This is a genomic window from Buttiauxella sp. BIGb0471, from assembly GCF_024807715.1.
Classification (GTDB): domain Bacteria; phylum Pseudomonadota; class Gammaproteobacteria; order Enterobacterales; family Enterobacteriaceae; genus Buttiauxella; species Buttiauxella agrestis.
Window position 1 is genome coordinate 1 of record NZ_JANUEU010000001.1, and the last position, 115,343, is coordinate 115,343.

The 115,343-nt window shown below is 51.2% G+C and carries 101 protein-coding genes and 1 rRNA gene (1 of these 102 running past the window's edge); 66 read left to right on the forward strand and 36 right to left on the reverse strand.

Annotation, left to right across the window (positions count from 1 at the left end; all coding sequences use genetic code 11):
- Nucleotides 1-85: 85 nt before the first annotated feature.
- Nucleotides 86-201 (forward strand): 5S ribosomal RNA (rrf, locus tag M2371_RS00005).
- A gap of 333 nt (nt 202-534) precedes the next feature.
- Complete coding sequence (locus tag M2371_RS00010; protein ID WP_259266584.1) at nt 535-1,839, forward strand: MFS transporter; 1,305 nt, start codon at nt 535-537, stop codon at nt 1,837-1,839.
- Here the strand turns inward: M2371_RS00010 and M2371_RS00015 are convergent.
- The 5 genes from M2371_RS00015 to trxC form a co-directional block, all read right to left on the reverse strand.
- Nucleotides 1,836-2,159, reverse strand: coding sequence for a YfiM family lipoprotein (locus M2371_RS00015; protein ID WP_259266585.1), 324 nt, complete (start codon nt 2,157-2,159; stop codon nt 1,836-1,838). The genes M2371_RS00010 and M2371_RS00015 overlap by 4 nt on opposite strands.
- A 60-nt stretch (nt 2,160-2,219) precedes the next feature.
- A complete protein-coding gene (pssA, locus tag M2371_RS00020; RefSeq protein WP_115627559.1) occupies nt 2,220-3,575 on the reverse strand; it encodes a CDP-diacylglycerol--serine O-phosphatidyltransferase in 1,356 nt (451 codons plus the stop codon).
- Nucleotides 3,576-3,689: 114 nt separating this feature from the next.
- On the reverse strand, nt 3,690-6,350 hold the full coding sequence (gene pat / locus M2371_RS00025; RefSeq protein ID WP_259266586.1) for a bifunctional acetate--CoA ligase family protein/GNAT family N-acetyltransferase: 2,661 nt from the start codon (nt 6,348-6,350) through the stop codon (nt 3,690-3,692).
- A gap of 32 nt (nt 6,351-6,382) precedes the next feature.
- Nucleotides 6,383-7,084 (reverse strand): tRNA-uridine aminocarboxypropyltransferase, encoded by a 702-nt coding sequence (locus M2371_RS00030; RefSeq protein ID WP_259266587.1) that lies wholly within the window; start codon nt 7,082-7,084, stop codon nt 6,383-6,385.
- Nucleotides 7,085-7,156: 72 nt separating this feature from the next.
- A complete protein-coding gene (gene trxC / locus M2371_RS00035; RefSeq protein ID WP_115627562.1) occupies nt 7,157-7,576 on the reverse strand; it encodes a thioredoxin TrxC in 420 nt (139 codons plus the stop codon).
- Between the two features lie 211 nt (nt 7,577-7,787).
- Here trxC and M2371_RS00040 point away from each other — a divergent pair, with 211 nt between their 5' ends.
- On the forward strand, nt 7,788-8,849 hold the full coding sequence (locus M2371_RS00040; RefSeq protein ID WP_259266588.1) for a tRNA/rRNA methyltransferase: 1,062 nt from the start codon (nt 7,788-7,790) through the stop codon (nt 8,847-8,849).
- Between the two features lie 54 nt (nt 8,850-8,903).
- Here the strand turns inward: M2371_RS00040 and ung are convergent, their stop codons facing one another.
- A complete protein-coding gene (gene ung / locus M2371_RS00045) occupies nt 8,904-9,584 on the reverse strand; it encodes a uracil-DNA glycosylase (protein WP_259266589.1) in 681 nt (226 codons plus the stop codon).
- Between the two features lie 320 nt (nt 9,585-9,904).
- Between ung and grcA the strand changes: the two genes are divergently transcribed.
- Nucleotides 9,905-10,288 carry an autonomous glycyl radical cofactor GrcA gene (gene grcA / locus M2371_RS00050; protein ID WP_034497754.1) on the forward strand — a complete coding sequence of 128 codons (384 nt, stop codon included), beginning with the start codon at nt 9,905-9,907 and terminating at the stop codon, nt 10,286-10,288.
- 145 nt (nt 10,289-10,433) lie between these two features.
- Here grcA and srmB read toward each other — a convergent pair whose 3' ends face one another.
- On the reverse strand, nt 10,434-11,756 hold the full coding sequence (gene srmB / locus M2371_RS00055; RefSeq protein ID WP_115627566.1) for an ATP-dependent RNA helicase SrmB: 1,323 nt from the start codon (nt 11,754-11,756) through the stop codon (nt 10,434-10,436).
- Nucleotides 11,757-11,889: 133 nt separating this feature from the next.
- On the opposite strand from srmB, the gene M2371_RS00060 reads away from it, so the two are divergent.
- Nucleotides 11,890-12,627: a tRNA(1)(Val) (adenine(37)-N(6))-methyltransferase TrmN gene (locus tag M2371_RS00060; RefSeq protein WP_259266590.1), complete on the forward strand. Its 738-nt coding sequence runs from the start codon at nt 11,890-11,892 to the stop codon at nt 12,625-12,627.
- Here M2371_RS00060 and nadB read toward each other — a convergent pair.
- Nucleotides 12,612-14,228 carry an L-aspartate oxidase gene (nadB, locus tag M2371_RS00065; RefSeq protein WP_259266591.1) on the reverse strand — a complete coding sequence of 539 codons (1,617 nt, stop codon included), beginning with the start codon at nt 14,226-14,228 and terminating at the stop codon, nt 12,612-12,614. The genes M2371_RS00060 and nadB overlap by 16 nt on opposite strands.
- A gap of 356 nt (nt 14,229-14,584) precedes the next feature.
- Here nadB and M2371_RS21600 point away from each other — a divergent pair, with 356 nt between their 5' ends.
- From M2371_RS21600 to acpS, 12 genes are all read left to right on the forward strand, one after another.
- Nucleotides 14,585-14,641, forward strand: a complete 57-nt coding sequence (locus M2371_RS21600; RefSeq protein WP_370511345.1) for a hypothetical protein — start codon at nt 14,585-14,587, stop codon at nt 14,639-14,641.
- 22 nt (nt 14,642-14,663) lie between these two features.
- Nucleotides 14,664-15,239 carry an RNA polymerase sigma factor RpoE gene (gene rpoE, locus M2371_RS00070; protein ID WP_034497749.1) on the forward strand — a complete coding sequence of 192 codons (576 nt, stop codon included), beginning with the start codon at nt 14,664-14,666 and terminating at the stop codon, nt 15,237-15,239.
- Between the two features lie 31 nt (nt 15,240-15,270).
- Entirely contained in the window at nt 15,271-15,918 is a 648-nt protein-coding gene (gene rseA, locus M2371_RS00075) for an anti-sigma-E factor RseA (protein WP_034497748.1), read from the forward strand.
- The gene (gene rseB, locus M2371_RS00080) at nt 15,918-16,874 is read left to right on the forward strand and encodes a sigma-E factor regulatory protein RseB (protein WP_259266592.1); all 957 of its coding nucleotides are present in this window, start codon (nt 15,918-15,920) and stop codon (nt 16,872-16,874) included. Before rseA ends, rseB begins: the two co-directional genes overlap by 1 nt.
- Nucleotides 16,871-17,350, forward strand: a complete 480-nt coding sequence (rseC, locus tag M2371_RS00085; protein WP_172893455.1) for a SoxR-reducing system protein RseC — start codon at nt 16,871-16,873, stop codon at nt 17,348-17,350. Before rseB ends, rseC begins: the two co-directional genes overlap by 4 nt.
- Before the next feature lie 205 nt (nt 17,351-17,555).
- Complete coding sequence (gene lepA / locus M2371_RS00090; RefSeq protein WP_034497745.1) at nt 17,556-19,355, forward strand: translation elongation factor 4; 1,800 nt, start codon at nt 17,556-17,558, stop codon at nt 19,353-19,355.
- Nucleotides 19,356-19,369: 14 nt separating this feature from the next.
- Nucleotides 19,370-20,344 (forward strand): signal peptidase I, encoded by a 975-nt coding sequence (gene lepB / locus M2371_RS00095; protein WP_172893456.1) that lies wholly within the window; start codon nt 19,370-19,372, stop codon nt 20,342-20,344.
- A 171-nt stretch (nt 20,345-20,515) separates the two neighbouring features.
- A complete protein-coding gene (rnc, locus tag M2371_RS00100; RefSeq protein ID WP_034459305.1) occupies nt 20,516-21,196 on the forward strand; it encodes a ribonuclease III in 681 nt (226 codons plus the stop codon).
- Nucleotides 21,196-22,104 (forward strand): GTPase Era, encoded by a 909-nt coding sequence (gene era, locus M2371_RS00105; protein ID WP_034497743.1) that lies wholly within the window; start codon nt 21,196-21,198, stop codon nt 22,102-22,104. The genes rnc and era overlap by 1 nt, the downstream gene beginning before the upstream one ends.
- A 4-nt stretch (nt 22,105-22,108) precedes the next feature.
- Nucleotides 22,109-22,846, forward strand: a complete 738-nt coding sequence (gene recO, locus M2371_RS00110; protein WP_034497742.1) for a DNA repair protein RecO — start codon at nt 22,109-22,111, stop codon at nt 22,844-22,846.
- 76 nt (nt 22,847-22,922) lie between these two features.
- On the forward strand, nt 22,923-23,654 hold the full coding sequence (pdxJ, locus tag M2371_RS00115; protein WP_034497741.1) for a pyridoxine 5'-phosphate synthase: 732 nt from the start codon (nt 22,923-22,925) through the stop codon (nt 23,652-23,654).
- Nucleotides 23,654-24,034 (forward strand): holo-ACP synthase, encoded by a 381-nt coding sequence (acpS, locus tag M2371_RS00120; protein ID WP_034497740.1) that lies wholly within the window; start codon nt 23,654-23,656, stop codon nt 24,032-24,034. The genes pdxJ and acpS overlap by 1 nt, the downstream gene beginning before the upstream one ends.
- Here acpS and M2371_RS00125 read toward each other — a convergent pair.
- On the reverse strand, nt 24,031-24,291 hold the full coding sequence (locus tag M2371_RS00125) for a YfhL family 4Fe-4S dicluster ferredoxin (RefSeq protein ID WP_034497739.1): 261 nt from the start codon (nt 24,289-24,291) through the stop codon (nt 24,031-24,033). The two genes, acpS and M2371_RS00125, sit on opposite strands and share 4 nt — an antisense overlap.
- 55 nt (nt 24,292-24,346) lie before the next feature.
- Complete coding sequence (locus M2371_RS00130; protein ID WP_034497738.1) at nt 24,347-25,195, reverse strand: MurR/RpiR family transcriptional regulator; 849 nt, start codon at nt 25,193-25,195, stop codon at nt 24,347-24,349.
- 272 nt (nt 25,196-25,467) lie between these two features.
- Between M2371_RS00130 and yfhb the strand changes: the two genes are divergently transcribed.
- On the forward strand, nt 25,468-26,106 hold the full coding sequence (gene yfhb / locus M2371_RS00135) for a phosphatidylglycerophosphatase C (RefSeq protein ID WP_034497737.1): 639 nt from the start codon (nt 25,468-25,470) through the stop codon (nt 26,104-26,106).
- 111 nt (nt 26,107-26,217) lie between these two features.
- Nucleotides 26,218-26,688: a tRNA adenosine(34) deaminase TadA gene (tadA, locus tag M2371_RS00140; protein ID WP_404979376.1), complete on the forward strand. Its 471-nt coding sequence runs from the start codon at nt 26,218-26,220 to the stop codon at nt 26,686-26,688.
- Here tadA and mltF read toward each other — a convergent pair.
- Complete coding sequence (gene mltF / locus M2371_RS00145) at nt 26,573-28,129, reverse strand: membrane-bound lytic murein transglycosylase MltF (protein ID WP_172893458.1); 1,557 nt, start codon at nt 28,127-28,129, stop codon at nt 26,573-26,575. The genes tadA and mltF overlap by 116 nt on opposite strands.
- A gap of 270 nt (nt 28,130-28,399) precedes the next feature.
- On the opposite strand from mltF, the gene purL reads away from it, so the two are divergent.
- The 5 genes from purL to glnB all read left to right on the forward strand — a co-directional run bounded on the left by purL (nt 28,400) and on the right by glnB (nt 36,646).
- Complete coding sequence (gene purL, locus M2371_RS00150; RefSeq protein WP_259266593.1) at nt 28,400-32,287, forward strand: phosphoribosylformylglycinamidine synthase; 3,888 nt, start codon at nt 28,400-28,402, stop codon at nt 32,285-32,287.
- 527 nt (nt 32,288-32,814) lie between these two features.
- Nucleotides 32,815-34,251, forward strand: a complete 1,437-nt coding sequence (locus tag M2371_RS00155) for a sensor histidine kinase (RefSeq protein WP_404979368.1) — start codon at nt 32,815-32,817, stop codon at nt 34,249-34,251.
- A gap of 3 nt (nt 34,252-34,254) precedes the next feature.
- On the forward strand, nt 34,255-34,923 hold the full coding sequence (gene qseG / locus M2371_RS00160) for a two-component system QseEF-associated lipoprotein QseG (RefSeq protein ID WP_051873731.1): 669 nt from the start codon (nt 34,255-34,257) through the stop codon (nt 34,921-34,923).
- Nucleotides 34,920-36,257 carry a two-component system response regulator GlrR gene (gene glrR / locus M2371_RS00165; protein ID WP_172893460.1) on the forward strand — a complete coding sequence of 446 codons (1,338 nt, stop codon included), beginning with the start codon at nt 34,920-34,922 and terminating at the stop codon, nt 36,255-36,257. Before qseG ends, glrR begins: the two co-directional genes overlap by 4 nt.
- Nucleotides 36,258-36,307: 50 nt before the next feature.
- A complete protein-coding gene (glnB, locus tag M2371_RS00170) occupies nt 36,308-36,646 on the forward strand; it encodes a nitrogen regulatory protein P-II (RefSeq protein WP_002438074.1) in 339 nt (112 codons plus the stop codon).
- A gap of 105 nt (nt 36,647-36,751) precedes the next feature.
- Here glnB and hmpA read toward each other — a convergent pair whose 3' ends face one another.
- Entirely contained in the window at nt 36,752-37,942 is a 1,191-nt protein-coding gene (hmpA, locus tag M2371_RS00175) for an NO-inducible flavohemoprotein (RefSeq protein WP_259266594.1), read from the reverse strand.
- A gap of 346 nt (nt 37,943-38,288) precedes the next feature.
- On the opposite strand from hmpA, the gene glyA reads away from it, so the two are divergent.
- Complete coding sequence (gene glyA / locus M2371_RS00180) at nt 38,289-39,542, forward strand: serine hydroxymethyltransferase (RefSeq protein ID WP_034497731.1); 1,254 nt, start codon at nt 38,289-38,291, stop codon at nt 39,540-39,542.
- 43 nt (nt 39,543-39,585) lie between these two features.
- Here glyA and M2371_RS00185 read toward each other — a convergent pair whose 3' ends face one another.
- Complete coding sequence (locus M2371_RS00185) at nt 39,586-40,782, reverse strand: ROK family protein (protein WP_259266595.1); 1,197 nt, start codon at nt 40,780-40,782, stop codon at nt 39,586-39,588.
- A 115-nt stretch (nt 40,783-40,897) separates the two neighbouring features.
- On the opposite strand from M2371_RS00185, the gene M2371_RS00190 reads away from it, so the two are divergent.
- The 4 genes from M2371_RS00190 to M2371_RS00205 all read left to right on the forward strand — a co-directional run bounded on the left by M2371_RS00190 (nt 40,898) and on the right by M2371_RS00205 (nt 47,773).
- Nucleotides 40,898-44,185: a DUF5107 domain-containing protein gene (locus M2371_RS00190; RefSeq protein ID WP_259266596.1), complete on the forward strand. Its 3,288-nt coding sequence runs from the start codon at nt 40,898-40,900 to the stop codon at nt 44,183-44,185.
- 65 nt (nt 44,186-44,250) lie between these two features.
- The gene (locus M2371_RS00195) at nt 44,251-45,690 is read left to right on the forward strand and encodes a sugar porter family MFS transporter (RefSeq protein WP_172893465.1); all 1,440 of its coding nucleotides are present in this window, start codon (nt 44,251-44,253) and stop codon (nt 45,688-45,690) included.
- A gap of 3 nt (nt 45,691-45,693) precedes the next feature.
- Entirely contained in the window at nt 45,694-46,536 is an 843-nt protein-coding gene (locus tag M2371_RS00200) for an aldose 1-epimerase (RefSeq protein ID WP_259266597.1), read from the forward strand.
- Nucleotides 46,537-46,621: 85 nt separating this feature from the next.
- Nucleotides 46,622-47,773 carry a 3-phenylpropionate MFS transporter gene (locus tag M2371_RS00205; protein ID WP_259266598.1) on the forward strand — a complete coding sequence of 384 codons (1,152 nt, stop codon included), beginning with the start codon at nt 46,622-46,624 and terminating at the stop codon, nt 47,771-47,773.
- Here M2371_RS00205 and csiE read toward each other — a convergent pair.
- Nucleotides 47,760-49,040 carry a stationary phase inducible protein CsiE gene (gene csiE / locus M2371_RS00210; protein WP_172893468.1) on the reverse strand — a complete coding sequence of 427 codons (1,281 nt, stop codon included), beginning with the start codon at nt 49,038-49,040 and terminating at the stop codon, nt 47,760-47,762. The two genes, M2371_RS00205 and csiE, sit on opposite strands and share 14 nt — an antisense overlap.
- A gap of 138 nt (nt 49,041-49,178) precedes the next feature.
- On the opposite strand from csiE, the gene M2371_RS00215 reads away from it, so the two are divergent.
- Nucleotides 49,179-49,814, forward strand: coding sequence for a DUF1007 family protein (locus M2371_RS00215; protein WP_259266599.1), 636 nt, complete (start codon nt 49,179-49,181; stop codon nt 49,812-49,814).
- Nucleotides 49,805-50,788, forward strand: coding sequence for a nickel/cobalt transporter (locus M2371_RS00220; RefSeq protein WP_259266600.1), 984 nt, complete (start codon nt 49,805-49,807; stop codon nt 50,786-50,788). The genes M2371_RS00215 and M2371_RS00220 overlap by 10 nt, the downstream gene beginning before the upstream one ends.
- Before the next feature lie 105 nt (nt 50,789-50,893).
- On the opposite strand, the gene suhB is transcribed toward M2371_RS00220, so the two are convergent.
- Nucleotides 50,894-51,697 (reverse strand): inositol-1-monophosphatase, encoded by an 804-nt coding sequence (suhB, locus tag M2371_RS00225; RefSeq protein WP_034497722.1) that lies wholly within the window; start codon nt 51,695-51,697, stop codon nt 50,894-50,896.
- A 119-nt stretch (nt 51,698-51,816) separates the two neighbouring features.
- Between suhB and trmJ the strand changes: the two genes are divergently transcribed.
- The 11 genes from trmJ (at nt 51,817) to sseB (ending at nt 60,555) form a co-directional block, all read left to right on the forward strand.
- Nucleotides 51,817-52,557 carry a tRNA (cytosine(32)/uridine(32)-2'-O)-methyltransferase TrmJ gene (gene trmJ, locus M2371_RS00230; RefSeq protein WP_115627589.1) on the forward strand — a complete coding sequence of 247 codons (741 nt, stop codon included), beginning with the start codon at nt 51,817-51,819 and terminating at the stop codon, nt 52,555-52,557.
- A gap of 130 nt (nt 52,558-52,687) precedes the next feature.
- Nucleotides 52,688-53,176, forward strand: a complete 489-nt coding sequence (iscR, locus tag M2371_RS00235) for a Fe-S cluster assembly transcriptional regulator IscR (protein ID WP_034497720.1) — start codon at nt 52,688-52,690, stop codon at nt 53,174-53,176.
- Between the two features lie 126 nt (nt 53,177-53,302).
- Nucleotides 53,303-54,517 (forward strand): cysteine desulfurase, encoded by a 1,215-nt coding sequence (iscS, locus tag M2371_RS00240; protein ID WP_034497718.1) that lies wholly within the window; start codon nt 53,303-53,305, stop codon nt 54,515-54,517.
- Between the two features lie 42 nt (nt 54,518-54,559).
- Entirely contained in the window at nt 54,560-54,946 is a 387-nt protein-coding gene (gene iscU / locus M2371_RS00245) for a Fe-S cluster assembly scaffold IscU (RefSeq protein ID WP_015703172.1), read from the forward strand.
- A gap of 24 nt (nt 54,947-54,970) precedes the next feature.
- Nucleotides 54,971-55,294, forward strand: coding sequence for an iron-sulfur cluster assembly protein IscA (gene iscA, locus M2371_RS00250; RefSeq protein WP_034497717.1), 324 nt, complete (start codon nt 54,971-54,973; stop codon nt 55,292-55,294).
- A gap of 69 nt (nt 55,295-55,363) precedes the next feature.
- Nucleotides 55,364-55,879, forward strand: a complete 516-nt coding sequence (hscB, locus tag M2371_RS00255) for a co-chaperone HscB (protein ID WP_034497715.1) — start codon at nt 55,364-55,366, stop codon at nt 55,877-55,879.
- 13 nt (nt 55,880-55,892) lie between these two features.
- The gene (hscA, locus tag M2371_RS00260) at nt 55,893-57,743 is read left to right on the forward strand and encodes a Fe-S protein assembly chaperone HscA (RefSeq protein WP_259266601.1); all 1,851 of its coding nucleotides are present in this window, start codon (nt 55,893-55,895) and stop codon (nt 57,741-57,743) included.
- A 1-nt stretch (nt 57,744) separates the two neighbouring features.
- Nucleotides 57,745-58,080 carry an ISC system 2Fe-2S type ferredoxin gene (gene fdx, locus M2371_RS00265; protein WP_034459208.1) on the forward strand — a complete coding sequence of 112 codons (336 nt, stop codon included), beginning with the start codon at nt 57,745-57,747 and terminating at the stop codon, nt 58,078-58,080.
- A gap of 12 nt (nt 58,081-58,092) precedes the next feature.
- Nucleotides 58,093-58,293, forward strand: coding sequence for a Fe-S cluster assembly protein IscX (gene iscX, locus M2371_RS00270; RefSeq protein WP_034459203.1), 201 nt, complete (start codon nt 58,093-58,095; stop codon nt 58,291-58,293).
- Nucleotides 58,294-58,366: 73 nt separating this feature from the next.
- Complete coding sequence (gene pepB / locus M2371_RS00275; protein WP_259266602.1) at nt 58,367-59,653, forward strand: aminopeptidase PepB; 1,287 nt, start codon at nt 58,367-58,369, stop codon at nt 59,651-59,653.
- A gap of 125 nt (nt 59,654-59,778) precedes the next feature.
- Entirely contained in the window at nt 59,779-60,555 is a 777-nt protein-coding gene (gene sseB / locus M2371_RS00280) for an enhanced serine sensitivity protein SseB (protein ID WP_259266603.1), read from the forward strand.
- Between the two features lie 4 nt (nt 60,556-60,559).
- Here sseB and M2371_RS00285 read toward each other — a convergent pair whose 3' ends face one another.
- The 4 genes from M2371_RS00285 to M2371_RS00300 form a co-directional block, all read right to left on the reverse strand.
- A complete protein-coding gene (locus M2371_RS00285; protein WP_259266604.1) occupies nt 60,560-61,333 on the reverse strand; it encodes a MurR/RpiR family transcriptional regulator in 774 nt (257 codons plus the stop codon).
- Nucleotides 61,333-62,184, reverse strand: coding sequence for a 3-mercaptopyruvate sulfurtransferase (gene sseA / locus M2371_RS00290; protein WP_259266605.1), 852 nt, complete (start codon nt 62,182-62,184; stop codon nt 61,333-61,335). Before sseA ends, M2371_RS00285 begins: the two co-directional genes overlap by 1 nt.
- Nucleotides 62,185-62,415: 231 nt before the next feature.
- Complete coding sequence (locus tag M2371_RS00295; protein ID WP_259266606.1) at nt 62,416-63,783, reverse strand: 6-phospho-alpha-glucosidase; 1,368 nt, start codon at nt 63,781-63,783, stop codon at nt 62,416-62,418.
- A gap of 11 nt (nt 63,784-63,794) precedes the next feature.
- Complete coding sequence (locus tag M2371_RS00300) at nt 63,795-65,339, reverse strand: PTS transporter subunit EIIC (RefSeq protein WP_259266607.1); 1,545 nt, start codon at nt 65,337-65,339, stop codon at nt 63,795-63,797.
- A gap of 323 nt (nt 65,340-65,662) precedes the next feature.
- Here M2371_RS00300 and M2371_RS00305 point away from each other — a divergent pair, with 323 nt between their 5' ends.
- The 10 genes from M2371_RS00305 (at nt 65,663) to der (ending at nt 82,384) form a co-directional block, all read left to right on the forward strand.
- Nucleotides 65,663-70,627 carry an alpha-2-macroglobulin gene (locus M2371_RS00305; protein WP_259266608.1) on the forward strand — a complete coding sequence of 1,655 codons (4,965 nt, stop codon included), beginning with the start codon at nt 65,663-65,665 and terminating at the stop codon, nt 70,625-70,627.
- Nucleotides 70,628-70,679: 52 nt separating this feature from the next.
- Complete coding sequence (pbpC, locus tag M2371_RS00310; RefSeq protein WP_404979377.1) at nt 70,680-72,962, forward strand: peptidoglycan glycosyltransferase PbpC; 2,283 nt, start codon at nt 70,680-70,682, stop codon at nt 72,960-72,962.
- Between the two features lie 177 nt (nt 72,963-73,139).
- Complete coding sequence (gene ndk / locus M2371_RS00315) at nt 73,140-73,571, forward strand: nucleoside-diphosphate kinase (RefSeq protein WP_034459186.1); 432 nt, start codon at nt 73,140-73,142, stop codon at nt 73,569-73,571.
- A 178-nt stretch (nt 73,572-73,749) separates the two neighbouring features.
- Nucleotides 73,750-74,916, forward strand: coding sequence for a bifunctional tRNA (adenosine(37)-C2)-methyltransferase TrmG/ribosomal RNA large subunit methyltransferase RlmN (locus M2371_RS00320; RefSeq protein ID WP_034497676.1), 1,167 nt, complete (start codon nt 73,750-73,752; stop codon nt 74,914-74,916).
- 439 nt (nt 74,917-75,355) lie between these two features.
- Nucleotides 75,356-76,357, forward strand: a complete 1,002-nt coding sequence (gene rodZ, locus M2371_RS00325) for a cytoskeleton protein RodZ (RefSeq protein WP_115627598.1) — start codon at nt 75,356-75,358, stop codon at nt 76,355-76,357.
- Nucleotides 76,358-76,393: 36 nt separating this feature from the next.
- Nucleotides 76,394-77,515 carry a flavodoxin-dependent (E)-4-hydroxy-3-methylbut-2-enyl-diphosphate synthase gene (gene ispG, locus M2371_RS00330; protein WP_172893479.1) on the forward strand — a complete coding sequence of 374 codons (1,122 nt, stop codon included), beginning with the start codon at nt 76,394-76,396 and terminating at the stop codon, nt 77,513-77,515.
- Between the two features lie 117 nt (nt 77,516-77,632).
- Nucleotides 77,633-78,907, forward strand: coding sequence for a histidine--tRNA ligase (gene hisS, locus M2371_RS00335; RefSeq protein WP_172893480.1), 1,275 nt, complete (start codon nt 77,633-77,635; stop codon nt 78,905-78,907).
- Between the two features lie 36 nt (nt 78,908-78,943).
- Entirely contained in the window at nt 78,944-79,564 is a 621-nt protein-coding gene (locus M2371_RS00340; RefSeq protein WP_034497666.1) for a YfgM family protein, read from the forward strand.
- Between the two features lie 10 nt (nt 79,565-79,574).
- Nucleotides 79,575-80,756, forward strand: coding sequence for an outer membrane protein assembly factor BamB (bamB, locus tag M2371_RS00345; RefSeq protein ID WP_034497664.1), 1,182 nt, complete (start codon nt 79,575-79,577; stop codon nt 80,754-80,756).
- A 122-nt stretch (nt 80,757-80,878) separates the two neighbouring features.
- Nucleotides 80,879-82,384 (forward strand): ribosome biogenesis GTPase Der, encoded by a 1,506-nt coding sequence (der, locus tag M2371_RS00350; protein ID WP_115627603.1) that lies wholly within the window; start codon nt 80,879-80,881, stop codon nt 82,382-82,384.
- 81 nt (nt 82,385-82,465) lie between these two features.
- On the opposite strand, the gene M2371_RS00355 is transcribed toward der, so the two are convergent.
- From M2371_RS00355 to M2371_RS00365, 3 genes are read right to left on the reverse strand one after another with little or no spacing between them, the layout of a single operon-like run.
- Complete coding sequence (locus M2371_RS00355) at nt 82,466-83,074, reverse strand: lysozyme inhibitor LprI family protein (protein WP_259266609.1); 609 nt, start codon at nt 83,072-83,074, stop codon at nt 82,466-82,468.
- Nucleotides 83,075-83,097: 23 nt separating this feature from the next.
- Complete coding sequence (eutC, locus tag M2371_RS00360; RefSeq protein WP_259266610.1) at nt 83,098-83,865, reverse strand: ethanolamine ammonia-lyase subunit EutC; 768 nt, start codon at nt 83,863-83,865, stop codon at nt 83,098-83,100.
- Entirely contained in the window at nt 83,862-85,250 is a 1,389-nt protein-coding gene (locus M2371_RS00365; RefSeq protein ID WP_259266611.1) for an ethanolamine ammonia-lyase subunit EutB, read from the reverse strand. Before M2371_RS00365 ends, eutC begins: the two co-directional genes overlap by 4 nt.
- Before the next feature lie 120 nt (nt 85,251-85,370).
- On the opposite strand from M2371_RS00365, the gene M2371_RS00370 reads away from it, so the two are divergent.
- Nucleotides 85,371-85,592: a zinc ribbon domain-containing protein gene (locus M2371_RS00370; RefSeq protein WP_259266612.1), complete on the forward strand. Its 222-nt coding sequence runs from the start codon at nt 85,371-85,373 to the stop codon at nt 85,590-85,592.
- Between the two features lie 3 nt (nt 85,593-85,595).
- Here M2371_RS00370 and xseA read toward each other — a convergent pair whose 3' ends face one another.
- The gene (gene xseA, locus M2371_RS00375; RefSeq protein ID WP_259266613.1) at nt 85,596-86,978 is read right to left on the reverse strand and encodes an exodeoxyribonuclease VII large subunit; all 1,383 of its coding nucleotides are present in this window, start codon (nt 86,976-86,978) and stop codon (nt 85,596-85,598) included.
- Between the two features lie 169 nt (nt 86,979-87,147).
- Between xseA and guaB the strand changes: the two genes are divergently transcribed.
- Nucleotides 87,148-88,614, forward strand: coding sequence for an IMP dehydrogenase (gene guaB / locus M2371_RS00380; protein WP_034497634.1), 1,467 nt, complete (start codon nt 87,148-87,150; stop codon nt 88,612-88,614).
- Between the two features lie 66 nt (nt 88,615-88,680).
- Complete coding sequence (gene guaA, locus M2371_RS00385; RefSeq protein WP_034497631.1) at nt 88,681-90,258, forward strand: glutamine-hydrolyzing GMP synthase; 1,578 nt, start codon at nt 88,681-88,683, stop codon at nt 90,256-90,258.
- A gap of 84 nt (nt 90,259-90,342) precedes the next feature.
- Here guaA and M2371_RS00390 read toward each other — a convergent pair whose 3' ends face one another.
- Complete coding sequence (locus M2371_RS00390) at nt 90,343-91,233, reverse strand: manganese-dependent inorganic pyrophosphatase (RefSeq protein ID WP_259266614.1); 891 nt, start codon at nt 91,231-91,233, stop codon at nt 90,343-90,345.
- 150 nt (nt 91,234-91,383) lie between these two features.
- Nucleotides 91,384-91,572 carry a YfgG family protein gene (locus M2371_RS00395; RefSeq protein WP_072011191.1) on the reverse strand — a complete coding sequence of 63 codons (189 nt, stop codon included), beginning with the start codon at nt 91,570-91,572 and terminating at the stop codon, nt 91,384-91,386.
- Between the two features lie 348 nt (nt 91,573-91,920).
- Here M2371_RS00395 and M2371_RS00400 point away from each other — a divergent pair, with 348 nt between their 5' ends.
- Entirely contained in the window at nt 91,921-94,167 is a 2,247-nt protein-coding gene (locus M2371_RS00400) for a sensor domain-containing phosphodiesterase (protein ID WP_259266615.1), read from the forward strand.
- Between the two features lie 32 nt (nt 94,168-94,199).
- Here the strand turns inward: M2371_RS00400 and ppx are convergent, their stop codons facing one another.
- From ppx to purM, 4 genes are all read right to left on the reverse strand, one after another.
- Complete coding sequence (gene ppx / locus M2371_RS00405) at nt 94,200-95,741, reverse strand: exopolyphosphatase (protein ID WP_034497594.1); 1,542 nt, start codon at nt 95,739-95,741, stop codon at nt 94,200-94,202.
- 23 nt (nt 95,742-95,764) lie between these two features.
- Nucleotides 95,765-97,825 (reverse strand): polyphosphate kinase 1, encoded by a 2,061-nt coding sequence (gene ppk1 / locus M2371_RS00410; RefSeq protein ID WP_034497592.1) that lies wholly within the window; start codon nt 97,823-97,825, stop codon nt 95,765-95,767.
- A 182-nt stretch (nt 97,826-98,007) separates the two neighbouring features.
- A complete protein-coding gene (gene purN, locus M2371_RS00415) occupies nt 98,008-98,649 on the reverse strand; it encodes a phosphoribosylglycinamide formyltransferase (protein WP_034497590.1) in 642 nt (213 codons plus the stop codon).
- Nucleotides 98,649-99,686, reverse strand: coding sequence for a phosphoribosylformylglycinamidine cyclo-ligase (gene purM, locus M2371_RS00420; RefSeq protein WP_172893489.1), 1,038 nt, complete (start codon nt 99,684-99,686; stop codon nt 98,649-98,651). Before purM ends, purN begins: the two co-directional genes overlap by 1 nt.
- 214 nt (nt 99,687-99,900) lie before the next feature.
- Between purM and upp the strand changes: the two genes are divergently transcribed.
- The 3 genes from upp (at nt 99,901) to M2371_RS00435 (ending at nt 102,698) form a co-directional block, all read left to right on the forward strand.
- Nucleotides 99,901-100,527 carry a uracil phosphoribosyltransferase gene (gene upp / locus M2371_RS00425; protein ID WP_034459132.1) on the forward strand — a complete coding sequence of 209 codons (627 nt, stop codon included), beginning with the start codon at nt 99,901-99,903 and terminating at the stop codon, nt 100,525-100,527.
- Nucleotides 100,528-100,610: 83 nt separating this feature from the next.
- Nucleotides 100,611-101,894: a uracil permease gene (gene uraA, locus M2371_RS00430; RefSeq protein ID WP_034497586.1), complete on the forward strand. Its 1,284-nt coding sequence runs from the start codon at nt 100,611-100,613 to the stop codon at nt 101,892-101,894.
- Between the two features lie 102 nt (nt 101,895-101,996).
- Nucleotides 101,997-102,698 (forward strand): DnaA inactivator Hda, encoded by a 702-nt coding sequence (locus M2371_RS00435; RefSeq protein ID WP_232062588.1) that lies wholly within the window; start codon nt 101,997-101,999, stop codon nt 102,696-102,698.
- Between the two features lie 74 nt (nt 102,699-102,772).
- Here M2371_RS00435 and arsC read toward each other — a convergent pair whose 3' ends face one another.
- Both arsC and bepA read right to left on the reverse strand, forming a co-directional pair.
- Nucleotides 102,773-103,126, reverse strand: coding sequence for an arsenate reductase (glutaredoxin) (arsC, locus tag M2371_RS00440; RefSeq protein WP_034497582.1), 354 nt, complete (start codon nt 103,124-103,126; stop codon nt 102,773-102,775).
- Nucleotides 103,127-103,137: 11 nt separating this feature from the next.
- Nucleotides 103,138-104,601 (reverse strand): beta-barrel assembly-enhancing protease, encoded by a 1,464-nt coding sequence (bepA, locus tag M2371_RS00445; protein ID WP_259266616.1) that lies wholly within the window; start codon nt 104,599-104,601, stop codon nt 103,138-103,140.
- Between the two features lie 211 nt (nt 104,602-104,812).
- On the opposite strand from bepA, the gene M2371_RS00450 reads away from it, so the two are divergent.
- Entirely contained in the window at nt 104,813-105,883 is a 1,071-nt protein-coding gene (locus M2371_RS00450) for an AI-2E family transporter (RefSeq protein ID WP_115627627.1), read from the forward strand.
- Between the two features lie 54 nt (nt 105,884-105,937).
- Here the strand turns inward: M2371_RS00450 and bcp are convergent, their stop codons facing one another.
- Nucleotides 105,938-106,408: a thioredoxin-dependent thiol peroxidase gene (bcp, locus tag M2371_RS00455; RefSeq protein WP_034497573.1), complete on the reverse strand. Its 471-nt coding sequence runs from the start codon at nt 106,406-106,408 to the stop codon at nt 105,938-105,940.
- A gap of 14 nt (nt 106,409-106,422) precedes the next feature.
- Entirely contained in the window at nt 106,423-106,980 is a 558-nt protein-coding gene (locus tag M2371_RS00460; RefSeq protein ID WP_034497570.1) for a glycine cleavage system transcriptional repressor, read from the reverse strand.
- A gap of 145 nt (nt 106,981-107,125) precedes the next feature.
- Between M2371_RS00460 and dapA the strand changes: the two genes are divergently transcribed.
- The 6 genes from dapA to ypfH all read left to right on the forward strand — a co-directional run bounded on the left by dapA (nt 107,126) and on the right by ypfH (nt 113,697).
- Nucleotides 107,126-108,004 (forward strand): 4-hydroxy-tetrahydrodipicolinate synthase, encoded by an 879-nt coding sequence (dapA, locus tag M2371_RS00465; protein ID WP_034497567.1) that lies wholly within the window; start codon nt 107,126-107,128, stop codon nt 108,002-108,004.
- A gap of 16 nt (nt 108,005-108,020) precedes the next feature.
- The gene (gene bamC, locus M2371_RS00470) at nt 108,021-109,055 is read left to right on the forward strand and encodes an outer membrane protein assembly factor BamC (RefSeq protein WP_172893495.1); all 1,035 of its coding nucleotides are present in this window, start codon (nt 108,021-108,023) and stop codon (nt 109,053-109,055) included.
- A 108-nt stretch (nt 109,056-109,163) separates the two neighbouring features.
- Nucleotides 109,164-109,877 (forward strand): phosphoribosylaminoimidazolesuccinocarboxamide synthase, encoded by a 714-nt coding sequence (gene purC, locus M2371_RS00475; protein WP_034497563.1) that lies wholly within the window; start codon nt 109,164-109,166, stop codon nt 109,875-109,877.
- 131 nt (nt 109,878-110,008) lie between these two features.
- On the forward strand, nt 110,009-110,884 hold the full coding sequence (locus M2371_RS00480) for a neutral zinc metallopeptidase (protein ID WP_034497560.1): 876 nt from the start codon (nt 110,009-110,011) through the stop codon (nt 110,882-110,884).
- Nucleotides 110,885-110,908: 24 nt separating this feature from the next.
- Nucleotides 110,909-112,924 (forward strand): tRNA(Met) cytidine acetyltransferase TmcA, encoded by a 2,016-nt coding sequence (locus tag M2371_RS00485; RefSeq protein WP_259266617.1) that lies wholly within the window; start codon nt 110,909-110,911, stop codon nt 112,922-112,924.
- 74 nt (nt 112,925-112,998) lie between these two features.
- Nucleotides 112,999-113,697: an esterase gene (gene ypfH, locus M2371_RS00490; protein ID WP_259266618.1), complete on the forward strand. Its 699-nt coding sequence runs from the start codon at nt 112,999-113,001 to the stop codon at nt 113,695-113,697.
- 95 nt (nt 113,698-113,792) lie between these two features.
- Here the strand turns inward: ypfH and M2371_RS00495 are convergent, their stop codons facing one another.
- The 3 genes in view from M2371_RS00495 to M2371_RS00505 are tightly spaced (at most 29 nt apart) and all read right to left on the reverse strand, a layout consistent with a single transcriptional unit that may run on beyond the window.
- Nucleotides 113,793-113,984: a YpfN family protein gene (locus M2371_RS00495; RefSeq protein WP_034459091.1), complete on the reverse strand. Its 192-nt coding sequence runs from the start codon at nt 113,982-113,984 to the stop codon at nt 113,793-113,795.
- 29 nt (nt 113,985-114,013) lie between these two features.
- Nucleotides 114,014-115,141: a succinyl-diaminopimelate desuccinylase gene (gene dapE, locus M2371_RS00500; RefSeq protein ID WP_034497551.1), complete on the reverse strand. Its 1,128-nt coding sequence runs from the start codon at nt 115,139-115,141 to the stop codon at nt 114,014-114,016.
- Nucleotides 115,142-115,145: 4 nt separating this feature from the next.
- Nucleotides 115,146-115,343, reverse strand: the 3' portion of a protein-coding gene (locus tag M2371_RS00505; RefSeq protein WP_259266619.1) for an ArsC family reductase. The gene runs 159 nt beyond the window's last position; 198 of the gene's 357 nt are visible here — the last part of the coding sequence; its start codon lies off the right edge, out of view — the gene reads right to left on this strand; the stop codon is at nt 115,146-115,148.

The following is a 115,343-nucleotide window of genomic DNA, read 5'->3' on the forward strand; positions in this document are numbered from 1 at the left end:
ACTAAGATATTTGATTTTCAGCTTGAACCGAGATTTTAAGTCAATGGTTGTGTGAATAACATGACGGTTGATGAAACAGAATATGCCTGGCGGCACTAGCGCGGTGGTCCCACCTGACCCCATGCCGAACTCAGAAGTGAAACGCCGTAGCGCCGATGGTAGTGTGGGGTCTCCCCATGCGAGAGTAGGGAACTGCCAGGCTCCAAATAAACAAACAAGCCTCATGCGAAAGCATGGGGCTTTTTTGTGCTTTAAGTGGACAACATTGTCGGGAACAATGTTGCACGTCGCGTGCGACGGCCCCGGAGGGGGGAGTATCAGGATGATACGAATACAAGCCCTGTACTGACGTACAGGGCTTTTTGCTGTCTGCGATTTATGAAATTTTCTCGTAATCCACTTTAAAAGATTAGCTTGCTCACAGTTTTTTAAGCAACTACATCGAAACAGATAACTCTGAGTCGCATCTGTTATATCTCCTGCTTTACTGGATCTTTGGGCTTTTGCCTATTCAGGAAGACAGGAGAAAATAAAATGACTGAAACAGCAACAACACAGCAGGATAAAACCGCTCTTGGAAGTTCAGATACACGTCGTCGTATTTGGGCAATTGTGGGAGCCTCATCGGGGAATCTGGTTGAATGGTTTGATTTCTATGTCTACTCATTCTGTTCCCTCTACTTTGCACATATCTTCTTCCCTTCAGGCAATAGCACAACACAACTTCTACAAACTGCAGGGGTATTTGCTGCTGGATTTTTGATGCGCCCGATAGGGGGCTGGCTGTTTGGCTACATCGCCGATAAACATGGTCGCAAAAACTCAATGCTAATCTCAGTCTGCATGATGTGCTTCGGATCTTTGGTGATCGCCTGTTTACCAGGCTATGAAACGATTGGCACCTGGGCACCAGCACTGCTTTTACTAGCTCGCTTATTTCAGGGACTTTCTGTGGGAGGGGAGTATGGAACAAGTGCGACATATATGAGTGAAGTTGCAGTAGAAGGCCGGAAAGGATTTTATGCTTCTTTCCAATATGTGACGCTTATCGGAGGGCAACTTTTAGCTCTGCTGGTCGTCGTTGTGCTCCAGCAAATTCTCAGTGACGGGGAATTACGTGAATGGGGATGGAGAATTCCATTTGCCCTTGGAGCTGTACTCGCCGTTGTTGCACTATATCTACGTCGTTCGCTGGATGAAACATCAAATAAAGCAACGCGGGAACATAAAGATGCCGGTACTTTAGGCGGTCTTTGGAAAAACCGTCGCGCTTTTATTATGGTTCTTGGGTTTACCGCTGGCGGTTCACTAAGTTTTTATACCTTCACGACTTACATGCAAAAGTATTTGGTTAACACTGCCGGGATGCATGCAAATACTGCCAGTGCATTAATGACCTTCGCATTGTTTATATTTATGTTGGTACAACCTTTCTTTGGTGCATTATCAGATAAGATTGGTCGTCGTAATTCCATGCTGTGCTTTGGTGGATTAGCCACGGTAATGACAGTTCCTATTCTTACCGCTTTGCAAAACGTCACCTCTCCCTACGCGGCATTTGGCCTTGTCATATTCGCTATGTTAATTGTCAGTTTTTATACTTCGATCAGCGGGATTTTGAAGGCTGAAATGTTCCCGCCAGAAGTCCGGGCATTAGGTGTCGGTTTATCTTATGCCGTAGCCAATGCGCTGTTTGGTGGTTCCGCGGAATATGTTGCGCTTTCCCTCAAATCTATCGGTATGGAAACAGCATTTTTCTGGTATGTCTCCGGAATGGGAGCTTTAGCATTCCTGGTGTCACTGTTGCTACATCGCAAGGGTAAAGGGATAAAACTTTAATCTCTGGCAAATTGCCATATTGCATAGCCGGTGGCCGCACCGGCTACATCCCACGTGAAATCCTTCCAGCTCCACCCGCTTCCTGCTTCACTGCTATCCCAAAACTCTTTTGTTGCCCCAAGACTGACTGAAAATAAGAAACCAAAATTAGCACTACGGGAATCACTCCAGTTCTGATGATGACCATATTCATTCCCCGCAGCGGACAGAATTGCAGAGGCGATAAAATGTTGAGCTTTATCCTGCCCATGCCACTGATCTTGCGCCATATGGCTGCAACCACTAAAGAGGAACACTGATGGCAGTAATAAACGAAGCATTCACTATCCTCCGGCTATAAAAAAACCCTGCAAGCAGGGTTTTATCATTATAACGATGAATTACAGAATACGACTGATCAAACGGTCGATGCGGATACGTCGCAAGCGGCGAATGAGCTTACGAACTTTTATAGGATATTCCGCAATACTCTGTAAATCGCGATAATGCTGAACAACAGTAGTATGCGTGCGGATCAATTCCAGTTCATGATCGCGTTGTGTGGTGAGCTCGTGCTTAGGATCATGAATCAGAATCGCATTCTCGAGATCCAGCCTCCATGCTCTCGGGTTCAGGTTATTTCCCGTCAGTAGCATCCACTCGTCATCTACCCACATACCTTTTAAGTGATAACTGTTATCTTCATCTTTCCATAAGCGTACAATTAATTGCCCGCTATTAACGTAGTATTGCAAACGGCTCAGGAAGCGACGAAGGTTAATTTCGTAGAGATAAGGCAATGCACCGATTATCTTAAACGGCTGATCTTCCGGAATATAAAAATCATTCGCCGTTTTGTCGCCGACAATAATTTCGACCTGCTTACCTTCGCGAAGCAACTGGATAATATTTCGTACCAGTACCGCCGGAAGATTGAAATAAGGTGTGCAAATAACTAATTTTTGCTCAGTACACGGCATCAAATGATAGATAGTTTTATTGAGCAAGCTTGTTTTGCCCAGGCCAACCAAAGGCGTAACGGCAAGCTGCTCGTTATCGGCATTCCCCTGGAAATGGAAACTCGCATCCCGCAATTCCTGGCGGAACAAACGAATATCATTTTTAATCTCAGGGCTTTTTGGTCTATGTAATCTATCGAGGCGATGTACCGCACGTCCACGCACCAGATTTTGCTGCATCCAGTTATACATGATGTCGGAAAGCTGCGGATTACAGATGACCTGATAACGGTCATAACGATATTTATCATGCTGATGTAGATAAACGTCATTCACGCTGGCGCCGCTATAAATCACGCAATCATCAACAATAAAGCCTTTGAAGTGCAGAACGCCCAACGCTTCGCGAGTATTCACAGGCACACCGTGAACAGGGATATCTACACCTGGATGTTCTTCGGCCATGCGATGATACCAGTCGGCATTTGTGTTAGTTGCAGCAGCACCAATTCGGCCTCGCTGAGCGCGATGCCAGTCTACCAGGACAGTCACTTCAATTTCCGGGCGTTGTTGTTTCGCCTGGTAAAGTGCAGCTAACACGGCTTTACCCGCATCGTCTTGCTCAAGATACAGAGCGACAATACAGATGCGGCGAGTTGCACTAGCAATTTTTTGCAGCAGGACTTCACGGAAATCCGCTGGGGAGAAAAGGGTCTCTACATCATCAACTGACTGAGAAAGCTTCGGCAATTGGGCAAGGTGTTGTTGATGTTTATTACGTTTAAATTTAGACAACATCACAGTGCGTATCTTCTCTATTCATTGGATGGCCTTCTGCAAAATCCAGACGTCAGAACTTGCTGATAATACCACTACTGACCCGCAAAGTGAGTAAGTTTTCCAGTACCTTACTCACGAATCCATGCTTTTTATCAATGGAAGTGTCAGGCTGACAATGCCATCTTCCAGTTGTATATCGACATCGAATCCAAGTTTTCGGGCCAATGAGACCATACCACGGTTATTTGGCATTGTTATGCCGTTAAGGCGTTGAAGCCCATGCTCTCCCGTATAGGCAATAAGCTTCTCCAGTAGTCTGCGGCCTAATCCAAGTCCTTTTAAATCAGAGCGCACCAGCACCGCAAACTCGGCATCAATATTATCTGGGTCGGAGATTGCACGAGTTACGCCGATTATCTCGCTGCTACCGTTTTGTTGCCGGACTGCAACGAATGCCATTTCTCGATCGTAGTCGATCTGGGTCATATTGGCTAAATCTTCATGGGTAAATTCGTTGATCTCGCTGAAATATCGGTAGTAAAGATCTTCTTTAGTGACCAGGGAAATAAACTGTTGTAGCAGCGGTTCATCTTCTGGAAGGATCGGGCGAAACAGGCACTGCTCACCATTCTTGAGGACCACGTTTTCTTCAAGTTGGTATGGATAAGGACGGATGGCCAGCCGGGTCTCCGGATCACCCTCGAATTCAGCGAGCTGTAAGGTGACATCCAGCAATGTGAATTCGTTTCCAGAAGCCAAAAGTGGGTGAATATCCAGGCGACGGATTTCCGGACAATCGACAATTAAGTTAGAAACCTGAACCAGAATCTGACTAATACCGGGAACATCTAACGGGCGTAGTGCGCTACGCCCACGAATTTTTCCGCTTTTTATCGCCTGAATAACCAAATAGCGGGCAAGGTTCATGTTCAACGGAGGTAATGCGACAACGGCTTGCTGATCGGGTCGCCATTCTACACCGCCTTCGCCCAGCATAATCAAAGGGCCAAAGACAGGATCATGCTCAACAACGATTCGTAGTTCCTGAGCGCCTGCGCGATTAGCCATGCTTTGAACCAATAGCCCATGAATTCGCGCTTGCGGCCACGCCATTTTCACACGATCGATGATGGCACCAGCGGCTTGTTGAACCTCTGCGGCTGTTCTGAGGTAAAGCATTACCCCCTGAACTTCCGATTTATGTGGAATATCGGGAGAGCGGAGCTTCAATGCCACGGGATATCCGATCTGCTCGGCGATATGCACGGCTTCTGCGCTATCACCGGCAATCCAGGTCGGTAATGTGTTCAAGCCATAGGCCTGCAAGATAGGGCGCACTTCATGTGTATCGAGTGAAGTCGCGCCTTCTTTTAATGCCTGCATCAGCAGTTGATGCGCCTCGCTGGCATTCGCTTGCAGATTAGCGGGCAGCGCGGGCGTTTCACGCAACTGTTTTTGGTTGCGACGATATTCCACCATATGCATAAAGGCGGTAACTGCGCCTTCAGGCGTGCGATAAGTCGGAATACCGGCATCACTGAACAAGCGCCTGGACTCCTGAGACGAGTACTCACCGCACCAGTTGGTAATTAACGTGATGTATTTACCCCGTGGATGCCTGCGGATTAAATCGATTAATGCGGTGGCACTCTCAGTCCCAGGCGCTGCAGCGCTCGGGGCATGGATCACCATTAGTGCATCAAAATCCTGGCTATCAAGCAAGATCTCCACGGCGTGAAGATAATGTTCTGGCGTGGCATCATCTCGTAAGTCTAACGGGTTGCCACTTTCAACACTGATGGGCAAAGCACCTTTTAGCTTACCGAGTATTTCTTCATTCAATGTTGCCAGTTTGCCATTGCGTAACCATAACTCGTCCAGCGCCAACGCTGCTGGAGCAGCACCGTTACTGATAATCATAAGGCGTTCGCCGCGAAGCGGTCGCATATGGCTCAATGTTTCTACTGCCGAAAAAAGCTCATGCGTGTCTTGCACCCGTAACAAACCGGCACGTTGAATCGCCGCGTCCCAGGCAGCATCGAGTCCGGGATGTGTTTTGAGTAGTTCTTGTGCCTTGGCGCTACGGCCACTTTTAATCACAAGAATGGGTTTGTTACGAGAAGCACTTCGCGCGGCTGAAACAAAACGCCGCGCATCGCTCAAATGTTCCAGATAAAGCAAAATGGCGCTCGTTTTGGTATCGCGAGCCAGATAATCCAGCAATTCATCAACATCAATATCAAGGCTGTCGCCTAACGCAATAAACCACGAGAAGCCCATCTCACGTTGCTGCGCCCAATCCAGAATGGTGTTAGAAACTGCCGCAGATTGGGAGATAAAAGCCAGCTTGCCTTTTTGAATCGGGACAGGTGAGAAGCTTGCATTGAGGCCCTGCCACGGAGCAAGTAAACCCAAGCTATTTGGGCCAAGTAAACGTATCTGCCACTGCGCAGCACAAGCCAGTAAATCAGATAATTGTTCAGGGGGAGAAGAGAGAATAATGCAGGCTTTACAGCCTTTTTCTCCCAGTGATTGCAGTAATTCCAGGTTACGTTTTGAGTGAGTGCAGATGACGGCGAGATCGGGGGCGAAAGGGAGGCTTGCAATATCAGGCCAGGCAAGCACGCCGCAGACCGCTTTATGGCTGGGTGTTACCGGCATGACCGGGCCGTTGAAACCGCCAGCCAGAAGATTGCGCATCATTAAATAACCCGCGCGATCTGTTTTTGCAGAAGCCCCGATAACCGCAATTGATTTGGGGCGCAGTAGCGCCTCCAGCCCACGTTGACTCATAGCTCTCTCTCCTGAGAATTAACTCTGTGAGTTTAAACGCTTTCTGGCTCCGGTGCTGTGATGCTGGATTGATGATGAGGTTTCCCTGCCAGATACCTCTCACGAAATAACGTGAAATGCTCAGTCAGACCTATGGCGGCTTGTTCATCATCTGCCAGGGCGAGCAATGCCGCAGCGACTTCCGCCGTGCAGTATTGCCCCTCGGCATGGGCTTCACGAAGACGATAGGCAGAGACAATACTTAAATCGACTGAAATCACCGGAAGTCCATCAAGATAAGGACTTTTGCGGAACATCTTGCGTGCTTCAGTCCACGTACCATCCAACATAATGAAGAGTGGTGGCTTGCCAGATTTTGGCGGGGTGGTCAGCACTTCGCGTCCAACGCTGGCATAAGATGCCGGGAATACCACCATCGGTTGGTAATCTTGGGAGCTGACTAAATCGAGCAATGCCTGAGGTGGTTCTGTACGTGACCACTGAAACGCTTCGGTATCCGGTAAAATATCGGCAATTAATCGCCCGGTATTGCTTGGTTTCATCGGCTCTGTATCAAACATCACCAGGCAAAAGCGGCTCCGTGCATTCTGAGGTTGTAGCGTTTCACACAGACAGGCTTTTAGCGGCAACAGGCAACGCTGGCAACGGCGTATGCGATTACCACGGGCAAGGAAAGGACGAGTTGCACGCGCCAGGCGTTCAGCGCGAAGACGTAAGACGGCGTTTTCAGTCATCAGATAAACAAGCTTAAAAACGCCATTCTAACGTAGATGAAGTATCCGGGCACAATAAACGTGCCCGTGAACTTAGATGTTTTCGTTCAGCCAGCTTTCAAACGGGGCCTTTGGCATCGCACCGTTTAGCATGTCGACCATTTCACCTTTTTTAAACACCATAATTGTCGGAATGCTGCGGATGCGGAAACGAGCACTTAGCGCTGGCTCCGCCTCTGTATTCACTTTAACAAAACGGACTTTGCCGCTGCGCTCTTCCGCCACATCTTCAAAGATTGGGGCGAAGTTGACGCATGGGCCGCACCATGGCGCCCAAAAATCTACAACTACTGGTAAGTCGTCTTGCAGCAATTTATCCAGGGTTTCGCTGGTGGCATTAATCACTTCACCATCGAACAGCTCATGACCACAACGGCCACATTTGGCACCGTCATCAATACGCTCATCGGGGATGCGATTAATTGCCTGGCAGGCGGCACAAACGGTATTCATAACTAACCTCTAAAGGATGTGTTGTCCAAAAATGGCGAAATTCACAGATGATGTTTCTGATATGTTAAATATTATCAGCGATTAGTCGAGTGCCAGCAAAGTGATTTATTCGATGAATACAATAGTTGTGGGCTTTTGACCAAAGTTAATGGCTAACCAGTGCCACATCGGGTAATCTGCGCGCCACGCGCTCAGCCAGGTGGAGAAAAGCATGAACGACGAATTTAAAGGTAAAAGCGGCAAGGTCAAAGTGATGTATGTCCGCGGTGACGATGACAGCGAAAAACGCAGCCAAAACCCGCGCACAGGTAAAGGTGGTGGGCGTCCGGCAGCAGCGTCACGCGGTGAGGGCCGTCGTGGCCCACGTCGCGATGATAAACCTGGCGCAGGGCGCGAGCGGAATCGTAGTGACGATCGTGACGATCGTGGTGATAACCCATGGCGCACGGTTTCACGACCGCCAAGAGAAGAAGTGTCTGAAGCAGGCGAGCAAATGGGTGCCAATGGCAGACCTATTGTTGACCCTGAAATCATTCGCCGCCAACGTGCGGAAGAAACACGTGTTTACGGTGAGAACGCTTGTCAGGCTTTGTTCCTGAGCCGTCCTGATTGCATCGTACGCGCCTGGTTCATCCAGAGCGTGACCCCGCGTTTCAAAGAAGCACTGCGTTGGATGGCTGCAAACCGTAAAGCCTACCATGTAGTAGATGATGCGGAGTTGGTTAAAGCATCCGGTACTGAGCACCACGGTGGCGTTTGCTTCATCATTAAAAAGCGTCGCGGCATCACTGTTGACAGCTGGTTATCTAAAGCTGGCGAAGAAGATTGTGTCCTGGCACTGGAAAACGTGGCTAACCCGCATAACCTCGGTGGCATTATGCGTAGCTGCGCACACTTCGGTGTGAAAGGCTTGCTGGTGGAAGATGCAGCAATGCTGGAGTCTGGCGCTGCGGTTCGTACTGCTGAAGGCGGTGCGGAGCATGTTGAAGCAATTAGCGGCGAGACTTTCGAAGAAGGTCTGGAGCAATTCCGTAAAGCCGGTTACGCGATTGTCACAACATCAAGCCATAAAGGAACTCCGCTTTTCAAAGCTGAGTTGCCGAAGAAAATGGTTCTGGTGTTAGGTCAGGAACGCGAAGGTGTTTCTGATGCGACCTTTGAAAATGCTGACATGAGCGTTGCGATCACAGGCACTGGTAATGTTGAAAGCTTGAACGTATCAGTGGCAACCGGTGTGTTGTTGTCTGAATGGTGGCGTCAAAACAAAGCGTAATGCTTTGAGAATGACCGTTTTAAAAAGCCAGCGAAAGCTGGCTTTTTTGTCTCTTTATTCTGGCAAGACCGGCGTCCAGTCAATTGCGGGCTGATTGCGTTCGGTCAGATACTGATTGGTTTTAGAGAAATGCCCACATCCCAGAAAACCACGATGCGCCGATAAAGGCGAGGGATGAGGGGCTTGTAAAACGTGATGGCGGTCTCTGTCAATAAAACTGCCTTTCTTCTGCGCATGCGATCCCCAAAGTAAAAATACGACGCCTTCACAGTGTTCGTTAATCAGCGCAATTACCTTATCTGTGAATGCTTCCCAGCCTAATTTCGCATGCGAATGCGCATTACCTGCCTCGACGGTTAATACTGTGTTGAGTAAAAGTACGCCCTGACGCGCCCAGCTTTCCAGGTAACCATGGTTTGGTTGCACAAAATCAGCAATGTCGCTCTGCAACTCTTTGTACATATTCTTTAACGACGGTGGCACTGCAACACCAGGCAGAACAGAGAATGCCAGACCGTGTGCTTGCCCTGGACCGTGATAAGGGTCTTGTCCAAGGATGACCACTTTCACGTCACCCAGCTCCGTAAATCTGAATGCGTTGAATACGTCTTTCTGAGGAGGATAAACCGTGACTCCAGCAGCGCGTCGTTCAGCAACGGTTGCCAGCGTATTAATGAAATAAGGTTGTTGCTTTTCTTGAGCCAGCACATCGTGCCAGGTGAGGGGGGTCGTCATCTCGCTCTCCTGCGATTTGGAATCTGACTAGCTTAACGGCTTCTTTCTTCTAAACAAAATGGATGAGTCACTGTTAAGACTTAAACCTAAAAAAATTTGAAAATTTACATAATTTTTAATTTCAACCAAGCCAGCTAAGTTGATGTAAAACAAATAAATGATATCATAGGCACATTGATGGCATGGATTTAATTGATTTAAATCAAAGTTTGAAGCCGGTTTGGCTAGTATAAAGATCAGTAACGCAACAATGGTTTTACCAATGAGCCAGTTTATGGCCCGAAATAGAATCACAAAATTAGCCCATAGGGAGAAATAAAATGATTACTGGTATCCAAATTACTAAAGCTGCAAATGATTCACTCCTGAACTCTATCTGGCTGCTGGACAGCGAGAAAGGCGAAGCACGTTGTGTCTGTGCTAAAGCAGATTTTGCAGAAGACGAAGTTGTCGCGGTGAGCAAACTGGGCGAGTTCGAATATCGTGAAATCGGTGTGGAAGCAAAACCTGAAGTTCGTGTAGAAGGTGGTCAGCACCTGAACGTGAACGTTCTGCGTCGTGAAACTCTGGAAGATGCTGTTAAACACCCAGAAAAATATCCGCAGCTGACTATCCGTGTTTCTGGCTATGCCGTACGTTTCAACTCACTGACTGCAGAACAGCAGCGTGACGTGATTGCTCGCACCTTCACTGCAAGCCTCTAATTTCTAAAGTATTTAAAAAGCCGGTGGCAGTAGCACCGGCTTTTTTTATGGTTCTGATTCAGAAATGTAACAAAACGGTTAAAACTCTAACTCAAATCATAAAAAAACCGCCTCCTGGGAGACGGTTTATATAGCTGTTGATGAATTATTCAGCTGAATCGGTTTTCGCACTGCTTGGTTTACGGCGCTTACCGACATTCTTTTTATCGCGAAGACGAACTTTCACACGCGGTTTTTCTTTCTCGTCTTTCTTCTTCTCTTCGCGCTTAGCGAGCACTTTCTTCGACGGCTTGCCGGTGAGTTTTTCACTCGGTGCGCGGGTGGTTGGGCGCAGCTCATCAATCACGCGAGATTTCATTGGTTCTTTCATGTAGCGAGTGACTTTGCCCAGCAGCAAATGGTCATGCGCTTCAACCAATGAGATTGCAGTGCCTTTCAGACCGGCACGACCCGTACGCCCGATACGGTGCAGATAGGTATCAGCAGTACGCGGCATATCGAAGTTAAACACATGGCTCACTTCTGGAATATCAATACCACGCGCGGCAACATCGGTTGCAATCAGAACGTTCACGCGGCCATCAGTCAAACGCTTGATTGCCTCGGTACGTTTCATCTGCACCATTTCGCCTTCGAGATAGCAGGTATTGATCCCCGCTTCGCGAAGCCAGGCAACCAGTTCATGCACACGATCGCGTTTACGCACAAAGACGATTGAACGAGTGGTATCCGGTTGTTTCAGCAGGTGTACCAACAGAGCGGTTTTATGCTCGATGTTATCGGCACGGTAGTACCACTGGTGGATTTTTTTGCGTTCACGTGTTGATGACGTTGCAGAAACTTCAACAGGATCTTCTAACAAACGCTCTGCGAAGTTCTTGATTGCATCGCCTTCAAGCGTGGCAGAGAACAGCATGGTTTGTTTGCGCCAGCGAGTCTCTGCAGCAATGGTTTCGATATCCTGCGCGAAGCCCAAATCCAACATGCGATCGGCTTCATCAAGAATCAGTGTCTCAACCGCACGGCAATCAAAGTTTTCTTCTTTGATGTATTGCAGCAGGCGGCCCGTTGTTGCGACAACGATATCCTGATTTTCGCTAAACACTTCAGCGTGGTTCATATAAGCCACGCCACCAGTGATAGTTGCGATATCAAGATGTGTATGTTTTGCCAGCTCACGAGCGTGATCGGCCACTTGCATTGCCAGTTCACGCGTTGGCGTGACGATCAAAATACGTGGTGGGCCAGATTTTTTACGCGGGAAATCGACCAAATGCTGTAACACAGGCAGCAAATAAGCGGCTGTTTTACCGGTACCGGTTGGTGCGGAACCGAGGACATCACGCCCTTCAAGTGCAGGTGGAATGGCGGCAGCCTGAATAGCTGTCGGGCGGGTAAAGCCCTTGTCCTGGAGCGCGAGCAACAAGCTCTCGTCAAGTTCCAGTTCGGAAAAAGTGGTTACAGTCATGGTCTTCCTCTATGTAGGGCGCCGATTATAGACGTTATGGCTGCGATCTTCATCTGTTTGTGTGGATAACTGACGCTTTTCCTGGCAGCAACTTTCCCCTATGCTACACCCGTTTCTCTACAGGGTAGCTAAGATGTGCAGTCAAAGAGCAGTATTGCGTCGTGATGGATTCACCTTTAAACAATTCTTTGTAGCGCACGACAGATGCGCAATGAAAGTCGGAACTGATGGCACGTTGCTGGGCGCATGGGTACCCGTAGCAAATGTGAAAAACGTATTGGATATTGGCACCGGAAGCGGCTTACTGGCATTAATGCTCGCGCAGCGCACGCCTGATCATGTCACGGTCGATGCAGTAGAACTTGATCCTGCTGCCGCTGAGCAAGCTGCGGAAAACGCCGCAGGGTGCAAGTGGTCTTCGCGTATCTCGGTTCATTGCGCTGATATTCGTGAATGGGCGCAACAAGCCACGCAACGTTACTCGTTAATCGTCAGCAACCCGCCGTTTTTTACCCAGGGCAGTGATTGTGCTTCGCCGGAGCGTGCCCAGGCTCGCTATACCACGACGCTTGATCATAACGCGTTGTTGAGTAGTGCCGCACAGTTGATCACTGAAGATGGTTTTTTCTGTGTGATCATGCCTGAAACGTCGGGAACGGCTTTTTGTGAACTGGCAAAAACACAGGGATGGTTTGTACGTTACCGTACGGATATCGCAGATAATGAAACGCGTTTGCCGCATCGCGTCATGCTGGCGGTGTCACCAACAGATGGCGAATACTTTACTGAACGATTAATCATTCGTGGGCCAGACCAACAATATTCCGAAGGCTATTGCAGCCTGACCCAGGATTTCTATTTATTTATGTAGAGTGGGGAAAGAATGCTTGGCCCGGAGTTTTCGGCCAAATCCGGGTAGTCCAGAGTGTAGTGCAGGCCCCGGCTTTCTTTACGCATCATGGCACAGCGCACGATTAACTCAGCAACTTGTACAAGGTTGCGCAGTTCCAGCAAATTGTTCGACACGCGGAAGTTGGCATAGTATTCGTCGATCTCTTGCTGCAACATCGTAATTCGGCGCAGTGCGCGTTCCAGACGGCGCGTGGATCGTACAATCCCAACGTAATCCCACATAAACAGGCGAAGCTCATGCCAGTTATGTTGAATCACAACTTGTTCATCTGGATTATCGACGCGGCTATCATCCCAGTCAGGCAGTTTTCTGGAAATTCGGGCGTACGGCATACGCTTTATAATATCCTCTGCCGCTGACCAGCCATAAACCAGACATTCCAGCAGCGAATTCGAGGCCATGCGGTTTGCGCCATGCAGACCGGTATAGGTCACTTCGCCGATAGCATATAGCCCATCAACATCAGTCCGCCCATTTTCATCGACCATCACGCCGCCGCAGGTGTAATGTGCCGCAGGCACAACCGGGACGGGTTCTTTAGTGAGATCGATATCCAGCCCCATCAGCTTTTCGTAAATTGTCGGGAAATGATGGCGGACAAACTCTTCTGGTTTGTGGCTGATATCAAGGTACATGCAGTCTGCACCCAGACGCTTCATCTCATGATCGATGGCGCGAGCGACGATATCTCGCGGAGCCAGCTCACCACGCTCATCAAAATCAGGCATAAATCGTGAGCCATCAGGGCGCTTGAGATAAGCACCTTCGCCGCGTAAGGCTTCGGTCAGTAGGAAATTACGTGCTTGAGGGTGGAACAACGCGGTAGGGTGAAACTGATTAAATTCCAGGTTCGCGACGCGGCAACCGGCGCGCCAGGCCATGGCAATACCATCGCCTGAAGAAATATCCGGATTAGTGGTGTACTGATAAACTTTTGATGCACCGCCGGTAGCCAGAACCACCGCTTTCGCGCGGCAGGTTTCCACTTTTTCACGATTGCGGTTCCAGATCCAGGCTCCGACCACGCGTCGCGTACCCGGTAAACCTATTTTGTCTGAAACAATTAAATCGACGGCATTACTGCGTTCGATGACACGAATATTCGGGTGGTTAAGCGCTTTACCTACCAGAGTGGTTTCTACTTCTTTACCCGTGGCGTCAGCGGCATGAAGAATTCGACGATGGCTATGCCCACCTTCGCGGGTTAAATGATAGCTTTCTGCACCATTTGGCTGAACTTCGGTATCAAATAACACGCCCTGGTCAATCAGCCATTGCACGCAGTGACGTGCATTACTGGCGACAAACTCCACCGCCTCACGGTCACAAATTCCAGCGCCTGCAATCAGAGTATCTTCTACATGTGAGTCGATGCTGTCCGTTTCATCAAACACAGCGGCAATGCCGCCCTGAGCATATAAGGTTGAGCCTTCATTAATCGGCCCTTTACTCAGAACTATTACTTTGCTGTTTTCGGCAAGCCGTAAAGCAAGAGAGAGGCCAGCAGCTCCGCTACCGACGATTAATACATCACAAGCGAGTTCGGAATTTGCGTTCATCGTGTTTAATTTACTAAACAATGGTTGGGCCAGCATATCACCCGATGTGGGCTACAACACGCTTTTTTTAAAGCAGTGTTATATCAACTAAACAGGACGACGTGCAGAAGTCAGTTTCATCTGAATTATGTGCGGAATAAGCCATATTTGCAGTCAGGCCACCGTGAGCGGCAGATTTTCTGATGAAAAATCATGATTCATGCGATACTCTGCATGCAATTTAGCGATCGCCTTTTAGGTTAAAAAAGGTGTCACCGTTTGTGCCACGAAACTTATAATCAAGAAGAGATAATTTGTGGAACAGATCAGGAAAACAAAGGCGTAACGGAACTTTGCTCGAATCGAGCGTTCCAACCGTGAACTTGCTCATGTATGCAGAGTTCGGGTGGCTTTTCAATTACGCGTGGAAATAGGTTTGGGGAGACATTACCTCGGATGAGCGAGCAGTTAACGGATCAGGTCCTCGTCGAACGGGTCCAGAAGGGAGATCAGAAGTCATTCAATTTACTGGTAATTCGTTATCAGCATAAAGTGGCGAGCCTGGTTTCCCGCTATGTACCATCAGGGGATGTTCCTGACGTGGTGCAGGAGTCTTTCATTAAAGCTTATCGTGCACTGGATTCATTCCGTGGCGATAGCGCGTTTTACACATGGTTGTACCGTATAGCGGTCAACACAGCGAAAAATTATCTGGTTGCTCAGGGACGTCGTCCTCCATCAAGTGATGTGGACGCAATTGATGCGGAAAACTACGAAAGTGGCAGCGCATTGAAAGAAATTTCGAACCCTGAGAACTTAATGTTGTCTGAAGAACTGAGACAAATAGTTTTCCGTACTATTGAGTCACTTCCGGAAGATTTACGTATGGCAATTACGTTGCGGGAGTTGGATGGTTTGAGCTATGAAGAAATAGCCGCCATCATGGATTGCCCGGTAGGGACTGTACGTTCTCGTATTTTCCGTGCGCGGGAAGCTATTGATAATAAAGTTCAACCGCTTATCAGGCGTTGACGATAGCGGGTTACTGGAAGGGTAATTAGGCATGCAGAAAGAACAGCTTTCCGCTTTAATGGATGGGGAAACTCTGGATAGCGAGCTGCTAAGTATTTTGTCGAAAGACAAATCAATGCAGCAAAGCTGGGAGAGCTACCACCTAATCCGCGACACAATGCGCGGCGATACCAGTGAATTACTTCATTTTGATATTGCAGCTAATGTCATGGCTGCAATTGAAAATGAGCCAGTGCGTCATGTCACGCCACTCATTACTGAACAGCAACCAAAACCAGAGCAATGGCAGAAAATGTCATTCTGGAACAAGGTGCGTCCGTGGGCTAGCCAACTTACCCAAATGGGTGTTGCTGCATGTGTATCACTTGCAGTAATCGTTGGTGTGCAGCACTATAATGGCCAGTCTGACAATCCTGCTCAACCCGAGGCTCCAGTGTTCAACACTTTGCCTATGATGGGTAAAGCGAGTCCGGTAAGTTTAGGTGTGCCGTCTGACAGCACAGCCAGTACGGGTCAGCAGCAGGTACAGGAACAGCGTCGACGTATCAATGCCATGTTGCAAGATTACGAATTGCAGCGTCGTTTACACGCCGAGCAACTCCAGTTTGAACAGGCACAAACCCAGCAAGCTGCGGTACAAGTGCCAGGAAACCAAACTTTAGGAACTCAATCGCAGTAATGAAGCAACTTTGGTATGCCCTGTCTCTTATGACAAGCAGCCTGTTGTTCAGCTCAAATGCCTCGGCGGACACTGTTTCGTCCGGGGCATTGTTGCAGCAAATGAACCAGGCGAGTCAGTCACTCAATTATGAGTTGGCATTTATCAGCATTAATAAGCAAGGCATAGAATCCTTACGGTATCGCCATGCAAGGCTTGATAATCGTCCGCTTGCTCAATTGCTTCAGATGGACGGCCCGCGCCGAGAAGTCGTCCAGCGTGGCAGCGAAATCAGCTATTTTGAACCTGGGCTTGAGCCGTTTACGCTCACCGGGGATTACATCGTTGATTCGCTTCCATCAATCGTTTACACCGATTTCAAACGCTTAACGCCATATTACGACTTCATCTCTGTCGGACGCACTCGTATTGCCGACAGGCTTTGCGAAGTCATCCGCGTGGTGGCCAGAGACGGTACGCGTTACAGCTATATGGTGTGGATGGATTCAGAAACCAAATTACCCCTGCGTGTTGATTTGCTGGACCGTGATGGCGAAACGCTGGAACAGTTCCGCGTGATCTCTTTTAACGTCAGCAAAGAAGCGAACGGCATGATGCAAAGTCTGGCAAAGGCGAATTTACCGCCGTTATTGTCAGTCCCCGGTGCTGAAAAAATTAACTTTACCTGGGCGCCGACCTGGCTGCCGCAAGGTTTTAGTGAAGTTTCCAGCAGCCGTCGGCCATTACCAACGGTTGATGTCCCTATCGAATCACGTCTCTATTCAGATGGTCTGTTTAGCTTCTCGGTCAATATTAGCCATGCGGCCAGTAATAGCACCGATCAGATTCTACGCACGGGGCGTCGCACCGTAAGTTCTGAGATTCGTGATAAAACCGAAATTACCATCGTGGGTGAATTACCACCGCAAACGGCAAAACGTATTGCGGACAGCATCAAATTCAGGAATGGGCAATGATCAAAGAGTGGGCAACCGTTGTCTCCTGGAAACAAGGTGAAGCATTATTAAGCTGTGATGTGAAAGCATCTTGCAGCAGCTGTGCTTCACGCGCTGGCTGCGGTAGTCGCATCCTTAATAAGCTCGGCCCACAAACGAGTCACACCTTATCGGTTGCCTGCGATACTCCGCTGGTAGCCGGTCAAAAAGTCGAATTGGGCATCGCTGAAGGCAGCCTGATAGGCTCTGCATTACTGGTTTACATGTCTCCACTGGTCGGTTTGTTTATCGTATCTGCTCTTTTTCAGGCGATGTTTGATACAAACCTTGCCGCGATTTGTGGTGCATTACTGGGAGGCGTAGGCGGTTTTCTTATCGCACGCGGGTTCTCTGTGAAACTCAGTCGCCGTGAAAACTGGCAGCCGGTTATTCTCAGTGTTGCTCTGCCGCCAGATGCGCTCAGAGTCGAAACCATGACGCCTGCAGATAACCCGTGAAGCGCCTGCTGCCACCATCTGTTTTGACACTCACTCCATCGGCTTTTCATCGCTCAGCTAAGCTTGCATGATGACCTGTTTCCTCGCTTTCTGGTTGTAGTGTAGAATGCGGCGTTTCAGGCAAAAGACAGCCATTGACATCATGCTCTGTACAGCGCGTAGCGCCGAGCTTTCCCGGATTTGTAAGGCATAAAAACCTCTAACTATGAAGAATATACGTAACTTTTCTATTATTGCCCACATCGACCACGGCAAATCGACGCTGTCTGACCGTATTATCCAAATTTGCGGCGGCTTGTCCGATCGCGAAATGGAAGCCCAGGTTCTTGACTCCATGGATCTTGAACGTGAGCGCGGGATTACCATCAAAGCGCAAAGCGTTACTCTGGATTATAAAGCAAGTGACGGTGAAACTTATCACCTGAATTTCATCGACACCCCTGGTCACGTTGACTTCTCTTATGAAGTTTCCCGCTCGCTTGCAGCGTGCGAAGGCGCGTTGCTGGTGGTGGATGCCGGGCAGGGCGTTGAAGCTCAGACCCTGGCAAACTGCTATACCGCCATGGAAATGGATCTGGAAGTTGTTCCTGTTCTGAACAAAATTGACCTGCCAGCAGCTGACCCTGAACGTGCTGCGCAAGAAATTGAAGATATCGTAGGTATCGATGCCACTGATGCTGTTCGTTGTTCAGCTAAAACTGGTTTTGGTGTAACGGATGTTCTTGAACGTCTGGTGCGCGACATCCCAGGCCCTGAAGGTGATCCAGAAGCACCATTGCAGGCGCTGATCATTGACTCCTGGTTCGATAACTACCTTGGTGTTGTCTCCCTGGTGCGTATCAAAAACGGCACCATGAGAAAGGGCGACAAAATTAAAGTTATGAGCACCGGCCAGGTGTATAACGCTGACCGTCTGGGCATTTTCACGCCGAAACGTGTTGATCGTGATGTTCTGGGCTGTGGTGAAGTAGGCTGGTTGGTGTGCGCGATTAAAGACATTCTCGGCGCACCGGTTGGCGATACTTTGACTCTCGCACGTAACCCGGCAGATAAAGCGCTGCCAGGCTTCAAAAAAGTGAAGCCGCAGGTTTATGCGGGCCTGTTCCCGGTTAGCTCAGACGATTACGAAAACTTCCGTGATGCGCTCGGCAAGTTGAGCCTGAACGATGCTTCCTTATTCTTCGAGCCAGAAAGCTCAACGGCGCTGGGCTTCGGCTTCCGCTGCGGCTTCCTTGGCCTGTTGCACATGGAAATCATTCAGGAACGTCTGGAACGTGAATACGATCTCGACCTGATTACCACCGCGCCAACTGTAGTCTACGAAGTCGAAACCACCACTGGCGAAACGATCTATGTTGATAGCCCTTCTAAGCTGCCAGCACTGAATAATATCGCTGAACTACGTGAGCCGATTGCAGAATGTCATATGCTGATGCCTCAGGAATACCTGGGCAGCGTAATCACTCTGTGTATCGAAAAACGTGGTGTGCAAACCAACATGGTTTACCACGGTAATCAGGTTGCGCTGACCTATGAAATTCCGATGGCTGAAGTGGTCCTCGACTTCTTCGATCGTCTGAAATCGACATCTCGTGGTTATGCGTCTCTGGACTATAACTTCAAACGCTTCCAGGCTTCTGACATGGTGCGTGTTGATGTCCTGATCAACGGCGATCGTGTTGATGCCCTCGCATTGATTACTCACCGTGGCAATTCACAGTTCCGTGGTCGCCAACTGGTCGAGAAGATGCAAGAGCTGATCCCGCGTCAGCAATTTGATATTGCGATTCAGGCGGCCATCGGCGCACACATTATTGCGCGTTCTACCGTTAAACAATTGCGTAAAAACGTTCTGGCAAAATGCTACGGCGGTGACGTAAGCCGTAAGAAAAAGCTGTTGCAGAAACAGAAGGACGGTAAGAAGCGTATGAAGCAAGTCGGTAACGTCGAACTGCCTCAGGAAGCGTTCCTCGCCATTCTGCATGTCGGCAAAGACAGCAAATAAATTAAGGAGTTGGCATGGCGAATATGTTTGCGCTAATCCTCGTGATAGCGACGCTGGTGACGGGTATTTTATGGTGCATTGATAAATTTATCTTTGCGCCAAAACGTCGGGAAAAACAGGCGGCAGCGCAAGCTGCCACGGGTGATGCGCTTGATGGCAAAACGCTCAAAAAAGTCGGACCGAAACCAGGTTGGTTAGAAACGGGGGCATCCGTATTCCCGGTGCTCGCGATAGTTCTGATTGTGCGTTCATTTGTTTATGAACCCTTTCAGATACCTTCCGGCTCCATGATGCCAACGCTTTTAATCGGCGATTTTATTCTGGTAGAGAAATTTGCCTACGGCATTAAAGATCCTATCTACCAGAATACGCTCATTGAAACCGGCCATCCAAAACGCGGCGATATTGTGGTGTTCAAATATCCTCAAGATCCGCGTCTTGATTACATCAAACGTGCAGTCGGTTTACCAGGCGATCGTGTGAGTTACGATCCTGTGGCAAAAGAAGTCACTGTTCAGCCAAATTGCAGTTCTGGCCAGGCCTGTGACAACGCATTACCAATCACTTACAGCAATGTAGAACCTAGTGATTTTGTGCAGACATTTGCACGTCGCAACGGCAGTGAAGCAAACTCTGGTTTCTTCCAGTTGCCACAGAACCAAACCAAAGAAAATGGTATCCGTCTTTCCGAGCGCAAAGAAACTTTGGGCGATGTGACTCACAATATTCTGACTGTGCCAATTGCGCAGGATCAACTGGGTATGTACTACCAGCAACCGGGCCAACAACTGGCGACCTGGATTGTTCCACCGGGCCATTATTTCATGATGGGTGATAACCGCGATAACAGCGCTGATAGCCGTTATTGGGGCTTTGTGCCTGAGGCAAATCTGGTCGGTAAAGCTACCGCAATCTGGATGAGTTTCGAGAAACAAGAAGGTGAATGGCCAACGGGTGTTCGTTTAAGTCGTATTGGCGGAATTCATTGATCAATTAAATCCATTCAGATAACGACTTTCCACGTCGTTATCTATAGAATATCCCCCCGTATTAAGGTTGGCTCCTCTCTGAGGAGCCACGGCAAACGAAACAGCGTTGGTTCTCTTTTTCAGGTCTGTTCCGTGTGCTGAATAATTGACGCATTCATTAATTGGTATCGCATGAACCCCATCGTAATTAATAGGCTGCAGCGTAAGCTGGGCTACACTTTTGTACATCAGGATCTGTTGCAGCAGGCATTAACGCATCGCAGTGCCAGCAGCAAACACAATGAGCGTCTGGAATTTCTGGGTGACTCCATTCTTAGCTATGTTATTGCAAACGCGCTTTACCATCGTTTTCCACGCGTAGACGAAGGTGATATGAGCCGTATGCGTGCGACGCTGGTGCGTGGCAATACGCTGGCAGAAATTGCCCGTGAATTTGAGTTAGGTGAATGTCTGCGTCTTGGGCCGGGTGAATTAAAAAGTGGTGGATTCCGCCGCGAATCCATTCTGGCCGATACCGTAGAAGCCTTAATTGGTGGCGTTTTCCTCGACAGCGACATCCAGAATGTTGAGCGTTTAATTCTTTCCTGGTATCAATCTCGTCTGGATGAAATTAGCCCAGGCGATAAGCAAAAAGACCCTAAGACGCGTCTGCAAGAGTATTTGCAGGGTCGCCACTTGCCACTGCCATCTTATTTGGTGGTGCAGGTTCGTGGTGAAGCGCACGATCAGGAATTTACCATTCACTGTCAGGTGAGTGGCCTGCCTGAGCCGGTGATTGGCACCGGTTCAAGCCGCCGTAAGGCGGAACAGGCTGCAGCTGAGCAGGCGCTTATCAAGCTGGAGCTGGAATAATGAGCGAAGAACAAACCTTTTGCGGATTCGTGGCCATCGTTGGTCGCCCTAATGTCGGCAAATCCACGCTGCTAAACCAGTTGCTTGGGCAAAAAATTTCTATCACTTCCCGTAAAGCGCAGACCACTCGTCACCGCATTATGGGTATCCATACCGAAGGCCCGTATCAGGCGATTTACGTCGATACCCCAGGGCTGCATATGGAAGAAAAGCGCGCTATCAACCGCCTGATGAACAAAGCTGCGAGCAGCTCCATCGGTGATGTTGAGCTGGTTATTTTCGTCGTTGAAGGGACTAAGTGGACCGCAGACGATGAAATGGTGCTTAACAAACTGCGTGACGCACGAGCGCCGGTGATTCTGGCAGTGAACAAAGTCGATAACGTGCAAGATAAAGGCATTCTGTTACCGCATCTGCAATTCCTCGGTAGCCAGATGAACTTCCTCGATATCGTGCCTATTTCTGCGGAAAACGGCATGAACGTAGATACGATTGCGAGCATCGTTCGCAAACGTCTGCCAGAAGCGACTCATCACTTCCCGGAAGAGTACGTTACAGACCGTTCACAGCGTTTCATGGCCTCTGAAATCATCCGTGAAAAACTGATGCGTTTCCTTGGCGCGGAATTGCCATATTCCGTTACCGTTGAAATTGAACAGTTTGTCTCGAATGCCCGCGGCGGTTACGATATCAATGGTTTGATTCTGGTTGAACGTGAAGGCCAGAAGAAAATGGTTATTGGCAACAAAGGCGCCAAAATCAAAACCATCGGTATCGAAGCGCGTAAAGACATGGAAGAGATGTTTGAAGCCAAAATTCACCTTGAGCTGTGGGTGAAGGTGAAATCCGGTTGGGCAGATGACGAACGCGCACTGCGTAGTCTGGGTTATACCGACGATCTGAAGTAATAATATGGAAGGCTGGCAACGGGCTTTTGTCCTGCATAGTCGCCCCTGGAGCGAAACCAGCCTTCTGCTTGACCTCTTTTCAGAAGAGTCAGGGCGCGTTCGTTTAATTGCGAAAGGCGCTCGTTCTCGCCGTTCAAACCTCAAAGGGACACTCCAACCCTTTACTCCCTTGCTGGTTCGCTGGGGTGGACGTGGTGAAGTTAAAACACTGCGTAGCGCCGAAGCTGTCTCGCTGGCACTTCCTCTGAGTGGTATTACGCTTTACAGCGGCCTGTACGTGAATGAACTGGTTTCACGCGTGCTTGAAGATGAAACCCGTTTCTCTGAATTGTTCTTCGATTACCTCCATTGCATTCAGGCTTTAGCCGGAACCAGCGGTTCTCCTGAACCGGCATTGCGTCGTTTTGAGTTGGCGCTGCTCGGACATCTGGGTTACGGCGTAGATTTCCTGCATTGCGCCGGTAGCGGCGAAGAAGTCAGCGATACCATGACTTATCGCTATCGTGAAGAGAAAGGCTTTATCGCAAGCCTTGTGGTGGATAACCGCACTTTCACTGGCCACGAATTAAAGGCGCTTGCTAACCGCGAGTTTCCAGATTTAGCCAGTTTGCGCGCAGCCAAACGTTTTACCCGCATAGCGTTAAAACCCTATCTGGGCGGAAAACCCCTCAAAAGCCGCGAATTGTTCCGCCAGTTTGTGCCCAAAAAACCACCACTCAAATCACCTCAAGACCCGCAATAACGCCTGGGCGTAGCCATGCTTTCCTTCTCAGGTGTAAACTGCCGGAACTCAAACCGTTCTGACCTCGAGGAAAGGCATGTCTGAATTACTGTTAGGCGTCAACATCGATCACATCGCAACTTTGCGTAACGCACGTGGCACGGCATATCCTGATCCTGTACAGGCCGCATTCATTTGCGAGCAAGCAGGCGCAGACGGTATTACGGTTCACCTGCGTGAAGATCGCCGCCATATCACCGATCGCGATGTCCGCATTCTGCGACAGACCCTCGATACGCGTATGAACCTCGAAATGGCAGTTACCGAGGAGATGATTGGTATTGCCTGCGAAACTAAACCTCATTTCTGCTGCCTGGTGCCGGAAAAACGCCAGGAAGTCACCACCGAAGGCGGGCTGGATGTCGCCGGTCAACTGGATAAAATGCGCGACGCCTGCAAACGCCTCGCGGATGCTGGAATTCTGGTTTCTCTGTTTATTGATGCTGACCACGCGCAAATTGATGCTGCTGTGGCCGTTGGCGCGCCATATATCGAAATTCATACCGGCTGCTATGCGGATGCGCAGGACGAAGTGACCCAGGCCAAAGAACTGGCTCGTATTGCAGAAGCAGCAACTTACGCAGCTGGAAAAGGGCTGAAAGTGAATGCCGGACACGGTCTGACTTACCACAATGTAAAAGCCATTGCTCGCCTGCCAGAAATGCACGAGCTGAATATCGGCCATGCGATTATTGGCCGTGCGGTAATGAGTGGTTTGAAAGAAGCGGTGGCAGAAATGAAACGCCTGATGCAGGAAGCGCGTAGCTAATGGCGATTCTTGGCCTCGGTACAGACATTGTTGAGATAGCGCGCATTGAAGGCGTTATCTCACGCTCGGGCGACCGTCTGGCGAAGCGTGTGCTGAGTGCCAACGAATGGCTGCAATACCAGGCGCACCAACAACCGGTGCGCTTTTTGGCAAAACGTTTTGCGGTGAAAGAAGCGGCGGCAAAAGCGTTTGGCACCGGTATTCGCAACGGCCTGGCGTTTAATCAATTTGAAGTGTTTAACGACCCGTTAGGCAAGCCGCAACTACGGTTTTGGGAAGAGGCAGAACGTCTGGCAGAAAGAATGGGCGTACGTTCGGTACACGTTACCCTTGCCGACGAACGACATTACGCCTGTGCGACGGTCATTATTGAGAATTAGAGCTTATCGGCGTGATGCAACTGAACAAACTTGTCCCACAGCTGCTCTTCATTCTCGATATGTGCGGGATCGCTGATGATGGTGTTTGGGATCGGGCACACTTTCTGGCAAGTCGGTGTTTCGTAATGACCAACACACTCAGTGCAGCGATCGGTGTTGATCTCATAAATGCTATCCCCCATGGAAATGGCCTCGTTCGGGCACTCCGGTTCGCACATATCGCAGTTGATACATTTTTTAGTGATAAGTAGCGCCATGGGAAAATCTCGATAACAACAGAAACAGGGCGGGCATTATACGCCCAATCCTCGATCAAACCAGTTTTTTTACCAGCGCTTCACTATGACGAATGCGTTCTGGTGCGTGTTCCAGATCCCGTTGAACCAGCGCCATAAAGAGCAAATCGGTTAGCATCATCTGTGCGCTGGTGGAGGAGATTGCCGCGCTACGCGTCGCCTGTTCTTCAGCGATGGTATACAAGCAAAGAGAGGCTCGTTGCTGCAACGCATTTGGCGTGAAGCCGGTAATGGCGAGGATTTTTGCACCTGCACGCAGAGTTTCATCTGCGGCGAGATTTATCTCACGCCGTTCACCAGAATAGGAAATAGCCAGTAATACATCGTCAGTGCTTGAAGCTTGGGCGGTCGCCAGCAGCGCGTGCATATCTTGTTCTGCGACCGCATTAATGCCAATTTTCATCAGCTTCCAGGCAAAATTCTTGGCGACCAGACCGGATGCGCCTATCCCTACCAACAAGACACGCCGCGCATTACGCAACATATTCACACTGGCAAGCAGCTTTTCTTCGCTATTGATATCAAGCGTGGCATGCATCGCCGCCATATTGTCTTTAATCAGCTTTTCACCGACCAGACGCAGCGGATCATCACCAAGAATCAAATTATGGACGGGAACAGATTGTGGATCCTGGCCGCTTGCCAATGCTTCGCTGATGGCGAGTTTGAGGGCAGGGAAGCCCTTAAAGCCCAGTTTTTGTGAGAACTTAACCACACTTGATTGGCTTACACCGGCTTCAGCCGCAAGCTGTTGCGAGCTTAAATGACGGGCATGATCGGGTTTTTCCAGCAGAAAGTCGGCCAGTTTACGGTCACTCTGTGCCAGGGTTGAGTAGCGGCTTCGGATTCGCAGTAAACAGTTCATTTCCTCTCCAGTGTGCCGGGTCAAATACCTGAGCGGCCCAATAATAACGTAAATTCACTCGCCTGAATTAATTGTATATTCCATTATTATGAAACTTGAAGGAATTAATTATTCAAAGATGGTGGAAAAGTCCGGCTCACAGGTTCGCGAAAGCCAATACTCGCAATCTTTGCTGTCCGTTACCGGAAAAGTGATGGTCTATCTGTTAGGCTTTCTGATAGCGGTAATCGCCAGTTTGATATTTACGTGATAACGATCCAGAGGAGTAACGTTTGGCAACTCAGAGTGAGCGTCGGGTAGTATTTTTCGATTTAGATGGCACGCTGCATCAGCAGGATATGTTCGGCAGCTTCTTGCGCTATCTGTTGCGCCATCTGCCCCTCAATCTGTTACTTGTCATTCCGCTTTTGCCGGTGATAGGGGGGGCATTGCTGATTAAAGGACGCGCCGCTCGTTGGCCGATGAGCCTGTTATTGTGGGGAGCAACCTTTGGTCATAGCGAAACACGCCTCAAACAGCTGGAAACGAACTTCGTTGCCTGGTTCCGTGGACGCGTCACTGCCTTCCCGATAGTCCAGCAGCGTCTGACGGATTACCTGACCAGTTCAGATGCCGATGTCTGGTTAATCACGGGTTCACCGCAACCGCTTGTTCAGCAAGTTTATTTCGACACGCCGTGGCTACCGAAAGTTAAGCTAATTGCCAGCCAGATTGAACGCTCGCATGGAGGGTGGGTGCTCACATTGCGCTGTCTTGGGCATGAGAAAGTGGCGCAACTGGAACAAAAAATTGGCACGCCGCTACAGCTTTACAGTGGTTATAGCGACAGCAACCAGGATAACCCGCTGCTCTATTTTTGCCAGCACCGCTGGCGCGTCACACCGCTTGGGCAGTTGCAGCAGTTGGAATAATATCCTTCATACTTCAAGTTATAGGTGCGTCGAGTGTGTATAATGCGCGCCCGAATATAGCCGTGCCCGGAGAATCCCGTGTCAGAAAGTGAATTTACCCATGAATACTGGATGCGTCATGCGTTAGTACTCGCTCGTCGTGCATGGGATGAAGGTGAAGTTCCGGTTGGGGCGGTGCTGGTTCATAACAACCAGGTGATTGGCGAAGGCTGGAATCGCCCGATTGGCCGACACGATCCCACGGCTCATGCTGAAATCATGGCGCTGCGCCAGGGTGGGGTTGTTTTGCAAAACTACCGTCTGCTGGACACCACGCTTTATGTCACCCTCGAGCCATGCGTCATGTGTGCTGGAGCCATGGTTCACGGGCGTATAGGCAACCTGGTATTTGGTGCGCGTGATGCCAAAACGGGTGCGATTGGTTCTTTAATGGATGTACTCAGACACCCTGGCATGAACCACCAGGTTACTGTGACTGAGGGCGTGCTGGCAGAAGAGTGTTCGGCAATGCTGAGCGATTTCTTTCGAGCGCGTCGTCTTGAGAAAAAGGCCCTAAAGGAAAAGGCCCGAAGCGCGGAGTAGCCAGCTCCACAGGCGCGACGACAGGATATGCTTGCGCGTATTTTTCTTCCTGCGCTTCCTGCTTCTCTTTTTCAAGTAAATACCCTGCCAGGCTTATGTAGTACTTGCGGATATTTTCGACGTACGCATACGCCTCATGGCCACGGGCATAACCATAAGTTGTTTTGCTGTAATATTGTTTCTGGCTCAATAGAGGCAGACGAATTTTAACATCCGCCCAGCTATCCGGATTACCTTTTTGCTTCGCTGTTAGTTGGCGTGCATCCAGCATGTGGGCATAACCCATGTTGTACGCTGTCAGCGCAAACCAAATCCGCTCTTCTTCCGGCACGCTATCAGGCACTTTCGCCATCATATCTTTCAGATACTGGCTTCCGCCTGCAATGCTTTGCTCTGGATCCAGGCGGTCCGTCACACCGAGACTTTGTGCCGTGTTTTTAGTCAGCATCATCAATCCGCGCACGCCGGTTGGCGACGTAGCCTGGTTGTCCCAGTGTGATTCCTGATACGAAATTGCCGCCAGTAAACGCCAGTCTATTTCAGTGGCATATTTTTCGAATAATGGCTGAAGCTCAGGCAACACGGAATCCACGGCTTTGAGGAACGTGCGGGTATCGACATAATCAAAATCCCCAACGTGGCCAAGATATTTCTCTTCCAGGCGAGCAAAAGTCCCGTCGCTGTTCAGCTTGTTATAAAAGTCGAGAAGGGCCGCAGAAAGGCTATCATCGCCATCCAGCGCGCTAAACCACGTCACGGGCTGCTCATCAGTCACATCCAGAGCGACGGCAAGTTGCGGATGAACGCGCTGGAAAGTGCTTATCGCGACGGAATCTGCAATCGTAAAAGCGATCTTCCCGTCGACAACTTGTTGCAACAGTTCCGTGCTGCTGTGCCTTTCGTCGATACGCCAGCTCAAATCTGGGTACTTCTCTTCTTTAAGCTTTTTCAATGCATTGAGCGAGGTCACGCCTGGCGAAAGCACCAACTGGTTCTCTTTAACGCCAGCCAATGTTTTAGGGCGCGGGCTACCCATGCGATAAACCATCTGCTGTGAAACGGAATAGTAGGCTGGCCCCGCCTGGTAATGCTGGCTGCGTTGAGTGTTGTAGACCAGGCCTGCTGCAATCACATCGGCTTTGTCATTATCAATGTCATCAAACAGCTCTTGAATATTCGGACGAACGGTCACTTCCAGCTTCACGCCAAGGTAACGGGCAAATTGTTCGGCCATCTCATAATCGAGACCAATTTCTTTTCCCTGATACTGGGTATAAGTCAAAGGTGATTGAATTGTACTGACGCGCAAAACCCCCCGCGCCTGAATGGCGGCGATACGGTTTTCGGCTTGTCCGAACCAGGGAATGGAGGGCCAGAGCGCCACTGCCAGCAACACGGTTACGGCACCGATAAGCAGATAATTAATCTTAAATCTTTTCAAATAGTTAATCTGCAACGAGGCGTAGAGTTTTCGCTAACAACAGGCTTCAAAAGTGGAGGTGCTCCCAAAAGGTGTGGCGCATTTTGCTTAACAAAACGCCACTGTGCAACATATTCAACATTTCTGATTAAATTTCCATCAGTGAAAACTAATGCGTTTATTTATACGCAAACGGTTTCGTCATGGCGGCGGATTCTCTATAATGGCGCCCGTTTTCCCCTTGCGCCCACTGAAGCGTCCCCCTGGCGTTTCGAAGACGAGAGATCTTTGATGATGGAAATTCTGCGTGGTTCGCCCGCTTTATCGGCATTTCGTATTAACAAATTACTGGCCCGCTTTAATGACGCCAACCTTCCGGTCAGCGACATTTATGCCGAGTATATTCACTTTGCCGATCTCGAGGCGCCGCTGACGGCTGAAGAGCACGCCCGCCTGCAACGGTTGTTGAAATATGGTCCAACCCTTGCCGACCACGCCCCGACTGGCAACCTGATTCTGGTTACGCCGCGTCCTGGTACCATCTCACCCTGGTCCTCCAAAGCCACCGATATTGCCCACAACTGCGATCTGGCCAAAGTTAAGCGCCTTGAACGCGGCGTGGCGTATTACATCACTGCCAGCACATTGACCGATGCACAGCGCCAGGAAGTTGCCGCGTTGCTGCACGACCGCATGATGGAAAGCGTGTTTGGTGCGCTGGACGATGCGCAGCAACTGTTCTCTCATCACACGCCTGCCCCAGTGCAAAGCGTTGACCTGTTAACGCAGGGCCGCGAAGCGCTGGTTGAAGCCAACATCCGTTTAGGGCTGGCTTTAGCAGAAGATGAAATCGACTACTTGCAGGATGCGTTCACCAAACTGGGGCGCAACCCGAATGACATCGAGCTGTATATGTTCGCGCAGGCTAACTCCGAACATTGCCGCCATAAGATTTTTAACGCCGACTGGATTATTGACGGCGTGGAACAGCCTAAATCGCTGTTCAAAATGATTAAAAACACCTTTGAGAAAACGCCTGACTACGTGTTATCGGCTTATAAAGATAACGCCGCAGTCATGGAAGGCTCACAGGTTGGGCGCTTCTTTGCCGACCACGAAGCGGGCCGTTACGACTATCACCAGGAAGACGCACATATCCTGATGAAAGTTGAAACCCACAACCACCCAACCGCGATTTCCCCGTGGCCGGGTGCGGCGACCGGTTCAGGTGGCGAAATCCGTGATGAAGGCGCAACGGGCCGTGGTGCAAAACCAAAAGCAGGTCTGGTGGGCTTCTCGGTTTCTAACTTGCGTATTCCAAGCTTTGAACAGCCATGGGAAGAAGATTTCGGCAAGCCCGATCGCATTGTGACCGCGCTGGATATCATGACCGACGGCCCTCTGGGCGGTGCGGCATTTAACAACGAATTTGGTCGTCCGGCGCTGACTGGCTACTTCCGTACCTACGAAGAGCAAGTTAACAGCCACAACGGCGTCGAACTGCGCGGCTACCACAAGCCAATCATGCTGGCGGGCGGTATCGGCAACATTCGCGCCGATCATGTGCAGAAAGGCGAAATCACCGTGGGCGCGAAACTTATCGTCCTCGGCGGTCCATCAATGAACATTGGCCTGGGCGGCGGCGCAGCTTCTTCTATGGCTTCAGGCCAGTCTGATGCGGATCTCGATTTTGCTTCCGTACAGCGCGACAACCCAGAAATGGAACGCCGTTGCCAGGAAGTCATCGACCGCTGCTGGGAGTTGGGCGATGCCAACCCGATCCTGTTTATTCACGACGTGGGCGCGGGTGGCCTTTCCAACGCCATGCCTGAGTTGGTGAGTGACGGTGGTCGCGGTGGCCGTTTTGAGCTGCGCGATATCCTGAACGATGAGCCGGGCATGAGCCCGCTGGAAGTGTGGTGTAACGAATCCCAGGAACGTTATGTTCTGGCCGTTGCTCCAGACCAGTTGCCGCTGTTTGACGAACTGTGCCGCCGTGAACGTGCGCCATATGCCGTTATCGGCGAAGCCACGGAAGAAAAACATCTGACGCTTAACGATAGCCATTTCGAAAACCAGCCGATTGATATGCCGCTGGATGTGCTGCTCGGTAAAACGCCGAAAATGGAACGCAACGTTGAAACACTGAAAGCGAAGGGCGATGCGCTGGATTGCCGTAACATCACGATTGCTGATGCAGTAAACCGTGTGCTGCATTTGCCAACGGTTGCGGAAAAAACGTTCCTCGTGACCATCGGCGACCGTTCGGTTACCGGCATGGTCGCGCGTGATCAAATGGTTGGCCCGTGGCAGATCCCGGTGGCTAACTGTGCAGTCACGACTGCAAGTCTGGATAGCTATTACGGCGAAGCGATGTCTCTGGGCGAACGTGCGCCGGTCGCGTTGCTGGACTTCGCAGCATCAGGTCGCCTGGCGGTCGGTGAAGCGTTGACCAACATTGCGGCTACGCAAATTGGTGCACTCAACCGTATTAAACTCTCAGCAAACTGGATGTCCGCAGCCGGTCATCCGGGTGAGGACGCTGGCCTGTACGAAGCGGTGAAAGCCGTGGGCGAAGAACTTTGCCCGACGCTTGGCCTGACAATTCCAGTCGGCAAAGACTCTATGTCGATGAAAACCCGCTGGCAGGAAGGCACCGAGCAACGCGAGATGACCTCTCCGCTGTCGCTGGTGATCACCGCATTTGCCCGTGTTGAAGATGTGCGCCGCACCGTAACGCCACAGCTGCAAACCGAAGATAACGCCTTGTTGCTTATTGATTTAGGTGCGGGTCATAACGCGTTGGGCGCTACTGCGCTTTCTCAGGTTTACCGCCAGTTGGGCGACAAACCTGCTGACGTTCGCAGCGCCGAACAACTGAAAGGCTTCTTCAACGCGATTCAGGCGCTGGTGGCCGAGCAAAAACTGCTGGCTTACCACGACCGTTCTGATGGTGGTCTGTTGGTTACGCTTGCAGAGATGGCATTCGCTGGTCACTGCGGCGTGGAAGCGGATATTGCCGCACTTGGCAAAGACCATCTGGCAGCACTCTTCAATGAAGAGTTAGGTGCAGTAATCCAGGTGAAAGCAGCCGATCGTGCCGCCGTTGAGAAAACGTTGGCAGACCACGGTCTTGCGGATTGCGTTCACTTCCTCGGTAAAGCCGTGGCAGGGGACCGTTTCACACTGACCGCCGATGGTCATGCGGTATTTAGCGAAAGCCGCACCACGCTTCGCATGTGGTGGGCAGAAACCACCTGGCAGATGCAGCGTCTGCGCGATAACCCGGAATGTGCAGATCAAGAACATGAAGCGAAAGCCAATGACAACGATCCTGGCCTGAACGTTAAACTGAGCTTCGATATTAAAGAAGATATCGCCGCACCGTTTATCGCCAAAGGCGCGCGTCCGAAAGTGGCTGTACTGCGCGAGCAGGGCGTTAACTCCCACGTTGAAATGGCGGCCGCCTTCCACCGCGCGGGCTTTGATGCCATCGACGTACACATGAGTGATTTACTGGCTGGCCGTCGTGGTCTGGAAGATTTCCAGGCGCTGGTGGCGTGTGGCGGCTTCTCTTACGGCGACGTACTGGGTGCTGGCGAAGGATGGGCGAAATCCATTCTGTTTAACTCTCGCGTGCGTGATGAGTTCGAAACCTTCTTCCATCGCCCACAAACTCTGGCGTTGGGTGTGTGTAATGGTTGCCAGATGATGTCGAACCTGCGCGAACTGATTCCTGGAAGCGACCTGTGGCCGCGCTTTGTGCGTAACCATTCAGACCGCTTTGAAGCGCGCTTCAGTCTGGTAGAAGTCACCTCAAGCCCGTCTTTACTGCTGCAAGGCATGGTCGGCTCCCACATGCCAATCGCGGTTTCTCACGGCGAAGGGCATGTTGAAGTGCGTGATGCGGCGCATCTGGCAGCGCTGGAAAGCAAAGGGCTGGTGGCACTGCGCTTTATCGACAACTTCGGTAAAGTTACGCAAAACTACCCGGCGAACCCGAACGGTTCCCCGAACGGTATTACTGCGGTGACCAACGAAAGCGGGCGCGTGACCATTATGATGCCGCACCCTGAGCGTGTGTTCCGTACCGTAAGTAACTCGTGGCACCCGGAAGAGTGGGGCGAGGATAGCCCGTGGATACGCATTTTCCGTAATGCGCGTAAGCAACTCGGTTAAGTTGTTGTGGAATCCCTGCTTCGGCAGGGATTTTTTTGTCACCATTTCCCGACAATAGCTCTCTTGGTGTGTCTCTAATTTGCGACACTTAACATATTGATTTTAATTGATATATAAAATATGAAATTTAAGTGTTGCTAAATAGCGACGTTACGGTTGAAAAACAATCAGTTTGCAGTGTGAGTGATTAAACAAATAAACATAATAGAAACATTGGCATGCATTATTTGTAGCAAACATGGCACATAGTATGCATAATACTGCGCAGTGGCTCATTCACCCTCCTATGTCAGCCCCCGCAAGGGTTGTGCTACATAAAACTTAGAATGACGCACTCCAGGTGCCTGCCGTCCACCTTTTGATTATTGTCAGTCTTGTACTGCTTTATCATGCTCCGGGCGAAACGTTGAGTAAGGCACCGCCTGATTCCAGAACAAAGGCAGAGATTATTCTCTGCCTTTGTTGTTTCTGAACTTTCAACTCCCGCCAATCCCCGTTAGCATCGAATCATTCAGGTAGACAATGAGATGAAGCTATTGAACCAGTGGCACTTTTTCCCTCGCTCCCTACGTCAGCTCGTCATGATGGCCTTTTTGCTGGTGCTGGTTCCATTGCTGGTGCTGGCGTGGCAAGCCTGGCAAAGCCTGAATGCGCTGAGCGACCAGGCCGCAGTCACCAATCGCACAACGCTTGTGGATGCGCGTCGCAGTGAAGCGATGACCAACGTGGCGCTGGAAATGGAACGTAGCTATCGACAGTACTGTGTGCTGGACGATACCACGCTCGCTAAGGTTTATGAGGGGCAGCGTAAACGTTACGCGCAAATGCTCGAAGCCCACGCAGGCGTTCTGCCGGACAATCATCTTTATCAAACGTTGCGCCAGTCGCTCAACGACCTCGCCGAAATTCAATGCAAAAACAGTGGGCCAGATTCCGCTGCCGCGGCACACCTTGAAACCTTCGCTACAGCTAACGCTGAAATGGTGCAAGCGACACGCGCGGTGGTGTTCTCTCGTGGGCAGCAACTCCAGCAAGAAATCGCCGAACGCGGACAGTTCTTCGGCTGGCAAGCGCTGGTGCTGTTTTTGTTAAGCGTCGCGCTGGTGATTATCTTCACGCGCATGATTATCGGCCCGGTTAAAGGCATTGAGCGGATGATCAATTTACTGGGCGAAGGTCATTCATTGGGCAACGCGGTGTTGTTTAAAGGGCCGCGCGAACTGCGCTCGGTGGGGCAGCGAATTGTCTGGTTAAGCGAACGTCTGTCCTGGCTTGAATCTCAGCGCCATGAGTTTTTACGCCATATCTCACATGAGTTAAAAACTCCCCTCGCCAGTATGCGCGAAGGCACTGAACTGCTGGCAGACCAGGTCGTTGGGCCGTTAACCAACGACCAAAAAGAGGTGGTCGAAATCCTCGATAACAGCAGTCGTCACCTGCAAAAATTGATTGAACAACTGCTGGATTACAACCGCAAACTGGCGGACGTTCCGGTCGAACTTGAGAAAGTTGAATTGGCACCGTTAGTGGATGTGATTATTGCCGCTCACAGTTTGCCAGCACGGGCTAAAATGATGCGTACCGTATGTGATTTTAGCCCGGAGCCTGTCCTCGCCGAACCCATGTTGCTCATGAGCGTACTGGATAATCTCTATTCCAATGCGGTGCACTATGGGTCTGAATCCGGTACCATTTATTTACGTAGCACGCAGGTGGGGAACGCTCTTCACATTGATGTCGGTAATACGGGTGATCCTATTCCGCCTGCGGAGCGAGAGATGATTTTTGAACCTTTTTATCAGGGAAGTCACCAGCGCAAAGGTGCGGTTAAAGGGAGTGGCCTGGGCCTGAGTATTGCCCAGGATTGTATCCGTCGCATGCATGGCGAATTGCATCTGATTGACGATGAAACGGCAGATGTCTGCTTCCGAATTGAGTTGCCTGTTTTTCCCGAGAACAAATAAAAAATGAAAGTGACTATTTTTCGCCCTTTGTCAGCATTGCTCCTGCCCTTATTGCTGGCGAGTTGTGTGCAAAACGCAGCGCCCAAAGACGTAAAACATCCGCCGGTGGCAGAAGAGCCGGAACAACAGCTGGCGGATTACCTATCGACAGATTGTGAAGATATCTGGCAAAACCAGAGCCACGACTCCATGAGCAACCCGCTGTACTGGCTGCGGGCGATGGACTGCGCCGAACGTTTAGCGCCTGCACAGGCGCGAGCGGAAGCACGTCGCTGGCCGTCCGATAGCTGGCGCGATACCTTCAAGCGAGGCATTTTGCTGGCGAATGCCAAAATCTCCCCCACCGAGCGCCGCCGTTACATGGTTAAGCTCGATGCGATGACAGCTGAAGTCCCTTCGCAGGTGCGTTCATTGTTCCAGGTATGGCGTGATGGGCAGGCATCTTTGCTGGCGCTTTCAGATGAACGCACGCGCTACAGTAAATTGCAGCAAAGCTCAGACAGCGAGCTGGACACGCTGCGCGAGCAGCAACAACGGCTCAGAAGCCAGCTAAGTTTGACCACCCGAAAACTGGAAAACTTAACCGACATCGAGCGTCAGCTTTCCAGCCGTAAACCTGCCAGCACAGAATTGCCGGACAACACCAAACCCGCGCAGGAGGCGAAACCATGACGCAACGTAAACCCGCCAGATTACTGCTGGTCGATGACGATCCGGGCTTGCTGAAACTTCTAGGTATGCGCCTGACGAGCGAAGGTTACACCGTCTCGACTGCCGAAAGCGGTGCCGAAGGGTTGCGTCTGCTTGGTCGTGAAAAAATCGACCTGGTGATCAGTGATTTGCGGATGGACGAAATGGACGGTATGGCGCTGTTCGCTGAAATCCAGAAAGTGTATCCAGGTATGCCGGTGATCATTTTGACCGCTCACGGCTCGATACCTGACGCCGTCGCGGCAACGCAACAGGGCGTGTTTAGTTTCCTGACCAAGCCTGTCGATAAAGACGCGCTTTATAAAGCCATTGACGATGCGCTGGTGCACTCGGTCATCGCCGGGGACGATATGTGGCGCGATACTATCGTCACACGAAGCCCCGCTATGCTGCGCTTGCTGGAGCAGGCGCGGATGGTCGCGCAGTCGGACGTCAGTGTGTTGATTAACGGGCAAAGCGGCACCGGCAAAGAGATTCTTGCGCAGGCCATTCATAACGCCAGCCCGCGCAGCAAAAAAGCATTTATCGCCATTAACTGCGGCGCGCTGCCGGAACAGCTACTGGAATCCGAGCTTTTTGGTCATGCCCGCGGTGCGTTTACCGGCGCGGTCAGCAGCAGGGAAGGGTTATTCCAGGCCGCAGAAGGCGGAACGTTATTCCTCGATGAAATTGGCGACATGCCAATTCCTTTGCAAGTCAAATTGTTACGTGTTTTGCAGGAGCGCAAAGTGCGCCCGTTGGGCAGCAACCGCGACCTGGATATCGACGTGCGTATTCTCTCGGCTACTCACCGTGATTTACCTAAAGCGATGGAGCGCGGCGAGTTTCGTGAAGACTTATTTTACCGCCTCAACGTGGTGAGCCTGAAAATTCCTGCGTTGCAAGAGCGTGCAGAAGATGTGCCGTTGCTGGCAAACCATTTGTTACGCCAGTCCGCCGACAGGCATAAACCGTTTGTGCGCAGCTTCTCAACCGATGCCATGAAGCGCTTGATGGCTGCAAGCTGGCCGGGCAACGTGCGCCAGTTGGTCAACGTGATTGAACAATGTGTAGCGTTGACGTCCGCTCCGGTTATCAGCGATGCGCTGGTGCATCAGGCGCTGGAAGGTGAGAACACCGCGCTGCCGACATTTGTCGAAGCGCGTAATCAGTTTGAGCTGAATTACCTGCGCAAACTGTTGCAAATGACCAAAGGAAATGTGACTCAGGCGGCGCGTGTTGCGGGACGTAACCGTACTGAATTCTACAAATTACTCTCACGGCATGAGCTCGATGCCAATGACTTTAAAGAGTAGTCTGTGGTAAGTTTGGGCTATCGATGAAGTGCGGGATGACAGAGAAAACTATGAAAAAAATTGATGCGATTATTAAACCGTTCAAGCTGGATGACGTTCGCGAAGCGCTGGCAGAAGTTGGCATCACTGGCATGACGGTCACAGAAGTTAAAGGTTTTGGTCGTCAGAAAGGGCATACCGAACTGTACCGTGGCGCTGAGTACATGGTGGATTTCCTGCCGAAAGTGAAAATTGAAATTGTCGTCACCGACGATATCGTTGATACCTGCGTGGATACCATCATCCGCACCGCGCAAACAGGCAAAATCGGCGATGGTAAAATCTTTGTCTTCGATGTTGCTCGCGTGGTGCGTATCCGTACTGGCGAAGAAGACGACGCCGCGATTTAATTTTTCCCCCTCACCCCGGCCCTCTCCCCAAAGGGGCGAGGGGGAAAGAAAATCCCCTCTCCTGTGGGAGAGGGCTAGGGTGAGGGCATGTATTCGGCTGAAAAATCACATCACTTTATGCGGGCCGAAACACTCATAGTGAATTCGGCTCTGCTCAACGCCCAACTTCACTAATTGTTCCGCCGCAAAACGCATAAAGCTCACCGGCCCGCACAGATAAAACTGCATATCTGGCGCACTGATTTTGCTCTCAAGCGCGACTAAGTCCATCAAACCTTCGCTATCAAACTTCGCCTGAGCGCGGCAGTTTTCACTCGGTTCGCGATACCACACGTGGCTTTCAAAACGTGGCAATTGCGCGCCCAACTGAGTTACTTCATCGGCAAACGCGTGCACGTCGCTATGGTCTGCCGCGTGGAACCAGTTCACCTGGGCTGCATGCTGATTTTTTGCCAGCGTATCCAGCATTGCCAACATCGGTGTCTGGCCAACGCCTGCGGAAATCAGCGTAACCGGAGTTTGTGCGTTCACGTCCATAAAGAAATCACCGGCAGGCGCAGCCAGATGCACTTCATCACCTACTTGTGCGTGGTTATGCAACCAGCTTGAAACCTGGCCCAAATCTTCACGCTTCACTGCGATGCGATAGCTTTTGCCATCGGCTTTACGAGTCAGTGAATACTGGCGAATTTCCTGATGCGGGAAACCTTCTGGTTTCAACCACACACCGAGGTATTGGCCTGGCTGATAATCGGCAACGGATTTGCCATCAACAGGCTCAAACTCAAAGCTGGTAATCAGCGTGCTTTGCGGCTCTTTTGCCACAATACGGAACGCGCGAGTGCCCTCCCAACCGCCATTTTTCGCTGCATTGTCCTGATAGATTTCCGCTTCACGATTGATAAACACGCCCGCCAGCACACCATACGCTTTGCCCCAGGCATCCAGCACTTCCTGGCCCGGGCTGAACATTTCATCCAGCGTAGCCAAAAGATGGCCGCCGACAATATCGTACTGCTCAGGTTTGATCTGGAAGCTGGTGTGCTTCTGCGCAATTTTTTCTACCGCAGGCAACAGCACGGCCAGATTTTCAATATTGGTCGCGTACGCGCAAATAGCATTGAACAGCGCTTCACGCTGATCGCCGTTGCGCTGGTTGCTCATATTAAAGATTTCCTTCAGCTCAGGGTTATGGCTGAACATACGGTCGTAAAAGTGTGCGGTAAGTTTTGGGCCGGTCGCGGCAAGCAGGGGAATGGTGGATTTCACAACAGCGATGGTTTGGGTATCAAGCATGGTATAGCTCCATTTTCTGACATTAAAATCTAATGATGTATTTTAAATGCATCTTATAAAACTCTTCGCCAAAAAAAAAGCACTACATTGTAAATGGATACTGACTGAGTCGATTCGGCTCACAGAACATGAAATTTCTGCAAGTTGATGATGAATTAATATCCGTTGAAATAAGCGATGACTTTTGCCTTCAAACCCTTGCAGGACGCCAAGCCAATCGTTTGCGTAAAAACCTATGTCAAGACCTATCACGCAACACTGTTTCGGTTTACACTGTTGCCCGTTGTATTTAAGGCGGCCAAAAAGCTGTTCAAATATTTACTGTTAGCTGAGTCTGGAGATGCGAATGTTAAAACGTGAAATGAACATTGCCGATTATGATGCCCAACTGTGGCAGGCTATGGAGCAAGAAAAAGTACGTCAGGAAGAGCACATTGAACTGATCGCCTCCGAAAACTACACCAGCCCGCGCGTGATGCAGGCTCAGGGTTCTCAGTTAACCAACAAATACGCAGAAGGCTACCCAGGCAAGCGTTACTACGGCGGCTGTGAATATGTCGACGTGGTTGAGCAACTGGCTATCGACCGTGCAAAAGAGCTGTTCGGCGCTGATTACGCTAACGTGCAGCCGCACTCCGGTTCACAGGCTAACTTTGCGGTATACACCACTTTGCTGGAACCAGGCGATACCGTTCTGGGTATGAACCTGGCACACGGCGGCCACCTGACTCACGGCTCCCCGGTTAACTTCTCCGGCAAGCTGTACAACATCGTTCCTTACGGCATCGATGAAACTGGTCACATTGATTACGCAGATCTGGAAAAACAAGCCAAAGAACACAAACCGAAAATGATCATCGGTGGTTTCTCTGCTTATTCCGGCGTCGTTGACTGGGCAAAAATGCGTGAAATCGCTGACATGGTCGATGCGAAGCTGTTCGTCGATATGGCGCACGTTGCAGGCCTGATTGCGGCTGGCGTTTATCCGAACCCGGTTCCACATGCTCACGTTGTGACTACCACAACACACAAAACGTTGGCAGGCCCACGCGGTGGTTTAATCCTCGCGAAAGGCGGCAGCGAAGAGCTGTACAAGAAACTGAACTCCGCGGTATTCCCAGGCGCGCAGGGCGGCCCACTGATGCACGTCATCGCGGGTAAAGCTGTGGCACTGAAAGAAGCCATGGAACCTGAGTTCAAAACTTACCAGCACCAGGTTGCTAAAAACGCGAAAGCGATGGTTGCTGTGTTCCTGGAACGTGGCTACAAAGTGGTTTCTGGCGGCACTGATAACCACCTGTTCTTGCTGGACCTGGTTGATAAAAACCTGACCGGTAAAGAAGCTGATGCAGCGCTGGGCCGTGCAAACATCACCGTGAACAAAAACAGCGTGCCAAACGATCCTAAGAGCCCGTTTGTGACTTCCGGTATCCGTATCGGTACGCCTGCTGTGACGCGCCGTGGCTTCACTGAAGCTGACGTCCGTGAACTGGCTGGCTGGATGTGTGATGTGTTGGATAGCATCAACGACGAAGCGGTTATCGAGCGCACTAAGCAGAAAGTTCTCGATATCTGCGCGCGCTTACCGGTGTACGCATAATCTGTTGAAGACCCCGGTTCGCCGGGGTTTTTTTATACCCAAATCACACCTGATTCAGCGACTCTTCAGCGTACAAATATCCCACTCCCATCACCTGTTGCGGTCGGCTCAATTGCCCGAAACTGATTTGTGTCGCATTTGCCTTGAGTGAATCGCCATGGTCAAACGGATTAAATCCAATTTGCTTGTCGATGGTCGCAAGCCAGCTTTCGCCAAACCCGCAGCTTCTGCCGTAGAACAAAATCTGATTGATATTCAAAATATTGAGGAAGTTGTACAGGCTTAACCCAATGGCGTTAGCGGCGTTTTCTACCCAACGGCAAACGTATTCATTACCTTCATGCCAGGCGGTAATTAACTGTGTTGAAGTAATAGATTCCGGGTCGAGCTTTGGTGAAATGGGTTGTGATTTTAGCCAGATGCGTGCCTGCTTTTTTAACGCCGTCAACGAGGCCACAGTTTCCAGGCAGCCGTAACGCCCGCAGTCACACGCCATGCCGTCGGGGTTCACAATCGTGTGGCCGATTTGCCCGCTGCCGTACAGGCTGCCGCGATAAATTTGCCCGTTAATCACAAATGAAGAACCGATACCGTAATCGACATTTATCACACAGAAATCCTGGCGATTCGCCGGATTCTGCCACTTCTCTGCCAGCGCCAGCATCACGCAGTCGTTATCCACCCTGACGGTTACACCGAGCTTTTCTTCCAGCAGATATTTGATTTCAACCGGTTCACGCCACGGCGCTTGCGGCATGGTTTGCGACACTCCCGTCACCGGATCGACTTGCCCGTGGATCCCGAGCGCCAGGTTAATTTTCTTTTTCGGCCAGCATTTGCGTTGCGTGCGCCAGATATTCTCGATAGCGGCGAGTAGTGCCTGTGGCGTAGCAGCATTAACCTGAATCCGTTCAAATTCCCCCTGCGGTGAAAGCTGTGCATCGCACAGCTGACTCTCAATGCTGGTGGGGGTGACATTCATGCAAAGAATGAAATCGCCATCGGGCGGGATTTGGTAACTGCCGCTGTTGATTCCACGGTTACTCAGATTTTCACTGGAATGGCTGAGCTTTCCGTCTACGACTAATTCATCAAGAATCTTGCTCACTGCGGGAATCGATAGCCCGGTGTACTGCGAAAACTGCGATTTACTGAGCCGCTTATGCTGCCACACCAGTTTCATCAACGTCTGGCGATTGAGTTGCCGCACGCGTTGGTTGTTCAGCCCTGAATCATACATTTCACTAAACTCCGTTAACTTTATTGTGTGAGCATTAAGCATTCTAAGGCGCAATGAGTTCTCTACACTGCAAACATAACGTATTTCACTGTTGTTTGTTTACTGGAGAATCGAAATGTACGGAGCCGTTAACGTCTGGCAAGAGACGATTGCGTTACCCACATGGACGACCGGTGCAGAAGACCCGAATCCGATGTTCCTCGAAAGTCGTGTTTACCAGGGGTCTTCCGGTGCGGTTTATCCCTACGGCGTGATCGACACCCTGAGCGGTGTGCGCGAAATGCGTGATTACAACGCTGTCTGGATAGAAAATGATTTTATCCGCGTGATGCTGCTGCCAGAACTGGGGGGCCGTATTCACCGCGCTTATGACAAAGTGATGGAGCGCGATTTCGTTTACTACAACGAAGTGGTGAAACCGGCGCTGGTGGGATTGGTCGGGCCGTGGATTTCCGGCGGTATCGAATTTAACTGGCCGCAGCACCATCGCCCAACCACTTTTATGCCTGTCGATGTGACTTTCCAGCAACATGACAACGGCGCACAAACTGTCTGGTTGGGTGAAGTGGAGCCGATGCGCGGCTTGCAAGTCATGACCGGGTTTACGCTCTACCCGGAAAAAGCGCTGATTGAAATCACCGGCAAAGTGTTCAACGGCAACGCCACGCCGCGCCATTTCCTGTGGTGGGCGAATCCGGCAGTCAAAGGCGGCGACGATCACCAAAGCGTATTCCCCCCTGATGTCACCGCGGTATTCGATCACGGCAAACGTGATGTTTCCGCCTTCCCGATTGCCCACGGCACCTACTACAAAGTCGACTATTCCGCAGGCGTGGATATCTCGCGCTACAAAAACATTCCGGTGCCAACGTCTTATATGGCGGATAAATCAGATTACGATTTTGTCGGGGCTTACCATCACGGCGAGCAGGGCGGTTTGCTGCATATTGCCGATCACCATGTTTCACCGGGCAAGAAACAATGGACGTGGGGAAACTGTGATTTCGGCCAGGCGTGGGATCGCAATTTAACGGATGAAAACGGCCCCTATATCGAGCTGATGACGGGGGTGTTCACCGATAACCAGCCTGATTTCACCTGGATTGCGCCTTACGAAGAAAAAATCTTCGTGCAGAATTTCCTGCCATACAGCCAATTGGGCACGCTGCAAAACGCCAACACTCAGGCGGCGGTGAAACTTGAGCGCCATAACGGTGAACTGCACCTCGGACTCTACGCCATCGCGCCGTTGCCAGACGTTACGTTAGAAATTGAATCAGCGGGTAGAACGTTGTGGAAAACCCCACTTTCCCTGCTACCCGCGCAGGCGTGGCAGGAAGCTATCAGCGACAGCTGGCCACAGCGCCTGACGCTGAATCTGCGTGACGCGCAGGGCAAACTTATTCTCAGCTACTGCGAGCATGTTGCGGAAGATCTACCGCTGCCGCAGCCTGCCAGTGTTCCGGCAAAACCACAGGACATCACCCATTGCGACGAGCTGTATTTCATCGGTCAGCATCTGGAGCAATATCTGCACGCCAGCCGCTCGGCGTTTGATTATTACCAACGAGCGCTGGCGCTGGACCCGGAGGATTACCGTTGTAACGTGGCATTAGGTCAGCTCGAGCTGAACCGGGGAAACTGGGCGCTTGCCGAACAGTACGCCGACGCCGCGCTGAAACGCGCGCATCGTCTGAACAAAAACCCGCAAAACGGTGACGCCAGCATGTTGCGTGGGGCGGCAAAAGAGAGGCAGGGCGACTGCGCCGGGGCGTTTGACGATTACTTTAAAGCGAGCTGGAGCGGCAATTGCCGTGATGCCGCATTTTACGCGCTTGCTCGCCTGGCGCTGCGCAAAGATGAAGCTGCGCAGGCGCTGGCATTTGTGAATCAAAGCCTGAAATTTAACGCCAGCAATAACCTGGCAATGGGGCTGAAAGCGCTAGCGCTTCATCAAACCGGCGCGTCACAAAAAGCACTGGGCTGGGTTGCGCAGCAGCTTGAAGAATACCCGCTCAGTTACGTTCTGCATTATGCCCGCTGGGTGATTACGCAAAGTGAAACTGACCGTGCTGAACTGCTGCGCGTGACCGGTAAGCGCGGTGTGAATGCCAGCGTTCTTGCGGGTTGGCTGGTGAGCCTGGGCCATGAAGCGCAGGCGCGGGAATTGCTGAGTGTGATGGATTCACAAGAAGCGATGCCGCTGTTGTGGCGTGCGGCACTGGAAACTGACCATGCACAGCAACATGCTTTTGTGCAGCAGGCGCAGGACAATTTTGCCCGTAAAGTTCGCTTCCCGAACACGCTGGACGAAGTGCAAATGCTGCAACGTCTGCCACATAATGGCTTCGCGCAATATCTGCTGGGATGTTTCTGGTACAGCAAACGTCGCTATGACGACGCGGTGGCATGTTGGCAATTCGCTGCTGAGCAGCTCCCGGAATTTGCTGCGGTTCAGCGGGTGTTGGGCATTCATGCCTGGAATAAAAAACACAATGCCGAACTGGCGGAACAGTATCTGCAACGCGCGGTTGCGCTGGAGCCGGGTAACGCCCGCTTCCTGTTTGAACTGGATTACCTGCAAAAACTCACCGGTCGCTCTACCGAACAACGCCTGGCGCATCTTGCGGCTCGCCGCGACGTGGTCCTTAAACGTGACGATCTGACCGCAGAATTACTCAGCCTGTGGAATATCCATGGAGAAACAGATGCCGCAGCGCAAGTTTTAGCGCAGCGTAAATTCCACCCGTGGGAGGGCGGCGAAGGCAAAGTCACCGGGCAGTATCTGATAAATCTTCAACGCAGGGCGCTGGCGTACATTGCCGATAAGCAGTTTGGAAAAGCAGAAGAGCTACTTCAGCAGGCGCTCAGTTACCCGGAAAACCTCGGCGAAGGACGTTTAGTTGGCCAGAGCGATAACGATATCTGGTATCTGCTGGGTTGGTGTGCGCAGCAAAGCCAACAACCAGAGCGTGCGCAGCATTGCTACGAACGTGCGCTGGAGGGCGGCTCCACGCTGGAAGCCGGGCGTTACTACAACGACCAGCCGGTTGATTACCTGTTCTACCAGGCCATGGCGTTGGTCCGTATCGGCGAAAAAGATCAGGCTGAGCTGCAGTTTCGCAACTTTATTGCCTGGGCTGATGCGCACTTTAACGATCTGTCTGAACCCGATTTCTTTGCTGTCTCCCTACCAGATTTAGTGGCGCTAGATGCCGATCGTCAGGCTGTGCATCACCAACACTGCCTGTTTGTCGCAGCCCTTGGGCATCTTGGATTGGGTGAGCACGCCGAATTTGAAGCAGCCTTGAAAGCCTTGTTGTCACAAAATCCGGCTCATGACAAAGCGCACTTGCTGCAACTGGCAGTGCATAACGGCGTATTTCCCCTGGTGTTGAAATAACAATAAACGGCGGGAGATAACTCCCGCTCCTCTGTATCTCTACAAGATTTAAACGAGGATTAACAATGAACACTGCACAGACACAATTACGCATGGGGTATGTCTGGACTATCTGTCTGGTGGCCGCCTGCGGAGGTTTGCTGTTTGGATATGACTGGGTGGTAATTGGTGGAGCGAAACCGTTCTACGAAGCCTACTTCTCAATAACCGATCCCGCACAATCTGGCTGGGCGATGAGTTCCGCGCTTGTCGGCTGTATTTTCGGGGCATTAATTTCCGGCTGGTGCGCAGACCGGTTCGGGCGCAAAACGCCGCTGATTATGTCGGCGATTTTGTTCACCGCCTCGGCCTGGGGCACAGCCATGGCCAGCAATTTCGACATGTTTGTGGTGTATCGCATTGTCGGTGGGGTAGGGATTGGCCTCGCATCAGCACTCAGTCCGATGTATATCGCAGAAGTCAGCCCGGCTGAAAAACGCGGTAAGTTTGTTGCCATCAACCAGTTAACGATTGTGATTGGCGTACTGGCAGCACAGCTTATCAACCTGGTGATTGCAGAACCGGTTGGCAGCGCGGCAACGATGCAGCAAATCACCGAAAGCTGGAACGGGCAGGTCGGCTGGCGCTGGATGTTTGGTGCTGAACTGGTTCCTGCGCTGGCATTTTTAGTGCTGATGTTCTTTGTACCGGAATCGCCACGCTGGCTGGCGCGTGCCGGTAAAAACGAACGCGCTCATCAGATGCTTAAACGTATCGGTAATCAAAAATATGCCGACGACACGCTGAACGATATTCTGCAAACGCTGAACAACGACACGCAAAAAGTCTCATGGAGTGCGCTGTGGCAGCCGCAAGTGAAGCCAATCATTATCATTGGGATGGTGTTGGCTGTGTTCCAGCAGTGGTGCGGCATTAACGTGATATTTAACTACGCGCAGGAAATCTTTGCCTCCGCAGGCTTTGATATCAACAGCACGCTGAAATCCATTGTTGCGACAGGTTTGATTAACCTGATCTTCACCCTCGCAGCGCTGCCGCTGGTGGATAAAATCGGCCGCCGCAAACTGATGCTGTTTGGTGCCGCCGGTCTGACCATCATCTATGCGCTAATCGGTGCGGCTTATGGGCTGGGCATTATGGGACTGCCAGTGTTGATTTTGGTTCTGGCGGCGATTGCGATTTACGCTCTGACGCTGGCCCCTGTCACCTGGGTTCTGCTGTCTGAGATTTTCCCAAACCGTGTGCGTGGCCTGGCGATGTCTTTAGGAACACTGGCGCTGTGGATAGCCTGTTTCTTACTGACGTATACCTTCCCGCTGTTGAACGCCAGTCTTGGCGCGGCGGGCAGCTTCCTGCTCTACGGCGTGATTTGTGCGGCAGGCTTTATCTATGTGCGCCGTTATGTGCCTGAAACGAAAGGTGTGAGTCTGGAAGCGCTGGAAAAACGTATGGCAGACCAATACGGTGCAGCGGCGAAAGCGCGTGCCGAAAGAACGGCCCATTAAGATATGGAAATGCTGTTACTTGAAAATGAACATTTACGTTTAACCGTCGCCCCGCAAGGGGCGGCAATTCGGAGCCTGGAGTCGCTCTCACATCAACAGCCGATACTTCACCCTGGCGATAAAGCGCTGTTCCCGATGTTGCCGCTGGCAAACCGCGTTGCCGGGAATCGTTTTCCGCTACACGGCGAGATAATCGAATTGCCAAAAAGTCCGGTGGATGAGCAATTCTTTCTACATGGCGATGGCTGGCTGAAAGCCTGGGAAGTAGAAAAGCATGATTCTTTGAATCTCGTGCTGACAATGGAAAGCCAGCACGACTGCGGATTTGATTATCAGGCTCGGCTCGCTTATCGACTGGAAGGGGCGCGGTTTATCGCCGAGTTGGAATTGTCTCATCGGGGAAGTAAGCCGATGGTTTATGGCCTGGGTTTCCATCCCTTTTTCCATCTCACACCTTCCACTCGCGTGCAGTTTGGCGCAACAGGGTTCTGGCCGGAAGGAGAGAACCACTTGCCGTTGGAATGGCAGAGTGAACTGACCGCGCAAACCGATTTCCTGCAACCGAAAACGCCGGATAACATGTGGTTGAACGTCGGCTATTCGGGCTGGAATGGCAGAGCGTTAATCGAAAATGACGAAATGCGTGTTCAACTGCGTTGCGCCACGCCGTATTTGATGGTTTTCCGCATGGAAGATGCACCGTTTATTTGCCTCGAACCACAAACTCATCCGGTGAACGCGCATAATATGGCGGGGCAACCGGGTTTGGTGTTGTTGCAAAACGAGCAATCAACGGCGATCAAAATGGAGATTACGGTTTTGTCTCGTGATGATAAAACTCCGTAATTATCACGTGTTATTAGTCTGTTAATGATTGCTTGCAAGCCAGCCTACGCTCGGACACACTAACGCCTCCAAAACGGGAGGGATCATGGTTTTGCATTCAACGCGCTGGCTGGCGCTCAGTTATTTTACCTACTTCTTTAGCTACGGGATTTTCTTACCTTTCTGGAGCGTCTGGCTCGCTGGAGTAGGCCTGCCGCCTGAAACCATCGGGTTATTATTAGGGGCTGGTTTAATCGCCCGTTTCCTCGGCAGCTTGTTACTTGCCCCTCGTGTTACCGACCCCTCCCGACTTGTCTTTGCCCTCAGAATCCTCGCCTTACTCACATTACTTTTTGCCGTCGCTTTTTGGTTCGGGCAAACCGCAACCTGGCTGTTGATAGTCATGGTCGGTTTTAACCTGTTCTTCTCGCCACTCGTGCCGCTGACTGACGCACTGGCTGGCACCTGGCAGCGACAAATCACCATGGATTACGGCCGAGTTCGCCTGTGGGGATCGCTGGCTTTTGTTATTGGCTCTGCCATGACGGGTAAACTGGTGAGTTTGTTTAGCTACCAGGCGATTCTGGTGCTGCTGAGTATTGGCGTCGCGTCGATGTTAATCGGCATGATGTTGCGTCCATCGGTGATGCCGCAGGGCGAAGCGAGACACAACGAAGGCGCGGGCTGGCAGGCGTGGAAGAAGCTGGTGTTGGGTTCATGGCGTTTTCTCGCATGCGTGACGTTGTTGCAAGGAGCACACGCGGCGTACTACGGGTTCAGCGCAATTTACTGGCAGGGCGCGGGGTATTCCGCCTCGGTTGTCGGGTATTTGTGGTCGCTGGGAGTGGTGGCAGAAATCGTGATTTTTGCGCTGAGCAACAAACTGTTCCGCAACTGGAGCGCGCGCGATTTGCTGCTGCTTTCTGGCGTGACGGGGATTTTGCGCTGGAGCCTGATGGCATACACCACCGATCTCCCGTGGCTGATTGCGGCGCAAATCCTGCATTGCGGCAGTTTCACCGTGTGCCATCTTGCGGCGATGCGCTATATCTCAGCGCGTGAAGGCAACGAAGTGATTCGCTTGCAGGCGGTCTATTCTGCGGTGGCGATGGGCGGCGGTATTGCGATTATGACCATGTTCTCCGGCTATCTTTACCAGCATATGCAGGGGGGGGTGTTCTGGATTATGGCGTTGGTCGCCGTTCCTGCGTTGTTGATTCGCCCACGCCCCATCGCGTATTGCGTTAACACTCAATAATTTTACGAATTTGCTGCTGCTGGTGTTCGCCCAGCGGCAGCTCCACGTGAATGAGCGGCGGAGAGTACAGCGGCAACGTAGTGGAATAGGGTGAAATCACCAGCACCACTTCTTTTGGCGCTCCCTCTTTTTGATAGCTGTGAATCGTCAAATGTTTGATATTGAGCGGCAGCAGCGTGAGTTCGCGTAGCTGTTGTTCAATAGTTTGCTCAAGCTCTAAATTATTGCCCGTTAGCAGCAATACTTGTTTCTCGTGCAGATCGTTTTCCTGCATTAACCACGCGCCGAAAATCACCGCGACCAAACCCACTTCTTCATCAGAAAAACGCATCTCAAAATGGCTTTCAAAATCGCTAAACGCTTCACGCGTGGTGCGCATCAGACGTGGATATAAACGCGTGATTTCTTCCGGCAGGCTGTTATCAATCCCGATTCCGAACTGGCAGCGGTCCAGCGCCTGAGCGAGATGAATATAGAGCTGATCGCTTAGTCCCTGTTCATCGCTAAACGACATTCCCGCTTGTTCACGAAACTGCGCAATCATGATGGCAATCGCGCCGCGTAGACGTAAATCTTGCTCATGGTTATCACGAATCGGATCGGGCATTCGCAGGAGCTGGAATAGCAGCGCGAGGAATAGCTGCTCGTTTTCATTGGCGGTTTGCAACACTCGCCGCTTCCAGTGGCGGGCAATCTCAAGGGCTGCCAGGTATTCCGGGCGAATTTGCGTCCATGCTCGCTGCTGCTCGGTGAATTCAGGAATAATTCCCGCATGATGCTGATGCAGACAATACTGCAAAAACAGCGTCAAAAACTGCACGTCACGGGAATCAAATTGCCGCTGCAAACGTCGCGCACACAGGCTTATCAGCGCCTGGAGGTTTTTTTCGTCATACAGCGCAGTCAGGATGCCCTGTTGTTTAAGTTGGGTTTTTAGTGCCGGAGTAAAATGCTGCTGCACAAAGTGTGGGCTTAGACGTAAAGCACGACGCAGCCAGTGCAATAAGCACAAGCGTCTGTTCAGAGGCGTGCCCTCAATCCGGTAGCTGCCGTCCTGTTGCGTGATGAGGCTCAGCCGGTGATAGCGCTGGATTTCATCGCCGGTGTCGGCTATATCTTGCAGGGCTTTGGCGTCATCGACCCCGTTGAGTCTGGCTAAGATCTCTGGGGTGACGGTTTGGCCCGGTAAGTAAAGCAACAAAAGCAGGTGGCAGCGACGCTGCGGACTGGAGAGTACAGATGGTGTTGGGGAAAGCAGTGTCATCATCCGCATAACCAAGTCAAAGTTAATTATTGCTAAGAGTAGCTAAAGCTTTTGCCGTACAGCTTAGGATTTGAGCTTTTTAATTACGGAATTCTGACTGGCTCACAGAATTTTAATCTTGAGAGAATAATGAGCAGGAAAATGTGTAACAGAATTGCGCTTTTTGCCTTGAGTACGGCGCTTTTTAGCCCGATGGCTTTGGCACACCCGCACAGCTTCATTACCCTGGTCACGACCGTGATGGCTGAAAATGACCGGCTCACCGGCCTGAAAATGCAGTGGACGATGGATGAAATTACTTCAGCCGATCTACTGTACGACGCAGGTAATGCGAAGCCGGATTCACCCGTGTGGAAGAAGCTGGCGGCTGAAGTGATGGCGAATGTTCTGGGGCAACATTACTTCACTGAGTTCTGGCATAACGGCCAAAAGGTGACGTTTAATAACTTGCCGCCGCAGTATGGACTCGCACGGGTTAGGCATCAGGCGGTGCTGACCTTTGTTTTACCGCTGGCGCATCCGCAGCCGCTAAAAGGCCAAACCTATCAGTTCGCCACCTTCGACCCGACCTATTTTGTTGATATGAGTTACGACCATAATAGCGATGCCAAACTGCCGGAAACATTAGCCAAACAATGCAAAATCTCAGTGAAAACGCCGAAGCCGACGGAAGACATGCAGGCGTTTGCACTCTCTTTAGATAAAGCCGACGCGCCGCCCGAAGATATGGAACTGGGTAAACAATTTGCTCAACAGGTGATCGTGCAATGTCAGTAATGCCTTCGACCAAACCGCAATCCCGCCGTTGGCTCCACATGTGGCCCCTGGCGTTTTTCCTTATTGTCTGCGCCGCTGCATTTTACAGCCTCTGGCATTACTGGCCGCAAATCATCCTGAATAGTGCGATGTGGCAGAAATCTATTAACCAACAAATGAGTGGGCTTTTGCGCGAGGTCGCCGAAAACCCGGCGCGCGCTGGTTGGTCTTTGCTGTCATTTAGTTTTGTCTACGGCGTGCTTCACGCGTTAGGGCCTGGACATGGAAAAGTAGTGATCACCACCTGGCTTGCCACGCACCCGTCGCGCCTGAAAAGCAGCCTCAAACTGACATTTGCCGCTTCTTTATTACAAGGACTGGTGGCGATTGGCTTAGTGACGTTGGTGCTGGGAATTCTGGCGCTCCCTTCGCGGCAATTGCATATGAGCAGTTTCTGGCTGGAGAAGGGGAGTTATTTGCTGGTGGGGATTTTAGGCTTGATGTTATGTGGCCGGGCTGTGGGCAAATTGCGCCGCATATTGCGTAAATCCACGCGTTTTACTTCTTTCACTCCGCACCACGTTCACCATGAAAAATGTGGCTGCGGTCATCAGCATTTGCCGACTGAACAACAGCTTGATGCTGGAGAAGACTGGCGCGCCCGGGCGATGATTGTGTTGTCGATGGGAATGCGCCCTTGTTCCGGAGCCATTATGGTGCTGTTGTTCAGCAAAGTGATCGGCGTGTATACGTGGGGAATTGCGTCGGCGTTGACGATGGCGGCAGGGACATCGCTCACTATTTCCGGCCTGGCATTATTGGTACACAGTTTCCGCAAGCTGGCGGTTCGCTTAAGCGGCAATAAAGCACCGGTTTTGTGGCGACAAGTGGCCTGGGCAACACTGGCATTTGCAGGTGGGGGAATGTTGGTATTAGCAGCGGGGGTGATGTGGCTGAGTGCTCAACCGGTCATGCGCGGGATTAGACCGTTTTAGTTCTTGATTAAAACAACCCTCACCCCGGCCCTCTCCCTGAGGGTTAGGGGGAAAACCGAACAGTCCCCTCTCCTGGGGAGAGGGTTAGGGTGAGGGCTTTAAAGATTAACGCTTCAGCGCTTCGCTCAATTCATCACGCATAGCTGCCAGCATCGCTTTAACAACTCGCGCATTACCTGCAACGATATTACCGCTGGTCAGGTAGTTGTGGCCGCCGGTGAAATCACACACCAGGCTACCGGATTCACGAGCAATCAGTTCACCTGCTGCGAAATCCCATGGCTTCAGGCCAATCTCAAAGAAACCGTCAACGCGGCCAGCCGCAACGTATGCCAGATCCAGCGCGGCTGAACCGGTACGACGGAAGTCAGCACACTGCGTGAACAGTTTGGTCACGATGTTCATATAAGGAGTCGCGTGTTGCTTGTGCTTGAACGGGAAGCCCGTTGCCAGAATGGTGCCGTCGAGGTCGCGTGCATTGCTGCCGCGCAGACGGTAACCGTTCAGCTGTGCGCCTTGACCACGAACGGCTGTGAACAGCTCATTACGCATTGGGTCATAAACAACAGCAACTTCGGTGCGGCCCTTAACACGGACAGCGATAGAGACAGAGAAGTGTGGCAAACGTTTGATGAAGTTAGAAGTGCCATCCAGAGGATCGATAACCCATTGCACATCCTGCTCGGTACCCGCCAGTTCGCCTGATTCTTCAGCGATAATGGTGTGTTGCGGGTAGGATTTGCGGATAATTTCGATAATCAGACGCTCGGCGTCTTTATCTACGTTAGTCACAAAATCGTTGCTGCCTTTCTGGCTCGCTTCTACAGCGTCAGGGGTTTCGTAGTTCTTGGCAATTAAATTGCCCGCCTTGCGCGCAGCGCGCACGGCGATGGTGAGCATCGGATGCATCGGTCTCTCTCTGGATGTTAAAGAACGGGAAAACGCGGCGGAGTATAGCAGAGCGTTCGGAATATGTCCCAGGGTTATGATAGGATATCGCGATAATCTTTTCAGGCAATGAGTCTAGAATGCTGCAAAACGTACGTATAGTGCTGGTTGAAACCTCCCACACCGGCAACATGGGGTCTGTCGCTCGTGCCATGAAAACCATGGGGCTGACAAATCTTTGGTTGGTAAATCCGTTGGTTAAACCTGATTCTCAGGCTATTGCGCTCGCTGCAGGTGCCAGTGATGTTATCGGTGAGGCCAAAATTGTCGATACGCTGGATGAAGCGTTGGCAGGTTGCAGCCTGGTCGTGGGTACCAGTGCGCGTTCTCGTACGCTGCCTTGGCCGATGCTCGATCCGCGCGAATGCGGTCTAAAGACCATTTCTGAAGCGCAAGATGCGCCAGTGGCGATTGTGTTTGGCCGTGAACGTGTTGGTTTGACCAATGACGAATTGCAGAAATGCCATTACCACGTCGCGATTCAGGCGAATCCGGAATACAGCTCGCTGAACCTGGCGATGGCCGTGCAAATCCTCGCTTATGAAGTGAGAATCGCCTGGCTTGCTACCCAAGAAGAAGGCAAAGAAGCGGCAGTGGTTGAAGACCAGACTCAATATCCGTCGGCTGACGATCTCGAGCGTTTTTATGTTCACCTGGAGCAAGTCTTGCTGAAAACCGGCTTTATTCGCACCAGCCATCCGGGGCAGATTATGAGCAAATTACGCCGCTTATATAACCGCGCACGCCCGGAAACTCAGGAACTTAACATTCTGCGCGGCATGCTTTCTTCTATTGATAACGAGAAAAAACACGGCAAATAATACTTGAGTAAATTACTAGGTTAAATAGTTGACCAATTTACTCGGGAATGTCAGACTTGCGGCCTGCTATGTGACAATCACATTTATATAAAACCCCCGGTTCGAGGGGCGATTAGAGGTTAAGTAAGACATGAGACTGACATCCAAAGGACGTTATGCCGTGACCGCAATGCTTGACGTTGCGTTGAACTCCGAATCAGGCCCAGTGCCACTGGCTGATATTTCTGAACGTCAGGGAATCTCTCTCTCCTATCTGGAGCAGTTATTCTCCCGTCTGCGTAAAAATGGCCTCGTTGCCAGCGTTCGTGGTCCTGGCGGCGGTTATCTGTTGGGTAAAGAAGCAAGCGCCATCGCGGTTGGTGAAGTCATTAGCGCAGTAGATGAATCTGTTGATGCCACGCGTTGTGCGGGTAAAGGTGGTTGTCAGGGCGGCGATAAATGCCTGACTCACGCGCTGTGGCGCGACCTGAGCGACCGTCTGACCGGTTTTTTAAATAACATCACCTTGGGTGAACTGGTCAATAACCAGGAAGTGTTGGATGTTTCTGGTCGCCAGCACAATGAAAACCATCGCAGTACGCGCTCCCAAGACGCGATCGACGTCAAACTGCGCGCATAAGCAGACAATTAGATTTTTTAGAATCAGGTTTGGGGGCTTGCGGCTCCCTTTTAAAAACAGCAGCATTCCATTTTTTGGCCTGGTTCTTCGTATCGTATTGAAGTGATGTACGGAGCTTAAAGAGCAATGAAATTACCGATTTATCTCGACTACTCTGCGACTACGCCGGTTGATCCGCGTGTTGCGCAGAAAATGATGCAGTGTTTGACTATGGACGGAACCTTCGGTAACCCGGCTTCTCGTTCCCACCGTTTCGGTTGGCAGGCGGAAGAAGCAGTAGATATCGCCCGTAACCAAATCGCTGAACTGGTTGGTGCAGACCCGCGTGAAATCGTCTTTACCTCCGGCGCAACTGAATCAGACAACCTCGCTATTAAAGGTGCGGCTAACTTCTATCAGAAGAAAGGCAAGCACATCATCACCGTAAAAACCGAACACAAAGCTGTGCTGGATACCTGTCGTCAGCTTGAGCGTGAAGGTTTTGAAGTGACTTACCTGGCACCGCAGAGCAACGGTATCGTTGACCTGAACGTGCTGGAAGCGGCAATGCGTGACGACACCATTCTGGTTTCTATCATGCACGTGAATAACGAAATCGGCGTGGTGCAGGATATCGCGGCAATCGGCGAATTGTGCCGTGCGCGTGGCATTATCTATCACGTGGATGCGACTCAGAGCGTAGGCAAATTGCCTATCGACTTGAGCAGCCTTAAAGTTGACCTGATGTCTTTCTCTGGTCACAAAATCTATGGCCCGAAAGGGATCGGCGCACTGTACGTTCGCCGTAAACCACGTATTCGTATCGAAGCTCAGGTACACGGTGGTGGTCACGAGCGCGGCATGCGTTCTGGTACTCTGCCTGTTCACCAGATTGTCGGCATGGGCGAAGCTTACCGTATCGCGAAAGAAGAGATGGAAACAGAAATGTCCCGTCTGCGCGGTCTGCGTAACCGTCTGTGGAACGGCGTGAAAGATATGGAAGAAGTGTATCTGAACGGCGACCTGGAAAATGGCGTTCCAACGATTCTCAACGTGAGCTTTAACTACGTTGAAGGTGAGTCGCTGATTATGGCACTGAAAGACCTCGCGGTTTCTTCCGGTTCTGCCTGTACATCAGCAAGCCTCGAGCCGTCCTACGTGCTGCGTGCGCTGGGTATGACCGACGAACTGGCTCACAGTTCTATCCGTTTCTCTTTGGGTCGTTTTACTACTGAAGAAGAGATCGACTACACCATCGAACTGGTACGTAAGTCCATTGGCCGTCTGCGCGACCTTTCTCCACTGTGGGAAATGTTCAAGCAGGGCGTGGATATTAATTCCATCGAATGGGCTCATCACTAATCGCTCTTTTCGAGCGTCGATATCGGATTCAGGAGAATAAAAATGGCTTACAGCGAAAAAGTAATCGATCACTACGAAAACCCACGCAATGTTGGTTCTTTTGATAACAGCGATGACAGCGTAGGTTCAGGCATGGTGGGTGCACCAGCTTGTGGCGACGTGATGAAGTTGCAGATCAAAGTCAACAATGAAGGTATTATTGAAGACGCTCGCTTCAAAACCTACGGCTGTGGCTCTGCCATTGCTTCCAGCTCGCTGGTGACCGAATGGGTCAAAGGTAAATCTCTGGATGAAGCGCAGGCCATCAAAAACACCGACATTGCAGAAGAACTCGAACTGCCGCCGGTGAAGATTCACTGCTCAATCCTTGCAGAAGACGCTATCAAAGCGGCCATTGCGGATTACAAAAGCAAGCGTGAAGCTAAATAATTATTGTTGAGTAGAGGTTGTTGTATGTCGATTACCCTTAGCGACAGTGCTGCCGCACGCGTGAATGCCTTCTTGTCCAATCGCGGTAAAGGTTTTGGACTGCGTTTAGGCGTTCGTACTTCTGGCTGTTCTGGCATGGCTTATGTTCTTGAGTTTGTTGACGAGCCGATGGCAGAAGACACCGTGTTTGAAGACAAAGGCGTGAAAGTGGTCGTCGATGGTAAAAGCCTGCAATTTTTAGACGGCACCGAGCTGGACTTCGTCAAAGAAGGTCTTAACGAAGGGTTTAAATTTACTAACCCGAACGTGAAAGATGAGTGCGGTTGCGGCGAAAGCTTCCACGTCTGATGCTCGCCACTTCCCCCACGTAACGTACCGTTATGTGGGGGTATCTCAGGTAACCCCCCCGAGTCTGTTATGGATTACTTCACCCTCTTTGGATTACCAGTAGGCTTCGCCCTTAACACCGAGTTGCTGGCTAAACGTTACCAGGAGCTGCAACGCCAGTTCCACCCTGACAAGTACACCAGCCGCCCTCAGGCGGAACAACTGCTGGCGGTCCAACAATCTGCGACCATCAACCAGGCATGGCAAACGCTGCGTCATCCGCTGCCGCGTGCCGAGTACATCCTCTCTCTCAACGGTTTTGATCTGGCTAACGAGCAGCATACCGTGCGCGATACCGCGTTTTTGATGGAGCAACTCGAATTACGTGAAGAGCTTGATAATATCGAGCACGCCAAAGATAGCGACCGCCTGGAATCCTTCAGTGCCAACGTTAATGCGATGGTGAAAACCCGCATGGCGCAAATGGTGCAGCAACTGGATAATCAGGATTGGACGCAAGCGGCGGATACTGTGCGTAAACTTCGTTTTCTCGATAAACTGCGCAGCCAAATAGAACAACTCGAAGAAAAGCTGCTCGATTTTTAACTGGAAGCTCAATATGGCGTTATTACAAATTAGTGAGCCGGGCCTGAGTGCGGCACCGCATCAGCGCAAGCTGGCGGCGGGTATCGATTTAGGCACCACAAATTCACTGGTTGCAACTGTTCGTAGCGGGCAAGCTGAAACGCTGCCTGACCATGAAGGCCGTCATCTGCTGCCTTCTGTGGTGCACTATCAGCAACAAGGCCTGAATGTCGGTTGGGACGCGCGTGCGCAAGCCGCAACCGATCCGGCAAACACTATCAGCTCGGTAAAACGTCTGATGGGCCGATCGCTTGCCGATATCCAGACGCGATACCCGCATCTGCCTTACTCGCTCAAAGCGAGTGAAAATGGCCTGCCGATGATCGACACTCCGGCGGGTCTGCTAAACCCTATTCGTATCTCATCCGACATCTTAAAAGCCCTTTCCGCACGCGCGACTGAAGCGCTGGAAGGTCAGCTTGATGGCGTGGTGATCACCGTTCCCGCTTATTTCGACGATGCACAGCGTCAGGGCACCAAAGACGCTGCGCGTCTGGCGGGCTTGCATGTTCTGCGCCTGCTCAATGAACCGACCGCCGCGGCTATCGCCTACGGTCTGGACTCTGGTAAAGAAGGCGTTATTGCCGTTTACGATTTGGGCGGTGGCACTTTCGATATTTCTATTCTGCGTTTAAGCCGTGGCGTGTTTGAAGTGCTGGCAACTGGCGGTGATTCTGCACTCGGTGGCGATGACTTCGACCATCTGTTAGCCGACTGGTTGCGTGAGCAAGCCGGAGTAGCTGACCGTAGCGACGACCGCGTGCAGCGCCAGTTACTCGATGCCGCAATTGCCGCGAAAATCGCCCTGAGCGATGCCGAAACGGCAACCGTAGAAGTGGCTGGCTGGACGGGCACTGTGACCCGCGAGCAGTTCAACGAACTGATTGCAGCCCTGGTTAAACGGACATTGCTGGCTTGTCGCCGTGCGCTGAAAGACGCAGGCGTCGAAGCCGATGAAGTGCTGGAAGTGGTGATGGTTGGCGGTTCTACTCGCGTGCCATTGGTGCGCGAACGTGTGGGCGAATTCTTTGGCCGCACGCCGCTGACGTCTATCGACCCGGATAAAGTCGTCGCTATTGGTGCTGCTATTCAGGCGGATATTCTGGTGGGCAACAAGCCGGATAGCGAAATGCTGTTGCTTGATGTGATCCCGCTGTCGCTTGGCCTTGAAACCATGGGCGGCCTGGTAGAGAAAGTCATTCCACGTAACACCACTATTCCGGTTGCGCGTGCACAGGACTTCACGACTTTCAAAGACGGCCAAACGGCGATGTCGATTCACGTGATGCAGGGTGAACGTGAACTTGTGCAGGATTGCCGTTCGCTGGCACGTTTTGCACTGCGCGGTATTCCGGCAATGCCTGCGGGTGGGGCGCATATTCGCGTGACCTTCCAGGTTGATGCTGACGGTTTACTAAGCGTCACCGCGATGGAGAAATCCACCGGCGTTGAAGCGTCTATTCAGGTGAAACCGTCTTATGGTCTGAGCGATGGCGAAATCGCCACCATGATTCAGGACTCCATGAGTTATGCCGAGCATGATGTGAAAGCGCGCATGCTGGCTGAGCAAAAAGTTGACGCTGCCCGCGTGCTGGAAAGCCTGCAAGGTGCGTTAGCGACTGATGCCGCGCTGTTAAGTGCGGCAGAGCGTGCGGAAATTGACTCAGCGATGGTGGCGTTAAGCGCCGCAGCTGCGGGCAATGACACCGATGCTATTGAACAAGCCATTAAAAACGTAGACAAACAAACACAGGATTTCGCCGCACGTCGTATGGATGAATCAATCCGTAAGGCGCTGAAAGGCCACTCCGTGGACGAGGTTTAACATGCCAAAGATTGTTTTTCTGCCTCATCAGGATTTGTGTCCAGATGGCGCAGTTTTGGAAGCGAATGTCGGTGAAACCATTCTTGATGTTGCGCTGCGCAACGGTATCGAGATTGAACACGCCTGTGAAAAATCCTGTGCTTGCACCACTTGCCACTGTGTGGTGCGTGAAGGTTTCGACTCCCTTGCTGAAAGCACGGAAGACGAAGACGACATGCTCGATAAAGCGTGGGGTCTGGAACCTGAAAGCCGCTTAAGCTGCCAGGCGCGTGTAACGGATGAAGATCTGGTGGTAGAAATGCCACGTTACACCATCAACCATGCACGTGAGCACTAACAGGAGTAGCTTATGGGACTGAAATGGACCGATAGCCGCGAAATTGGTGAAGCTCTGTACGACAGCCGCCCGGATCTTGATCCAAAAACGGTACGTTTTACCGATCTGCACCAGTGGGTCTGCGATTTGGAAGATTTTGATGACGATCCAGGCGCATCCAATGAAAAAATTCTGGAAGCGATTCTGTTAGTCTGGTTAGATGAGACTGATTAATTGAACCAAGCGGGCTGCCTCAGGCGGCCCGTTTTTATATGAAGCATGAGCTGAAAAGTATAAGGAAAAGAAAATGTCAGAAGCCATGAAAATCACGCTATCCACGTCGCCTGCCGATGCGCGTTGGGGCGAAAAAGCCGCTTACAGTATTAATGACGAAGGAATTACCCTGCACCTGACAGGCAAAGATGACCTGGGGTTAATCCAACGCGCCGCACGTAAAATCGACGGCCAGGGCTTGAAGCACGTACAGTTGGCGGGCGAAGGCTGGGATGTCGAGAAAAGCTGGGCATTCTGGCAGGGCTACCGTGCACCAAAAGGCACCCGTAAAGTTGACTGGGCTGTACTGAGCGATGAAGAACAAAAAGAACTCAATAACCGCCTGAAAATCATTGATTGGGTTCGCCATACCATCAACACGCCAGCCGAAGAACTCGGCCCGGAGCAACTCGCTTCCCGCGCCGTTGACCTGCTGTGTGATGTGGCTTGCGATAACGTTTCTTACCGCATCACCAAAGGTGAAGATCTGCGCGAGCAGAATTACATGGGTATCCACACCGTGGGTCGTGGTTCTGAGCGCCCACCGGTACTGCTGGCGCTGGATTACAACCCAACTGGCAACCCGGATGCACCGGTTTACGCATGCCTGGTCGGTAAAGGTATCACCTTTGATTCCGGCGGCTACAGCATGAAACAAAGCGCATTCATGGACTCCATGAAGTCTGACATGGGCGGCGCTGCAACCATTACCGGCGCTCTGGCATTTGCGATCACTCGCGGCTTGAACAAACGTGTGAAACTGTTCCTGTGCTGCGCGGACAACCTGGTCAGCGGCAACGCATTCAAACTGGGTGACATCATTAAATATCGCAACGGTAAAACCGTTGAAGTGATGAACACTGATGCAGAAGGCCGCCTGGTGCTGGCCGATGGCCTGATTGATGCGAGTGCGCAAAAACCTGAGCTTATCATCGACTGCGCGACCCTAACGGGTGCGGCGAAAACCGCATTGGGCAACGATTACCATGCGCTGTTCAGCTTTGACGATGGGCTGGTAAACCGTCTTATGGCAAGTGCTGCGGAAGAAAACGAGCCGTTCTGGCGCTTGCCGCTAGCTGAGTTCCACCGCAACCAGTTGCCGTCTAACTTTGCTGAACTGAACAACACCTCTAACGCCTCTTTCCCGGCGGGTGCCAGCACGGCAGCGGGCTTCTTGTCCCACTTCGTGGAAAACTACCACGCAGGTTGGCTGCACATTGACTGCTCTGCTACTTACCGTAAAGGTGCGGTTGAACAGTGGTCTGCTGGCGCAACAGGTATTGGTGTGCGCGCGATTGCGAATCTGTTGGTTAGTCAGTAATTCGCTTTACGCCCTCACCCCGGCCCTCCTCCCTCAGGAGAGGGGGACACCGATCAATTCCCTCTCCCTCAGGGAGAGGGTTAGGGTGAGGGTTGTTTGCCCCACAGACTTATTCTGGAACCACCATGTCAGAACCAAAAAACGAACTCGAAACGCTGCTTGAGCAGGCTGCCACTGAACCTGCTCACCGCCCGGCATTCTTCCGCGTATTACTGGAATCCACCGTATGGGTGCCCGGTGCCGCCGCTGAAGGTGAAGCCATTGATGCCGATAGTGCCGTCGAATTACAGCACTGGGAAAAAGACGATGGCACCTCAGTCATTCCTTTCTTCACCTCAGTTGAAGCGCTGCAACAAGCTATCAGCCACGAGCAGGCATTTGTCGTAATGCCAGTGCGCACGCTATTTGAAATGACGCAGGGCGCGACATTATTCCTGAATGCGAAACTGCCAACCGGCAAAGAATTTACTCCACGCGAAATTACCCATTTGATCAGCGATGAAAGCGATCCTTTAACCCAGCAGGAAGTGCTGGATGGAGGGACTTCTTTGCTGCTTTCCGAAGTGGCTGAACCGCCTGCACAAATGGTCGACTCGCTCACGACGCTGTTTAAAAACCTGAAAACCGTGAAGCGCGCGTTTATTTGTTCCATCAAAGAGCGAGCAGACGAGCAGCCTAACTTGTTAATTGGTATTGAAGCAGAAGGGGATATCGAAGCGATTATTCGCCAGGCGGGAAGTGTCGCGACCGATACTTTACCGGGCGATGAACCCGTTGATATCTGTCAGGTTGTCGAAGGCGAAAAGGGCATCAGCCACTTTATGATGGCGCACATTACGCCATTCTATGAGCGCCGCTGGGGAAGCTTCCTACGCGATTTCAAAAGCAACCGCATTATTTGATGACTTATGCTGTTGCTTGCAGCAGCAGTAAATCAATCAGCATTACCAGATTTGATTCAAAAGACGTAATCCCTGCGGCTTCGGCCGCAAAATGAATCGCCTCGTCATACAGCGGAAAATGCAGATCGGCCAGTTCAGACAAACTGTTTGGCGATGCTCGCGTGAACGCCACAATCGACATCCCCACATTTTGCGCAATCCGCGCCTTATCCAAAACCTGCTCGGTTTCTCCGCTGCGTGAAATGGCGATAAAAACCTCATATTTAGAGGCATTACTCAGGAAAATTCCCCGGCTATCGCCAGGCCCGGAAATGAACGCCGTTTTACCCAACACCTGAAGTTTTTTGGTCAGGTATTCGGCGAATAGATACGAAAACCCGGCACCATACAAAAAGAAGCTCTCTTTTTCACGTAGTAGCGTGGCGAACTGCGCCATTAATTCCGGCGTTACCCACCTGAAAGTCTGGCGGTAATTCTCCACGAACTGGTCAAACAGAATCGGCAGCGTGGCGGCGGGTTGTGCCGGTTGATTGGCGATATGCGGCGTGCTGGAAAGCAGTTGTTTGCAGTGCCAGATAAACTCGCTAAAACCACTAAATCCGAGCTTCTGGCACAGCCGCATAATGGTCGCGCTGGAAACAAACGTCGCCTGGGCAAGTTCCCGCACCGTAATATTGCCCACCAGCAATGGGTGGTTTGTCAGGTGCGAGAGCACTCGATACTCAGCGCGGGTCAATGAATCCCCGCGTTCAAGCAAACCGACCAGGCGGTTATCCATTATTGCGCTTGTGCCGGTTCAACGGGTAAATCAGAGCGTGCTCCCCATTCACTCCAGGAACCGTCGTACAGTGAAACACCGTTAACGCCAAGCGTGGTTAACGCCAGAACAACTACGGCGGCCGTTACGCCTGAGCCGCAACTTGCAATAATCGGCTTATCAAAGCTGACGCCCTGACGGGTGAATATTTCGTTCAAGTCGTCGGTGGTTTTCAGTTGGCCGTTTTCTACCAGGTCATTCCATGGAACGTTGAACGCACCAGGAATATGCCCGCGTCGCAAACCTGGACGAGGTTCATCGACTTGCGCGTTAAAACGCGGAGCAGGGCGGGCATCGACAATTTGTGCAGTTCCTTCATGGCTGACCAGCAAAACATCGGTCAGACGTTTAATGACCATCGGGTCGAAATTCACGTCGAATTCACCTTCCGGCAATTCAACATCACCTTGCTGAAGAGGCAATTCTTCACGCTGCCAGTCGGCCAGACCGCCTGCCAGAATAGAGACATTTTCCGCACCAAAAGTCCGCAGCATCCACCATGCACGAGGTGCGGAGAACAAGTTGCCTTCATCGTAAACAACCAGATGTTTATCACTGCTGACACCCAGCTCTCTCATGGCGACAGCAAAGGCCTCAGCGCGAGGCATCATATGGGGCAGGGGACTGGTGTGGTCGGAAAGTGCTTCGATATCGAAAAATACCGCGCCAGGCAGATGGCCAGCACGGTATTCGCCAGCGACATCACGATGCTCCTGGCCAGGAGGCGCCATGCGAGCATCAATAATCTGGATATTTTCGTCATTAATATGTTCTGCGAGCCAGTCGCCCGCAACGAAGAAAGTGGTGGACATGGTTGCCTCCGAATCGTCAATTGATATCCCCTTCATACTTCAAGCTGCATCTTCGTTGGCTGCGTTCACTCACCCAAATCACTTAGTTTACTAAGCTCCTTGGGATTCTTTCACTTGCCGCCTTGATGCAACTCGAATTATTTTGGGGCTAACGGATTGTCGGTGTTTTTCACCAAACCGACAAGCAACCATGTTTACTGCTGCGAAGTGCGCCGTAAATATTAGATAAAGTTACGCTTTCACGGCTTCGCCATCTTTCCACGCTTGCTGTAACTGCGGCCAATAATCGCGGTTTGCTTCAATCATATCGTCGAGAATTGCTTTTGCATGCTGCATCGTCGGCACGGTGCGGTTAAGAGTAAACGCCTGCAATGCTTTCTCGTAGCTGCCTTCGATGGTGGCTTCAACCAGCAGTTGTTCAGAAGCTAACTGTTGCATAAGCAGTGTCTGATGGAACAGCGGAACCGCGCCCATGCGCACAGGTTCTGGCCCTTCCGAAGTGATGTAAGCCGGAACTTCAACCATTGCATCATATGGCAGGTTGGCGATCGCCCCTTTGTTTTCCACAATCACCAGATGGCGCTGGCGCAAATCAAAGGCCAGCGAACAGGCGACATCAACGATAAACGCCCCATGGACACCAACGTGGAACGCATCCGGCAAAATACCGGTTTTTTTATACTCGTCGGCGGCGGCAAACAGTTTCTTCTCGCGCCCATCCATCACTTCGTTGGCGCGAGTGTAATCAGGGTTTTGGTGCTCAACGATGTCGTTTGGCATCAGGTAATACTGCAAATATGGGTTTGGCAGGAATTCTGGGAAATGGTCCATAATCGGTTTGATATGGCGCCAGGTTTTCACCCATGAAGGATCCGAATGTTGCGGATCGGTTTGCGCGGCGTCTGCCGTCAGCAGGCCATACTTAGCGATATGGCGGCGCAACTCGGGAAGGCGATCTTCACCATCGACCAGCACACGGGTAAACCAGCCGAAATGGTTGAGGCCGAAGTAATCGACTTCCAGCTTGTGGCGGTCCACACCAAGAATTGCACCCATATTACGCATGGCGGCGACGGGCATATCACAAATGTTCAACACGCGTGCTTTCGGGCGCAGGCGGCGCACGCCTTCTGCGACAATCGCCGCCGGGTTGGAATAGTTCACAATCCACGCTTTTTGATGGGCGTAACGTTCGACAAAATCGCATAGCTCGACCATCGGCAAAATAGTGCGCAAACCGTATGCCAGCCCACCAGGGCCACAGGTTTCTTGCCCGACAACACCATGGCGGAGTGGAATTTTTTCATCCTGCTCACGCATTTTATATTGCCCGACGCGCATTTGAGCGAAGACGAAATGAGCTCCGCTAAACGCCACTTCCGGGTCTGTAGTAACGGTAAATTTAATGCTTTGGCTGTGGTCACGAATGACTTTCTCAACCACCGGCGCAATCACTGACTGGCGCTCACCATCAATATCGTAGAGGCGAATTTCAGCTAACGGGAAATCGGCCAGGCGCACCATCAGGCTTTTAACAATGCCCGGCGTGTAAGTACTACCGCCACCGGCAATGGACAAAATAAATGGGGGTTTAAACATCATTGACTCCTTTAGAGAAACGTCTCTACTGCTTCACGCATTTTTTTGACATGTAGCCCGTAGACCACCTGAACGTTATTACCTTGTTTAATCACCCCTTTAGCACCAGTCGATTTCAGGCGGGGCTCGTCAATCACTGTGACATCGCGCACCGTAACTCGCAGGCGGGTGTAACAGTTGTCGACCACTTCAATATTTGCGCGGCCACCGAGGCCTTCGATAATCGCTTCACCCAAGCCATTGTTGCTGCCTTTGGCTTGATATTCTTGTTTGCTATACAGTTTTGTCTCTTCGTCATCGCTTTCACGGCCTGGTGTTTTCATATCGAAACGACGAATCAGGAAGCGGAACACCACGAAATAAATCACCGACATCATCAGCCCGACAGCGATGTACATCGGCCAGTTGGACTTCTCCGTGCCTAGCGGCAGGTTATAAAGAATGAAATCGATAATGCCGTTTGCGCCGATGGCGTGAACGCCCAGCAGATAGAACAGCATCATGCCGATGCCGGTCAGAACCGCATGCACGCCGAACAGCAACGGAGCGACAAACAGGAAGGAAAACTCCAGCGGCTCGGTCACGCCAACCAGCATCGACGTTAGCGCAGCGGGAATCAGAATCGCTTTGGCAGCCGCTTTGCGCTCAGGTTTCGCCGTCATATACATGGCGAGAGCCGCAGCAGGCAGGCCGAACATTTTGCTAATGCCTCGTGCATCCCACACGACGGTGCTGCTAAGTTGATGGACGCTCGGACACGCCATTTCCGCGAAGTAAATATTGCGCGCACCTTGATACACGCTGCCGCAAACATCAGCTGTCCCCCCTAATTCGGTATACAGGAATGGGGTATAGACCAGGTGGTGTAGGCCCGTTGGCACCAAAATACGTTCCAGGAAGCCGTAGATGGCAACACCAAACGCTCCGGCACCTTTAATCGCTAATGCCAGTGCGCTGATTCCATGTTGAGCAAACGGCCAAAGCTCGCTCATCACTACGCCAAGCAGCATTGAAACCGGAAGCATAATAATCGCAACAAAACAGTGGCCGGAGTAAATGGCCATTGCCCCGGAAAACTGTACGCTGGAATAGCGGTTGTACAGATATCCTGAAAGCGCGCCGGTGAGAATACCGGCGAATACGCCCATCTCAAGCACTTGCACGCCTAAAACCATGCTTTGCCCGGCGGCTCGCATTTGGTCGGCTGGCGCTAACTCGCCCTGTAATTGCAACGTTACGTTCATCGCATTAATGAAGACGATAAACGTGACCAGGCCAATCAACGCGGCATAGCCTTTGTCTTTTGCTGCAAGACCAATGGGAATACCAACGCCAAATACCAGCGCCAGATTTGCCAGCACCGAAACGGCAGATTTAGAAATCAGAACGCCGGTATGTTGAATCGAAGGGTGGCCGAGAAAAGGTAAATATTCAGCGAGATTACCGTTGCCCAATACATTACCAAACGCGATAAATAAACCGACGATCGGCAAAATAAGCACTGGGCCATAGAGCGATTTTCCGAAATTTTGTAGGGCATTAACGGCACTTTTCATTTAGCAGTCTCTTATTATCACTTTGGCTAAACACCGCGTTAGGGCAGCGACTCAGCTTGAAATGTAGCAATAATATGAACTGTTAATCTATCTATCTTATTGTTTTAAAAACAAATGACTCAGAAGGTAACATGTAACCTTTCAGGGCGTGATCGTGCTTCCACTTTGAAACCGAACGCGGAGTGAAAGCGTTGCAAAAATAATCTTTTCCTTTGCGAGAAATACCGCAATGCAGAATCTTCATACTTTCGTTTTTTTAATGTACCCGCATAATAGAAGTAATACTGGATGGACTAATGGGCCATATTGGCCAGGGATAAAGCATGAGAATAATACGTCTGGGCGCGCTGGCTGCGACTCTGCTGGCTGCACTGTCTCTTTCTGGGTGCGATAATAACGATAAACCGCAGGCGGTGGATCAAGGTCATTCCTCGACCCAACAACCTGTTGAAAAAGCGGCAAAACCAGATGCCTCTCAACTTGAAAAGCTGGCGAAGAATTCTGCGGGCAAACCGCTGAACTTGCTGGACGCTTCGGAAGTACAACTCGATGGCGCAAGCACGCTGGTTCTCACATTTTCTATTCCGTTAGACCCCAACCAGGATTTCTCACGCGTGGCGCATTTGGTGGATAAAACCAGTGGCAAAGTCGATGGGGCCTGGGAGCTTTCCACAGACCTCAAAGAATTACGTCTGCGCCATCTTGAACCCAAGCGTGAATTAATACTTACGGTTGATAGCGGGCTAATTGCCTTAAATAAAGCGACCTTCGACAGGAATTTTGAGAAGAAAATCTCAACCCGTGATATTCAGCCGAGCGTTGGTTTTGCCAGCCGCGGCTCCTTACTGCCCACTAAGGTGATCGCCGGTTTACCTGTGATGGCGCTAAACGTTGATAAAATTGACGTCAATTTCTACCGTATCAAAAGTGAATCATTGGGCTCCTTTATCAGCCAGTGGCAGTACCGAAATTCCGTGTCTAACTGGGAGTCTGATAATTTACTCAAGCTTGCAGACCTGGTGTACACGGGGCGGTTTGATCTCAACCCCGCTCGCAATACCCGAGAAAAACACCTCTTGCCGTTAGGCGAAATTAAGCCGCTGCAAGCGCCTGGTGTCTATATCGCCATCATGAATCAGGCTGGGCATTACAGTTACAGCAATGCGGCAACGTTGTTCACCCTGAGCGACATTGGCATCTCGGCACACCGTTACCACGACCGTTTGGATGTGTTTACGCAGAGCCTGGAAAACGGGGCGTCACAATCCAGTGTAGAAATCACATTGCTCAATGAGAAAGGGCAAACCGTGGCTCAAGCTAAGAGCGACGGTGATGGCCATGCCACGCTTGAAAAAACTGATAAAGGGACGTTATTGCTGGCGCGTACCGCTGAGCAAACCACAATGCTTGATTTGAGCCGCCCGGCGCTAGACCTGGCTGAATTTAACATTGCCGGTGAGACTGGCTTTAGCAAACAGTTCTTTATGTTTGGTCCTCGTGATTTGTATCGTCCGGGCGAAACAGTGTTGGTGAATGCCTTGCTGCGTGACAGCGATGGTAAAGTCCTTCCTGAGCAACCTGTAAAACTGGAAGTGGTAAAACCTGACGGCCAGGTTGCCAGAACGCAAGTCTGGAAACCTGAAAATGGCCTGTATCAGTTTAGCTATCCATTGAATCAAGATGTCCAGACCGGCAACTGGCAAGTCCGTGTGAATACGGGTGACAACCAGCCACGTATCTGGACATTTAAAGTCGAAGACTTCATGCCTGAGCGTATGGCGCTCAACATCACAAGCCAGAAACAACCTGCCAGCCCTGATGAATCCGTTAGCTTCCAGATTGCCGGGCGTTATTTATATGGCGCTCCAGCCTCCGGGAATAATCTACAAGGTCAGCTGTTCTTACGTCCATTGCGTGAAGCAGTGACGGGTTTACCGGGATTCCAGTTTGGTGACATAAACGAAGAAAACCTCACCCGTAACCTGGATGAAGTCCAACTTCAGCTTGATGAGCAAGGTAAAACAACAGTCAGTACAGACAGCCAATGGTCTGATGTTCATTCGCCGTTAAAGCTGGTGCTGCAAGCAAGTTTGCTGGAGTCCGGTGGTCGCCCGGTCACGCGACGTGCTGAGCAAGCAATCTGGCCTGCCGAAACGCTGCCTGGTATTCGCCCTCAGTTTGCCAGTAAAGAAATATACGATTACCGCACCGATAGCACCCGCACTCAACCGATCGTCGACGAAGATACCAACGCGGGTTTTGACATTGTCTATGCCAATGCAAAAGGTGAAAAACTGGCGGTTTCTGGCCTTGATGTCCGGCTAATTCGCGAACGTCGCGATTACTTCTGGAGTTGGGAAGAGGGGCAAGGCTGGCAGTCGCAGTATGACCAAAAAGATTTAGTAGAAGCGGAACAAAAACTGGATCTCGCGGCTGGTGAAACAGGCAAAGTAGCCTTCCCGGTGGAGTGGGGCTCTTACCGTCTTGAAGTGCGCGACACCGAAAACGATATCATAAGCAGTATCCGTTTCTGGGCAGGTTACAGCTGGCAAGATAATAGCGACGGGGAAGGTGCTGTCCGTCCTGACCGCGTCACGTTGAAAATTGACAAGCCGAGCTACAAAGCAGGCGACACTATCAATCTGCATATCTCTGCTCCCGCAGCAGGTAAAGGCTACGCGATGGTGGAGTCCAGCGATGGTCCGTTATGGTGGAAGGAAATTGATGTGCCAGAAAAAGGGCTGGATATTGAAATCCCAGTCGACAAAAACTGGCAGCGCCATGACTTGTATTTGAGCACGCTGGTCATTCGCCCGGGTGATAAAAACCGCGCTGCAACGCCGAAACGCGCTGTGGGGATTTTACATCTGCCGCTAGGGGATGAAAGCCGCCGCCTGGCGCTCGAGCTAGACGCTCCGGCCAAAATGCGTCCCAACCAAAACCTGACGGTGAAAGTCAAAACTAAGGCGATTAATGGCGTCATGCCGAAGCAAATTAACGTGCTGGTTTCAGCCGTTGATAGCGGTGTGCTGAATATTACCGACTACAAAACACCTGATCCATGGGACGCTTTCTTTGGTCGTAAGCGTTACGGCGCGGATTTGTACGATATCTATGGCCAGGTAATTGAAGGTGAAGGGCGTTTGGCTGCATTGCGCTTTGGTGGTAGTGGCGACGAAGGTGATGAACTCAGCCGTGGCGGTAAAAAGCCGGTAAATCATGTCACTATCATTGCTCAGCAAGCTCAACCGGTGCAATTGAACGATAAAGGCGAAGGGACTGTCTCCCTGCCAATTGGCGATTTTAATGGGGAACTGCGCGTGATGGCTCAAGCCTGGACCGACGATCGTTTTGGCAATAGCGAAGATAAAGTCGTCGTCGCCGCACCACTGGTGACTGAGCTTGCAGCTCCGCGCTTTATGGCGAGTGGGGATACCAGTCGCTTAGCGATGGATCTCACTAACCTGACCGATAAACCACAGCAATTGAGTATCAACCTCAGCGCCAGTGGCCTGATTGCTCTTGATTCTGCACCGTCGCAGACGGTGCAACTGCTTCCCGGTGCGCGTAAAACGCTGTTTATTTCGGTGCGTGGGTTGCAGGGATTTGGTGATGGTCAGCTAGAGGCGCAAATCAGCGGCCTTAATCTGCCAGGTGAAACGCTGCCAGCTATTCAGAAACAATGGAAACTCGGGGTTCGTCCTCCTTTCCCGGCACAAAATATCAATAGCGGTGCAGTGCTGGCTCCGGGCGAAGTATGGGATATTCCGCCGCAGCATATTTCAGGATTAGCTCCCGCAACACTTGAAGGACAAGTACTGCTCAGTGGGCGTCCGCCGCTGAACCTGGCACGCTATATCCGTGAACTTAAAGCGTATCCATATGGCTGCCTTGAACAAACAACCAGCGGGCTTTTCCCATCGCTTTATACCAATCAGGCACAGTTAGCGTCTCTGGGAATCAAAGGAACCACTGATGACCAGCGCCGCGCTGCAATCGATCTGGGAATCTCGCGTCTGTTGGATATGCAACGTGACGACGGTAGTTTTGGCCTGTGGGATAAAGAGGGGCCGGAGGAATACTGGTTAACCGCTTATGTTACTGATTTCCTTGTGCGTGCCAGTGAGCAAGGATACAGCGTAAATACCGATTCCCTGAACAAAGCTAACCAGCGCCTGCTGCGTTATCTTCAGGATTCGGGGCTTATTGCGCTGCGTTACAGCGATGATGCTGCTGCCAGTAAATTCGCGGTGCAGGCTTATGCCGGGCAAGTGCTTGCTCGTCAGCAAAAAGCACCATTAGGCGCGCTTCGTGAACTTTGGTCACGCCATGACAGGGCGCGTGCTGGCTTACCTCTAGTGCAACTGGGTGTGGCGCTGAAATTGATGGGCGATGCGCCACGTGGTGACCAGGCTATCACTTTAGGACTGAAAACCAATCGTAGCGACGATCGTATCTGGATGGCTGACTACGGCAGCGAACTGCGTGATAAAGCCATGGAGTTGAGTCTTCTGGAAGAGAACAAATTGCTGCCAGAGCAGCAAAATCAGTTGCTGATGGAGCTTTCTAATCTCGCATACAGCCAACGCTGGCTTTCAACTCAGGAAAGTAACGCGCTGTTCCTGGCAGGTCGTAACTGGCAAACAGCGAAAGGAGACTGGCAATCGCAGGTGTCATTTATTGCTGAGCCGCTGGCGGGCACGCAGTCCATCACGCGTAATCTGAATGCCGAGCAGCTCGCAGGGTTGCAGGTTACTAACACCGGTGTGGGTAATTTATACCTGCGTTTAGACAGTGTGGGTTATCCACAGCAGGCTCCAGCACCTTATAGCAACGTTTTGCATATTGAGCGTCAGTTCCTGGATGCAAAAGGCAATCGTAAATCATTGTCTGAACTGAAAAGTGGCGAGCTGGTGATGGTCTGGCTGGATGTTTGGGCAGATAAAAATGTGCCGGATGCGTTAGTTGTTGATCTGTTACCAGCAGGTCTTGAACTCGAAAACCAGAACCTTTCTGAAAGCAGTGCCAGCCTGAGTGATAGTGATAATCAGGTTCAGGGTTTACTGAATCAGATGCAGCAGGCTGACATTCAACATATGGAATTCCGTGACGATCGCTTTGTTGCCGCATTGCCGCTTAACGAAAGCCAACATGCGACCCTGGTTTACCTTGCTCGCGCTGTCACACCGGGAACCTACCATGTTCCTGTATCACAAGTTGAATCGATGTATGTGCCGCAATGGCGGGCAACGGGTGCCAGCACCGGCATGCTGACTATACATCCGTAACAGGCTAAACAAAGTGCGAAAGCCTTTACGCTGGCGGCACCGCTATCTATTCGTGGTGCTGCCACTCATTTTATTGCTGGGTATTTGGCTGGCGGACAGGCTTTGGCCGCTACCGCTTTCTCAGGCAAATCCAGCGCGAGTTGTGGTCGCGGCGGATGGCACTCCGCTGTGGCGCTTTGCCGATGAGAATGGCATCTGGCGCTATCCCGTCACCGTTAGCGATGTTTCCCCCCGTTACCTCGAAGCCTTGATCAATTATGAGGATCGCTGGTTTTGGGATCATCCGGGGATCAATCTGCTGTCGATAATTCGTGCTGCCTGGCAGGATCTTCTCAGTGGTAAAGTGATTTCTGGCGGCAGCACGTTGACCATGCAAGTGGCTCGTTTGCTTGATCCGCATCCTCGAACATTGGGTGGCAAAGTTCGGCAGGTATGGCGAGCGTTGCAACTTGAGTGGTATCTCTCAAAAGAACAAATCCTCACGCTTTATCTGAATCGAGCCCCTTTTGGCGGTACGTTGCAGGGCGTGGGGGCAGCCAGTTGGGTGTACCTTGGGAAATCCCCGCAGCAGTTGAGTTATGCAGAAGCCGCTTTATTGGCAGTGTTGCCGCAAGCGCCTAGTCGTTTGCGCCCTGATCGTTGGCCCGAAAGAGCACAAGCCGCGCGTAATAAAGTCCTGATGCGCATGGCGGAGCAAGCCGTCTGGGAGCCGCAGCAGGTAAAAGAATCCCTTGAAGAGCCGGTCTGGCTGGCACCAAGACAGATGCCACAGCTGGCGCCATTGCTTTCGCGTTATCTGGTGAGCCGCAGCAAAGCGCAGAAAATAACGACCACGCTCGATGCGCCGTTGCAGCGCCAACTCGAAGAACTGGCTCTGAACTGGAAAGCGCAGCTTCCTCCTCGCTCCTCACTCGCGATACTGGTCGTTGACCACACTACAATGGAAGTTCGCGGTTGGGTTGGCTCGGTTGATATTAATGATCAAAGCCGTTTCGGGCATGTAGATATGGTGACGGCCATTCGCTCACCCGGCTCGGTATTGAAACCCTTTGCCTATGCTCTTGCGCTGGACGATGGCCTGATTCACCCCACGTCGTTGTTACAGGATGTTCCCCGGCGCTTTGGCGATTATCGCCCTGGAAATTTTGACACTGGCTTTCATGGCCCGGTCAGCATGAGCGAAGCGTTAGTGCGCTCGCTTAATCTTCCTGCTGTTCAGGTTCTTGAGGCGTATGGTCCAAAACGTTTTGCTGCGCAGTTGCGTAATGTCGGCCTGGAACTGCGTTTTCCGGCGGGAAGTGAACCTAATCTTTCGTTGATTCTGGGTGGTGGCGGTGCTCGTCTGGATCAGATTGTTGCAGCATATAGCGCCTTTGCACGCCATGGCCGTGCCGCACAGTTGCGCTTGCAGCCCGGACAACCACTCGTAGAACGGCCATTGATGTCTGCCGGAGCGGCCTGGATTATTCGTCGAGTTATGGCTGGTGAAGCACAACCGCAACCGGACGCAACATTACCAGCTGTCGTGCCGCTGGCATGGAAAACGGGTACCAGTTATGGCTACCGCGATGCGTGGGCTATCGGGATCAATCCTCGCTATCTGATTGGTATATGGACCGGACGCCCGGACAGCACGCCGGTTGCAGGGCAGTTCGGAACGGGCAGTGCAATTCCGCTGTTAAACCAGGTGAACAATTTGCTGCAAGCCAGTTCCGCCGTGCAGAAGGCGCGTCTGCCGGTTGATCCTCGTCCTGCCTCCGTTTCTGAAGGGCAAATTTGTTGGCCGGGTGGGCAAAATCTGGCTGCCGGAGACAACAATTGCCGACGCAGATTAACCAGTTGGTTGCTGGATAATAGCCAACCGCCCACGCTTGAAGCGCCGGGACAAGAAGGCGTGCAGGGCGCAAGAAAGGTTGTCTGGTTGGATGATAACGGTAGACAGGTAGCTGCTGATTGCCCGGGCGCGAAACAACAAATTATCTCTTTGTGGCCGTTGCCGCTAGAGCCGTGGCTGCCCGCAAGTGAAAGCAGGGCCGCACGTTTACCGGCATTGTCTGAGCAATGTCCCCCACAGCAGAAAGATGAAGTTACGCCTTTATTGTTGTTAGGGGTTCGTGAGGGCGCTATTTTGAAGCGTCTACCTGGAGAATTACGCTTAGCGCTTCGTCTTAGCGCTCAAGGTGGGCAAGGAAATCGCTGGTGGTTTTTGAATGGCGAGCCGGTGGGTGACAATAGCAATGGAATCGCGTTGGATCTGGATAAACCGGGGGCGTATCAGGTTTTAGCTCTTGATGAGGCGGGGCAGATAGCTGCCGCTCATTTCACTTTGCAATGAGCTAATAGCCTAATTTTTAGGCTTTCGCATTGAAAATGTTGCTGACATTCATCTTATTTTAAAAAAATGTTATCTGCATCCATAGGCAATGCGAGACTTGCTCATTATAATCGGCGCCAAATCATAACCGGTTATCCCATCAGGGACCGGGCAAACAGAACAGACACAGAGGTAATCATGGCTATTGAACGTACTTTTTCCATCATCAAACCAAACGCGGTGGCAAAAAACGTTATTGGTAACATTTATGCTCGTTTTGAATCCGCAGGGTTTAAGATTGTTGGCGCAAAAATGCTGCACCTGACTTCTGAGCAGGCTCAGGGGTTCTACGCTGAGCACGAAGGCAAACCTTTCTTTGATGGCCTGGTTGCGTTCATGACTTCCGGTCCGATCATGGTTAGCGTACTGGAAGGCGAAAATGCCGTTCAGCGTCACCGTGATATTCTGGGTGCAACTAACCCAGCGAACGCACTGGCTGGGACTCTGCGTGCAGATTACGCTGATAGCTTCACCGAGAATGGCACACACGGTTCTGATTCTGTAGAGTCAGCGGCTCGTGAAATTGCTTATTTCTTCGCTGAAGGCGAAGTTTGCCCGCGTACTCGCTAATAAGCATTAACTGTTAAGCGACAGTTACATTTTATTTGTATGTACTTCGCTTTCAGTCATGGCATCTGTGCCATAGAATTTGTACAATGCTGCGCCCCGGACGAGCCTGCTCTCCGGGGCGTATCTTTTTTTAACCCACCTGGGGCCGTAACGTGTAACAACGAGGCCGGAAGAAAATATGTCAGAGCAAATTGTCAATCCTGAGACACCCGTTTCAGTCGTTTCCAACAAGTCAGAAAAAATTAACCTGTTGGATCTAAACCGCCAGCAACTGCGTGAGTTCTTCGCTGAAATGGGCGAAAAACCATTCCGCGCCGATCAGGTCATGAAATGGATGTATCACTATTGCAGTGATGACTTCGATGATATGACTGACATCAACAAAGTTCTGCGTAACAAACTCAAAGAAGTTGCTGAGATCCGTGCACCGGAAGTCGCTGAAGAACAACGTTCTGCTGATGGCACCATTAAATGGGCTATCAGGATTGCCGATCAGCTGGTAGAAACCGTGTATATCCCGGAAGAAGACCGCGCCACACTGTGTGTTTCTTCACAAGTGGGTTGTGCTCTGGAATGCAAATTCTGTTCTACGGCTCAGCAGGGCTTTAACCGTAACCTGCGTGTTTCTGAAATCATCGGTCAGGTCTGGCGTGCGGCGAAAATTATCGGTGCGCAAAAGAAAACCGGCGTTCGTCCTATCACCAACGTGGTGATGATGGGCATGGGTGAGCCTTTGCTTAACCTGAACAACGTGGTTCCGGCGATGGAAATCATGCTTGATGATTTCGGTTTTGGTTTATCCAAACGTCGCGTAACGCTTTCTACTTCTGGTGTGGTTCCTGCGCTCGATAAATTGGGCGACATGATTGATGTGGCATTGGCCATTTCTCTACATGCTCCGACCGATGATATTCGTGACGAAATCATGCCAATCAACAAAAAGTACAACATCGAGACTTTCCTGGCTGCGGTTCGACGTTATCTGGAGAAATCCAACGCCAACCAGGGCCGTGTCACCGTAGAATACGTTCTGCTGGATCACGTTAACGATGGTACTGATCATGCGCATCAACTGGCAGAATGCCTGAAAGATACGCCATGTAAAATCAACTTGATCCCATGGAACCCGTTCCCGGGCGCACCGTATGGCCGTAGCTCCAATAGCCGTATCGACCGTTTCTCAAAAGTATTGATGAGTTATGGCTTTACGACCATCGTGCGTAAGACTCGCGGTGATGATATTGACGCAGCATGCGGTCAGTTGGCGGGTGAAGTTATTGACCGCACCAAGCGTACGTTACGTAAACGTATGCAAGGTGAACCTATTGATGTTAAAGCAGTCTGATTAGCGTTCGTTTAAATCAGACTCGTGCCACGCGGTTGAATTGCTGCGTGGCACAAAAAACACATAGTGATATCTTGCAGTTATGCAAGTTTCGCGAGTGTCTTTAAGATTAATAATTACGGTGCGTTTCACTGCCTTTTAAGGCAGTATGTAGCGGTACAACAATAGTTTAGGCGCATCTATTTAAGCCATCACAGTCGCAATCCGCTGACAACATTACAAATGCTGTCTATGGTTAACTTATCAGTGATGAAGTTGTTCAGGTTAAGCGGTTCGTTTAAGTGAACAAGTTGTTTGAACTAAATGTTATGTTGTCTGAAGGTGTTGCCTTCAGAACACAAATTTGTTTCGCGGAGCGGGAGTTGTGGCGTAGCGGAAATGCTGTGCGACAAGGCTCCTGCCTAATTCCTCAATCGAACAGTTCCAGCAGTTGTAGCTAATGAATACTGAAGCCACTCACGAATCAAATGCAGCAAAAACCACGGGTGAACGTTTACGTGTTGCCCGTGAAGAACTCGGTCTTAGCCAACAAGCCGTGGCAGAACGCCTGTGCCTGAAAGTTTCCACCGTTCGGGATATTGAAGATGACAAGGCGCCAGCTGAATTAGCATCGACCTTCCTGCGTGGTTATATCCGGTCCTATGCACGTCTGGTGCGTATTCCGGAAGAAGAACTGTTGCCAATGATGGAAAAACAAGCACCAGTCAGAGCGGCGAAAGTCGCTCCGATGCAAAGTTTTTCTCTGGGGAAACGCCGTAAGAAACGTGACGGCTGGCTGATGAGCTTTACCTGGCTCGTGTTGTTTGTTGTTGTCGGTCTGACCGGGGCCTGGTGGTGGCAAAACCATAAGGCAGCGCAGGAAGAAATCTCGACAATGGCTGATCAATCTTCAGCTGAACTTTCTGCCAGCAACAGTAACTCCCAGTCAGTTCCATTGACTACCAGCGATTCGTCCACTGCTGATACCTCTGCACAGCAACCTGTGCAGACCCCAGCACCGCAATCGACTTCTGCAACTGATCCAGCGCAAAGTCAGGCTGCGGCAGCAACGGCTCAACAAACTACCCCGGCGGACTCTTCCGCTGTGGTAGCACCAAGCCAGGCTCCAGTTGATAATGCTCAGACAACGACGCCACCGGCACCCAATACAGCTCTGCCAACCGACCAGGCTGCGGTAACCACTCCTGCGGCTGACCCTAATGCATTAGTCATGAACTTCAATGCTGATTGCTGGCTGGAAGTGACCGATGCGACGGGTAAAAAATTGTTCAGCGGTATGCAGCGTAAAGATGGCAATTTAAATTTAGCCGGTCAGGCACCGTATAAGTTGAAAATTGGTGCTCCGGCGGCAGTACAGATTCAGTTCCAGGGTAAACCTGTCGATCTGAGTCGTTTTATCAGAACTAGCCAGGTTGCACGTCTTACAGTAAGTGCTGAATAATCCAGCCTGCATGACGCGTAATTGTGGAGATTTGTAATGCATAACCAAGCCCCAATTCAACGTAGAAAATCCAAACGGATCTATGTCGGGAATGTGCCAATCGGCGACGGGGCACCGATCGCCGTCCAGTCTATGACCAACACCCGTACTACGGATGTTGAAGCCACTGTCAACCAGATCAAAGCGTTAGAAAGAGTAGGCGCCGATATCGTTCGTGTATCGGTTCCCACTATGGATGCGGCCGAAGCCTTTAAGCTTATTAAACAGCAGGTCAATATCCCGTTGGTCGCTGATATCCATTTTGACTATCGTATCGCCCTCAAAGTTGCTGAGTATGGTGTCGATTGTCTTCGCATCAACCCAGGTAATATTGGCAGCGAAGAGCGTATTCGCATGGTTGTCGATTGCGCCCGGGATAAAAACATTCCGATCCGCATCGGTGTAAATGCCGGCTCTCTGGAAAAAGATCTCCAGGAAAAATATGGCGAGCCAACGCCGCAGGCATTGTTAGAGTCTGCGATGCGCCATGTGGATCACCTCGATCGTCTTAACTTTGATCAGTTCAAAGTTAGCGTGAAAGCCTCCGATGTTTTCCTTGCGGTGGAATCTTACCGTTTACTGGCTAAACAAATTGATCAGCCGCTGCATCTGGGTATTACCGAAGCAGGCGGTCTGCGTGCAGGCTCAGTTAAATCAGCGATTGGTTTGGGCTTACTGCTTTCTGAAGGTATTGGTGACACGCTGCGCGTATCGTTAGCTGCTGATCCCGTGGAAGAAATTAAGGTCGGTTTCGATATTCTGAAATCTTTGCGCATTCGCGCTCGCGGTATTAACTTTATCGCCTGCCCAACCTGCTCGCGCCAGGAATTCGATGTAATCGGAACCGTTAACGCTCTGGAACAGCGCCTAGAAGATATCATCACACCAATGGATGTTTCGATTATTGGTTGTGTGGTGAACGGGCCGGGTGAAGCGCTGGTTTCCACTTTGGGTGTGACGGGTGGCAACAAGAAGAGTGGCTTTTACGAAGACGGTGTGCGTCAAAAAGAGCGAATGGATAACGACAACATGATTGCGCAGCTTGAAGCGCGTATTCGTGCCAAGGCGTCCATGCTTGATGAATCGCAGCGGATTAGTATCCAGCAGTTGGAAAAATAGTGTGAAACATGGGAAGCATTCGGCTTCCCGTGTATGATTGAACCCGCCAGACGTTTCGCTTTCGCAAACAGTCTGATTTCGGGTTCATTTTTTGTATAAATTCGGTAGAGAATAAACGTGGCAAAAAACATTCAAGCCATCCGCGGCATGAACGATTACCTGCCTGGCGAAACCGCCATCTGGCAGCGCATTGAAGGCATTCTGAAACAGGTGCTCGGCAGCTACGGTTACAGTGAAATCCGTTTGCCGATTGTAGAGCAGACCCCGTTATTCAAACGCGCAATCGGTGAAGTCACCGACGTGGTTGAAAAAGAGATGTATACCTTTGAGGACCGCAACGGCGATAGCCTGACTCTGCGTCCTGAAGGCACCGCGGGCTGCGTGCGTGCCGGTATCGAACATGGTCTTCTGTACAATCAGGAACAGCGCTTGTGGTACATCGGGCCGATGTTCCGCCATGAGCGCCCGCAAAAAGGGCGTTACCGCCAGTTCAATCAGCTGGGTGTCGAAGTCTTTGGTCTGCAAGGGCCAGATATCGATGCTGAACTGATCATGCTGACTGCGCGCTGGTGGCGTGCGCTGGGTATTGACCAGCACGTCAGCCTTGAGCTGAACTCTATTGGTTCGCTGGAAGCACGCGCTAACTATCGTGATGCGCTAGTGGCATTCCTTGAGCAGCACAAAGAAAAGCTCGATGAAGATTGCCAGCGTCGTATGTACAGCAATCCACTGCGTGTTCTCGATTCCAAAAATCCTGAAGTGCAGGCACTGTTAGATGATGCGCCAACGCTTGGCGATTATCTGGACGAGGATTCTCGTGAACACTTCGCAGGTCTGTGTCAGTACCTGGATGCTGCGGGTATCGCGTATACCGTCAATCAGCGCCTGGTGCGCGGCCTGGATTACTACAACCGTACCGTTTTCGAATGGGTTACCAGCAGTCTTGGTTCTCAGGGCACCGTTTGTGCTGGCGGCCGTTACGACGGTTTAGTCGAGCAGCTAGGTGGTCGTGCAGCACCGGCAGTTGGTTTCGCAATGGGCCTTGAACGTCTTGTTTTACTGGTTCAGGCTATAAATCCGGAATTTAAAGCAGAATCTGTTGTCGATATTTACCTGATATCGTCAGGTCAGGGAACGCAAGCTGCGGCAATGTTATTAGCCGAGCAATTGCGTGACCAGGTCCCAGCTATCAAACTGATGACCAACTATGGCGGTGGCAACTTCAAGAAACAGTTCGTCCGTGCAGATAAGTGGGGCGCTCGTGCGGCTCTGGTGCTGGGTGAAACAGAAGTCGCAAATGGTCAGGTGGTCGTGAAGGATCTGCGCACAGGTGAGCAAACTACCGTTGAACAAACCAACGCGGTGGCTCATTTGCAGGCGCTACTGGGTTAATTTCCCCAGTGATTAATCGTTAAGGAGAAGGACTGCGTGGAAATTTACGAAAACGATAACGAACAGGTTGATGCGGTAAAACGCTTTTTTGCTGAAAATGGCAAAGCGCTGGTTGTGGGTGTCGTACTGGGTATTGGCGCACTGGTTGGCTGGCGTTACTGGAACAGTCATCAAGCTGAAAGCGTAATGGCTTCTTCTCTTGAATACCAAACAGTGACAGATGCTGTGCGCGCAGATAATCCTGCCACACTGGCTGCCGCTGAGAAATTCGCAGCCGGCACAAAAAATACTTATGGTGCTCTGGCAGCACTGGAATTAGCGCAGAAGTATGCTGATAACAATGACCTCGCGAAAGCGGCAGCTCAGCTGCAGCAAGGTCTTGCCAACACAACTGATGAAAACCTGCAGGCGTTGATTAACGCACGTCTGGCGCGTGTTCAAATTCAACAGAAGCAATCTGATGCGGCGCTGAAAACCCTCGACAGCATTAAAGGTGAAGGTTGGGTAGCGATTGTTGCTGATTTGCGCGGTGAAGCGCTGCTCAGCAAAGGGGATAAGCAAGGTGCACGCGATGCGTGGAGCAAAGGCTCAAACACTGATGCTTCTCCAGCCCTGCGTGAAATGATGCAGATGAAAATTAATAATTTGTCGAGCTAAGAGGGACCCGATGCAATTGCGTAAACTACTTGTACCAGGGCTGATTTCTCTGACGCTGCTCAGCGGTTGTTCACTGTTTAGCGGTGAAGAAGACGTGGTTAAAATGTCTCCACTGCCGACAGTTGAAAACCAGTTTGAACCTGAAAAAACATGGAGCACTTCTGTTGGTAGCGGCATTGGTGATTTTTATTCCAATTTGCACCCAGCGTGGCAGGACGGCAACGTTTATGCCGCTGACCGCCGTGGCACCGTTAAAGCCGTAAACGCGGACGACGGTAAAGAAGTCTGGTCCGTTGATCTCTCAGAAAAAACGAATTTCTATTCCAGCAACCTTCCGGCACTGCTTTCTGGTGGCGTAACGGTTGAAGGTGCGCACGTTTACGTCGGCAGTGAAAAAGCACAGGTTTATGCGCTTAACACCTCTGATGGTAGTATTGCGTGGCAAAGCAAAGCGGCTGGCGAAGTCCTTTCTCGCCCGGTTGTGAGCGACGGTTTAGTTCTGGTTCACACCAGCAACGGCCAGCTCCAGGCATTTGATGAAGCTGACGGTGCGGTGAAATGGACCGTAAACCTGGATATGCCAGCGCTTTCCCTGCGCGGCGAATCAGCTCCAGCAGTAGCGTTTGGTGCAGCTATTGTCGGTGGCGATAACGGACGTGTCAGCGCAGTGTTGATGAAACAAGGTCAGCTGATTTGGCAGCAACGTATTTCTCAGGCAACTGGTGCGACTGAAATCGACCGTCTGAGCGATGTTGATACCACGCCAGTTATCGTGAATGGTGTTGTATATGCATTGGCATATAACGGCAACCTGACTGCGCTGGACTTACGTTCGGGTCAGGTCATGTGGAAACGTGAACTGGGTTCAGTGAACGATTTCATCGTGGATGCGAACCGCATTTTCCTCGTCGATCAGAATGACCGCGTTGTGGCATTAAACGCTGATGGCGGCGTGACTCTGTGGACGCAAAGCGACCTGCTGCACCGTAATCTGACCTCTCCTGTTTTGTACAACGGTTATCTGGTTGTAGCCGACAGCGAAGGCTATATGCACTGGATCAATGCCGACGATGGTCGCTTTGTTGCTCAACAGAAAGTGGACAGCTCTGGGTTCCAGACTGAGCCAGTTGTTGCCAGCGACAAACTGTTGATTCAGGCGAAAGATGGTACGTTGTACGCTATCAAGCGTTAAACTTACCTGACGTAATAGCATGAGCGAAACGGTTCCCGTAGTCCGGGAGCCGTTTCCTGTTTTTAGAAACGACGTGAATTGACGTCGTTTTATGATGAATTTTGAGTAATGAGGCTTTTATCATGGTACCTGTGGTTGCGCTCGTCGGGCGCCCTAATGTCGGAAAATCCACGTTGTTTAACCGCTTGACGCGTACCCGAGATGCGCTGGTCGCGGATTTCCCGGGGCTGACTCGCGACCGCAAGTATGGTCGTGCTGAAGTGGAAGGTCGCGAGTTTATTGCTATTGATACCGGTGGTATTGATGGCACTGAAGATGGCGTTGAAACACATATGGCTGCGCAGTCGCTTTTAGCGATTGAAGAAGCTGATGTCGTGCTGTTTATGGTTGATGCGCGTGCAGGCTTGATGCCTGCAGATGAAGCTATCGCTAAGCATTTGCGTTCACGTCAGAAGCCAACCTTCCTGGTGGCGAACAAAACAGACGGTATGGACCCCGATCAGGCGGTAATTGATTTTTACTCCCTGGGTTTAGGTGAAATTCACCCAATCGCTGCCTCTCACGGTCGCGGTGTGACAACCTTGCTGGAACACGTGCTGATTCCGTTTATTGACGAAACTAACCCGCGCGAACCAGAAGAAGAAATCGATGAAGATGCAGCCTATTGGGCGGCATTTAATGCTAAGCATGGCATTGTTCCTGAAGGTGAAGAAGAAATCGAAGAGGAAGAAGAAGAAGCCTTCAATCCTATCGATTTGCCTATCAAACTGGCTATCGTTGGCCGTCCAAACGTAGGTAAGTCAACGCTTACCAACCGTATTTTGGGTGAAGATCGTGTAGTGGTTTATGACATGCCTGGCACCACGCGTGACAGCATCTATATCCCGATGGAACGTGATGAGCGTGAATATATTCTTATCGACACCGCTGGTGTGCGTAAGCGCGGCAAAATCACTGAAACCGTTGAGAAATTCTCGGTAATCAAAACCCTGCAAGCGATTGAAGACGCTAACGTTGTTATGTTGGTGATTGATGCTCGCGAAGGTATTTCCGACCAGGACTTGTCTCTGCTCGGCTTTATCCTGAATAGCGGGCGCTCACTGGTGATTGTCGTCAACAAGTGGGACGGTCTGAGCAACGAAGTCAGAGAGCAAGTTAAAGAGACCCTGGACTACCGTCTTGGCTTTATCGACTTTGCTCGCGTGCACTTTATCTCCGCACTGCACGGCAGCGGCGTGGGTAACTTGTTTGAATCTGTTCGTGAAGCTTATGACAGCTCCACGCGTCGCGTAAGCACTGCGTTGCTGACTCGCATCATGACTATGGCTGCAGAAGATCACCAGCCGCCGTTAGTTCGTGGTCGTCGCGTTAAGCTGAAATATGCGCATGCCGGTGGTTATAACCCGCCAATCGTTGTGATTCACGGCAACCAGGTTAAAGACCTGCCGGATTCCTACAAGCGCTATTTGATGAACTACTTCCGCAAATCGCTGGATGTGATGGGTACGCCAATCCGTATTCAGTTTAAAGAAGGGGAGAACCCGTTTGCCAACAAACGTAACACCCTGACACCGAACCAGATGCGTAAACGTAAGCGTTTGATCAAACACATCAAGAAAAGCAAATAATTCGTAGCGAGGAGTCATCCTGGCCACAAAAAAAACCCGGTTTAACCGGGTTTTTTTATCTTTAAATTTCGCAATTAATCTTCACTTCACGCCATATTTGCTTTGCAACTCACTGATGCGTTGCTGATATGAGCCTGCCAGGCACGCGTTTTTATCGTCTTCTTTCCAGCACTCATTGCGCCCTTTAATCCAGCCTCGTTGTTCAGCTTTAAGCGTCGGATTATTTTTGGATTTAGCCAGCGCTTGCTTGTACGTCTCGGTAAGTTTTAGATCCTGAGCAGAAAGGGTTTTGCTTTGGCAAATGAGGTCTTCCATGCTGCCTTTGCTGACGGCCGCGCAAGAAAACGATGGGCCAGATTTATCCTCAGTTTTTTTCGCAGCCGCAGGAGCAAAACTCACTTCGTCTTCAGGAGAACAAATACCATGGGTCCGGTTTGGGCCGGTAAAAGAGATTTCTGGGTTACCCTCCGCGGAGCGCCCAATGCTGATAACTGTTTTTCCGCTGCTTGCTTCCCAGTAGGTTGGGCTGCTCTGTTTGATTGTGGCTTTGTGACCATCAACCCACACTCCGCCTTTCCCATCGCTATAAACCCCGCCAGTCTGCCCGCAACTGAAGTTGAAAGGCTGCGGAGGTGCTGCGAATGACGCCAGTGGAACAAGTGACAGTGCCAGTAAAATAAATTTTTTCATTTTCAGACCCCAGATAAAAACAACTACTTAAGAAGTGGTTTAACCGTTTGATGTAATGCAGGATTATCGCTTTCATCTTTTAACTTCACACCCGTTAAGCGGCGTGAAAATGCTTGTTCAAGAAGCCAGGCCAGTTTAAAGGCCGCTGCTGTATGGCTCAAACCTTCAGGCCGGATATTTGAAATACAGTTGCGTTCCGACTCAAGACGTTTACGTTCAGGTTTCCAGGTTAAATAAACCCCCAGACTGTCTGGGGAAGAAAGCCCTGGACGTTCGCCAATTAACATAGCCACTGCTTTGCAATTAAGTATTTCACCAATGTCATCACCTAGCGCAACTCGCGACTGATGCGCCAGGACAATCGGGGCCAGCGTGAGCCCGAGCGTGTTGATATACGGCAGCAGCTCGCGAACCAGCGCAACAGCCTGACGGTGTACCGCATGTGAAGAAAGTCCGTCACCAATGACGATCAACAGATCGTCACATCGGGTCTGGGTGGTATTCAACATTTCGCGGCTTTCATCGCTTAATATGCGCCCTAAATCCGGGCGGTTAAGATAGATATGTCGGTCTTGTGCCGCACTCTTGACCGTCAGTGTCGGTAAACCCAGTTCACTTAATGCATTGCTGAGAACGTCGCTATGAAAAGGCTGATGGACGGCATCTCTGGCCTGGGCGTGAGCAAGGCCAAAGTTGAGCACTTCTTTAGTGGGCAGGCTTGCACCACTGCGCCCAAGAGCGATACGGGCGTCTGTGTATTCCCGCAGCAATGTCCAGGCATCGGAATTCATAAGCTCACTCCATGCGGCAGCGCGGTTAACAGGGGGTGACTGGCGCCCGTCAGACGTAACTGCCCATGGGTATCAATAATTTGCATGCGCGTCAGCCATTGTGCAAATTCTGGGGCGTGTTTCAGTCCCAATAAACGGCGGGCGTAAAGCGCATCGTGGAAAGACGTGCTTTGATAATTAAGCATAATGTCATCTGCACCCGGCACACCGATTAAGAAGGTGAGGCCGGCGTTACACAGGAGCGTGAGTAGGGTATCCATATCATCTTGATCGGCTTGCGCATGATTGGTGTAACAGACATCACAGCCCAACGGTAAGCCCATCAATTTGCCGCAGAAATGATCCTCCAGACCGGCACGAATAATCTGTTTACCATCATACAAATATTCCGGGCCAATGAAGCCGACGACGCTATTAATCAGCAACGGATTAAAATGGCGCGCCACCGCGTAAGCACGTGCCTCACAGGTTTGTTGATCAACGCCATGATGCGCATTGGAAGACAGGCAACTGCCTTGCCCGGTTTCGAAGTACATCACGTTATTGCCGATCGTGCCGCGCTTCAAACTCAGCGCCGCGTCATGCGCTTCCTTTAACAGCGCCAGATTTATGCCAAAACCGCTGTTGGCGGCTTCGGTTCCGGCGACTGATTGAAATACCAGATCTACAGGTGCACCGCGTTCAATCAATTGCAAAGTGTTGGTCACATGCGTCAGTACGCAAGATTGAGTTGGAATGGCAAACCGGCTGATAATGTCGTCCATCATGTCATTCAATCGCTCTAACACGGGCAGGCTGTCACTTGCAGGGTTAATGCCGACAACCGCATCACCCGCGCCATAAAGCAGTCCGTCGAGCATGCTGGCGGCGATGCCTTTTAGATCGTCGGTAGGATGGTTGGGTTGCAAACGTACGCTGAGATGCCCGGGTAAGCCGATAGTATTGCGGAACCTGGTGGTGACCTGGCATTTGCTGGCGGCCAGAATTAAATCCTGGTTGCGCATCAATTTACTGACCGCTGCCGCCATTTCCGGCGTGATGCCTTTTGCGACCCCACGTAACGCCTGAGTATCTGTAGTGTCATCAAGTAGCCAGTCACGAAAATCGCCGACGGTTAAATGGCTGATGGCCTGAAAAGCGTTTTTATCATGGGTATCAATAATCAGGCGGGTGACTTCATCTTCTTCATAGGGGATTAGCGGGTTATCGAGGATTTCACGTAGTGGAACATCAGCCAGTGCCATTTTGGCCGCCATGCGTTCTTCAGCGCTTTGAGCCGCGACCCCTGCCAGGTTATCTCCGGAACGTGCCGGGGAAGCTTTGGCCATTAACTCTTTGAGGCAGGCAAACCGATAACTGCGATGTGCCAGAGTTGTGTGATACATCTTTCCTCCTCAGCAGAGAGCCCGAATTGAGCCAGTATCGGGAGTGTTATTGATGATTAATGGCGGTTTTGTCTCTATCATCAAAAGACAAATATAGTCGAAGAGTTGTCAGGAAAGATTATGGAAACGAAATGCCCGGTGTGTGAAAAACCGCTCCAGCCAACCGATACAGGCGCGCACTGTGAAGCCTGCAAACAGGATTTTCGTCTTGAGGCTCGCTGCCCGGATTGCCATAAGCCGCTGGAAGTTTTAAAAGCGTGTGGTGCGGTGGATTATTTTTGCCAGAATGGACATGGTTTGATCTCGAAGAAACGCGTCGAGTTCGTACCCGTTGTCGAATAAGTTTTAGCTTTTCGCCGCCGTTTTACGCTTGCGTACAGGCTTCACCGGTGTAATGCCGGTGACCTGGCTTTCCACCCAGCCATCTTCCAGACGCGTTGTTAGCGTATCCCCAGAATTCACCTGTTTGGTTTTCTTCAGCACTTTGCCGTCTGTCGCCGTTGTGACGCTATAACCACGCGCCAGTGTCGCCAGCGGACTGACCGCTTCAAGCTGTGCGATAGCCGTGCCGAAGCGTTGGCGAGTCTGGCTAAGACGCGCCGTGACCACCTGCGATAAACGATATTCGAACTGCTGTAAACGAGTCTGGGCGCGATGAATTCGAGCTTGTGGTTGTTGCTGGTTCAAACGCTGCATCATGCGCTGCTGCTGTTGCGAACTGCGGCGCAGTTTTGCGTCCATCGCCACGGTCAAACGCTGCTGTAAACGTTCAAGCGTCGTTTGTTGGCGAGCCAGGCGCAGTTGCGGATGTTGTTGTTGCAGACGATGTTGTAAGCGCGTGAAGCGCTGCGTGCGCTGGGCGAGATAATAATCCATCGCCATTTCCATACGCTGCTGCGACGATTGCAACTGACGCAGTAATTCGAGCTGATTACGGCTGACAATTTCCGCTGCGGCTGAAGGAGTTGGAGCGCGAACATCTGCGACAAAATCGGCGATCGTGACGTCAGTTTCATGCCCTACGGCGCTAACGATCGGGATCTTGCTTGCGAAGATAGCCCTGGCAACGCGCTCATCGTTAAAGCTCCATAAATCTTCCAGAGAACCACCGCCGCGCCCGACAATCAGCACATCACACTCTTTGCGCACGTTTGCCAGCTTAATAGCGCGCACGATTTGCATCGGCGCATCAGCACCCTGAACAGCGGTCGGATAAATAATTACCGGCAGAGAAGGGTCGCGGCGTTTGAGCACGTGCAAAATATCATGCAGCGCGGCACCGGTTTTTGAAGTAATCACGCCGACCTTATGCGCCGGTGTTGGTAATGGCTGCTTATGGATTTGTTCAAACAAACCTTCAGCGGTGAGGCGTTGTTTTAGCTCTTCGTATTGCTGCTGCAACAAACCTTCGCCCGCCGGTTGCATGCTTTCAACGATAATCTGGTAATCACCGCGTGGCTCGTACAGCGTCAGAGTCGCACGCACCAAAACCTGTTGCCCATGTTGCGGACGGAAGGTGACGCGACGATTGCTGTTACGGAACATCGCACCACGAATTTGTGCGGTATCGTCTTTGAGCGTGAAGTACCAGTGGCCGGAAGCCGGTTGGGTGAAGTTGGAAATTTCACCGCTGATCCAGACTTGCCCCATCTCTTGTTCCAGCAGCATTCTAACCGTCTGATTCAGACGGCTGACGGTAAAAATTGATGGAGTATTTATCGTTGGCATGTGACCTGGATCAAATTCTAAATCAGCAAGTTATTCGGTCAATAGTACCTTTCGTATTCTCCCTGGCAAGGAGTTTTCTTAAAAAAGTGTGGATGCAATCGATTCCGCTCTGTATAATGCCGCGGCAATATTTTATCTGTTCTCATTCACCCCAGGTTGAGATATTGCCATGCTACGAATCGCTAAAGAAGCACTGACGTTTGATGACGTTCTCCTCGTTCCAGCTCACTCTACAGTTCTGCCTAACACGGCCGATCTCAGCACCCAATTGACCAAAACTATTCGTTTGAATATCCCTATGCTGTCCGCAGCCATGGATACCGTAACGGAAGCCCGTCTGGCCATTTCTTTGGCTCAGGAAGGTGGACTTGGTTTCATCCACAAAAATATGTCGATTGAACGCCAGGCTGAAGAAGTCAAACGCGTGAAAAAACACGAAAGTGGCGTTGTAACTGACCCACAGACCGTGCTGCCGACAACCACTCTGCACGAAGTTAAAGAACTCACCGCACGTAATGGTTTCGCAGGTTATCCTGTTGTCACCGAAGCCAACGAACTGGTTGGTATTATTACCGGTCGTGACGTTCGCTTCGTCACTGACTTAAACCAGCCTGTCAGCGTGTACATGACCCCGAAAGAGCGTCTGGTTACCGTGAAAGAAGGCGAAGCGCGTGATGTCGTGCTGTCTAAAATGCACGAAAAACGCGTTGAGAAGGCGTTGGTTGTCGATGGCAACTTCCACCTGCAGGGCATGATCACCGTAAAAGACTTCCAGAAAGCAGAACGCAAACCTAACGCCTGTAAAGACGACCAGGGCCGTCTGCGTGTTGGGGCTGCCGTTGGCGCAGGTGCGGGCAACGAAGAGCGTATCGACGCTCTGGTAGCCGCTGGTGTCGATGTATTGCTGATTGACTCCTCTCACGGTCACTCCGAAGGCGTTCTGCAACGTATTCGTGAAACTCGCGCTAAATATCCTGACCTGCAAATCATTGGCGGCAACGTGGCTACGGCGAACGGCGCGCGCGCGCTGGCTGACGCTGGTGTGAGTGCGGTTAAAGTCGGTATCGGTCCTGGCTCCATCTGTACCACTCGTATCGTTACCGGCGTGGGCGTTCCACAAATCACTGCGGTTGCTGACGCAGTTGAAGCGCTGGAAGGTACGGGCATCCCGGTTATTGCTGACGGTGGTATCCGTTTCTCCGGCGATATTGCGAAAGCTATCGCAGCAGGCGCTTCTGCGGTGATGGTTGGCGGTATGTTGGCAGGGACTGAAGAATCTCCAGGTGAAATCGAACTTTACCAGGGCCGTTCTTTCAAATCCTACCGCGGTATGGGTTCCCTGGGCGCGATGTCTAAAGGTTCTTCAGACCGTTACTTCCAGACTGACAACGCAGCGGACAAACTGGTGCCGGAAGGTATCGAAGGCCGCGTGGCTTACAAAGGCCACCTGAAAGAGATCGTTCACCAGCAAATGGGTGGCCTGCGCTCCTGCATGGGTCTGACCGGCTGTGGTACTATCGACGAGCTGCGTACTAAAGCGGAATTTGTACGCATCAGCGGTGCGGGCATTCAGGAAAGTCACGTTCACGATGTGACGATTACTAAAGAGTCCCCGAACTACCGTATGGGTTCTTAAAATTTCTGCGCCCGGCTTTATGCCGGGTGTTTTTATTTTGTTTCACTTGCCTCGGAATTAGCCTCAATGACGGAAAATATCCATAAACATCGCATACTTATCCTTGATTTCGGTTCTCAGTACACTCAACTCGTTGCGCGCCGTGTGCGTGAATTGGGTGTTTACTGTGAGCTGTGGGCATGGGATGTCACTGAAGCACAGATTCGTGATTTCAACCCAAGCGGTATCATCCTTTCTGGTGGTCCGGAAAGTACCACTGAACATAACAGCCCACGTGCGCCTGAATATGTCTTCACCGCAGGTGTGCCAGTATTTGGCGTGTGCTATGGCATGCAGACCATGGCGATGCAGCTTGGCGGCCACGTTGAGGGTTCTAACGAACGTGAATTTGGTTACGCGCAGGTCGAAGTTAAAACAGACAGCGCACTGGTTCGCGGTATCGAAGATTCCCTGAGTGCAGATGGCAAACCACTGCTCGATGTCTGGATGAGCCACGGCGATAAAGTCACCGCGATCCCTTCTGACTTCGTGACCGTTGCCAGCACCGAAACATGCCCGTTCGCGATTATGGCGAACGAAGAAAAACGTTTCTATGGTGTGCAGTTCCACCCGGAAGTGACCCATACCCGTCAGGGCCAGCGTTTGCTGGAACGTTTTGTTCTGGATATCTGCGGTTGCGAAGCTCTGTGGACTCCGGCAAAAATCATCGAAGACGCGATTGTTCGCCTGCGTGAACAAGTGGGCAATGACAAAGTGATTCTGGGCTTGTCAGGTGGCGTGGATTCTTCCGTTACCGCAATGCTGCTGCACCGCGCGATTGGCGACCGTCTGACTTGTGTATTCGTTGATAACGGCCTGCTGCGCTTGAACGAAGCTGAACAAGTGATGGATATGTTTGGCGATCACTTCGGTCTGAACATCATTCACGTTAAAGGCGAAGAACGTTTCCTGTCTGCGTTGGCGGGTGAGAACGATCCGGAAGCGAAACGTAAAATCATTGGCCGCGTGTTTGTTGAAGTGTTCGATGAAGAAGCACTGAAACTGGAAGACGTGAAGTGGTTGGCGCAGGGCACCATTTATCCTGACGTTATTGAATCTGCTGCTTCTGCGACCGGTAAAGCACACGTCATCAAATCTCACCACAACGTGGGCGGCTTGCCGAAAGAGATGAAGATGGGTCTGGTTGAGCCGCTGCGTGAACTGTTCAAAGACGAAGTGCGCAAAATTGGCCTGGAACTGGGTCTGCCATATGACATGCTTTACCGCCACCCGTTCCCGGGTCCAGGTTTAGGCGTGCGCGTGCTGGGTGAAGTGAAGAAAGAGTATTGCGACCTGCTGCGTCGTGCTGATGCGATCTTTATTGAAGAACTGCATAAAGCGGATCTCTACAACAAAGTCAGCCAGGCATTTACCGTGTTCTTGCCGGTACGCTCTGTTGGCGTGATGGGCGATGGCCGTAAATACGATTGGGTTGTCTCACTGCGTGCAGTTGAAACCATCGACTTTATGACCGCGCATTGGGCGCACCTGCCATACGATTTCCTTGGCCGTGTTTCCAACCGCATTATCAACGAAGTTAACGGTATTTCCCGTGTGGTTTACGATATTTCTGGCAAACCGCCAGCGACTATCGAGTGGGAATAACCCGTCGTTAGGAAACACTAACAACTGTCGTTTCAGTATCTGTATCAAAGCCCATTTTTTAATGGGCTTTTTTTATGGTGCAATTTAACCGAGCCGCGCATGCAGCCAGGGAAGTAATTGTTTTTTGCGACTTAACATCCCGGCGATGGTGCAGGGAGCGTTATCGGTAAGTGCGGGGCCTGCAAAGTAGAGCCTTGAGCACTCAGCGCTGATATCGGTCAGCATCAAAACCACCAGGCCAGCTTCCGAAGTTGTGACCCGCTGTTCCATCGCTGATTTAAGCTCATCGATAAGCGGTTCTGCCTGGTCCAGAGAATACAATTCGAGTTGTGCGACCAGTACTTTATTCCCTGAAATATCAAACATTTTACTGTCTTTATTCAACAGTTCGTCTGCGTTCAAACCGACAATATCTGTCTTGGCGGTCAGCAAATTACGAGTGAAATCTTCACGATCCACTGTGGCGAGAGAGCACAGCTCATCTACGGCCTGGCGGTCTTCATCAGTGGTCGTCGGCGAGCGAAGTGCGACGGTATCACTCAACGCGGCTCCCAATAGCAAAATGGCTTCGCTGGGGGAAATCTCATGGCGAGTGGTCGGAGTCATCAGTTGCCATAACAATGTCGCACTGCTGCCGACAGGTTTTATCCACACTTCAGGAGGGAGTTGAGTGATCAGGCCGCCAAGACGGTGATGGTCGATAATCCCGACAACATTGCTTTCATTGAGTGAGGCTGGCCCTTGCGCGGGTTCGGTGAAATCAACCAGCCAGACATCTTTGCCAGCAAGGGAATCATCAAGCAGCGGCGGAGGCGTCAGGCCTGCATGGCGGAATATATAGTTTGTTTCTCTGTTTAACTCACCGAGACGAAACGCCTGGGCATTTCGCCCTTTAATCGTCAGCCAGCGCGCAGCCATGTACGCAGTGCAGACGGTATCGCTATCGGGATTGATATGGCCAAAGACATGTATCATCTACTCTCTCCTTGTCACAAATTTATTCTGTGCACTTCACTGCGTATCGTTAGAGTATAGGATGCCATCCGCGCTCATTTCACAACCTTCAGGCGTGAGGCATCGACCACCTGTATGGCGGTTAGAATATCAATGTTTTGAAGTGAGACGTTACCGGCTAGTATTGTCCACGGACAGGCTACTTTGCTGTGCTTCTACTTTGTCCTGATGATGGTACCAGGCACCGATGGCAGAATAGACAAAACGGCCAAAAAGGAAGAGAAAACTGATGAGCAGAATAATGCGGGTCATACGATTATTAAATTTATGTCGTCTTCGCATACTCGTAACCTGTGTCACGCAAATGATCCTTGATGTTTACCCGTCAACCGCGGGCGACAGCAATATTTAGGCATAGCGATGCCTGAAGGTCAAATCCTGTTCTTCCTGGAAATGAACGCGAAATCATTTCTCCTTGTTATATAAACATTTCTTAATATTAGTTGATTAGTATATCTCCAGTTACTTTTTTGAATAAATCGTAAATAAAGGACATACTCATTGGGGAAATTGATTTAGATCATATTCATAACGAAATCCCTAACTAAAATCTGCACTCTATCCCATAGCAATATGGGCATAACGTCCGGGTTGGATACCTGTTCGAAACTTACCCGAGCTGGATGATAGGGTCCCTGGCGAATTTCAATGTCTCTGGCAAGCTGGTACAAGAACAATAAGAACAAATGGTGGGCGCTACCTCTGGTGCTGCCGAGTCTGCTGCTTCCCATTGCTGTTTGGTGTAATGCTAATACCGTGATGGAAGGGAGCCGCGTTTTCCTCGTCTATATGCCGCTTGGTCTGATGACGGCTTTTACACTGCTTTTCGGTTGGGCCGCTTTCCCTGGCATTATTCTCGCGTTGTTAATCCGTTACGTTCCTATGAAAGGGGAAATTACCGCGTTACTGTCGGTGATTCATTTTCTGATCCCCATTGCGGTTAGCTGGGGAGGCTACCGTATATTCGTGCCCCGGCGCAGTTCGGTGATGTTTGGCATCATCAAATTAACTGCGCAACGCATGCTGTGGCTGGTCATCGTCAACTCAGTGATTTTTTTGATTATCTATCAGCTTGGGCTTTTCTTCGGCTGGTATGACGGCGTCAACTCAACGGTCGCGGAAAACCCGTTTCACGCCCGTACATTGATTAATTTCCAGGCTGTGCTCGTTGGCTGCCTGACGGGAATGCCATTTTTCTATTCCATCATTCGCATGTGCCGAAACCCGCGTTTTATTTTTTCGTTTTTGTCGCGGATGAAAGCCCAAATGCAATCGGGCGTGACCAAAGGCGAGATTGGGATATGGGCCGTCATTGTTGTGGTACTGATGAGTTTGTTATTAGTACCGATTGACGATGTCAGTAGCATTTTCACGACCGATTACACCTTAACGCTGATTCTGCCGCTGATGTTGTGGGGTGCGATGCGCTTTGGTTTTCTGTTTATCACCACGATCTGGATGGTGATTCTCACTATCTTGTGTAGCGGTTTTCAAAACTACTTGCCGCCGTATATGGGCTTCCAGCTTCACCTGGCGATTGCCTCATCCTGTTATGCGGTTTTTTCTATTACCATTTATTTGATGGCGGTCGTCACCACGCGCCAGCGTTTTTTGCACAACAAAGCGCGACGCGTTGCTTTTATCGACCCCGTGGTACAGATGCCAAATCTGCGGGCGCTTAACCGAGATTTATCCCGTCACCCATATTCGGCTCTGGCTTTTTTACGCATACCTGAGCTTGAACTTCTGGGTCGCAACTATGGCGTGCAGCTTCGCATTCAATATAAGCAGCAGCTAAATGATTACTTGCAGCCAGTGCTTGAGGATAGAGAAAAGGTTTATCACTTGTCGGGGCATGAACTGGCAGTGCGGGTAAATTATGATGATTACCATGAGCGTATTGAAGCTATCGACCAGCGCGTCAAACAGTTCCGTTTTATGTGGGATGGAATGGCAATGCAGCCGCAAGTGGGCATGAGTTATTGCTACATTCGCCAGCCGGTGACTCATATTTATTTCTTGTTAGGCGAGCTCAGTACGATGGCGGATTTGTCGCTCGCGACGTCTAAGCCAGAGAGCTTGCAGCAGCAGGGCACAAACCCTGTGCAGAATGCGATAAAAAATAAAGTCGCCATGATGAACCGTGTGCAAAGTGCCATTGATTCAGGGGATTTCGTTTTGATGGCGCAGCGAATCGAAGGGATTCGAGGCGACCATTACCATGAGATTTTGCTGCGCATGAAAGGGGATAATGAAAGCGATAATTTGTTTATGCCTGATACCTTTTTGCCAGTGGCGCATGAGTTTGGCTTGTCATCTAAAATCGATAAATGGGTGATTGAAGCCACGCTAAAATTTATGGACGCACACCGTGAACAACTCCCTGGCAGCCGTTTTTCGATTAACCTGACACCGGCTTCGGTTGGGCGTTTGCAGTTTGCCAGTGAAGTCAAACGCCTGCTGGCGCAGTATAAAATTCAGCCCTGGCAGCTCATTTTTGAAGTGACCGAAAGTAACTCGTTAACCAATCTTGAGCAGGCCAATATGACGCTGACCACATTGCAAAACATGGGATGCCGCGTGGCAATCGATGATTTCGGCACAGGTTATGCCAGTTATGCGCGTCTGAAAGACATTAGTGCCGACATCCTAAAAATCGACGGCAGTTTTATTCGCAACATACTGACCAGCAGTCTGGATTACCAGATTGTTGATTCCATCTGCCAGTTAGCGCGCATGAAAAAGATGCAGTTAGTTGCCGAGTATGTCGAAAATGAAGCGGTGAAAGCGGCAGTACAAAGCCTGGGGATTGATTATATTCAGGGATATTTAATCGGACGCCCACGGTTACTTGAATCACTTCTCGTTAAACAGCGCTTACAGGTGAAAAACTAAGCGCCCGTTTGGGCGCTTAAATTTGTTAATTATCACGCCGCGATGTTTGGGCTGGCTTCTTCTTCAATTTTAAGTTTCCAGCCTGGCGTGTTATCCCAATATTGCTGTTCCCGTTCTAAGTCCAGCAACACCAGTGTGTTCTGGCTGAACCAGTCATAGGGGAAACGCAGCGTCCACTGATGCTCGTCCGTTTCCAGCACCAGTGTTGGTGGCGTGGTTGTCGCCTGGCGTTGATTGTTGAGTAACACAGCCAGGCGCAGAATCTGGATTAACGGCAAGAACTGCTTTTTCTTAAACAGCGTGAAGCGCGGCAGATCGTCAATTTTCACCCCTTTACGGTGATAACGCACTAACGATGCAATAAGCGTCTGCTGTTCCTGGTTAAATCCAGGCAGGTTGCTGTGTTGCAGAATATAAGCCGAATGGCGATGAAGCCCGCTGTGGTTAATATTCAGCCCGACCTCATGCAGCATGGCTGACCATTTCAACAGCGCGGACATTTGCGGATTTGCCTGTTTCGGGTTTTGCACTTCCCACTGCTGATAAATATGTTCGGTGGTCGCCAGCACGCGCTTGGCCTGATCGCTGTCGATATGATATTGGTCAGCCAGACTTTGCGCGGTACGGATGCGTATGTCCTGATGGCGGAAACGGCCTTCCATTTCATACAGCACGCCTTCACGCAGCGCCCCGTCAGACAAACGCAGTTCGCGGATAGCCAATGAGTCAAACACGCCGCACAGAATCGCCAGCCCCGGCACAAACACCGCTTTGCGTTCCTCGGATAAACCCGGCAGGCTCATCGCGCTGAAACTCTTGTATTTCAACACTTCATCGCGCAGCATTTCCAGGCGCTCAGGCGTAATAATGCCGTCTTTTTCACCCATGCTGACCAGCACTTCGTGGGCCGCTTTGATGGTGCCAGAAGCGCCCATCGCCACATTCCAGCCTTGTAAACGGTACTGCCAGGAAAGATTCTCCAGCTTTTGTACCGCAGCAAGCCGCGCGCGTTTGAAGTTTTCGGCGGTGATAGCGCCGCGTGGGAAAAAGTTTTGCGCAAAGCTCACACAGCCCATACGGCGGCTTTCGACCAGCATCGGCTCGAAATCTTCGCCGATGACTAACTCGGTCGAACCGCCACCGATATCAATCACCAGTTTGCGGCCTTTTTCAGGTTGGGTATGTTCCACCCCCATGAAAATCAGGCGCGCTTCTTCGTTACCGGAAATAATCTCAATCGGGTAGGGGATAACCTGCTCGGCACGTTTGAGGAACTCTTCGGCGTTCACTGCCTGACGCAAACTGTGCGTGCCGACGATGCAGACGTTATCGGCCGAGAAACCCTGCAAACGTTCAGCAAATAACGCAAGGCATGACAGCCCACGTTCCATCGCCTCTTCGCTTAACTCGTTGTCGGCATTCAGGCCATCAGCCAAATGAACACGTTGTTTCAGGCGTCCGATGATTTGCATCGCGCCGTCAACCACACGGGCAATAACCATGTGGAAGCTGTTCGAGCCAAGGTCTACCGCAGCGAACTCTTGCGGTCGTGGAGCATGTTTTTTTATTGGCATGATTTTATAGTCAGCATGATGCGTTATTCAGGTTGTTCCAGAGACTTGATGTAATCGTAAATCGCCAGCTGTGAGCGCACCTTGCGGCGATTACCGCGCGGAACATAACGGTTGCTCAACTCTTTGTCGAGATAGCGGGCTTTCACCGTGTCACTGAACAAGATTTCAATAATATCCAGCACCCGTTGTTTCAGGCGCGGATCGAGAATGGCAACCGCAACTTCGATACGGTAATCAATGTTGCGCGTCATCCAGTCGGCAGACGAAAGATACACTTTCTTATCGCCACCATTTTCAAATATATAGACCCGGTCGTGTTCCAGATAACGGTCTACGATACTGATAACCCGAATGTTATCGCTGATCCCTTCCAGATTTGGGATAAGCGAGCACATACCGCGCACCAGCAAATTAACCTTCACACCCGAGCTTGACGCAGCATACAGCCTGTCTACCAGCCCTTTATCGACCAGGTTATTAAGTTTCAGAGTAATGCCAGACGGTTCGCCGTTTTGCGCATTGGCAATTTCTTTATCGACCAAATCGTAAAGCAGGCGACGTGAGTTCTGCGGCGAAACCATCAGATGTTCGAACGTTACCGGGCGATACGGGTTTTCGATAAAGTTGAATACCCGGCGCACTTCATTGGTGATGCGTGCATCGCAGGTCAACAAGGAATAGTCGGTATAAAGACGGGCGGTTTTCTCGTTAAAGTTACCGGTGCCGATGTGGGCATAACGCACCACTTCTTCACCTTCTTTACGGGAAATCAGGAATAATTTTGCGTGGATCTTCAGACCCGGTGCCGAGAAAATGACGTGCACACCGGCTTCGGTCAGGCGCTTCGCCCAATGAATATTGGCTTCCTCGTCAAAACGCGCCTGCAGCTCAACCACCACGGTGACTTTCTTGCCATTGTGCGCGGCATGAATCATCGACTCAATAATGCGCGAGTCTTTCGCGACGCGGTAAATATTGATTTTAATCGCCAGTACGCTCGGGTCGAACGAGGCCTGACGCAGCAATTCCAGCACGTGTTCAAAAGTGTGGTACGGGTAATAAAGCAGCACGTCACGATTACGAATCGCATCAAATCCGTTACGGAATTTATCGAACCAGATATGGCGCAGCCGCGGCAGAGGTTTGTTGATTAAATTGGCTTTACCGACATTTGGGAAGTTGATGAAATCTTTAAAATTGTGGTAACGGCCACCGGGAATAATGGAGTCGTAATTAGTGATAGTCAGCTTATTCCGTAGCATTTCGACCATCGCATCAGGCATATCGCGCTGGTAAACAAAGCGCACCGGCTCTGCGGTTAGACGCTGTTTTAAGCTTGATGACATCAGTTCCAGCAGGCTGGACTCCATTTCTGTCACCAGGTCGTATTCTGCGTCGCGGGTCATTTTCATTGAGTAAGCGTTCAACGAATCGTAATCGAAGAACCCTTTGAAAATGTCATCCAGGCAATAACGCAGAATGTTATCGAGCAGGATCATTGGTTTGCGGCGACGCGGTGCTTCCGGCGGCAAATTCACGAAACGGGGCACTTTATCGGACGGAATTTCTAGCAGGGCGTAACGAATATCGCTGCCCTGAATAATCTCAACCGCCAGATAGGTGTAATCATCTTTAAGGAACTGCACCAGATCGGTTTCGTTATTGATGAGGATCGGTGTGATGTGCTGGCGCAAATAGTGTTTGAAGTAATGACGCAGCCAGTTTTGCTGATTTGGCGAAAGCTGGCGTTCGTTGATCAAGAAGATCTGATTACGCGCCATTTCCAACAGCAAATCGTTATACAACCCATCAAATTCCTGGTCGGCTTTCAGCACGCGCGCCTGAATTTTATTAAGCAAATGGCGCGAATTAGGTGCCGTACCTTGTTCTTCACTGATCAGAATGCGCCGTTTAAGTTCGGCGAAACGGACCTTGTAGAATTCATCAAGGTTATTCGAATAGATGCCGAGAAAACGCATTCTCTCGATCAGCGGGTTAATTTTATCCGCCGCTTCCTGGAGCACGCGTTCGTTAAAATTCAACCAACTCAGTTCTTTTTCGATGTACAGCTTATCCTGACCCATTAGCCCTCACACTCCGTTTTCGTGGACGTTAAAATGCCGTCACGTCTGTCATTATGGCGAGCTTTGGCGGGGAATGTCCAACGCTGGCCGTAAAGTATGACAAAACGCGATTTAAGATGTGATTTACGTTAAGTAAGCGTCGTAGGTCGGAGAAATGAAAAAGGGGCAAAAGCCCCTTAATTTTATTCGTCTGCGGCATAACCTTGCGGTGGCAGTTGAGTGCCATCAAGCCATGCGCTGTTATCGCGCATCTCTAGTCGCCCGTCGATAAACCAGGAAACAACCAGCGGATAAATAGCGTGTTCTTGAGTTTGCACACGCGCGGTGATGTCTTCTTCATCATCACCTTCAAACACGGGAACCGTAGCCTGAAGAATGACCGGGCCGCCATCCAGTTCGTCAGTGACAAAATGCACCGACGTTCCGTGGACTTCATCGCCATTTTCCAGAACCTGACGATGTGTGTTCAGGCCTGGATATTTAGGCAACAAAGAAGGATGAATGTTAATCAAGCGGCCCGCATAGTGCCCGACAAACTCCGGGCTTAGAATGCGCATGTAACCTGCCAGAACCACCAGATCGGGCGCGTAGGCGTCAATCTCAAGCATCAATTCACGATCGAACGCTGCGCGATCGGCGAACTGGCTGGCCGTTAATGCGTGCGCAGGAATTTCTGTTTCACGCGCACGCTCAAGCCCAAAAGCATCGGTTTTGTTGCTGAATACAGCCGCAACGGTGCCATTAATTTTTTTATGCTTGCAGGCATCAATAATCGCCTGAAGATTGCTTCCGTTACCGGAAACCAGCACCACAATGCGTTTCATTATTCAATAACCACACGCTCGGAGGAATCAGAAGCTTTGATACTACCGATTTTCCAGGCGTTTTCACCTTTTGCGTTCAGGAATGCTACCGCTTTATCAGCTTCAGCCGCAGGCAGAGCAATCAGCATGCCGACGCCGCAGTTAAAGGTGCGGTACATTTCGTGACGGCTGATATTCCCGGCTTGTTGCAACCAGTTGAATACCGCAGGCCATTGCCATGAAGATTCAGCGATTACGGCCTGAGTGTTGTCCGGCAGCACGCGCGGGATGTTTTCCCAGAAACCACCGCCGGTCAGGTGTGCAATCGCGTGAACGTCAACCTGTTCAATCAGTGCAAGAATCGACTTCACATAGATGCGGGTCGGTTCGAGCAGATGATCGGCCAACGGCTTGCCTTCAAGTTCGGTGGTCAGCGGGTCAGCACCACTCACTTCCAGCACTTTACGCACCAGAGAATAACCGTTGGAGTGCGGGCCACTTGAAGCCAGGGCGATCAGCACATCGCCGTCGGTTACTTTGGAACCGTCGATGATTTCAGATTTCTCAACCACGCCGACACAGAAACCGGCAACGTCATAATCTTCGCCATGATACATCCCTGGCATTTCAGCGGTTTCACCGCCGACCAACGCACAACCAGATTGCAGACAACCTTCGGCGATACCGGAGATAACACTGGCAGCGGTCTCGACTTCAAGTTTGCCCGTCGCATAATAATCGAGGAAAAACAGCGGCTCAGCACCCTGAACAACCAGGTCATTAACACACATTGCGACCAGGTCGATACCGATTGTGTCGTGACGTTTTAAATCCATCGCCAGACGCAGTTTCGTACCCACACCATCGGTGCCAGAAACCAGCACAGGTTCACGATACTTCTGAGGCAACGCACACAGCGCACCGAAACCACCCAGCCCACCCATGACTTCCGGGCGGCGAGTCTTTTTCACTACACCTTTGATTTTATCGACCAGAGCGTTACCAGCATCAATATCAACACCGGCATCTTTATAGCTAAGAGAGGTTTTGTCGGTCACTGCTAAGTCCCCGCGGATGGGTTAGAAATAAAAAACGCCGCAATTCTAACAGTGGAGGCAAACGTTTGCGAGCCTCTTGTTCAGCGGGATGTAATTATTATCGTTCTATACTGATTTCACCCAGTTTGATCTCGAAGCGGTGGCGCGGTGTTAAAAAAGCGGTATAATCCGGCGATTTTTTTTATGGTGGCCAACTATCTCGGGGAGAAAGAGTATGAAGATCGTGGAAGTCAAACACCCACTCGTCAAACACAAGCTGGGCCTGATGCGTGAGAACGACATTAGCACCAAACGCTTTCGTGAACTCGCCTCAGAAGTTGGCAGCTTGCTGACTTACGAAGCCACGGCGGATCTGGAAACTGAAAAAGTCACTATCGAAGGCTGGAACGGCCCGGTAGAGATCGATCAGATTAAAGGCAAGAAAATTACCGTTGTGCCAATCCTGCGTGCAGGCCTGGGCATGATGGAAGGTGTGCTGGAAAACGTTCCAAGCGCGCGCATCAGCGTTGTGGGTATCTACCGTAACGAAGAAACCCTGGAGCCAGTCCCTTACTTCCAGAAACTGGTTTCTAACATTGAAGAACGTATGGCGCTGGTGGTTGACCCTATGCTGGCAACCGGCGGTTCTATGATCGCAACCATCGACCTGCTGAAAAATGCCGGTTGCACCAGCATCAAAGTGCTGGTTCTGGTGGCAGCACCTGAAGGTATCGCCGCGCTGGAAAAAGCGCACCCGGACGTAGAGCTGTTTACCGCTTCTATCGATCAGGGTCTGAACGAGCACGGATACATTATCCCGGGCCTCGGCGATGCCGGTGATAAGATTTTCGGTACCAAATAATTGATTCAATAAAATTAGCCGACTTTGAGAGTCGGCTTTTTTTTGGCTAAAACACAACAACACCATCCTCAGAGGAAATAAAGATGACACGCCGCGCTATTGGAGTGAGCGAAAGACCACCCCTGCTGCAAACGATACCGTTAAGTTTGCAACATCTGTTCGCGATGTTTGGTGCCACCGTTCTGGTACCAATCCTGTTCCACATTAACCCGGCGACTGTACTGCTGTTTAACGGGATCGGGACACTGCTGTATCTCTTTATCTGTAAAGGTAAAATCCCGGCTTATCTCGGTTCGAGCTTTGCGTTTATTTCGCCAGTGCTCCTGCTCCTGCCGCTGGGTTATGAAGTTGCTCTGGGCGGTTTTATCATGTGCGGCGTGCTGTTCTGTATTGTGGCGCTAATTGTGAAAAAAGCCGGTACTGGCTGGCTGGATGTGATGTTTCCACCGGCGGCGATGGGCGCGATTGTGGCGGTTATCGGTCTTGAACTGGCAGGTGTGGCAGCGAATATGGCGGGTTTACTGCCCGCTGATGGTACTTCACCAGATTCAACGACCATCATCATTTCTCTGGTTACGCTTGCCGTGACTATCTTTGGCTCTGTGCTGTTCCGTGGTTTCCTGGCCATCATTCCGATTCTTATCGGTGTGCTGGCAGGTTATGCACTCTCCTTCGCCATGGGTGTGGTAGACATCACGCCAATTATCGAAGCGCATTGGTTTGCATTGCCAACCTTCTATACTCCGCGCTTTGAATGGTTCGCCATTCTCACCATTTTGCCAGCGGCGCTGGTGGTGATTGCAGAGCACGTGGGTCACCTGGTCGTGACGGCGAACATCGTGAAGAAAGATTTGATTCGCGACCCTGGTCTGCATCGTTCCATGTTTGCCAACGGCATTTCGACTATTTTCTCAGGTTTCTTCGGCTCTACGCCGAATACGACTTACGGCGAGAACATCGGCGTCATGGCGATTACCCGCGTGTATTCCACCTGGGTTATTGGCGGAGCGGCGATTCTGGCCATTCTACTTTCTTGCATCGGTAAGCTGGCGGCGGCGATTCAAGTCATCCCGGTTCCGGTCATCGGTGGTGTTTCACTGCTGCTGTACGGCGTGATTGGCGCGTCCGGTATTCGCGTGTTGATCGAATCAAAAGTCGATTACAACAAAACGCAAAACCTGATCCTGACTTCAGTGATTCTGATCATCGGCGTGAGTGGCGCGAAAGTGCACATTGGCGCCGCGGAATTGAAAGGCATGGCGCTGGCGACGATCGTGGGTGTGGGCCTGAGCCTTATCTTCAAATTGATCAGCGTCTTGCGCCCGGAAGAAGTGGTGCTGGATGCCGAAGAAAACGACGTAAAATAGCCATTTAGCTTAAAGCCGGGCGGCGCGATCGCCCGGTTCTCCTGATCCTCATTTCTGTGATAGACTCTCTGCGTTTTTCTGCCTGTTATGGTTGAGGTAATTCTGAATACGCCGGCACAGCTATCACTGCCACTCTATTTACCTGATGACGAAACTTTTGCGAGTTTCTGGCCGGGTGATAACCCTGCTTTACTCGCTGCACTCCAGTCTGTGCTCCGCCAGGATCATGGCGGCTATATTTATTTCTGGTCGCGAGAAGGAGGAGGGCGCAGCCATCTGCTGCACGCCGCCTGTGCGGAACTATCCCAACGTGGCGAAGCTGTCGGCTATGTGCCGCTTGATAAACGCACCTGGTTTGTCCCGGAAGTGCTTGATGGCATGGAACAACTTTCGTTGGTGTGCATCGATAATATCGAGTGTGTGGCGGGCGATGAACTGTGGGAAATGGCGATTTTTAATCTCTATAACCGCATTCTGGAATCTGGGAAAACCCGCCTGCTGATCACCGGCGATCGCCCACCGCGCCAGCTGAATCTGCAATTACCCGATCTTGCATCGCGCCTTGATTGGGGGCAAATCTACAAGCTACAGCCATTATCGGATGACGATAAACTTCAGGCCCTGCAATTGCGTGCAAAGCAGCGTGGTTTTGAATTGCCAGAAGACGTGGGCCGTTTCCTGTTGAAGCGTCTGGACCGGGAAATGCGCACACTGTTTATGACGCTCGATCAGCTTGATCATGCGTCGATTACGGCACAGAGAAAACTGACGATCCCGTTTGTGAAAGAGATTTTAGGGCTTTAATTCTGGTGGTGGATGTCGCTTACGCTGAAACCGTGTAGGTCGGATAAGCGAAGCGTCATCCGACATAACCTAAATTACAAAATCTCCAGCACCGACTCCGGCGGGCGACCAATTCTTGCTTCACCATTTGCCAGCACAATCGGGCGCTCAATCAATTTAGGATTTTCTATCATCGCCTGAATTAACTGATCTTCGCTTAACGCGGAATCAGCCAGATTTAACTCCTTGTACAAATCCTCTTTCTGACGCATCAAATCGCGCGCGCTGGCAAAGCCTAACTTGCTTAATAAAGATTTGAGCGTTGCGGCATCTGGCGGGGTTTCCAGATACAGCACAACTTCAGGTTCTACACCATTCGCTTTTAGCAGGCTTAACGTTTCACGGCTCTTAGAGCAGCGAGGATTGTGGTAAATAGAAACGGTGGACATCGTAACTCCTGTTACATCTTAGAATACTGAAGGAAGCGTTTTTGCAATTCGCGGAACTGATCGATTCTCGCGTCATAACGAGCCTGCTGCAAGCTGCCGAGTTTCACTTGTGAACTGGCGCTACTGAGCAACGTAATAGCCTGATCGAGTTTGCCGACAAGCGCCATAACTTCTGCACGAGCCGCCAGTTCCTGGTCACGGTTGCCTAATGCCGCCTCGGCTTGCGCTAACAAATCCCAGCCGTTGCTGTCATCAGGATGGCTAAACGTATAACGGTTCAAAATAGCTGCGGCCTGAGCGGGTTGTTTTGCCTGAACGTAAGCGTTGGCAAGGTTAAGTTGCAACACCGGGTTTTGCTTCAGATCCGGGGCGTTTTTCAGGCGGTTTACCGCATCTGCCGTTTTATTTTGCCCGAGATCGATATCCGTCGCTAAGTCGAGATACCAGGTATTGGCAGGCTGTGCGACCAGCAGCGGTTGCAACAGCTTGCGAGCTTCATCCCATTTATCGTTACCCATCGCCTGAAGTGCGCGGCCATAGGCAGATGCATGCTGTTCGCGGATATTGCCCTTCGCCCAACTATCTAATATATCGCTGGTTAACTGGTTACGCCCGGAATTGTACATGCCGAGCGTACGCGCTTTCGCCATGTAAAAATCTTCGGAAGATTGCACAACCACCGGGCGCATTTGGTTGGCGCGGTTTCGGGCATCAGACAAACGGCTTTCCGGTAATGGGTGAGTCAGTAGAATTTCCGGCGGACGCGATGAATAGCGTGATTGATCGAGCAGCTTCTCAAGGAAAGTTGGCATCGCTTGCGGATCAAAACCTGAACGCTGCAACACCTGAATACCAATGCGGTCTGCTTCCTGCTCGTTTTGCTGCGTGAAGCTGATCATGCCTTGCTGCGTTCCCGCAAGGGTGCCGCTTAATGCCGCCATCCCGGCCTGCGGGCTGGCCATTGCCAGTAAAATCGATCCTAAAGCGCCAACCCAGGTGAGCGGGGCGTTCTTTTTTTGATCTTCCATAGCGCGTGCCAAATGGCGTTGCGTGACGTGGGAGATTTCGTGCGCCATAACCGATGCAAGCTGGCTTTCGTTATCGGCATAACGGAATAGTGCTGAGTGCAGCACCACGTTGCCGCCAAAGAAAGCAAAGGCGTTGATTTCATCGTTGTTGATTAAGAAGAAATGGAACGGTGTCTTGACGGAGTTGGCATGGCTAACTAAACGCATACCGAGCTGGTTAATATACTGTACGAGCAAAGGATCATTGATTAAAGGAGCACTGCCTCGCAGCTGACGAACATAATAATCGCCCATCTGCAATTCCTGGCCTATCGACAGAGTGCTTCCCGCAGACGTGCCCATATCAGGCAGTTGATCGGTAACATCTGCAAAGGCGGGTGTTGCCGGGCCGGCGAGTAGAGCGGCCATCAGAGTTGCAACCAGCGATTTTTTCAACTGCTTGAACATACGTCCTGTCCTGTTTAATCAAAGTTAATCTTCGACACGTATTAGGTGGTTTTGTTCGCCAGCCTTGATGAACTTTAGCCCACACCGTGATTGAAACCTATCTTAGCCGTGGCAATTTTAAACTGCTATTGAACAGAGATAAAAAGCGAAGTCTTTACAGTGACATTTAGATACAATCTCTTTTCGCTCAATGCTGTCAGGGAAGGGTTGTATGCTCGAAATGTTGTTGCAATGGTATCGACGACGGTTTAGCGATCCAGAAGCTATCGCGCTACTGGTTATTCTGGTTGCAGGTTTTGTCATCCTGTTCTTCTTCCATGGACTTTTAGCGCCGCTGCTGGTGGCGATTGTTCTGGCTTATTTGCTGGAGTGGCCAACCGCGCGACTTCAACGTGTCGGGTGTTCCCGAACCTGGGCGACGACGATTATTCTGGTGCTTTTCGTTGGCATTTTACTGTTGATGGTATTGGTCGTCGCACCCGTGGCCTGGCAGCAAGGCATCTATCTGATTCGCGATATGCCAGGAATGCTGAATAAACTTTCTGATTATGCCGCAACACTCCCAAGACGTTATCCGGCGCTGGTTGATGCGGGCATTATTGATGCCATCGCTGAGAATATGCGTGGCCGCATGATGGGGATGGGTGACCAGGTCGTGAAATACTCGCTGGCTTCGTTAGTGGGTCTACTCACGCTGGCGATTTACCTGGTTCTGGTTCCGCTGATGGTGTTCTTCCTGGTCAAAGACAAAGAGCAAATGCTCAATGCAGTGCGCCGAGTCTTGCCGCGAAATCGCGGGCTGGCAGGGCAGGTCTGGCTGGAGATGAACCAGCAAATCACTAACTATATTCGCGGCAAAGTATTAGAAATGCTGGTCGTGGGCGTGGTGACGTATATCGGTTTTGTGATTTTTGGGCTTAACTATTCACTGCTGCTTGCCGTGCTGGTGGGGTTCTCGGTTCTGATTCCTTACATCGGCGCGTTTGTCGTGACCATTCCAGTGGTCTGCGTGGCGTTGTTCCAGTTTGGTATTGGCCCGGAATTCTGGACGCTTTTCGCCGTGTATCTCATCATTCAGGCGCTGGACGGCAACTTGCTGGTGCCGGTGTTATTCTCTGAAGCGGTGAATTTGCATCCATTGGTGATTATTCTTTCGGTCGTGATATTTGGCGGTTTGTGGGGATTCTGGGGCGTGTTCTTCGCTATTCCACTTGCTACGCTTATCAAAGCGGTGGTTCATGCCTGGCCGGATAGCTTACTGATAGACGACAAGACGAATTAGAGACAGTAAAAAGCCGACATGAAGTCGGCTTTTTTAATATTGTTACTGCGATATTTAAGCGTTTTCTTTCAGCCAGTTCACCACGATATCGTGATGGTTGCTGGTTTTGAAATCATCAAACACTTTCTCAACTTTTCCTTCGCCATCCAGCAGGAAGCTGATGCGATGGATACCATCGTAGGTTTTACCCATAAACGATTTCTCACCCCAGACGCCAAATTGCTCGCAGACTTGATGGTCTTCGTCAGAAAGCAGCGTGAAGTTGAGTAACTCTTTTTCGGCAAAACGTGAAAGTTTTTCGGGTTTGTCGGTGCTGATGCCCAGCACTTCCACACCTTTCTTTTTCAACTCGTCCATGTTGTCACGCAAACCACACGCTTGCACGGTACAGCCTGGCGTCATCGCTTTAGGATAGAAATAAACCAGAACGCGCTGTCCCTGGAAGTCGGTTAAATTTATTTGCTCGCCGTCTTGATCGGGCAAGCTAAATTTCGGTGCGCTATCACCGGCTTTCAGTGGGCTCATTACAACTCTCCGTCTTAATCATCTTGCTGTGGATAATTCACAACGTTAATACTGCCCTGTGCTTTGAGTTCTGTACAGAGGGCCTTGAACGCATCTTCGATAACGCTCGCATCCTGAGATGCCGGACTATGCGCCGTAATCTGAATGTATAGCTGTGCCGGATTGCCATCCTGCGCGGGTTGTGTCCGTGAGCTAAGCTCCGCGATATTCATGTGGTGAATATCAAACAGATTGGTAAAGCGCTCAATTAAATGAGGCGAATCAGTGACTTCGACCTGAACCCAGACCGTCGCAGGCATCGCCGGGCGCTCTTGCGCGGCGGTTCGCTTCATAACAATCAGCAAATCAAGCTCGGCGCCTTTTAGCGGTAACGTTGATTCAATCAGGGTTATCGCATTCCAGGTACCCGAAAGCAGCATAATAAACGTGAACTCTTCACCGAGCATAGCGAGGCGACTGTCTTCAATATTACAGCCGCAACTGCTCACATGGCGGGTGATGGTATTTACAATACCCGGCCGGTCAGCCCCAAGGGCCGTGATGACCAAATAATGGTGTGGTGAGGGAGTCAAACGTATTCTTCCTGTGAATCGGTGAGTTAACATAAGGAAAGCATAAAAAAAACTTGCGTACAACCGTATGGCATCACTTGGTGACTTGCTTTTGATCCTGCACCAAACGTACCATTGAGACACTTGTTAGCACAGAGGATGGCCAATGTTCACTGGAAGTATTGTCGCGCTTGTGACGCCGATGGATGAGAAAGGTAATGTCTGCCGGTCAAGCCTGAAAAAACTGATTGATTACCATGTCGCCAGCGGAACATCGGCGATTGTATCGGTAGGTACTACCGGAGAGTCTGCTACGTTGAGTCACGACGAGCACGGTGATGTGGTACTGATGACTCTGGAACTGGCCGATGGCCGTATTCCTGTTATCGCAGGGACTGGCGCCAACGCCACCTCTGAAGCTATCTCCCTGACAAAGCGTTTTGAAAACAGCGGAGTGGTGGGCTGCCTGACAGTCACGCCATATTACAACCGCCCAACTCAGGAAGGGCTGTATCAGCACTTCAAAGCAATCGCTGGAAGCACCGACCTGCCGCAGATGCTGTACAATGTGCCATCTCGTACCGGTTGCGACATGCTGCCTGAAACCGTAGGCCGTCTGGCGAAGATAAAAAATATTATTGGTATCAAAGAAGCAACCGGGAACTTAACACGAGTAAACCAGATCAAAGAGCTGGTTGAAGATGACTTCATCCTGGTCAGCGGCGATGACGCCAGTGCGCTCGATTTCATGCAATTGGGTGGTCACGGTGTGATTTCCGTGACGGCAAACGTAGCCGCGCGTGAAATGGCAGAAGTGTGTAAACTGGCCGCCAATGGGCAATATGCGCAAGCGCGCGTTATCAACGAACGTTTGATGCCGCTGCACAATAAATTATTTGTAGAACCCAACCCTATCCCGGTCAAATGGGCTTGTAGGGAGTTGGGACTTGTGGCAACCGATACCTTGCGCCTGCCAATGACACCGCTGACTGAAGCCAGTCGTCCGGTGATTATTAGCGCGCTCAAGCATGCCGGTTTGCTGTAAAGTTTAGGGAGATTTGATGGCTTACTCAGTACAGAAGTCGACGGTGGCGAAAGTTGCAGTGGTATCGCTTGCAATGCTGTTAGCAGCATGCAGCACCGACCAGCGTTATAAGCGCCAGGTTAGTGGTGACGAATCCTATCTGGATGCTGCACCCCTCGCGGAAATTCATGCACCGACCGGGATGATCCTGCCGGTGCAGAATGGCCAATATGATATTCCGGTCACCAACGGCAGCGGCGCAGTAGGCAAAGAGCTGGATATTCGTCCACCAGCTCAACCTCTGGCATTAGTCAGTGGCGCACGAACCCAGTTTACGGGTGATACCGCAACACTGATGGTTGAAAATTCGCGTAGCGCGACGCTTTGGCCGCAGGTTGTTAGCGTCCTTCAGGCGAAAAACTACGGCATCGATAAACGTGATGACGCGACCCAAACCCTGACGACTGACTGGGTGCAATGGAACCGTGCTGATGAAGATGACCAGTATCGTGGCCGCTATCAAATCAGTGTGAAACCACAGGGCTATCAACAAGCCGTGGTGGTTAAGTTGCTGAACCTGGAACAGGCGGGCAAGCCGGTTTCGGATGCAGCCTCCCTGCAACGTTACAGCGCAGAAATGCTTAACAGCATCAGCGCGGGTCTGGACAAAACCCAGACTGACCTGCAAAACGCCAAAGACAGCCGTGTAGCAACGCAGCTTGATGTACAAAGTGCTGCGGATGACACTGGTTTACCAATGTTGGTGGTGCGTGGTCCGTACAACGTGGTGTGGAGCCGTTTACCTGCAACACTTGAAAAAGTGGGCATGAAAGTCACCGACTCAACGCGTTCAACCGGCAGCGTGGCGGTAACGTACAAACCATTGTCTGATAGCGCATGGCAAGATTTAGGGGCGAAAGACCCAGGTCTGTCCAGTGGCGACTATAAACTGCAAGTTGGCGACCTCGATAACCGCAGTAGTTTGCAGTTCATCGACCCTAAAGGTCACACGCTAACGCAGTCGCAGAATGATGCACTGGTAGCCGCATTCCAGGCAGCTTTCAGCAAGTAACATTTAGAGGCCAGAGCAATCTGGCCTTTTTTCTGATAGGCTACGCAAACGTGTGCGTAGCCACAGATAGCGGAATTTTTTAGTTAAATCACACCTGGAGTAAGAAAGATGCAAAAGCAAGCTGAGTTGTATCGTGGAAAAGCGAAGACCGTATACAGCACGGAGAACCCGGATCTGTTGGTGCTCGAATTCCGCAATGATACGTCAGCAGGAGACGGTGCGCGCATCGAACAGTTTGACCGTAAAGGTATGGTGAACAACAAGTTCAACCATTTCATTATGGCTAAACTGGAAGAAGCGGGCATTCCTACGCAAATGGAAGCTCTGCTCTCCGACAACGAAGTGCTGGTGAAAAAGCTCGATATGGTGCCGGTTGAGTGCGTCATTCGTAACCGCGCGGCAGGTTCTCTGGTGAAGCGTCTGGGTATTGAAGAAGGTATTGTGCTCAACCCGCCGCTGTTTGACCTGTTCCTGAAAAACGATGCGATGCATGACCCGATGGTCAACGAATCTTACTGCGAAACCTTTGGTTGGGTGAGTAAAGAGAATCTGGCTCGTATGCGTGAGTTGAGCTACAAAGCTAACGATGTCCTGAGCAAAATCTTTGACGACGCGGGCCTGATCCTGGTCGATTTCAAGCTGGAGTTCGGTCTGTTCAACGGTGAGGTTGTACTGGGTGATGAGTTTTCCCCAGACGGTAGCCGCCTGTGGGACAAAGAAACTCTCGATAAAATGGACAAAGATCGTTTCCGCCAAAGCCTGGGTGGACTGATTGAAGCCTACGAAGAAGTCGCGAAGCGTATTGGCGTTAAATTAGACTAAAATCTCGCACGATTCTTTTTAAGCCGAATGTGTTCTCACATTCGGCTTTTTCACGTCTTGTTTCTTATGGTAATTATTGAGTTATCCGCCTACGATCTATTGATTACAAGTTGTGAATAATGGAGTCGCCTATGCGCTGGCAAGGTCGTCGCGAAAGCGACAATGTTGAAGACAGAAGAAATAACTCTTCCGGCCCGAGCTTTGGTGGGGGAGGCGGCGGGTTCCGCTTGCCCGGAGGGAAAGGCGGCATCATCTTACTTATCGTTGTGGTCGTGGCGAGTTATTACGGCGTCGATCTCACTTCAATGCTTGGTGGCCAACCGGTTCCGCAGCAACAATCTGCGCAACGTTCTATCAGCCCTAACGATGACGAAGCGGCTAAATTCACCTCGGTTATTCTGGCAACCACAGAAGATACCTGGGGACAGATTTTCCAGAAAATGGGTCGTACCTATCAGCAGCCAAAACTGGTGATGTACCGTGGCGCGACGCGCACGGGGTGCGGAACGGGTCAATCAGTGATGGGGCCGTTCTACTGCCCGGCGGACAGCACCGTGTACATCGACCTCTCGTTCTACGATGACATGAAAAGCAAACTGGGCGCTGATGGCGATTTTGCTCAGGGCTATGTTATTGCTCATGAAGTCGGGCACCATGTGCAGAAATTGCTCGGCATTGAGCCGAAAGTACGCCAGCTTCAGCAAAGCGCAAGCCAGGCTGAAGGCAATCGCCTGTCCGTAAAAATGGAATTACAGGCTGATTGCTTCGCAGGTGTCTGGGGCAACAGCATGCAAAAACAAGAAGTGCTGGATGCCGGCGATTTGCAGGAAGCGCTGAACGCGGCGGAAGCCATTGGCGATGACCGTCTGCAACAGCAAGGGCAAGGACGCGTAGTGCCAGACAGCTTCACTCATGGGACTTCAGAGCAGCGTTACACCTGGTTCAAACGTGGTTTTGACAGCGGTGACCCTGCGCAATGCAATACCTTCGGTAATACCGTCAAATAACGAGATGTGGCAAGGATTGATGCTATGGAACAGCTAAGGCACGCAACTGCCGCTATGGCTGATGCCGGTATTCGCCGGATGATGATTCTGGCGGGCGAGAGTGCGTGGAGCAGCCAACAAGTTCAGGCGCTCGCCCGGCAATTGCCCGGCGACTGGTTGTGGGTGGGAGCGGCACCCGAATTGCCGCTGCACTACGCAACTTCTGCCATGCGCACGTTGCTCGGCCGTGAATTTCTCCACGCGGTTTTTGATGCCCGCAATGGGCTGGATGCTGAAGCGCTCGCCGCTCTGGCTGGAACGCTGAAAGCAGGAAGCTGGTTAGTGCTTCTGGCGCCGCTGTGGAACGACTGGCCGATGCGACCGGACTGTGATTCAAACCGCTGGAGTGAACAACCGGAAGCGATTCCTACCCCTCATTTTGTCGCTCACCTGCAACACTGCATTGATGCCGATAGCGAGTGCGTGCTCTGGCAGCAGAACCAGGCGCTAAGTTTCCCCGAATTTGCACCACGCCCCGTGTGGCATGCAGCCCAGGGCGCTCCTTTCGATGAGCAGGCAGCCATTCTCAACGAGCTTGTGAAAATGCCGCCCGGTGTCGCGGTAGTGACCGCCCCGCGAGGCCGGGGGAAATCCGCGCTGGCAGGCATGTTATTACGCATGATTGCCGGAAAAGGGCTAGTCACCGCACCTGGTAAAGCCGCGACGGACGTGTTGGCGGAGCATGCGGGCGATCGTTTTAGTTTTGTCGCCCCTGATGCATTGCTGGCGAATACCGCAGCTTTTGAGGCCGATTGGCTGATCATTGATGAAGCGGCGGCACTTCCTGCGCCGCAGTTACGCAAACTCATTGCCCATTTTCCTCGAGTTTTGCTGACCACCACCGTTCAGGGCTATGAAGGCACCGGGCGCGGGTTTGTTCTCAAATTCTGTGCAAGCCTTGATGCTCTTACGCGTTACACCCTTTCGACTCCCATTCGTTGGGCGACAAACGATCCGTTGGAACAACTTATCGACACCGTTTTGCTGTTTGACGAACCAGACGTGACGACGGCGCCACAAGGCGCGGTTTCTTTGCAAACTATTGAGCGTCGTCGCGAAATGCAACCGTCTGAACAGTTGCAAGGGATGTATCGCCTGCTTTCAGGGGCGCATTATCGAACCAGCCCTCTGGACTGGCGTCGTATGCTCGATGCCCCTGGTCAGCATTTTATTGCCGCTATCAGCGATGATGAAACGGTAGGTGCTACCTGGCTTGTCGAAGAGGGGGGGCTGGATGAGCATCTGAGTCGCGCTGTGTGGGCGGGTTTTCGGCGGCCACGCGGTAATTTAGTGGCGCAGTCGCTGGCCGCGCATGGGGGCAGCCCGCTTGCCGCAACGCTTAAGGGATTACGCGTCAGCCGTATTGCGGTGCATCCGCTGCGTCAACGTCAGCAAATCGGCCAGCAGATGATTGTCTGGGCGAAGGAGCATGCGCCGCAGGAGGTTGATTATCTTTCGGTCAGCTTCGGTTTCACCGATGAGCTTTGGCGTTTCTGGCAAAGCTGTGGATTTGAGTTAGTGCGTATCGGCAGCCACCGTGAGGCCAGCAGCGGCTGCTATACCGCGATGGCATTATTGCCATTGACGGTGCGAGGCAATGCGCTGACTGAGCATGAGCAAACCCGGCTACAGCGCGATATCTGCTGGCTGCAACCGTGGATTGACCAACCCTTGCCGGTGATTTCCCTGGCAGAGACTGCGCTAAACAGCGATGACTGGCTGGAACTGGCCGGTTTTGCATTTGGTCATCGCCCGCTGGAAGCGTGTTTGGGTTCACTGAATCGTCTGCTACTTGCCAGCGATTTGCCGCTCAATGCGCTGCGTGCGCGAGTGCAACAGCAATCAAATGTGGACACCATTTGCCAACAATTACAGATTTCGGGTCGTAAGGGCTTGCTCAATGTCATGCGCCAGGAGGTACAAAAAGCGTTGGAAAAACTCGATGAGCAACAGTGTATTGCCCTGAAAACCTCGCTTTTGCAATTGCAATTTTTCCACTAAGTCATTCAGTCAAATGGCATGGTCATCAAAAGTAGTCAGCGTATAGTCAACTCCAGAAACTTAAGGAGAAAACCATGAAACACGAACACTTTGTTGTCCAAAGCCCGGCGACACCTGCAAAACAACTGTTGTTGCTGTTTCATGGCGTGGGCGATAACCCGGTTGCGATGGGGCAAATCGGCAGTTGGTTTGCGCCGCATTTCCCGGATGCTCTGGTGGTGAGCATCGGCGGCCCGGCACCAAGCGGCCCGTATCAGGGGCGTGAATGGTTTTCAGTGGCTGGCGTGACGGAAGAAAACCGGCAGCAGCGGGTCAACGCTATCATGCCAACGTTTGTCGAAGTCGTGCGTTACTGGCAAAAACACAGCGGTGTACCCGCGAATGCCACAGCACTGATTGGTTTCTCGCAAGGAGCCATCATGGCGCTTGAGGGCGTGAAAGCTGAAGCTGAACTGGCTTCGCGCGTGGTGGCATTTAATGGCCGATATGCGCAGCTTCCGCAGGCAGCCTCTACCGCAACCACCATTCATTTGATTCATGGTGATGATGATAGAGTGATTGATGTGAAACACGCGTTTGATGCATCAGAAGCATTAACGCAGTTGGGCGGAGATGTGACGCTGGACGTACTTGACGATTTAGGTCACGCCATTGATGACCGCAGTATTCAGATTGCGCGGGATCACCTGCGCTATACGGTGCCAAAACATTACTTCGACGAAGCACTGAGCGGTGGTAAACCGAAAGACGACGATATTGTTGAGTTTCTTTGAGATGGAACTCCCTCACCCTAACCCTCTCCCCAGGGAGAGGGGATAGATCGGTTTTCCCCCTCTCCTGGGGGAGAGGGCAGGGGTGAGGGCGAAACTTAAGGCTTTTTCTTCGGGAAATCATCTTCGTCATCCCACTTATCGTTAAAGTCACGATGTGGGGGAAGCTCAGGTTTATTCGCCATATATTTTTTGGGATCAATACGCTTCAGATCCTTAATAACATTAAGGAAAATGCCAAGTAGCAGCACCAGTACGATGATCCACCAGTAATGCGATAGCCATTCCATGCTTATACCTCACTTGAGTTGTGAACCTGTCAGGCGACAAGCTGCTCCATAATACGTTGATACATACGGGCAAGAAGTTGCAGGTCAGCGGCGTTAACACACTCATTAATTTTATGAATAGTCGCGTTCACTGGCCCCAGCTCCACCACTTGCGCCCCCATCCGCGCAATAAAACGCCCATCGGATGTGCCGCCAGTGGTCAACAGTTGCGGTCTGATTTCATTATAGTGCTCAACTGCATTCACTACCGCATCCACTAACTTTCCGCGTGACGTCAGGAACGGTTGACCTGAAAGCCACCAGTCCAGCGTGTAACGCAACTCATATTTATCGAGCAGAGCAATCACGCGCTGTTTGATATCCTCGTCGGTCAACTCTGTGCTGAAACGGAAGTTGAACTGGACGAACATATCACCTGGAATCACGTTGTTGCTGCCAGTGCCCGCCTGAACATTGGCAATCTGCATACTGGTCGCCGGGAAGAATTCGTTGCCTTTGTCCCACTCAATCGTGACTAACTCGTTCAACATCGGTGCTGCACGGTGAACCGGGTTATCAGCCAGATGCGGATAAGCGACGTGGCCCTGCACACCGTGAATTGTCAGGTTGCAAGTTAATGAACCACGGCGGCCGTTCTTCACGACATCACCCACGACTTCGGTACTGGAGGGCTCGCCCACCAGGCAATAATCTAGCCTTTCATGGCGTGCCATCAGCGTTTCGACGACTTTTACCGTGCCATTTTTTGCACTGGCTTCTTCATCGGAAGTAATCAGGAATGCCAGGCGGCCTTTATGGTGCGGATACTGTGCGACGAAACGCTCGGCAGCCACTACCATCGCCGCCAGCGAACCTTTCATATCCGCAGCGCCACGGCCAAATAACATGCCATCGCGAATAGTCGGTTCAAACGGCGGGTTTATCCAGCGGTCAGCGTCGCCAGAAGGCACGACATCGGTATGACCAGCAAACGCCAGCGTTTCGCCTTTTCCTCGCCATGCCCAGAAGTTTTGTGTGTCGCCAAAATCCATATGCTCAATGGTGAAACCGATGGCACGGAGTCGCTCAATCATCAGCGCCTGGCAGCCAGCGTCGTCAGGGCTGAGGGAAGGGCGGCGGATAAGCTGTTGCGTCAGCTCAATAACCGGGCAGGACATAGCGCTATACCTCGTTGATAAACTGCTGATAGTTCGATTCATTGAAACCCAGCAGCATAGGCTGCCCTGGCGCGCAGAGCAATGGGCGTTTGATGATTGCTGGCATATCCAGCATCAGCTTCGCTGCGGTTTGTGCATCCGTAATGCTTGCGCGATGCGCTTCGTCGAGCTTACGCCAGGTCGTCCCACGTGTATTTAGCAA

Coding starts and splice junctions, on each gene's coding strand:
- M2371_RS00010 (WP_259266584.1), top strand. CDS start 535: ATGACTGAAACAGCAACAACACAGCAGGATAAAACCGCTCTTGGAAGT.
- M2371_RS00015 (WP_259266585.1), bottom strand. CDS start 2,159: ATGCTTCGTTTATTACTGCCATCAGTGTTCCTCTTTAGTGGTTGCAGC.
- pssA (WP_115627559.1), bottom strand. CDS start 3,575: ATGTTGTCTAAATTTAAACGTAATAAACATCAACAACACCTTGCCCAA.
- pat (WP_259266586.1), bottom strand. CDS start 6,350: ATGAGTCAACGTGGGCTGGAGGCGCTACTGCGCCCCAAATCAATTGCG.
- M2371_RS00030 (WP_259266587.1), bottom strand. CDS start 7,084: ATGACTGAAAACGCCGTCTTACGTCTTCGCGCTGAACGCCTGGCGCGT.
- trxC (WP_115627562.1), bottom strand. CDS start 7,576: ATGAATACCGTTTGTGCCGCCTGCCAGGCAATTAATCGCATCCCCGAT.
- M2371_RS00040 (WP_259266588.1), top strand. CDS start 7,788: ATGAACGACGAATTTAAAGGTAAAAGCGGCAAGGTCAAAGTGATGTAT.
- ung (WP_259266589.1), bottom strand. CDS start 9,584: ATGACGACCCCCCTCACCTGGCACGATGTGCTGGCTCAAGAAAAGCAA.
- grcA (WP_034497754.1), top strand. CDS start 9,905: ATGATTACTGGTATCCAAATTACTAAAGCTGCAAATGATTCACTCCTG.
- srmB (WP_115627566.1), bottom strand. CDS start 11,756: ATGACTGTAACCACTTTTTCCGAACTGGAACTTGACGAGAGCTTGTTG.
- M2371_RS00060 (WP_259266590.1), top strand. CDS start 11,890: ATGTGCAGTCAAAGAGCAGTATTGCGTCGTGATGGATTCACCTTTAAA.
- nadB (WP_259266591.1), bottom strand. CDS start 14,228: ATGAACGCAAATTCCGAACTCGCTTGTGATGTATTAATCGTCGGTAGC.
- rpoE (WP_034497749.1), top strand. CDS start 14,664: ATGAGCGAGCAGTTAACGGATCAGGTCCTCGTCGAACGGGTCCAGAAG.
- rseA (WP_034497748.1), top strand. CDS start 15,271: ATGCAGAAAGAACAGCTTTCCGCTTTAATGGATGGGGAAACTCTGGAT.
- rseB (WP_259266592.1), top strand. CDS start 15,918: ATGAAGCAACTTTGGTATGCCCTGTCTCTTATGACAAGCAGCCTGTTG.
- rseC (WP_172893455.1), top strand. CDS start 16,871: ATGATCAAAGAGTGGGCAACCGTTGTCTCCTGGAAACAAGGTGAAGCA.
- lepA (WP_034497745.1), top strand. CDS start 17,556: ATGAAGAATATACGTAACTTTTCTATTATTGCCCACATCGACCACGGC.
- lepB (WP_172893456.1), top strand. CDS start 19,370: ATGGCGAATATGTTTGCGCTAATCCTCGTGATAGCGACGCTGGTGACG.
- rnc (WP_034459305.1), top strand. CDS start 20,516: ATGAACCCCATCGTAATTAATAGGCTGCAGCGTAAGCTGGGCTACACT.
- era (WP_034497743.1), top strand. CDS start 21,196: ATGAGCGAAGAACAAACCTTTTGCGGATTCGTGGCCATCGTTGGTCGC.
- recO (WP_034497742.1), top strand. CDS start 22,109: ATGGAAGGCTGGCAACGGGCTTTTGTCCTGCATAGTCGCCCCTGGAGC.
- pdxJ (WP_034497741.1), top strand. CDS start 22,923: ATGTCTGAATTACTGTTAGGCGTCAACATCGATCACATCGCAACTTTG.
- acpS (WP_034497740.1), top strand. CDS start 23,654: ATGGCGATTCTTGGCCTCGGTACAGACATTGTTGAGATAGCGCGCATT.
- M2371_RS00125 (WP_034497739.1), bottom strand. CDS start 24,291: ATGGCGCTACTTATCACTAAAAAATGTATCAACTGCGATATGTGCGAA.
- M2371_RS00130 (WP_034497738.1), bottom strand. CDS start 25,195: ATGAACTGTTTACTGCGAATCCGAAGCCGCTACTCAACCCTGGCACAG.
- tadA (WP_404979376.1), top strand. CDS start 26,218: ATGCGTCATGCGTTAGTACTCGCTCGTCGTGCATGGGATGAAGGTGAA.
- purL (WP_259266593.1), top strand. CDS start 28,400: ATGATGGAAATTCTGCGTGGTTCGCCCGCTTTATCGGCATTTCGTATT.
- M2371_RS00155 (WP_404979368.1), top strand. CDS start 32,815: ATGAAGCTATTGAACCAGTGGCACTTTTTCCCTCGCTCCCTACGTCAG.
- qseG (WP_051873731.1), top strand. CDS start 34,255: ATGAAAGTGACTATTTTTCGCCCTTTGTCAGCATTGCTCCTGCCCTTA.
- glrR (WP_172893460.1), top strand. CDS start 34,920: ATGACGCAACGTAAACCCGCCAGATTACTGCTGGTCGATGACGATCCG.
- glnB (WP_002438074.1), top strand. CDS start 36,308: ATGAAAAAAATTGATGCGATTATTAAACCGTTCAAGCTGGATGACGTT.
- hmpA (WP_259266594.1), bottom strand. CDS start 37,942: ATGCTTGATACCCAAACCATCGCTGTTGTGAAATCCACCATTCCCCTG.
- glyA (WP_034497731.1), top strand. CDS start 38,289: ATGTTAAAACGTGAAATGAACATTGCCGATTATGATGCCCAACTGTGG.
- M2371_RS00185 (WP_259266595.1), bottom strand. CDS start 40,782: ATGTATGATTCAGGGCTGAACAACCAACGCGTGCGGCAACTCAATCGC.
- M2371_RS00190 (WP_259266596.1), top strand. CDS start 40,898: ATGTACGGAGCCGTTAACGTCTGGCAAGAGACGATTGCGTTACCCACA.
- M2371_RS00195 (WP_172893465.1), top strand. CDS start 44,251: ATGAACACTGCACAGACACAATTACGCATGGGGTATGTCTGGACTATC.
- M2371_RS00200 (WP_259266597.1), top strand. CDS start 45,694: ATGGAAATGCTGTTACTTGAAAATGAACATTTACGTTTAACCGTCGCC.
- M2371_RS00205 (WP_259266598.1), top strand. CDS start 46,622: ATGGTTTTGCATTCAACGCGCTGGCTGGCGCTCAGTTATTTTACCTAC.
- csiE (WP_172893468.1), bottom strand. CDS start 49,040: ATGATGACACTGCTTTCCCCAACACCATCTGTACTCTCCAGTCCGCAG.
- M2371_RS00215 (WP_259266599.1), top strand. CDS start 49,179: ATGTGTAACAGAATTGCGCTTTTTGCCTTGAGTACGGCGCTTTTTAGC.
- M2371_RS00220 (WP_259266600.1), top strand. CDS start 49,805: ATGTCAGTAATGCCTTCGACCAAACCGCAATCCCGCCGTTGGCTCCAC.
- suhB (WP_034497722.1), bottom strand. CDS start 51,697: ATGCATCCGATGCTCACCATCGCCGTGCGCGCTGCGCGCAAGGCGGGC.
- trmJ (WP_115627589.1), top strand. CDS start 51,817: ATGCTGCAAAACGTACGTATAGTGCTGGTTGAAACCTCCCACACCGGC.
- iscR (WP_034497720.1), top strand. CDS start 52,688: ATGAGACTGACATCCAAAGGACGTTATGCCGTGACCGCAATGCTTGAC.
- iscS (WP_034497718.1), top strand. CDS start 53,303: ATGAAATTACCGATTTATCTCGACTACTCTGCGACTACGCCGGTTGAT.
- iscU (WP_015703172.1), top strand. CDS start 54,560: ATGGCTTACAGCGAAAAAGTAATCGATCACTACGAAAACCCACGCAAT.
- iscA (WP_034497717.1), top strand. CDS start 54,971: ATGTCGATTACCCTTAGCGACAGTGCTGCCGCACGCGTGAATGCCTTC.
- hscB (WP_034497715.1), top strand. CDS start 55,364: ATGGATTACTTCACCCTCTTTGGATTACCAGTAGGCTTCGCCCTTAAC.
- hscA (WP_259266601.1), top strand. CDS start 55,893: ATGGCGTTATTACAAATTAGTGAGCCGGGCCTGAGTGCGGCACCGCAT.
- fdx (WP_034459208.1), top strand. CDS start 57,745: ATGCCAAAGATTGTTTTTCTGCCTCATCAGGATTTGTGTCCAGATGGC.
- iscX (WP_034459203.1), top strand. CDS start 58,093: ATGGGACTGAAATGGACCGATAGCCGCGAAATTGGTGAAGCTCTGTAC.
- pepB (WP_259266602.1), top strand. CDS start 58,367: ATGTCAGAAGCCATGAAAATCACGCTATCCACGTCGCCTGCCGATGCG.
- sseB (WP_259266603.1), top strand. CDS start 59,779: ATGTCAGAACCAAAAAACGAACTCGAAACGCTGCTTGAGCAGGCTGCC.
- M2371_RS00285 (WP_259266604.1), bottom strand. CDS start 61,333: ATGGATAACCGCCTGGTCGGTTTGCTTGAACGCGGGGATTCATTGACC.
- sseA (WP_259266605.1), bottom strand. CDS start 62,184: ATGTCCACCACTTTCTTCGTTGCGGGCGACTGGCTCGCAGAACATATT.
- M2371_RS00295 (WP_259266606.1), bottom strand. CDS start 63,783: ATGTTTAAACCCCCATTTATTTTGTCCATTGCCGGTGGCGGTAGTACT.
- M2371_RS00300 (WP_259266607.1), bottom strand. CDS start 65,339: ATGAAAAGTGCCGTTAATGCCCTACAAAATTTCGGAAAATCGCTCTAT.
- M2371_RS00305 (WP_259266608.1), top strand. CDS start 65,663: ATGAGAATAATACGTCTGGGCGCGCTGGCTGCGACTCTGCTGGCTGCA.
- ndk (WP_034459186.1), top strand. CDS start 73,140: ATGGCTATTGAACGTACTTTTTCCATCATCAAACCAAACGCGGTGGCA.
- M2371_RS00320 (WP_034497676.1), top strand. CDS start 73,750: ATGTCAGAGCAAATTGTCAATCCTGAGACACCCGTTTCAGTCGTTTCC.
- rodZ (WP_115627598.1), top strand. CDS start 75,356: ATGAATACTGAAGCCACTCACGAATCAAATGCAGCAAAAACCACGGGT.
- ispG (WP_172893479.1), top strand. CDS start 76,394: ATGCATAACCAAGCCCCAATTCAACGTAGAAAATCCAAACGGATCTAT.
- bamB (WP_034497664.1), top strand. CDS start 79,575: ATGCAATTGCGTAAACTACTTGTACCAGGGCTGATTTCTCTGACGCTG.
- der (WP_115627603.1), top strand. CDS start 80,879: ATGGTACCTGTGGTTGCGCTCGTCGGGCGCCCTAATGTCGGAAAATCC.
- M2371_RS00355 (WP_259266609.1), bottom strand. CDS start 83,074: ATGAAAAAATTTATTTTACTGGCACTGTCACTTGTTCCACTGGCGTCA.
- eutC (WP_259266610.1), bottom strand. CDS start 83,865: ATGAATTCCGATGCCTGGACATTGCTGCGGGAATACACAGACGCCCGT.
- M2371_RS00365 (WP_259266611.1), bottom strand. CDS start 85,250: ATGTATCACACAACTCTGGCACATCGCAGTTATCGGTTTGCCTGCCTC.
- M2371_RS00370 (WP_259266612.1), top strand. CDS start 85,371: ATGGAAACGAAATGCCCGGTGTGTGAAAAACCGCTCCAGCCAACCGAT.
- xseA (WP_259266613.1), bottom strand. CDS start 86,978: ATGCCAACGATAAATACTCCATCAATTTTTACCGTCAGCCGTCTGAAT.
- guaB (WP_034497634.1), top strand. CDS start 87,148: ATGCTACGAATCGCTAAAGAAGCACTGACGTTTGATGACGTTCTCCTC.
- guaA (WP_034497631.1), top strand. CDS start 88,681: ATGACGGAAAATATCCATAAACATCGCATACTTATCCTTGATTTCGGT.
- M2371_RS00390 (WP_259266614.1), bottom strand. CDS start 91,233: ATGATACATGTCTTTGGCCATATCAATCCCGATAGCGATACCGTCTGC.
- M2371_RS00400 (WP_259266615.1), top strand. CDS start 91,921: ATGTCTCTGGCAAGCTGGTACAAGAACAATAAGAACAAATGGTGGGCG.
- ppx (WP_034497594.1), bottom strand. CDS start 95,741: ATGCCAATAAAAAAACATGCTCCACGACCGCAAGAGTTCGCTGCGGTA.
- ppk1 (WP_034497592.1), bottom strand. CDS start 97,825: ATGGGTCAGGATAAGCTGTACATCGAAAAAGAACTGAGTTGGTTGAAT.
- purN (WP_034497590.1), bottom strand. CDS start 98,649: ATGAAACGCATTGTGGTGCTGGTTTCCGGTAACGGAAGCAATCTTCAG.
- upp (WP_034459132.1), top strand. CDS start 99,901: ATGAAGATCGTGGAAGTCAAACACCCACTCGTCAAACACAAGCTGGGC.
- uraA (WP_034497586.1), top strand. CDS start 100,611: ATGACACGCCGCGCTATTGGAGTGAGCGAAAGACCACCCCTGCTGCAA.
- arsC (WP_034497582.1), bottom strand. CDS start 103,126: ATGTCCACCGTTTCTATTTACCACAATCCTCGCTGCTCTAAGAGCCGT.
- bepA (WP_259266616.1), bottom strand. CDS start 104,601: ATGTTCAAGCAGTTGAAAAAATCGCTGGTTGCAACTCTGATGGCCGCT.
- M2371_RS00450 (WP_115627627.1), top strand. CDS start 104,813: ATGCTCGAAATGTTGTTGCAATGGTATCGACGACGGTTTAGCGATCCA.
- bcp (WP_034497573.1), bottom strand. CDS start 106,408: ATGAGCCCACTGAAAGCCGGTGATAGCGCACCGAAATTTAGCTTGCCC.
- dapA (WP_034497567.1), top strand. CDS start 107,126: ATGTTCACTGGAAGTATTGTCGCGCTTGTGACGCCGATGGATGAGAAA.
- bamC (WP_172893495.1), top strand. CDS start 108,021: ATGGCTTACTCAGTACAGAAGTCGACGGTGGCGAAAGTTGCAGTGGTA.
- purC (WP_034497563.1), top strand. CDS start 109,164: ATGCAAAAGCAAGCTGAGTTGTATCGTGGAAAAGCGAAGACCGTATAC.
- M2371_RS00480 (WP_034497560.1), top strand. CDS start 110,009: ATGCGCTGGCAAGGTCGTCGCGAAAGCGACAATGTTGAAGACAGAAGA.
- M2371_RS00485 (WP_259266617.1), top strand. CDS start 110,909: ATGGAACAGCTAAGGCACGCAACTGCCGCTATGGCTGATGCCGGTATT.
- ypfH (WP_259266618.1), top strand. CDS start 112,999: ATGAAACACGAACACTTTGTTGTCCAAAGCCCGGCGACACCTGCAAAA.
- M2371_RS00495 (WP_034459091.1), bottom strand. CDS start 113,984: ATGGAATGGCTATCGCATTACTGGTGGATCATCGTACTGGTGCTGCTA.
- dapE (WP_034497551.1), bottom strand. CDS start 115,141: ATGTCCTGCCCGGTTATTGAGCTGACGCAACAGCTTATCCGCCGCCCT.